The 114,300-nt window shown below is 72.6% G+C and carries 99 protein-coding genes, 1 pseudogene and 2 riboswitches (2 of these 102 only partly in view); of the genes and pseudogenes, 41 read left to right on the top strand and 59 right to left on the bottom strand.

The window, feature by feature from the left end; translation table 11 throughout:
- From ACZ501_RS09900 to ACZ501_RS09875, 6 genes are all read right to left on the bottom strand, one after another.
- Nucleotides 1-1,327: the 5' portion of a putative bifunctional diguanylate cyclase/phosphodiesterase gene (locus ACZ501_RS09900; RefSeq protein WP_361599078.1), read on the bottom strand. 890 nt of this gene lie to the left of the window's left edge; 1,327 of the gene's 2,217 nt are visible here — the first part of the coding sequence; it begins with the start codon at nt 1,325-1,327; the stop codon falls past the left edge of the window.
- A gap of 388 nt (nt 1,328-1,715) precedes the next feature.
- Entirely contained in the window at nt 1,716-3,920 is a 2,205-nt protein-coding gene (gene ligA, locus ACZ501_RS09895; RefSeq protein WP_361599081.1) for an NAD-dependent DNA ligase LigA, read from the bottom strand.
- Between the two features lie 31 nt (nt 3,921-3,951).
- Complete coding sequence (locus ACZ501_RS09890; RefSeq protein ID WP_468793723.1) at nt 3,952-4,935, bottom strand: methionine synthase; 984 nt, start codon at nt 4,933-4,935, stop codon at nt 3,952-3,954.
- Nucleotides 4,932-5,621 carry an SDR family oxidoreductase gene (locus tag ACZ501_RS09885; RefSeq protein ID WP_361599087.1) on the bottom strand — a complete coding sequence of 230 codons (690 nt, stop codon included), beginning with the start codon at nt 5,619-5,621 and terminating at the stop codon, nt 4,932-4,934. The genes ACZ501_RS09890 and ACZ501_RS09885 overlap by 4 nt, the downstream gene beginning before the upstream one ends.
- Before the next feature lie 65 nt (nt 5,622-5,686).
- Nucleotides 5,687-6,031: a DUF1330 domain-containing protein gene (locus tag ACZ501_RS09880; protein WP_468793720.1), complete on the bottom strand. Its 345-nt coding sequence runs from the start codon at nt 6,029-6,031 to the stop codon at nt 5,687-5,689.
- A gap of 52 nt (nt 6,032-6,083) precedes the next feature.
- Entirely contained in the window at nt 6,084-7,130 is a 1,047-nt protein-coding gene (locus ACZ501_RS09875; RefSeq protein WP_468793717.1) for a GlxA family transcriptional regulator, read from the bottom strand.
- A gap of 126 nt (nt 7,131-7,256) precedes the next feature.
- Between ACZ501_RS09875 and ACZ501_RS09870 the strand changes: the two genes are divergently transcribed.
- Nucleotides 7,257-8,180 (top strand): NADP-dependent oxidoreductase, encoded by a 924-nt coding sequence (locus ACZ501_RS09870; RefSeq protein ID WP_362455858.1) that lies wholly within the window; start codon nt 7,257-7,259, stop codon nt 8,178-8,180.
- Here ACZ501_RS09870 and mnmA read toward each other — a convergent pair.
- Nucleotides 8,177-9,316, bottom strand: a complete 1,140-nt coding sequence (gene mnmA / locus ACZ501_RS09865; protein WP_468793714.1) for a tRNA 2-thiouridine(34) synthase MnmA — start codon at nt 9,314-9,316, stop codon at nt 8,177-8,179. The two genes, ACZ501_RS09870 and mnmA, sit on opposite strands and share 4 nt — an antisense overlap.
- Nucleotides 9,317-9,384: 68 nt before the next feature.
- Between mnmA and ACZ501_RS09860 the strand changes: the two genes are divergently transcribed.
- Together ACZ501_RS09860 and ACZ501_RS09855 are read left to right on the top strand one after the other, a co-directional pair.
- The gene (locus ACZ501_RS09860; protein ID WP_361599102.1) at nt 9,385-10,035 is read left to right on the top strand and encodes an N-acetylmuramoyl-L-alanine amidase; all 651 of its coding nucleotides are present in this window, start codon (nt 9,385-9,387) and stop codon (nt 10,033-10,035) included.
- Entirely contained in the window at nt 10,032-10,514 is a 483-nt protein-coding gene (locus tag ACZ501_RS09855) for a hypothetical protein (RefSeq protein ID WP_468793711.1), read from the top strand. The genes ACZ501_RS09860 and ACZ501_RS09855 overlap by 4 nt, the downstream gene beginning before the upstream one ends.
- A gap of 20 nt (nt 10,515-10,534) precedes the next feature.
- Here ACZ501_RS09855 and ACZ501_RS09850 read toward each other — a convergent pair whose 3' ends face one another.
- Nucleotides 10,535-11,113: a hypothetical protein gene (locus ACZ501_RS09850; protein WP_468793708.1), complete on the bottom strand. Its 579-nt coding sequence runs from the start codon at nt 11,111-11,113 to the stop codon at nt 10,535-10,537.
- 129 nt (nt 11,114-11,242) lie between these two features.
- On the opposite strand from ACZ501_RS09850, the gene ACZ501_RS09845 reads away from it, so the two are divergent.
- Nucleotides 11,243-11,881, top strand: a complete 639-nt coding sequence (locus ACZ501_RS09845; RefSeq protein WP_361599110.1) for a ClpP family protease — start codon at nt 11,243-11,245, stop codon at nt 11,879-11,881.
- A 1-nt stretch (nt 11,882) separates the two neighbouring features.
- Nucleotides 11,883-12,485 carry a ClpP family protease gene (locus ACZ501_RS09840; protein WP_468793705.1) on the top strand — a complete coding sequence of 201 codons (603 nt, stop codon included), beginning with the start codon at nt 11,883-11,885 and terminating at the stop codon, nt 12,483-12,485.
- 103 nt (nt 12,486-12,588) lie between these two features.
- On the opposite strand, the gene ACZ501_RS09835 is transcribed toward ACZ501_RS09840, so the two are convergent.
- The 12 genes from ACZ501_RS09835 to ACZ501_RS09780 form a co-directional block, all read right to left on the bottom strand.
- Complete coding sequence (locus ACZ501_RS09835; protein WP_361599116.1) at nt 12,589-13,032, bottom strand: helix-turn-helix domain-containing protein; 444 nt, start codon at nt 13,030-13,032, stop codon at nt 12,589-12,591.
- Nucleotides 13,033-13,111: 79 nt separating this feature from the next.
- Nucleotides 13,112-14,275 carry a cysteine desulfurase family protein gene (locus ACZ501_RS09830; RefSeq protein WP_361599119.1) on the bottom strand — a complete coding sequence of 388 codons (1,164 nt, stop codon included), beginning with the start codon at nt 14,273-14,275 and terminating at the stop codon, nt 13,112-13,114.
- Between the two features lie 330 nt (nt 14,276-14,605).
- Complete coding sequence (locus ACZ501_RS09825; protein WP_361611618.1) at nt 14,606-15,457, bottom strand: thioesterase family protein; 852 nt, start codon at nt 15,455-15,457, stop codon at nt 14,606-14,608.
- Nucleotides 15,458-15,514: 57 nt separating this feature from the next.
- Nucleotides 15,515-16,171: a trimeric intracellular cation channel family protein gene (locus tag ACZ501_RS09820; RefSeq protein ID WP_361611616.1), complete on the bottom strand. Its 657-nt coding sequence runs from the start codon at nt 16,169-16,171 to the stop codon at nt 15,515-15,517.
- Between the two features lie 589 nt (nt 16,172-16,760).
- Entirely contained in the window at nt 16,761-17,801 is a 1,041-nt protein-coding gene (locus ACZ501_RS09815) for an ABC transporter ATP-binding protein (RefSeq protein WP_361605558.1), read from the bottom strand.
- 5 nt (nt 17,802-17,806) lie between these two features.
- Nucleotides 17,807-18,868 carry an ABC transporter ATP-binding protein gene (locus ACZ501_RS09810; RefSeq protein WP_361605561.1) on the bottom strand — a complete coding sequence of 354 codons (1,062 nt, stop codon included), beginning with the start codon at nt 18,866-18,868 and terminating at the stop codon, nt 17,807-17,809.
- 29 nt (nt 18,869-18,897) lie between these two features.
- Entirely contained in the window at nt 18,898-19,899 is a 1,002-nt protein-coding gene (locus tag ACZ501_RS09805; protein WP_361605508.1) for an ABC transporter permease, read from the bottom strand.
- A gap of 192 nt (nt 19,900-20,091) precedes the next feature.
- Nucleotides 20,092-21,801 carry an ABC transporter substrate-binding protein gene (locus tag ACZ501_RS09800; protein WP_361605564.1) on the bottom strand — a complete coding sequence of 570 codons (1,710 nt, stop codon included), beginning with the start codon at nt 21,799-21,801 and terminating at the stop codon, nt 20,092-20,094.
- A gap of 94 nt (nt 21,802-21,895) precedes the next feature.
- Entirely contained in the window at nt 21,896-22,888 is a 993-nt protein-coding gene (locus ACZ501_RS09795) for an ABC transporter permease (RefSeq protein ID WP_361605511.1), read from the bottom strand.
- 633 nt (nt 22,889-23,521) lie between these two features.
- Nucleotides 23,522-24,262, bottom strand: coding sequence for an enhanced serine sensitivity protein SseB C-terminal domain-containing protein (locus ACZ501_RS09790; protein ID WP_361605514.1), 741 nt, complete (start codon nt 24,260-24,262; stop codon nt 23,522-23,524).
- Between the two features lie 62 nt (nt 24,263-24,324).
- The gene (locus ACZ501_RS09785) at nt 24,325-25,059 is read right to left on the bottom strand and encodes an enhanced serine sensitivity protein SseB (protein ID WP_361605517.1); all 735 of its coding nucleotides are present in this window, start codon (nt 25,057-25,059) and stop codon (nt 24,325-24,327) included.
- A 158-nt stretch (nt 25,060-25,217) separates the two neighbouring features.
- A complete protein-coding gene (locus ACZ501_RS09780; RefSeq protein ID WP_468793846.1) occupies nt 25,218-25,877 on the bottom strand; it encodes an AAA family ATPase in 660 nt (219 codons plus the stop codon).
- A gap of 215 nt (nt 25,878-26,092) precedes the next feature.
- Nucleotides 26,093-26,196: riboswitch (glycine riboswitch) on the top strand.
- A gap of 176 nt (nt 26,197-26,372) precedes the next feature.
- On the opposite strand from ACZ501_RS09780, the gene gcvT reads away from it, so the two are divergent.
- The 5 genes from gcvT to ACZ501_RS09755 all read left to right on the top strand — a co-directional run bounded on the left by gcvT (nt 26,373) and on the right by ACZ501_RS09755 (nt 31,535).
- On the top strand, nt 26,373-27,488 hold the full coding sequence (gene gcvT / locus ACZ501_RS09775) for a glycine cleavage system aminomethyltransferase GcvT (protein ID WP_361605523.1): 1,116 nt from the start codon (nt 26,373-26,375) through the stop codon (nt 27,486-27,488).
- Nucleotides 27,489-27,576: 88 nt separating this feature from the next.
- Nucleotides 27,577-27,957, top strand: a complete 381-nt coding sequence (gene gcvH / locus ACZ501_RS09770; protein ID WP_361605526.1) for a glycine cleavage system protein GcvH — start codon at nt 27,577-27,579, stop codon at nt 27,955-27,957.
- A gap of 15 nt (nt 27,958-27,972) precedes the next feature.
- Nucleotides 27,973-29,229, top strand: coding sequence for a serine hydroxymethyltransferase (glyA, locus tag ACZ501_RS09765; protein ID WP_361605529.1), 1,257 nt, complete (start codon nt 27,973-27,975; stop codon nt 29,227-29,229).
- Nucleotides 29,230-29,462: 233 nt separating this feature from the next.
- Nucleotides 29,463-30,845: an L-serine ammonia-lyase gene (locus tag ACZ501_RS09760; protein ID WP_361605531.1), complete on the top strand. Its 1,383-nt coding sequence runs from the start codon at nt 29,463-29,465 to the stop codon at nt 30,843-30,845.
- 177 nt (nt 30,846-31,022) lie between these two features.
- Entirely contained in the window at nt 31,023-31,535 is a 513-nt protein-coding gene (locus ACZ501_RS09755; RefSeq protein ID WP_468793702.1) for an AMIN-like domain-containing (lipo)protein, read from the top strand.
- 67 nt (nt 31,536-31,602) lie between these two features.
- Here the strand turns inward: ACZ501_RS09755 and ACZ501_RS09750 are convergent, their stop codons facing one another.
- A complete protein-coding gene (locus tag ACZ501_RS09750; RefSeq protein ID WP_468793699.1) occupies nt 31,603-32,322 on the bottom strand; it encodes a flavodoxin family protein in 720 nt (239 codons plus the stop codon).
- 108 nt (nt 32,323-32,430) lie between these two features.
- Nucleotides 32,431-32,625, top strand: a riboswitch (cobalamin riboswitch).
- 29 nt (nt 32,626-32,654) lie between these two features.
- Here ACZ501_RS09750 and ACZ501_RS09745 point away from each other — a divergent pair.
- From ACZ501_RS09745 to ACZ501_RS09725, 5 genes are read left to right on the top strand one after another with little or no spacing between them, the layout of a single operon-like run.
- Nucleotides 32,655-33,353, top strand: coding sequence for an energy-coupling factor ABC transporter permease (locus tag ACZ501_RS09745; RefSeq protein ID WP_361605540.1), 699 nt, complete (start codon nt 32,655-32,657; stop codon nt 33,351-33,353).
- Complete coding sequence (locus ACZ501_RS09740; protein ID WP_361605543.1) at nt 33,353-33,697, top strand: energy-coupling factor ABC transporter substrate-binding protein; 345 nt, start codon at nt 33,353-33,355, stop codon at nt 33,695-33,697. Before ACZ501_RS09745 ends, ACZ501_RS09740 begins: the two co-directional genes overlap by 1 nt.
- Nucleotides 33,698-33,700: 3 nt before the next feature.
- Nucleotides 33,701-34,450, top strand: a complete 750-nt coding sequence (gene cbiQ / locus ACZ501_RS09735) for a cobalt ECF transporter T component CbiQ (RefSeq protein WP_361605546.1) — start codon at nt 33,701-33,703, stop codon at nt 34,448-34,450.
- Nucleotides 34,441-35,298: an energy-coupling factor ABC transporter ATP-binding protein gene (locus ACZ501_RS09730; protein WP_468793696.1), complete on the top strand. Its 858-nt coding sequence runs from the start codon at nt 34,441-34,443 to the stop codon at nt 35,296-35,298. The genes cbiQ and ACZ501_RS09730 overlap by 10 nt, the downstream gene beginning before the upstream one ends.
- A 9-nt stretch (nt 35,299-35,307) precedes the next feature.
- A complete protein-coding gene (locus ACZ501_RS09725; RefSeq protein ID WP_361605552.1) occupies nt 35,308-35,886 on the top strand; it encodes a PadR family transcriptional regulator in 579 nt (192 codons plus the stop codon).
- A gap of 45 nt (nt 35,887-35,931) precedes the next feature.
- Here ACZ501_RS09725 and ACZ501_RS09720 read toward each other — a convergent pair whose 3' ends face one another.
- From ACZ501_RS09720 to ACZ501_RS09685, 8 genes are all read right to left on the bottom strand, one after another.
- Nucleotides 35,932-36,144: an EF-hand domain-containing protein gene (locus ACZ501_RS09720; RefSeq protein WP_361605555.1), complete on the bottom strand. Its 213-nt coding sequence runs from the start codon at nt 36,142-36,144 to the stop codon at nt 35,932-35,934.
- Between the two features lie 795 nt (nt 36,145-36,939).
- Nucleotides 36,940-38,127 (bottom strand): YncE family protein, encoded by a 1,188-nt coding sequence (locus tag ACZ501_RS09715; RefSeq protein ID WP_361602734.1) that lies wholly within the window; start codon nt 38,125-38,127, stop codon nt 36,940-36,942.
- Entirely contained in the window at nt 38,124-38,915 is a 792-nt protein-coding gene (locus ACZ501_RS09710) for a polysaccharide deacetylase family protein (RefSeq protein ID WP_468793693.1), read from the bottom strand. Before ACZ501_RS09710 ends, ACZ501_RS09715 begins: the two co-directional genes overlap by 4 nt.
- Before the next feature lie 380 nt (nt 38,916-39,295).
- The gene (locus tag ACZ501_RS09705) at nt 39,296-39,904 is read right to left on the bottom strand and encodes an ATP-binding protein (RefSeq protein WP_468793690.1); all 609 of its coding nucleotides are present in this window, start codon (nt 39,902-39,904) and stop codon (nt 39,296-39,298) included.
- Between the two features lie 174 nt (nt 39,905-40,078).
- The gene (locus tag ACZ501_RS09700; protein WP_361602725.1) at nt 40,079-40,846 is read right to left on the bottom strand and encodes an enoyl-CoA hydratase/isomerase family protein; all 768 of its coding nucleotides are present in this window, start codon (nt 40,844-40,846) and stop codon (nt 40,079-40,081) included.
- 86 nt (nt 40,847-40,932) lie between these two features.
- Nucleotides 40,933-42,177 carry a L,D-transpeptidase gene (locus ACZ501_RS09695; protein WP_468793687.1) on the bottom strand — a complete coding sequence of 415 codons (1,245 nt, stop codon included), beginning with the start codon at nt 42,175-42,177 and terminating at the stop codon, nt 40,933-40,935.
- 75 nt (nt 42,178-42,252) lie between these two features.
- A complete protein-coding gene (locus ACZ501_RS09690) occupies nt 42,253-44,682 on the bottom strand; it encodes a choice-of-anchor A family protein (protein ID WP_468793684.1) in 2,430 nt (809 codons plus the stop codon).
- Nucleotides 44,683-44,875: 193 nt separating this feature from the next.
- Nucleotides 44,876-46,087: a L,D-transpeptidase gene (locus tag ACZ501_RS09685; protein WP_468793681.1), complete on the bottom strand. Its 1,212-nt coding sequence runs from the start codon at nt 46,085-46,087 to the stop codon at nt 44,876-44,878.
- Nucleotides 46,088-46,287: 200 nt separating this feature from the next.
- Between ACZ501_RS09685 and glgX the strand changes: the two genes are divergently transcribed.
- Together glgX and ACZ501_RS09675 are read left to right on the top strand one after the other, a co-directional pair.
- Nucleotides 46,288-48,561 carry a glycogen debranching protein GlgX gene (gene glgX / locus ACZ501_RS09680; protein ID WP_468793678.1) on the top strand — a complete coding sequence of 758 codons (2,274 nt, stop codon included), beginning with the start codon at nt 46,288-46,290 and terminating at the stop codon, nt 48,559-48,561.
- 104 nt (nt 48,562-48,665) lie between these two features.
- Nucleotides 48,666-49,388: a CDP-alcohol phosphatidyltransferase family protein gene (locus ACZ501_RS09675; protein ID WP_361602713.1), complete on the top strand. Its 723-nt coding sequence runs from the start codon at nt 48,666-48,668 to the stop codon at nt 49,386-49,388.
- Here ACZ501_RS09675 and ACZ501_RS09670 read toward each other — a convergent pair.
- Nucleotides 49,369-49,878, bottom strand: coding sequence for an FAD synthase family protein (locus ACZ501_RS09670; RefSeq protein ID WP_361602710.1), 510 nt, complete (start codon nt 49,876-49,878; stop codon nt 49,369-49,371). The two genes, ACZ501_RS09675 and ACZ501_RS09670, sit on opposite strands and share 20 nt — an antisense overlap.
- Nucleotides 49,879-50,035: 157 nt before the next feature.
- Between ACZ501_RS09670 and ACZ501_RS09665 the strand changes: the two genes are divergently transcribed.
- Genes ACZ501_RS09665 through ACZ501_RS09655 form a run of 3 tightly spaced genes read left to right on the top strand, consistent with a single transcriptional unit; the run spans nt 50,036 to nt 54,161 of the window.
- Nucleotides 50,036-51,241, top strand: coding sequence for a glycosyltransferase family 4 protein (locus tag ACZ501_RS09665; RefSeq protein ID WP_362455951.1), 1,206 nt, complete (start codon nt 50,036-50,038; stop codon nt 51,239-51,241).
- Complete coding sequence (locus tag ACZ501_RS09660) at nt 51,238-52,953, top strand: lipopolysaccharide biosynthesis protein (protein ID WP_468793675.1); 1,716 nt, start codon at nt 51,238-51,240, stop codon at nt 52,951-52,953. Before ACZ501_RS09665 ends, ACZ501_RS09660 begins: the two co-directional genes overlap by 4 nt.
- A complete protein-coding gene (locus tag ACZ501_RS09655; RefSeq protein WP_362455905.1) occupies nt 52,950-54,161 on the top strand; it encodes an MATE family efflux transporter in 1,212 nt (403 codons plus the stop codon). The genes ACZ501_RS09660 and ACZ501_RS09655 overlap by 4 nt, the downstream gene beginning before the upstream one ends.
- A gap of 55 nt (nt 54,162-54,216) precedes the next feature.
- On the opposite strand, the gene ACZ501_RS09650 is transcribed toward ACZ501_RS09655, so the two are convergent.
- The 3 genes from ACZ501_RS09650 to ACZ501_RS09640 form a co-directional block, all read right to left on the bottom strand.
- On the bottom strand, nt 54,217-55,665 hold the full coding sequence (locus tag ACZ501_RS09650) for a M23 family metallopeptidase (protein ID WP_468793672.1): 1,449 nt from the start codon (nt 55,663-55,665) through the stop codon (nt 54,217-54,219).
- A 38-nt stretch (nt 55,666-55,703) separates the two neighbouring features.
- Complete coding sequence (locus ACZ501_RS09645; protein ID WP_468793669.1) at nt 55,704-56,999, bottom strand: transglycosylase family protein; 1,296 nt, start codon at nt 56,997-56,999, stop codon at nt 55,704-55,706.
- A 216-nt stretch (nt 57,000-57,215) separates the two neighbouring features.
- Complete coding sequence (locus ACZ501_RS09640; protein WP_468793666.1) at nt 57,216-58,715, bottom strand: hypothetical protein; 1,500 nt, start codon at nt 58,713-58,715, stop codon at nt 57,216-57,218.
- A gap of 107 nt (nt 58,716-58,822) precedes the next feature.
- Between ACZ501_RS09640 and ACZ501_RS09635 the strand changes: the two genes are divergently transcribed.
- Both ACZ501_RS09635 and ACZ501_RS09630 read left to right on the top strand, forming a co-directional pair.
- A complete protein-coding gene (locus ACZ501_RS09635) occupies nt 58,823-59,362 on the top strand; it encodes a WcaF family extracellular polysaccharide biosynthesis acetyltransferase (protein ID WP_468793663.1) in 540 nt (179 codons plus the stop codon).
- The gene (locus ACZ501_RS09630) at nt 59,359-60,474 is read left to right on the top strand and encodes a glycosyltransferase (protein WP_468793660.1); all 1,116 of its coding nucleotides are present in this window, start codon (nt 59,359-59,361) and stop codon (nt 60,472-60,474) included. Before ACZ501_RS09635 ends, ACZ501_RS09630 begins: the two co-directional genes overlap by 4 nt.
- 14 nt (nt 60,475-60,488) lie before the next feature.
- On the opposite strand, the gene ACZ501_RS09625 is transcribed toward ACZ501_RS09630, so the two are convergent.
- From ACZ501_RS09625 to gmd, 4 genes are all read right to left on the bottom strand, one after another.
- The gene (locus tag ACZ501_RS09625; RefSeq protein WP_361602683.1) at nt 60,489-60,713 is read right to left on the bottom strand and encodes a DUF6458 family protein; all 225 of its coding nucleotides are present in this window, start codon (nt 60,711-60,713) and stop codon (nt 60,489-60,491) included.
- A 78-nt stretch (nt 60,714-60,791) separates the two neighbouring features.
- Nucleotides 60,792-61,475: a hypothetical protein gene (locus ACZ501_RS09620; RefSeq protein ID WP_468793657.1), complete on the bottom strand. Its 684-nt coding sequence runs from the start codon at nt 61,473-61,475 to the stop codon at nt 60,792-60,794.
- Nucleotides 61,476-61,558: 83 nt separating this feature from the next.
- A complete protein-coding gene (locus tag ACZ501_RS09615) occupies nt 61,559-64,333 on the bottom strand; it encodes a CBM96 family carbohydrate-binding protein (RefSeq protein WP_468793654.1) in 2,775 nt (924 codons plus the stop codon).
- Between the two features lie 261 nt (nt 64,334-64,594).
- Nucleotides 64,595-65,608: a GDP-mannose 4,6-dehydratase gene (gmd, locus tag ACZ501_RS09610; RefSeq protein WP_361602674.1), complete on the bottom strand. Its 1,014-nt coding sequence runs from the start codon at nt 65,606-65,608 to the stop codon at nt 64,595-64,597.
- A 530-nt stretch (nt 65,609-66,138) separates the two neighbouring features.
- On the opposite strand from gmd, the gene ACZ501_RS09605 reads away from it, so the two are divergent.
- A complete protein-coding gene (locus tag ACZ501_RS09605) occupies nt 66,139-67,083 on the top strand; it encodes a GDP-L-fucose synthase family protein (RefSeq protein WP_361610690.1) in 945 nt (314 codons plus the stop codon).
- A 17-nt stretch (nt 67,084-67,100) separates the two neighbouring features.
- On the opposite strand, the gene ACZ501_RS09600 is transcribed toward ACZ501_RS09605, so the two are convergent.
- Complete coding sequence (locus ACZ501_RS09600) at nt 67,101-68,588, bottom strand: sugar transferase (RefSeq protein WP_361610691.1); 1,488 nt, start codon at nt 68,586-68,588, stop codon at nt 67,101-67,103.
- A 383-nt stretch (nt 68,589-68,971) separates the two neighbouring features.
- Between ACZ501_RS09600 and ACZ501_RS09595 the strand changes: the two genes are divergently transcribed.
- A complete protein-coding gene (locus tag ACZ501_RS09595) occupies nt 68,972-71,239 on the top strand; it encodes a M4 family metallopeptidase (protein WP_468793650.1) in 2,268 nt (755 codons plus the stop codon).
- A 145-nt stretch (nt 71,240-71,384) separates the two neighbouring features.
- Here ACZ501_RS09595 and ACZ501_RS09590 read toward each other — a convergent pair whose 3' ends face one another.
- From ACZ501_RS09590 to ACZ501_RS09580, 3 genes are all read right to left on the bottom strand, one after another.
- Nucleotides 71,385-71,891 carry a hypothetical protein gene (locus tag ACZ501_RS09590; RefSeq protein ID WP_362455923.1) on the bottom strand — a complete coding sequence of 169 codons (507 nt, stop codon included), beginning with the start codon at nt 71,889-71,891 and terminating at the stop codon, nt 71,385-71,387.
- A gap of 205 nt (nt 71,892-72,096) precedes the next feature.
- Nucleotides 72,097-74,733, bottom strand: a complete 2,637-nt coding sequence (gene glgP / locus ACZ501_RS09585; protein WP_468793647.1) for an alpha-glucan family phosphorylase — start codon at nt 74,731-74,733, stop codon at nt 72,097-72,099.
- A 140-nt stretch (nt 74,734-74,873) separates the two neighbouring features.
- Entirely contained in the window at nt 74,874-75,473 is a 600-nt protein-coding gene (locus tag ACZ501_RS09580) for a GNAT family N-acetyltransferase (protein WP_361605639.1), read from the bottom strand.
- Between the two features lie 331 nt (nt 75,474-75,804).
- On the opposite strand from ACZ501_RS09580, the gene ACZ501_RS09575 reads away from it, so the two are divergent.
- The 4 genes from ACZ501_RS09575 (at nt 75,805) to glgB (ending at nt 83,475) form a co-directional block, all read left to right on the top strand.
- Complete coding sequence (locus ACZ501_RS09575) at nt 75,805-77,799, top strand: alpha-1,4-glucan--maltose-1-phosphate maltosyltransferase (RefSeq protein WP_468793644.1); 1,995 nt, start codon at nt 75,805-75,807, stop codon at nt 77,797-77,799.
- Nucleotides 77,796-79,502 carry a maltose alpha-D-glucosyltransferase gene (gene treS, locus ACZ501_RS09570; RefSeq protein WP_361605645.1) on the top strand — a complete coding sequence of 569 codons (1,707 nt, stop codon included), beginning with the start codon at nt 77,796-77,798 and terminating at the stop codon, nt 79,500-79,502. The genes ACZ501_RS09575 and treS overlap by 4 nt, the downstream gene beginning before the upstream one ends.
- A gap of 155 nt (nt 79,503-79,657) precedes the next feature.
- Nucleotides 79,658-81,115: a maltokinase N-terminal cap-like domain-containing protein gene (locus tag ACZ501_RS09565; RefSeq protein WP_468793641.1), complete on the top strand. Its 1,458-nt coding sequence runs from the start codon at nt 79,658-79,660 to the stop codon at nt 81,113-81,115.
- The gene (glgB, locus tag ACZ501_RS09560; protein WP_468793637.1) at nt 81,112-83,475 is read left to right on the top strand and encodes a 1,4-alpha-glucan branching enzyme; all 2,364 of its coding nucleotides are present in this window, start codon (nt 81,112-81,114) and stop codon (nt 83,473-83,475) included. The genes ACZ501_RS09565 and glgB overlap by 4 nt, the downstream gene beginning before the upstream one ends.
- Here glgB and ACZ501_RS09555 read toward each other — a convergent pair.
- Together ACZ501_RS09555 and ACZ501_RS09550 are read right to left on the bottom strand one after the other, a co-directional pair.
- The gene (locus tag ACZ501_RS09555) at nt 83,465-83,809 is read right to left on the bottom strand and encodes a thioredoxin family protein (protein WP_361605651.1); all 345 of its coding nucleotides are present in this window, start codon (nt 83,807-83,809) and stop codon (nt 83,465-83,467) included. The genes glgB and ACZ501_RS09555 overlap by 11 nt on opposite strands.
- 82 nt (nt 83,810-83,891) lie before the next feature.
- Nucleotides 83,892-84,281, bottom strand: coding sequence for a MerR family transcriptional regulator (locus ACZ501_RS09550; RefSeq protein WP_361605654.1), 390 nt, complete (start codon nt 84,279-84,281; stop codon nt 83,892-83,894).
- 376 nt (nt 84,282-84,657) lie between these two features.
- Here ACZ501_RS09550 and ACZ501_RS09545 point away from each other — a divergent pair, with 376 nt between their 5' ends.
- On the top strand, nt 84,658-85,350 hold the full coding sequence (locus ACZ501_RS09545; RefSeq protein ID WP_361605657.1) for a helix-turn-helix domain-containing protein: 693 nt from the start codon (nt 84,658-84,660) through the stop codon (nt 85,348-85,350).
- Between the two features lie 29 nt (nt 85,351-85,379).
- On the opposite strand, the gene ACZ501_RS09540 is transcribed toward ACZ501_RS09545, so the two are convergent.
- Nucleotides 85,380-86,405 carry an ATP-dependent 6-phosphofructokinase gene (locus ACZ501_RS09540; RefSeq protein WP_468793634.1) on the bottom strand — a complete coding sequence of 342 codons (1,026 nt, stop codon included), beginning with the start codon at nt 86,403-86,405 and terminating at the stop codon, nt 85,380-85,382.
- 270 nt (nt 86,406-86,675) lie between these two features.
- On the opposite strand from ACZ501_RS09540, the gene pta reads away from it, so the two are divergent.
- The 4 genes from pta to ACZ501_RS09520 all read left to right on the top strand — a co-directional run bounded on the left by pta (nt 86,676) and on the right by ACZ501_RS09520 (nt 92,122).
- On the top strand, nt 86,676-88,763 hold the full coding sequence (pta, locus tag ACZ501_RS09535) for a phosphate acetyltransferase (protein WP_468793632.1): 2,088 nt from the start codon (nt 86,676-86,678) through the stop codon (nt 88,761-88,763).
- A gap of 31 nt (nt 88,764-88,794) precedes the next feature.
- The gene (locus ACZ501_RS09530) at nt 88,795-90,009 is read left to right on the top strand and encodes an acetate kinase (RefSeq protein WP_361605666.1); all 1,215 of its coding nucleotides are present in this window, start codon (nt 88,795-88,797) and stop codon (nt 90,007-90,009) included.
- A 61-nt stretch (nt 90,010-90,070) separates the two neighbouring features.
- On the top strand, nt 90,071-91,504 hold the full coding sequence (gene pyk / locus ACZ501_RS09525) for a pyruvate kinase (RefSeq protein ID WP_361605669.1): 1,434 nt from the start codon (nt 90,071-90,073) through the stop codon (nt 91,502-91,504).
- A gap of 258 nt (nt 91,505-91,762) precedes the next feature.
- A complete protein-coding gene (locus ACZ501_RS09520; RefSeq protein WP_468793628.1) occupies nt 91,763-92,122 on the top strand; it encodes a hypothetical protein in 360 nt (119 codons plus the stop codon).
- A gap of 70 nt (nt 92,123-92,192) precedes the next feature.
- On the opposite strand, the gene ACZ501_RS09515 is transcribed toward ACZ501_RS09520, so the two are convergent.
- The 4 genes from ACZ501_RS09515 to ACZ501_RS09500 form a co-directional block, all read right to left on the bottom strand.
- Nucleotides 92,193-93,494 carry a hypothetical protein gene (locus tag ACZ501_RS09515; RefSeq protein ID WP_468793625.1) on the bottom strand — a complete coding sequence of 434 codons (1,302 nt, stop codon included), beginning with the start codon at nt 93,492-93,494 and terminating at the stop codon, nt 92,193-92,195.
- On the bottom strand, nt 93,484-94,029 hold the full coding sequence (locus ACZ501_RS09510) for a DUF6114 domain-containing protein (protein WP_361608845.1): 546 nt from the start codon (nt 94,027-94,029) through the stop codon (nt 93,484-93,486). Before ACZ501_RS09510 ends, ACZ501_RS09515 begins: the two co-directional genes overlap by 11 nt.
- Before the next feature lie 107 nt (nt 94,030-94,136).
- Nucleotides 94,137-94,781 (bottom strand): DUF6230 family protein, encoded by a 645-nt coding sequence (locus ACZ501_RS09505; protein WP_361608847.1) that lies wholly within the window; start codon nt 94,779-94,781, stop codon nt 94,137-94,139.
- A gap of 583 nt (nt 94,782-95,364) precedes the next feature.
- Nucleotides 95,365-96,357: a tetratricopeptide repeat protein gene (locus ACZ501_RS09500; protein ID WP_361608849.1), complete on the bottom strand. Its 993-nt coding sequence runs from the start codon at nt 96,355-96,357 to the stop codon at nt 95,365-95,367.
- A 230-nt stretch (nt 96,358-96,587) separates the two neighbouring features.
- Between ACZ501_RS09500 and ACZ501_RS09495 the strand changes: the two genes are divergently transcribed.
- The gene (locus ACZ501_RS09495; RefSeq protein ID WP_361608851.1) at nt 96,588-97,226 is read left to right on the top strand and encodes a TetR/AcrR family transcriptional regulator; all 639 of its coding nucleotides are present in this window, start codon (nt 96,588-96,590) and stop codon (nt 97,224-97,226) included.
- A 106-nt stretch (nt 97,227-97,332) separates the two neighbouring features.
- On the opposite strand, the gene ACZ501_RS09490 is transcribed toward ACZ501_RS09495, so the two are convergent.
- From ACZ501_RS09490 to ACZ501_RS09475, 4 genes are all read right to left on the bottom strand, one after another.
- Complete coding sequence (locus tag ACZ501_RS09490; RefSeq protein WP_361608853.1) at nt 97,333-99,033, bottom strand: acyl-CoA mutase large subunit family protein; 1,701 nt, start codon at nt 99,031-99,033, stop codon at nt 97,333-97,335.
- A gap of 94 nt (nt 99,034-99,127) precedes the next feature.
- On the bottom strand, nt 99,128-99,457 hold the full coding sequence (locus ACZ501_RS09485; protein WP_361608855.1) for a DUF3817 domain-containing protein: 330 nt from the start codon (nt 99,455-99,457) through the stop codon (nt 99,128-99,130).
- Between the two features lie 60 nt (nt 99,458-99,517).
- A complete protein-coding gene (locus ACZ501_RS09480) occupies nt 99,518-100,027 on the bottom strand; it encodes a MarR family winged helix-turn-helix transcriptional regulator (RefSeq protein WP_361608857.1) in 510 nt (169 codons plus the stop codon).
- 21 nt (nt 100,028-100,048) lie between these two features.
- Nucleotides 100,049-101,452 carry an MFS transporter gene (locus tag ACZ501_RS09475; protein ID WP_468793622.1) on the bottom strand — a complete coding sequence of 468 codons (1,404 nt, stop codon included), beginning with the start codon at nt 101,450-101,452 and terminating at the stop codon, nt 100,049-100,051.
- A gap of 153 nt (nt 101,453-101,605) precedes the next feature.
- Here ACZ501_RS09475 and ACZ501_RS09470 point away from each other — a divergent pair, with 153 nt between their 5' ends.
- Entirely contained in the window at nt 101,606-102,607 is a 1,002-nt protein-coding gene (locus ACZ501_RS09470; protein ID WP_468793619.1) for a DUF5937 family protein, read from the top strand.
- Between the two features lie 307 nt (nt 102,608-102,914).
- Here the strand turns inward: ACZ501_RS09470 and ACZ501_RS09465 are convergent, their stop codons facing one another.
- From ACZ501_RS09465 to ACZ501_RS09445, 5 genes and pseudogenes are all read right to left on the bottom strand, one after another.
- On the bottom strand, nt 102,915-103,547 hold the full coding sequence (locus ACZ501_RS09465) for a TetR/AcrR family transcriptional regulator (RefSeq protein WP_468793616.1): 633 nt from the start codon (nt 103,545-103,547) through the stop codon (nt 102,915-102,917).
- Nucleotides 103,544-104,224, bottom strand: coding sequence for a DUF4166 domain-containing protein (locus tag ACZ501_RS09460; protein WP_468793613.1), 681 nt, complete (start codon nt 104,222-104,224; stop codon nt 103,544-103,546). The genes ACZ501_RS09465 and ACZ501_RS09460 overlap by 4 nt, the downstream gene beginning before the upstream one ends.
- Nucleotides 104,221-104,918, bottom strand: a pseudogene (locus ACZ501_RS09455) (hypothetical protein). The gene ACZ501_RS09460 and the pseudogene ACZ501_RS09455 overlap by 4 nt, the downstream one beginning before the upstream one ends.
- 193 nt (nt 104,919-105,111) lie before the next feature.
- Nucleotides 105,112-105,408: an MTH1187 family thiamine-binding protein gene (locus ACZ501_RS09450; protein WP_361598982.1), complete on the bottom strand. Its 297-nt coding sequence runs from the start codon at nt 105,406-105,408 to the stop codon at nt 105,112-105,114.
- Nucleotides 105,405-105,749: a DUF3817 domain-containing protein gene (locus ACZ501_RS09445; protein WP_361598979.1), complete on the bottom strand. Its 345-nt coding sequence runs from the start codon at nt 105,747-105,749 to the stop codon at nt 105,405-105,407. The genes ACZ501_RS09450 and ACZ501_RS09445 overlap by 4 nt, the downstream gene beginning before the upstream one ends.
- 161 nt (nt 105,750-105,910) lie before the next feature.
- On the opposite strand from ACZ501_RS09445, the gene ACZ501_RS09440 reads away from it, so the two are divergent.
- The 4 genes from ACZ501_RS09440 (at nt 105,911) to ACZ501_RS09425 (ending at nt 108,576) form a co-directional block, all read left to right on the top strand.
- A complete protein-coding gene (locus ACZ501_RS09440; protein WP_361598976.1) occupies nt 105,911-106,549 on the top strand; it encodes an AIM24 family protein in 639 nt (212 codons plus the stop codon).
- On the top strand, nt 106,549-107,199 hold the full coding sequence (locus ACZ501_RS09435) for an AIM24 family protein (RefSeq protein ID WP_362461602.1): 651 nt from the start codon (nt 106,549-106,551) through the stop codon (nt 107,197-107,199). Before ACZ501_RS09440 ends, ACZ501_RS09435 begins: the two co-directional genes overlap by 1 nt.
- An 11-nt stretch (nt 107,200-107,210) precedes the next feature.
- Nucleotides 107,211-108,014, top strand: coding sequence for an AIM24 family protein (locus ACZ501_RS09430; RefSeq protein WP_361599000.1), 804 nt, complete (start codon nt 107,211-107,213; stop codon nt 108,012-108,014).
- An 85-nt stretch (nt 108,015-108,099) separates the two neighbouring features.
- A complete protein-coding gene (locus tag ACZ501_RS09425; protein ID WP_361598997.1) occupies nt 108,100-108,576 on the top strand; it encodes a MarR family winged helix-turn-helix transcriptional regulator in 477 nt (158 codons plus the stop codon).
- An 87-nt stretch (nt 108,577-108,663) separates the two neighbouring features.
- On the opposite strand, the gene meaB is transcribed toward ACZ501_RS09425, so the two are convergent.
- On the bottom strand, nt 108,664-109,626 hold the full coding sequence (gene meaB, locus ACZ501_RS09420) for a methylmalonyl Co-A mutase-associated GTPase MeaB (RefSeq protein ID WP_468793610.1): 963 nt from the start codon (nt 109,624-109,626) through the stop codon (nt 108,664-108,666).
- Between the two features lie 8 nt (nt 109,627-109,634).
- A complete protein-coding gene (locus ACZ501_RS09415) occupies nt 109,635-110,837 on the bottom strand; it encodes an acetyl-CoA C-acetyltransferase (RefSeq protein WP_361598967.1) in 1,203 nt (400 codons plus the stop codon).
- A gap of 137 nt (nt 110,838-110,974) precedes the next feature.
- Here ACZ501_RS09415 and mce point away from each other — a divergent pair, with 137 nt between their 5' ends.
- Both mce and scy read left to right on the top strand, forming a co-directional pair.
- Nucleotides 110,975-111,418 carry a methylmalonyl-CoA epimerase gene (gene mce, locus ACZ501_RS09410; RefSeq protein WP_361598964.1) on the top strand — a complete coding sequence of 148 codons (444 nt, stop codon included), beginning with the start codon at nt 110,975-110,977 and terminating at the stop codon, nt 111,416-111,418.
- Nucleotides 111,419-111,694: 276 nt separating this feature from the next.
- Nucleotides 111,695-114,300, top strand: partial view of a polarized growth protein Scy gene (gene scy / locus ACZ501_RS09405; protein WP_468793607.1) — the 5' portion only. The gene runs 1,984 nt beyond the window's last position; only the first 2,606 of its 4,590 coding nucleotides appear in the window; its start codon is at nt 111,695-111,697; its stop codon lies beyond the right edge, outside the window.

Here is a 114,300-nt window from a genome sequence, read left to right as displayed (position 1 = left end):
CCTCCACGCCCGTCCGGTCGCGCTTGGCCTGGTACATGGCCACGTCGGCCCGGCGCAGCAGCCCTTCGGCGTCCAGCGCGTGGTCGGGGAAGACGGCGAGCCCGGCGCTGGCCTCCAGGACCAGGGTGAGGCCGTCGAGGTCCAGCGGGGAGCTGAGCTCGGCGACCAGGTTGCGGGCCACCCGCTGGGCGCTGGTGGTGGAGTCGGTGGTGGGCAGCAGTACGGCGAACTCGTCGCCGCCGAGCCGGGCCGCCTCCGCCTCGGCCGGGAGCGCCTGGCGCAGCCGCTCGGCGATCTGGAGCAGCAGCCGGTCCCCGGCGAGGTGGCCCAGCGTGTCGTTGACGGCGCGGAAGCGGTCCAGGTCGATGAGCACGAGGGCCGACCGGGTGCCCAGGCGTTCGGCCTCGTCCAGCGCGGACCAGGCCCGCTCCAGCAGCCACTGCCGGTTCGGCAGCCCGGTCAGCGGGTCGCGCAGCTGCTCCTCGGCGCGGGCACGGGCGATCCACAGGGTCGAGTCGAGGGCGATGAGCGGTACGGCGAACAGCGGCAGCAGCACCGGCTGGGTGCTGGCCACCACGCAGATGAGCGGGGCGATGCCGAGCAGGGCCCCGGCGACCAGGGCCTGGCGCAGCAGGGCCGTACGGGCGACGGTGGGCAGCCCGCCGCCGCGCGGGGCGAGGGCGAACCACAACAGGATCCGGGTGACCAGCAGGTAGGAGAGGGCGACGAGGACCACCTCGGGGGCCGCCGCGAGGTCCCAGTCCATCGGCAGCCACGGCCTCTCGACGCTCGGCGCGTCACCGAAGGCGGCCAGGACGAGGGCCCCCGCGCCGATGCCGAGGATGTCGACGGAGCCGTGCAGCAGGCCCTGCCGCCAGCGCTGCCGGCGCGCGGCCCCGACGAGGGACACCACGGCCAGGGAGACGAGTCCGGCGGGGATCCATCCGTAGAGGATGAGCACCCCGAGGGTGAGCGCGGCACCGGATCCGGTGCCGCCCCACCAGCGGTCGCGGCCCAGGGCGACCAGGTGGCCGACGATGATGCCGGTGAGCAGGGCGAGCGCCCACCCCACCGGGCCGCCGGGGAACAGCGCCTGACGGTCGGTCAGCGCCGAGGCGATGCCGGCGGCGAGCACCACGGCGGAGAGGCACACGAGCGCGAGGGGCAGCACGGTGCGCCGTCCCTGCCGGCCCGGTCCGCCCGCTCCCTGCTCCAGGGCGCGGGTCTCCGGTGTCCTGGCACCCAGGACACCCAGCCGGCCCGCCCGTACGGGCGGGATCTCCCCGCCGAATTCAGGTGACGGGTCGGCGCTTTCGGTGGGTTTCATGCCCGTCCCTCTCACAGCCGGCGATGCCGATGTCGCGCGATGGCCCCGGTGTCACGCCATCACGGCTGAAAGCGCATCAGGCAGCCGCGCACGACAGGGGCACCCCACAACAGTAGGACGCGAGTGGCTCCCAGGGGCAGCGGTCGGCGGTGGTTGCCCGAATGCGGACCAGCCATCCTCATCAGTACGGTATCCGCCGAACGGGTGAGTTTGGACCAGGACCCCTCCGTCACCCGTCCGATGATCCGACAGCTCACCGCCCCTCGACCAGCCTTGTACCAGCCGTTCACCACCGGACACCGCGCCCGGCGTGCGCCCGCCCGTACGGCCGCACGCCACGCATCCGTTCCCCCGCGGAGCCGTACCCGGGGAGTTCCGGACGGGTCCGCTACTGCTCCTGCGCGGGGCCGCCCTCCAGCGGGAGCGCCGCCTCGCGCGCCGCGTCGGGCCCCTGCTCGAGCAGCACCGCGAAGCCGGCGTCGTCGAGGATCGACAGCTTCAGCTGCACGGCCTTGTCGTACTTGGAGCCGGGATTGTCGCCGACGACGACGAAGGAGGTCTTCTTCGACACCGAGCCGGTGACCTTGGCCCCGCGGCTCTGCAGGGCCTCCTTGGCCCCGTCCCGGGTGTGGTTCTGCAGGGTGCCGGTGACGACCACGGTCAGCCCTTCCAGCGGGCGCGGCCCCTCCTCCTCGGCGGAACCTTCCTCCTCCATCCGGACACCGGCCGCCCGCCACTTGCGCAGGATCTCCTGGTGCCAGTCGACGGCGAACCACTCCTTGAGGGAGGCGGCGATGATCGCGCCGACGCCCTCGGTGGCCGTCAGCTCCTCGAGGGTGGCCTGCTCGATGCGCTCGATCGAGCGGAACTCGCGGGCGAGCGCCTCCGCGGCGACCGGGCCGACGTGCCGGATCGACAGGCCGTTGATGATGCGGGCGAGCGGGCGGCTCTTGGCGGCCGCGATGTTCTCCAGCATGGCCAGGGCGTTCTTCTTCGGCTCGCCCTTCTGGTTGGCGAAGACCCTGACGATCTTCTCCTCGCCGGTCTTCGGGTCCCGCTTGGGCAGGCCGCTGTCCGCGTCCAGGACGTACGCCTTGATGGGCAGCAGCTGCTCGATGGTGAGGTCGAAGAGGTCGCCCTCGTCCAGCAGCGGCGGCTCGGCGGGCTCCAGCGGGCCGGTCAGCGCCGCCGCGGCCACGATGCCGAAGTTCTCGATGTCCAGGCTCTGGCGGCCGGCCAGGTAGTAGAGCCGCTCGCGCAGCTGGGCGGGACAGGTCTGCCCGTTGGGGCACCGGACGTCGATGTCCCCCTCCTTCATCGGGCGCAGCTCCGTCCCGCAGACGGGGCACTGGGCGGGCATGACGAACTCGCGCTCGGTGCCGTCCCGCAGGTCCACCACCGGGCCGAGGATCTCGGGGATGACGTCGCCCGCCTTGCGCAGGACGACGGTGTCCCCGATGAGCACGCCCTTGGCCTTGACGACCTCCTGGTTGTGCAGGGTCGCGAACTCGACCTCGGAGCCGGCCACCGTCACCGGCTCCACCTGGGCGTACGGGGTCACGCGCCCGGTGCGCCCGACGCCGACCTTGATGTCGATCAGCTTGGTGTTGACCTCTTCGGGTGCGTACTTCCATGCGATGGCCCAGCGCGGGGCGCGGGCCGTGGAGCCCAGGCGGCCCTGGAGGGCGATCTCGTCCAGCTTGACGACGACGCCGTCGATCTCGTGCTCCACCGAGTGGCGGTTCTCGCCGAAGTGGGCGATGAACTCGCGCACCTCGGCCAGCGAGGAGACGACCCTGTTGTGCCGGGCGGTGGGCAGGCCCCACTCGCGCAGCAGCTCGTACGCCTGCGACTGGCGCTCGATCTCGAGGCCCTGGCGGGCCCCGATGCCGTGCACCACCATGTGCAGCGGGCGGGTCGCGGTGACCTTCGGGTCCTTCTGGCGCAGCGATCCGGCCGCGGCGTTGCGCGGGTTGGCGAAGGGCTTGCCCTGGGCCTCCACGAGCCGGGCGTTGAGCTCCTCGAACTTCTCCATCGGGAAGTACACCTCGCCGCGGATCTCGACCAGGGCCGGGACCCGGTCGCCGCGCAGGCGGTCCGGGATCTCGGCGATGGTGCGGACGTTGGGCGTGATGTCCTCGCCGGTGCGGCCGTCGCCGCGGGTGGCGGCGCGGGTGAGGCGGCCGTTCTCGTAGGTGAGGTTGACGGCGAGGCCGTCCACCTTGAGCTCGCACAGGTAGTGGTAGTCCGGGGTGTTCACGTCCCGGGCCACCCGGTCGGCCCAGGCGGACAGCTCCTCGTCGTCGAAGGCGTTGTCGAGGGAGAGCATCCGCTCGCGGTGCTGGACGGAGGCGAAGTCGGTCTCGTACGCCCCGGCCACCTTCTGGGTGGGCGAATCGGGCGTGCGCAGCTCCGGGTACTGCTCCTCCAGGGCCTCCAGCGAGCGCAGCAGCTGGTCGAACTCGGCGTCGCTGACGACCGGCGCGTCGTTCACGTAGTACCGGAAGCGGTGCTCCTCGACCTGCTCGGCGAGCAGCTGGTGCTGCTCGCGCGCCGCCGTCGGTACTGCCGTGTCCTGCTGTTCGGCTGCCATGCCGTGTCCTCCCGTGGCCCGTCCTCGACCGTCACTCAGGGTTGTCGGCGAGCGACCTCGCCGCCCTGACGCAATGGGCCTGCACCGCGCGGGCGTACGCGGGCGAGGCGCCCGCCAGACCGCACGAGGGGGTGACCACGACGGACTCGGCGAGAGCCCCCGGAGCCAGCCCCAGCCTGCGCCAAAGCTTCCTGACACCCATGACGCTACCGCCCGGGTCCGACAACGGGACGTCGGTGCCCGGCACCACTCCGGCGAAGAGTTTCAGGCCGTCTTCGACGGCTTCGCCGATGGTGTCGTCCTCGCGCTCGGTGAGCAGGGAGAAATCGAACGAGACGCCCGTGGCGCCGGCCCGGCGCAGCAGCGCGAAGGGCACCTCGGGCGCGCAGGAGTGCACGACGACCTCCCCCTGGTGCACGGCGAACAGGTCGCGCAGGGTGCTCTCGACGACCTGCCGGTCGACGGCCCGGTAGGTGCGGTAGCCGCTGGCCGAGCGGACCCGGCCGAGCAGGACGGCGGTGAGCGAGGGCTCGTCGTACTGGAGGACGATCTCGGCGCCGGGGACGCGCTTGCGTACGTCGGCCAGGTGGTCGCGCAGGCCCTCCGCGAGGGATCCGGCCAGGTCGCGGCAGGCTCCGGGGTCCTGGAGCACGGCCTCGCCGCCGTGCAGTTCGAGCGCGGTGGCCAGCGTCCACGGGCCGACGGCCTGGACCTTCAGCTTGCCCGTGTAGCCCTGGGTGAACTCCTCCAGGGCGTCGAGGTCCTCCCCCAGCCAGGACCGGGCGCGCCGGGTGTCCCGGCCGGGCCGGTCGCTGATCCGCCAGCCGCTGGGCTCGACGTGGGCGTACAGGTCGACGAGCAGCCCCAGGGAGCGGCCGATCATGTCCGCGCCCGGCCCGCGGGCGGGCAGCTCGGGCAGGTACGGGAACTCCTCGAAGGAGCCGGTGACGGTCTTGGCGGCCTCGCGGGCGTCGCCGCCCGGCAGGGAGCCGACCCCGGTGGCGCCCGCGGTCATCGGCCGGGCCTGACGGACAGGTCGTTGACCTCGGCGTCGCGTGGCAGGTCGACGGCCATGACGATGGTCGTCGCCACGGACTCGGGGTCGATCCAGGCGGCGGGGTCGTACTCCTTGCCCTCCTGGGAGTGCACCTTGGCCTGCATGGGGCTGGCGGTGCGGCCCGGGTAGACGGAGGTCACGCGTACGCCGTTGCCCTTCTCCTCCTCGCGCAGCGAGTCGGCGAGGGCCTTGAGGCCGTGCTTGGAGGCGGCGTAGGCGCTCCACTCGGCGTGGGCGTGGAGCCCGGCGCCGGAGTTCACGAAGACGACGGTGGCCTTGGAGGCCCGCAGGGTGGGCAGCAGCAGCCGGGTGACCTCGGCGGGGGCGATGAGGTTGACGTTGAGCTGCTGGTGCCAGGTCTTGGGGCGGAGGTCGCCGACGGGTCCGAGGTCGACGATCCCGGCGATGTGCAGCAGGGAGTCGATCCGTTCGGGCACCGGCTGCTTGGAGAACGCCCACGACAGCCGGTCGGGGTCCGCGAGGTCGCCCACGAGCGTCCGCGCGCCCGGGTAGCGCTCCACGAGCTGCCGGGCGCGGGCGGCGTCGCGGGCGAGGAGGACGAGGTCGTCGCCGCGGGCGTGCAGGCGGGCGGCGACGGCGGCGCCGATGCCGGAGCCGGCGCCGGTGATCAGGTGAGTAGCCATACGGCCCATGCTCGCATCCGCTCCGGCCCCGCGGCCGCCACGGTCCGCGGCTCCCGGCGGGCGGTTCAGGCCCCGGCGGCCCCGCGCAGGGATCCGGCGGTCCCCCGGGCGTCGTAGTCGGCGGGGACGCCCTCGACCAGGAGGGTCTCGCCCGGGATGTGACGGGTGCGCAGCGGGAGGATGGCCTGGTAGGCGGGTGAGGCGTACCAGGCGCGGGCGCTCTCCATGTCGGGGAAGCCGATGACGACGACCGTGCCGGGGAAGGGGCCTTCGAGGACCTCGACCTCCTTGCCGTGGACGAGGAAGCGGCCGCCGAAGGGGTCCATGGTGGCCTGGATCTCCTCGATGTAACGGAGGACGTCCTCGTTGATCGTGGGCCGGCGCAGGTGGGCGATGGCGTACGCGGTCATGGTGGTCTCCCTGGTCGCGGGCCGGGTGGTTCCGGCTCCTGCACCCAGGCTGTCAGCGGGCGTCGGCGGTGGCGATTACCTCCGGGGTCATGGTGTGCGGGCCGAAGGTGCGGCGGTAGGCGATCGGGGAGACGCCGAAGGCGGTCCGCATGTGCTGGCGCAGGGAGTTGGCGGAGCCGAAGCCGGCGCGGTGCGCGACGAGGTCGACGGGCAGGTCGCTGGACTCCAACAGCTGGCGGGCGATTTCCAGGCGCTGCCCGGTGAGCCACTGCACGGGGGTCATGCCGACCTCGTCGCGGAAGCGCCGGGTGAAGGTGCGCTGGCTCATCCGGGCGTGCGCGGCGAGCTCGCCCAGGGTGATCGGCTCGGCGAGGCGTTCCAGGGCCCAGGCGCGGGTGGCGGTGGTGGTGGCGACGGTGGGGGCGGGGACGGGGCGGTCGATGTACTGGGCCTGCCCGCCGTCGCGCCAGGGCGGTACGACGCACATGCGGGCGGCCCGGTTGGCGACGGCCGTCCCGTGGTCGCGGCGGATCAGGTGCAGGCACAGGTCGACCCCGGCGGCGACGCCGGCGGAGGTCAGGACGTCGCCGTCGTCGACGAAGAGGACCTCCTCGTCGACCTGGACGCGGGGGTAGGCCCGGCGGAACTCGGGGGCCAGGTTCCAGTGGGTGGTGGCGGGGCGGCCGTCGAGGAGTCCGGCGGCGGCGAGCACGTAGGAGCCGGTGCAGATGGAGACGAGGCGGGTGCCGGGGCGGATCCCGGCGATGGCCGCGGTGACCTCGGGGGGCAGGGGCCCGCCGCGGGCCAGCTCGGGCATGGCGTGGGTGGGCGGGAGGATGACGGTGTCGGCGGCGGCCAGGGCCTCCGGCCCGGCGGCGGGCTGGACGGTGAAGCCGGCGTCGCTGAGGACGGGGCGGCCGTCGGCGGTGCAGACGGTGACCTCGTACAGGGGCTGCCCGGCCCCGTCCACTGCGCTGCCGAAGACGCGGGAGGGAATGCCCAGCTCGAAGGGGGGCACGCCCGGCAGTGCCAGCACCGCGACCCGGTGGGTCCGCCGGCCGGCCCCGGCCTCCGCCGTCGAATTCCGTGCGCTGTCCATGGCCAGATCCTGTCACACCCTGGCCATCCGGCCAATACCACGGCGTCCTGCGATGCCCGAGTGTGGGACGTGTCGCCGGGGAGGACCCGGTATCGGACGGAAATCCATGGAATGAGGAAGACAGACATGCGTGCGATCGTCGTGAACGGATGGGGCGGCCCCGAGACCCTGGTCGAGCGGGAGATCGAGCGGCCGGAGCCGGGCCTCAACGAGATCCTGGTACGCGTCCACGCGGCCGGCGTGAACCCCGTCGACTGGAAGACCCGGGCCAGCGGCGCCCTGATCGCCTGGGGCGAGACCCCGATCGTGGGCTGGGACGTCTCCGGCACCGTCGAGGCGGTCGGCCCGGGCGTGACCCTCTACGCCCCCGGCGACGAGGTGTACGGAATGCCGGGCTTCCCGCGGCAGGCGGGCGGCTACGCGGAGTACGTGGTGGGCGCGGCCCGGCACTTCGCCCGCAAGCCCGCCTCCCTCGACCACGTGCAGGCGGCCGCACTGCCGCTGGCGGCGCTGACCGCCTGGCAGGCGCTGGTGGACACGGCCGGTGTCACGCCCGGGCAGCGGGTGCTGATCCACGCGGCGGCGGGCGGCGTCGGCCACCTCGCGGTGCAGATCGCCAAGGCGCGCGGGGCGTACGTGATCGGCACGGCGAGCGCGGCCAAGCACGAGCTGCTGCGCGAACTGGGGGCGGACGAGCTGATCGACTACCGGTCGGCCGACTTCACCGAGGCGGTCTCGGACGTCGACGTGGTGATCGACTCCCTCGGCGGGGACAACGGGCAGCACTCGCTGAAGGTGCTCAAGCCCGGCGGGCACCTGGTGACGCTGCCCTCCCCGGACGACGTGCCGGCGGACGCGGAGGGCGTCCACACCGGCTGGACGCTGGTCGAGCCCGACTTCCGGGGCCTGGCGGAGATCGCGGCCCTGGTGGAGGAGGGCAGGCTGAGGCCCGTCATCGACACGGTCCTGCCGCTGGCGCAGGCCGCGCAGGCCCACGAGATCGGCGAGCGGGGCCGCACCACCGGCAAGATCGTGCTGACGGTCCGCTAGGCGGTGGCCGTGGCCGCCGCCCGGGTGGTGGTGGCGATGGTGGCGGAGCCGACCACGCGGGTGTCGTCGTAGAGGACGATCGCCTGGCCGGGCGCCACGCCGCGGACCGGCTCGGTGAAGGTGACGCGCAGCTCGCCGTCCACGACCTCGGCGAAGACCTCGGTCTCGCCGCCGTGGGCGCGCAGCTGCGCGGTGTAGGTGCCGGGGGCGGCGGGCGTGGAGCCGCACCAGCGGGGGCGGATCGCGGTGAGCGCGGTGACGTCGAGGGCCTCGACCGGGCCGACGGTGACGGTGTTGTCCACCGGGGAGATGTCGAGGACGTAGCGGGGCTTGCCGTCGGGGGCCGGGTGGCCGATGCGCAGGCCCTTGCGCTGGCCGATGGTGAACCCGTACGCACCCTCGTGGGTGCCGACCTTCTCACCGGTGGCCGCGTCGACGATGTCGCCCTCGGCCTTGCCGAGGCGCCGGGCGAGGAAGCCCTGGGTGTCGCCGTCGGCGATGAAGCAGATGTCGTGGCTGTCGGGCTTCTTCGCGACGGCCAGGCCCCGCCGCTCGGCCTCGGCGCGGATCTCGTCCTTGGTGGTGATCGTGTCGCCGAGCGGGAAGAGGGCGTGCGCGAGCTGCTTCTCGTCGAGGACGCCGAGGACGTAGGACTGGTCCTTGGCCATGTCGGAGGCGCGGTGCAGCTCGCGGGAGCCGTCGGCGTTCTCGACGATGGTGGCGTAGTGGCCGGTGCAGACGGCGTCGAAGCCGAGGGCGAGGGCCTTGTCGAGCAGCGCCGCGAACTTGATCTTCTCGTTGCAGCGCAGGCAGGGGTTCGGGGTGCGCCCGGCCTCGTACTCGGCGACGAAGTCCTCGACGACGTCCTCGCGGAAGCGGTCGGCGAGGTCCCAGCAGTAGAAGGGGATGCCGATGACGTCGGCCGCGCGGCGGGCGTCGCGGGAGTCCTCGATGGTGCAGCAGCCGCGGGCGCCGGTCCGGAAGGACTGGGGGTTCGCGGAGAGCGCCAGATGGACCCCGGTGACGTCGTGCCCGGCTTCGACCGCGCGGGCAGCGGCGACGGCGGAGTCCACACCGCCCGACATGGCGGCCAGGACGCGGAGGGGGCGGGCGGTGCGCGGCAGGTTCTCAGTCATAGCACCGTCCAGGGTACGGGGAACCGGGCGGGGTCACGGCGCGTTGTCGGCTGTGGGGGGTGGATCACATGGCGGAGCAGGTGGAGAAGGGGCGGCGCCGGACCCGGCGGGCGGTGCTGCTGGGCGGGCTGGGGCTCCTGGCGGCGGCGGGGGTCACGGCCCGGGAGGAGATCGGCCGGGCCTGGTGGCTGCTGCCCGGGGTGTCCAAGCCGCGTAAGGAGGGGGAGATCGACTACGCGGGCGCGGGCTGGACAGCGGCCTCGCCGGCGAACTGGCGGCTCGCGGACCGGCCCGACGACTACCGGGTGGACCGGATCGTGGTCCATGTCACGCAGGGCGGCTTCGCGTCCTCGGTGGACGCGTTCAAGAACCCGTGGCACAAGGCGTCGGCGCACTACATCGTGCGCCAGGACGGCCATGTGGAGCAGATGGTGCGCGAGCTGGACGTGGCCTTCCACGCGGCGAGCCGCTCGATGAACGAGCGCAGCGTCGGGATAGAGCACGAGGGCTTCGTCGACCGGCCCCGGGACTTCACGGACGCCATGTACGCGGCCTCGGCCCGGCTGGCCGCCGACGTCTGCCGGAGGTACGGCATACCGGTGGACCGCAAGCACATCCTCGGCCACAACGAGGTCCCGGGCGCCGACCACACGGACCCGGGCCCCCACTGGGACTGGGACCGCTACATCGCGCTGGTGCGGGCGCAGCTCCCCGGGTGAGGGGCTCCGGCGAGGCGGCACCGGCGTTCGTGCTGCCGCGGGGGGCGACGGGCTTCTTCCGGCCGGAGCACGGCCCGCTGCCCGAGACGGGCCTGCCTGCCTTCCGCGCCGCCCTGCACGCCGCAGCCCGGGCGGCCGGAGGCACGGTGGGCGGCGTGGAGGCGCGGGCGTACCCCCGGAGCTTTCACAGCGCGTCCGTGACGGGCGGGGCGGGGCCGAGCGTCGTCCTGTGCCACGCGCACCATCCCTGGATCGCCTTCGCGGCTCAGCTCCGGGACTGGTACCGGGACGAGTTCCTCACACCGCCGCCCTGGTCCCAGGCCTTCGTGCACGCGGGGTTCGCGGTCCTGGCCGCCGAGACGCTGACCGCGCCCCTGTCCGAAGTGGACACCTCGGTGCTCTCGCCGTCCGAGTGGCGCCAGGTCCGCGCCTACGGCATCGACACCCTGGGCGGTCTGCTGTTCAACTCCTGGGACTGAAGGGCCGCCTGCGGATCCCGTCAGGGGGACACCGCGGCCCGCCACGTCCAGGAGGTGCGGCGCGGCCGGCCGGCCAGCGCGCCCCGGCCCGTGCACCACAGGAGGACGCGGACCGGGTCGCCCGGCGGGGCGTCGGGGAAGAGGCGGCTGATCACCGCGGCGCACATCGGTGCCGGTGGCAGCCACCGCACCCCCAGCCCCTGCGTGATGTCATGGGTGTGCAGGAGGACCTCCGCGACACCCATCGCCGCGAACCCCGTCGCGTCGGTCGGCCCCCAGTGCCAGGCCCGTATGCCCGGCCCCGCCGTGGCCAGTGCGCTGCCGAGCAGGCCTCCTCCGGCCGTGACCACCTGGAGCACCTCGCGCGGTGCGGCGCCCGTCCGCACGACCAGGTCGAAGGGCAGGTAGGCATCGGTGGGGCGGGCGGCCACCTGCCCGGCGTAGGCCAGCAGGTCGTGCGCGACGTGGGCGGCCGTCGTCCAGCAGCTCCACTCCAGCGAACCCGCCGGCACGCTCCAGTCCTCGGTGGTGTGCGGGCCGAGGACCCGCGTCATCTCGGCGACGGCTGTCTCGACGTCCCGGTGGTCCATGCGGCGCATCCCGAGAGGGTACTGCCGGGACGTCGTGTCCGCCCGTGGCGGATCTGCCGGGGGCAGAGGAACGGCGTCCGGGGGGCTCCCGGGGTCAAGAGTGGAGTCGACGGCATCCCGCCCCGACAAGGAGAAGAGATGACTCCCCTCACCATGCTCGCGCCCCGCGCGGAGGAGGGCGGCACACCGCCCGGCCGCTTCGACGACCATCTCGCGGCACGGCTGCTCGACCAGCGGATCGTCGTCCTCGGCACCCAGGTCGACGAGGTGTCCGCCAACCGCGTGTGCGCGCAGCTGCTGCTGTTGTCGGCGGAGGACCCGCGCTCCGACATCGCCCTGTACGTCAACAGCCCCGGCGGATCGGTCACCGCAGGTCTCGCCATCTACGACACGATGCGGCTCATCCCCAACGACGTGTCGACGCTGGCGATGGGGTTCGCCGCCAGCATGGGCCAGTTCCTGCTCACCGTGGGGACGCCCGGCAAGCGGTACGCCCTGCCGAACGCGCGGATCATGATGCACCAGCCCTCGGCGGGCATCGGCGGCACCGCCGCGGACGTCGAGATCCAGGCGGAGAACCTGCGGTTCATCAAGAGGGCCGTCGAGCGGATCATCGCCGAGCACACCGGGCAGAGCGAGGAGACGATCGCGCGGGACGGCGACCGGGACCGCTGGTTCACGGCCGAACAGGCCAGGGAGTACGGGATGGTGGACCGGGTGGTGGAGTCGCTCGCCGACATCCGCCCGGCCACGCCGCGCCGACGGACGGGGCTGTGACATGGGGTCGTACACGGTTCCCTACGTGACCGAGCGCACCGCGCAGGGCGAGCGGTCCTACGACGTCTTCAGCCGGCTGCTGAACGAGCGGGTCATCTTCCTCGGCACCGAGATCGACGACGGGGTCGCCAACGTGGTCATCGCGCAGCTCCTGCACCTGGAGTCGGCGAACCCGGAGCAGGAGATCGCCATCTATCTCAACTCGCCCGGCGGATCGTTCACTTCGCTGATGGCGATCTACGACACGATGACCTTCATCCAGGCGCCCGTCTCCACCTTCTGCGTGGGTCAGGCGGCATCGACGGCGGCGGTGCTGCTGGCCGGCGGGGATCCCGGGCGACGGTTCGTGCTCCGGCACGCGCGGGTGCTGCTCGGCCAGCCGGCCAGCGGCGGCCGGCAGGGGACGGTCTCCGACCTCAGCCTCGCGGCCGAGGAGATGGTCCGCATCCGCTCACAGGTGGAGGAGGTCCTGTCCCGGCACACGCACCACGACGTGGTGACGCTGCGCGCGGACATGGACCGGGAGAAGGTGTTCACCGCCGAGGAGGCCGTTGCCTACGGGCTCGCCGACGAGGTGCTGAGCCGGCGGTTCGGGTTCGCCTGACCCGGCCCTGCCGTGGCCGGGGGCCGGCGAGCCGGCCGGTACGGCGGGGGCGCGCCCCGTCGTACCGGCCGTCGTCCCGGTCCGGTCCGTCCGGTCCGTCCGGTCAGGCGGCGAGGCAGAGGCCGTCGTACCGGGCCGCCGTGGGCGACGCGGGCGAGGTGCGGCCCCGGGCCATCCGGCTCCGGGCGTGCCGGGCCAGCTCGTCCCCGGCGAGCAGGAGCAGGTCGCCGAGGCCGAGCCCGAGGGCCGCGGCGGCGGCGGCGAGCACCTCGGAGGAGGCCTCCTTGCGTCCGCGCTCCACCTCCGACAGGTACGGCATGGAGATCCGGGCCGCCTCCGCAACGTCCTTCAGCGTGCGCTCCTGGGCGAGCCGCTCGCGCCGCAGCACGTCGCCGACGAGGTCGCGCCACAGGGGCTCCTTCGGCGCGGGTGGCCGCGGTGCTCCCTCCGGTCGCCGCGGGGCGACGGCCGCCCCGCCGGAACCGTGCGGCGGGGTCTGCGGGCGCAGGCGGATGACGCGGGGCTCGTTCGGCGTATGAGTGTTCACCCCTTCACCCTAGGGATCCGGGGTGCGGGGGGAAGGGAGCGCCGTTCTGCCCTGGGTGAAGCCGTCCGGGCCGGCCTCCCTAGGTGAGTCCGGCGGTGCGGGCGCGTTCGACGGCGGGGCCGATGGCGGCGGCGACCGCGGCGACGTCCTCCTTCGTGGAGGTGTGCCCCAGGGAGAACCGCAGGGTGCCGCGGGCCAGCTGCGGGTCGGTGCCCGCCGCCAGCAGGACGTGGCTCGGCTGGGCCACGCCCGCGGTGCAGGCGGAGCCGGTGGAGCATTCGATGCCCTGCGCGTCCAGCAGCAGGAGGAGCGAGTCCCCCTCGCACCCGGGGAAGCTGAAGTGGGCGTTGGCCGGGAGCCGGTCGACGGGGTCACCGCCGAGGACGGCGTCGGGGACGGCGGCCAACACGGCACCGATCAGCTCGTCGCGCAGGGCGCCGACCTCGGCGGCGAACCGCTCGCGCCGCTCGGCGGCGAGTACGGCCGCGACCGCGAAGGCGGCGACGGCCGGGACGTCGAGGGTGCCGGAGCGGACGTGCCGCTCCTGGCCGCCGCCGTGCAGGACGGGTACCGGGCTCTGGTCGCGCCCGAGGAGCAGGGCGCCGATCCCGTAGGGGCCGCCGATCTTGTGGCCGCTGACGGTCATGGCGGCGAGGCCGCTGTCCCCGAAGCGGACGTCGAGCTGCCCGACGGCCTGGACGGCGTCGGAGTGCAGGGGTACGGCGAACTCCCGCGCGATGGAGGCCAGTTCGCGGACCGGCATGACGGTGCCGATCTCGTTGTTGGCCCACATCACCGTGGCCAGGGCGATGTCGTCGGGGTTCCGCTCGATCGCGGCCCGGAAGGCCTCGGGGTGCACGCGGCCGTGACGGTCGACGGGGAGGTACTCGACCTCGGCCCCTTCGTGCTCGGCGAGCCAGTGCACGGCGTCGAGGACGGCGTGGTGCTCGACGGGGCTGGCGAGGACGCGGGTGCGGGCGGGGTCGGCGTCCCGGCGCGCCCAGAAGAGGCCCTTGACGGCGAGGTTGTCGGCCTCGGTGCCGCCGGCGGTGAAGACCACCTCGCTCGGTCGCGCGCCGAGGGCCTCGGCGAGGGACTCCCGGGCCTCCTCGACGGTACGGCGGGCCCGGCGCCCGGCGGCGTGCAGGGAGGACGCGTTGCCGGTGGCGGCGAACTGCGCGGTCATCGCCGCAGCGGCTTCCGGGAGCATCGGCGTGGTCGCGGCGTGGTCGAGGTAGGCCATGATTTTTCGATTCTACGAGCCGATCCCCCTCCCGGACCCCTCCCGGGGGTCCCCACCGCGACCCCGGCACCCCGCGGCCCCGGCGTAGCGGCGCGCGAAGCCGGTCAGGCACCCGCGCACCGCGCGAGCGGCGCGGCGCGGAGGGGCGGCGGGCCAGGGGGTGTCCGCACAGTAGCGCCGGCCGCCCGAAGGGCGGGCCCTGCGGCGTCCGGTGCCGTGCATCGCAAGGCGGAGGGCCGCCCGCGTACGGGACGTACTCGGGCCGGCCCGACAACGCGGCGAGGTGCGGTGCCAGGCGTCGCAGGGCAGGCGGGACTGTGCGGACACCCCCTAGCGGGGGGCGCGGGCCAGTTGGCGGGACTGGGCCACCAGGCGGTTCGCCGAGTCCCAGACCTCGGCGTCCTCCTCCAGGAAGCCCCCGGCGAGGTTGCGGGTGACGATGCCGACGCGGAGGGGGCCCGGGGCCGGGCGGTGGCGGATGTGGGTGGTGAGTTCCACGGTCGGGGCCCAGCCGAGGAGGCCGAGGTCGAAGGCGGTCGGCGGCAGCGCGTCCACCGCGAGCAGCAGCGACAGCGGGTCGGCGTCGCGGCCGTCGGCCAGCTCGAACCAGGCCCGCATCTCGCCCTTCCCCGACGGCGCCCCGACCGCCCAGCCCGCCGTCGCCGGGTCCAGGCGCAGCCGGAGCCGGTCCACGATGGCGTTGCTCCCCGGGATGGGGGCCGGGCCGGCCTCGGGGCCGAGGCAGTCCTCGTACGCGGGCATGACCGGCGGCTGCGCCACCGTGTGGACGGTGTCGGGGAGCGCGGCGAGGTCCCCGTACGAGGCGAGGACCCGGATGCGCTCGATCTCGGCGCCGCTCTCGTCGTACTGGAAGAGGGAGGCCTGGCCCGTGGAGAGGGTGCGGCCGACGCGGACCACCTCGGTGCGGATCACGGCGGGACCGGGCACGGACGAGGTGAGGTAGTGGGCGGAGACGGTGAAGGGGTCCGGGTGCGGCAGGGCCGCCGCGAGGGCCCGGCCGACCAGGGCCAGCAGATAGCCGCCGTTGACGGCGGTGATGATCGTCCAGCCGGCGGACAGCTCCGCGTCGTACACCCCGGGCTCGCCCGCGCGGGCGGTGATGGTGGTGTCGCGGTCGAATTCGCTGTCGCCGATGGAGGCCTGGGCCGCTGCGTAAGACATGGCGACGACGGTACACCGCGAAGCTACTAAGCGGTAGCTTTTGCCGGGCGGTGGGACCTACACCTCTTCGGCCACCGAGGAACGGCGGTTCCAGGCCAGCGGGGCACGCCAGTGGTAGCGCATCGCGAGCAGGCGCAGCACGAAGGTGGTGACGGTCGCCAGGGCGGTCGTGAAGGGGTTCAGCATCTCGAAGCTGATGAAGAGGGCCACCATGGCGGCGCCCACGACGGCGGGCACGGCGTACATCTCGCGGTCGCGCAGCAGCGAGGGCACCTCGTTGACCAGGACGTCGCGCAGCACGCCGCCGCCGACGGCGGTGGCCACGCCCAGGGCGGCGGAGGAGGTCAGGCCGAGGCCGTACTCGTAGGCCTTGGTCGTGCCCGACACGCAGAACAGGCCGAGGCCGGCGGCGTCGAAGACGTTGATGGCGCGGTTGATGCGCTGCACCTCGGGATGGAGGAAGAAGACGATCGCGGCCGCGATGAGAGGGGTCACGAAGAAGCTGAGCTCGCTGAACGCGGCGGGCGGGACGGCCCCGATGCAGAGGTCGCGCAGCAGGCCGCCGCCGAGGGCGGTGACGAGGGCGAGGACGGCGATGCCGAAGACGTCGAAGTTCTTGCGGACCGCGAGGAGGGCGCCGGCGGTGGCGAAGACGAAGATGCCCGCGAGGTCCAGGGCGTGCTGGATGCCGGGCGGGAAGAGATCGTGGAACACCCCGCCATTGTCGCCTGGCGGCGGGCCGGCGGTGTCCGCTGCGCGGGGCTGCTCCCCGCCCCACCCTTCGCCCGTTCCCCGGGGCTCCGCCCCGGCCCCCCCTCGGGGGCTCCGCCCCCAGCCCCCGCGCCTCAATCGCCGGCGAGGCTGAACCACCCAACGGAAAGCCCGCGAGCCGAAACCCCGAGGGGTTCGGCCCAACCGGCGGCCCGGCCCAGCCCGGGGTGCCGGGCACAGCCCGGATGCCGAGCACAGCCCGGGTTACCGGGCACAGCCCGGATGCCGAGCACAGCCCGGGTTACCGGGCACAGCCCGGGTCGCCCGACCCAGCCCGGGGGCCGGGCACAGCCCGGGTCGCCCGACCCAGCCCGGGGGCCGGGCACAGCCCGGGTTGCCGGGGCTGGGGCGGAGCCCCGGGGAACGGTGGAAGGGCGGGTCGGGGGCCGCTCCGCGCAGCGGCCCTAGACCCGCAGGCGACGGCCGGCCCCCGCGTGGGCCCACGACCCCGCCCGACGTCCGCCGGACGGAGTCCGGCGCAGCGGCGCGAAGCCGGGGAGGCGCCCCGGCGCCGAGCCGGGCTAGCCGCGCGTCAGGCCGACGGGGTCGGCGGGGTGTTCTCCGGGTGGTGGCAGGCCACCTCGTGGCCCGGCTTGAGGGCGACCAGCGGGGGGTCCTGCTTGCCGCACACCTCCGTCGCCTTCCAGCACCGCGTGTGGAAGCGGCAGCCCGCCGGCGGGGAGATCGGCGACGGGACGTCGCCCTTGAGCAGGATGCGGCCGCTCTTCGCCCCGCGCCGGCGCGGGTCCGGGACCGGGACGGCGGAGAGCAGGGCGTTGGTGTACGGGTGCATGGGCGACTCGTACAGCGACTTGCGGTCCGCGAGTTCCACGATCTTGCCGAGGTACATCACCGCGATGCGGTCCGAGACGTGCCGGATGACCGACAGGTCGTGCGCGATGATCACGTACGTCAGGCCGAGCTCCTCCTGGAGGTCGTCCAGCAGGTTGACCACCTGGGCCTGGATGGAGACGTCCAGCGCCGACACCGGCTCGTCCGCCACCACCAGCTTCGGCTTGAGCGCGAGCGCCCGGGCGATGCCGATGCGCTGGCGCTGGCCGCCCGAGAACTCGTGCGGGTAGCGGTTGTAGTGCTCCGGGTTCAGGCCCACCAGGGCCAGCAGCCGCTGCACCTCCGCCTTGATCCCGCCCTCCGGGGTGACTCCCTGGAGCTTGAAGGGGGCCGAGACGATCGCACCGACCGTGTGGCGGGGGTTCAGCGAGCCGTACGGGTCCTGGAAGATCATCTGGACGTCCCGGCGCAGCGGCCGCATGCCCGCCACGCCGAGGTGGGTGATGTCCTGGCCCTCGAACTCGATGCGCCCGCCGGTCGGTTCGAGCAGGCGCGTGATCAGCCGGCCCATGGTCGACTTGCCGCAGCCTGACTCGCCGACGATGCCGAGGGTCTCACCGCGCCGGACCTCGAAGTCGATCCCGTCGACGGCCTTGACGGCCCCGGCCTGGCGCCGCAGCATCCCCTTGCTGATGGGGAAGTGCTTGACCAGTCCGGTCACCTTCAGCAGCGGCTCCGCCCCGGTGTCCTGCACGGCGGTCTCCGCCGCGTCCTTCTTCATGTCCGTCACAGCTTCGGCGCAATCTCTTCGGTCCAGATCCGGGTCCGCTCCTCCTGCGACATGTGGCAGGCGGACCAGTGCCGGCTGTCGTCCTCGGTCAGCTCGGGGCGCTGGGTGCGGGTGATGCCCCCCTTGGGCACGTCGGCGTAGGGGCACCGGGGGTTGAAGGCGCAGCCGCTCGGGATGTTGATGAGGCTGGGCGGAGAGCCCTTGACCGGGATCAGGCGCTCGGTCTGGTCGCGGTCGATGCGCGGCATGGAGCCGAGCAGTCCCCAGGTGTACGGGTGGCGGGGGCCGTAGAAGACCTTCTCGGCGGTGCCGCGCTCGACGCAGCGGCCGCCGTACATCACCAGGATGTCGTCGGCCATCTCGGCGACCACGCCGAGGTCGTGCGTGATCATGATGACCGCGGAGCCGAACTCCTTCTGCAGGTCGCGGATCAGGTCGAGGATCTGCGCCTGGACGGTGACGTCCAGGGCCGTGGTCGGCTCGTCCGCGATGAGCAGCTCGGGGTTGTTGACCAGCGCCATCGCGATCATCGCGCGCTGGCGCATGCCGCCGGAGAACTCGTGGGGGTACGCGTCCACGCGCCGGTGGGGCTCCGGGATGCCGACGCGGTCGAGCATCTCGACGGCGCGGGTGCGGGCCTTCTTCTTGTCGACGTCGTGGTGGGTGCGGTACGCCTCGATGATCTGCTTGCCGACCGAGTAGTACGGGTGCATCGCGGACAGCGGGTCCTGGAAGACCATCGCCATCTTGCGGCCGCGCAGGCGCCGTACGCGGTCCGCGTCGGCCTGGACCAGGTCCTCGCCGTCGAGGAGCACCTCGCCCGAGATGGCGGGGCGGCTGCGCGCGTTGCCGGTGCGGTGCAGGCCCATGATGGCCAGCGAGGTCACCGACTTGCCGGAGCCGGACTCGCCGACGATGCCGAGGGTCTTGCCGCGCTCGAGGTCGAAGGAGAGCCCGTCGACGGACTTCACGAGGCCGTCGTCGGTCGGGAAGTGGACCTTGAGGTCGCGCACGGAGAGGAAGGGGGCCGCGTCGGGCGCGCCGCCCTGCTCGGGCACGAAGGCCGGCTGGTCGGGGTCGTTCTTGGTCACGTCAGCCTCACGCGCGGGTCGATGACGGCGTACAGCAGGTCCACGATCAGGTTGGCCATCACCACGAACAGTGCGGCGAGCAGGGTGACGCCCATGATCACGGGCAGGTCGCCCTGGCCGATGGCGGCGACGGCCGCCGTACCCAGGCCCTGGAAGTTGAAGGTCGTCTCGGTGAGCACCGCGCCGCCGAGGAGGCCGCCGAGGTCGAGGCCGAACATGGTGACGATCGGGGTGAGCGTGGAGCGCAGGGCGTGCTTGCGGATGACCACGCCCTCCTTGAGGCCCTTGGCCCGGGCGGTGCGGATGTAGTCCTCGCCGAGGACCTCCAGCATGGTCGCCCGGGTGATGCGGGCGTAGGTGGCGGCGAAGAGGAAGGCGAGGGTGATCCAGGGCAGGATGAGGCTGTTGAGCCAGGCCACCGGATCCTCGGTCAGGGGTTTGTAGTTGGAGACGTCGAGCCAGCCGAGGCTGTAGACGAAGATCGCGGGGGCCACCATGCCGGTGAAGAAGATCGGCAGGGAGACGCCGGCGAGGGCGCCGACCATGACCGTGCGGTCGATGGCGGTGCGGCGCTTGAGGGCGGAGACCACCCCCGTGGCCACGCCGGCGATCACCCAGATCACGGCCGCCCCGAGGGCGAGCGAGAGGGTGACCGGGATGCGGTCCATCATGGTCTCCCAGACGGGCGCCTCGGTCTTGAAGGAGTAGCCGAAGCAGGGAGCCGCACAGTGGGTGATCTCGGTGCCGCCGTCGTAGTCGCGGCCGGCGAAGACGCCCTTGACGAAGAGCAGGTACTGCTCGGATATGGGCTTGTCGAAGCCCATCTTCACGCGGATGCCCGCCAGGGCGGTCTCGTTGGTCTCCCGGCCGGCGTACATGAGCGCGGGATCGCTGCCGGTCAGCTTCGGGACCGCGAAGAAGATGCCGAAGGTGACCACGGAGACCACCAGCAGCGTGGCGGCGACGTTGAACAGCCGCCGTATGAGGTAGACGAGCACTGCAGTCGGCCGCCCGGGGTTGGCGGCCGCCGCCCCTCGTGGGGGCGGCGGCCACCGCCTGCGGCCTTCACCTGCCCTTCGGACTAGCGCATGTGCGGTGAAGGCACTTACTTACGTGCTGAGTTGCGGATGCCCGCCCGGCGGTCGGCCGGGCCGGCGGGCTGCACGGCGCTTGCCGTGCAGCCCGGACTGCTACTTCTGCGCGATGCCCACGGTGGCGAGGTCGATCTTGCCGAAGGACTCGTTGAAGAAGACGTTCGTCAGGCGCGGGTTGTGGTAGACGAGCGCCTTGTCGAAGTTGATCGGCAGGTAGAGCGCCTTGTCCATGACCTTCTTGTTGATCTCCGTGTAGAACGGAGCGGCGGCCTCCGGGGTGGCGGCGGCAGCGGCCTTGTCGAACAGCCCGTTGATCTCGCTGTCGTTGACCTCGGTGTAGTTGTTGTTGCCGTTCGGCAGGATGAACGATCCGTCGACCAGCGGCTGGAGGAAGCCCGCGCCGGAGTTGTAGTCGGCGCCCCAGCCCATGACGATGATGCCGTAGCCCTTCTTCTTCACGTTCTCGGGCGAACCGATCGTGGAGGAGGAGAGCTTGCCGTCGAACTGGTCGATCGTCGCCTTGATGCCGACCTTGGCGAGCGAGGCCTGGAGGGACTCGGCGGTCTTGACCTCGGGGGCGCGGTTGTTGCGCACCGCGATGGTGGTCTCGAAGCCGTCGGGCTTGCCACAGGCCTTCAGCGCGGCCTTGGCCTTGGCCTCCTGCGGCTTGCCCTTCGTCAGGCTGAAGGGGTCGTAGGCCTTGTCCGAACCGGGGACGCCGGCCGGGAGCATGTTCGCGCCCAGGTCACCGCTGGTCGGGCCGCCGCGGGCGGTCTGGAGGGACTTCGGGTCGGCCGCGTAGATGACGGCCTTGCGGCACTCGATGTTGTCGAACGGGGCGACCGTCTGCGGGAAGGCGAAGTAGCGGATGTAGCCGGTGAAGGGGTTGTCCGCGTTCTTCTTGAGGTTCGCGTCCTTGAGGATCTTGTTCTTCGCGGCCTGCTGGACACCGGTGCCGTCGACGGCCATGTCGATGTCGCCGGAGAGCAGGCGCTGGTCCATGTCGTCCGGGTTGGTGGTGACCGTGAAGGAGACCTTGTCCGGCAGACCCTTGCGGATCGGGTCCGTGTTCGGGTCCCAGTTCTCGTTGCGGACGAAGGTCGCGCCCTTGCCGGCGGTGAAGCTCTCCACCTTGTAGGGGCCGGTGGAGATGGGCTTGTTCGTGTACGTGGCGCCCGTGTCCTTCGCCGCCGGGACCGGCGAGGAGGACGGCATGGCCAGCAGGTAGCTGAAGTCCGAGTTCGCGCTCGCCAGGTTGAAGACGATGGTCTTGTCGTCCGGCGTCTCGACGGTCTTCAGACCCATCTTGTTCGGGTCGGTGTCCTTGTACGGGCCGGGGTACTTCTGGCCCTGGTCGAGGAGGTCGATCAGGTAGGTCGGGCCGCCGGAGAGGACGTCCTGCGCGAAGACGCGCTCGACGCCGTACTTGATGTCCTTCGAGGTGATCGGCGTACCGTCCTCGAACTTCACCCCGTCCTTGAGCTTCAGGGTGTACGTCTTGCCGTCGTTGCTGATGACCGGCAGGGCCTCGGCGAGGTCCGGGACCACCTTGGTGCCGTCCTTGCCGGGCTTGGCGTCGTAGGCGAGCAGGCTGCGCACGTAGAGCCGCTGCATGTTCCACACGAAGCCGTAGTAGGCGCGCGCCGGGTCGAGGTAGTCCACGTCCTGCGGGGACCAGAGCTTGAGCTCGCCGCCCTTGGCGTCGGAGGGGTTGATGACGGCGGTGGCGGCGCCGCTGTAGCCCTTGCCGCTGTCGCCGTCCGCCTTGTCGTCCTTCTTGGCCCCGTTGCCGCACGCGGCGGTCATCGAGAGGGCGGCGATCACGGCGGTGATCGCGAGAGCCTGGTTTCTGCGGATCACGGTTGTCCAACCTCCATAGGTGGTGAAGCGAAGAAGCGGTTCAGCTGCCCTTGGGGTCGAGTGCGTCACGCAGCCCGTCCCCGAAGAGGTTGAACGCCAGGACGGTGATGAAGATCGTCATGCCGGGGACCACCATGTACATGGGGTCGTCCTGGTAGATGGGGACGGCGTCGGAGAGCATCTTTCCCCAGGAAGCGGTGGGCGGTTTGACGCCGGCGCCCAGGAAGCTGAGGGCCGCTTCGGTCAGGATGTTGGTCGGGATGATCAGCGTGGCGTAGACGAGGATCGGCGCGACCAGGTTCGGCAGCAGCTCCTTGACCAGGATGTAGCCGCGGCCGGCACCGAGGCTGCGCGCGGCCTCGACGTACTCGCGTTCGCGCAGGGAGATCGTCTGGCCCCGGACGATGCGGCCGATGTACGGCCAGCCGAAGAAGCCGATGACGAGGATGAGCACGCCCATCCGTACGCCGGAACCCTCGAACCCCCACACGGAGTTGGGGACCACGGAGACCAGGGCGATGGTGAACAGCAGCTGCGGGAAGGCCAGCAGCAGGTCCATCAGGCGGCTGATGATCCCGTCCACCCAGCCGCCGAGGAAACCGGCGAGGGCGCCCAGGAGGCTGCCGAGGACGACCGAGACGAAGGCCGCCAGGAAGGCGACGACCAGGGAGATGCGGGCGCCGTAGACGATCCGGCTGAACACGTCGCGCCCGTTGGTCGGTTCGACGCCCAGCAGGAAGTCGGAGCTGATGCCGCCCAGGGAGCCGAGCGGCGTGCCCAGGTCCGGGTCGATCATGTCCTCGTGGAACTCGTTGGGGTCGTGGCCCAGCAGGTTCACGATCAGCGGCGCGAAGACCGCCACCAGGATCAGGAGGATCACGATCACGCCGCCGGTCAGCGCGACCTTGTCGCGCTTGAGCCGCATCCAGGCGATGCGGCCGGGCGAGCGGCCTTCGATGGCCTTGGCAGGGACGTCGGCTACGGACACGGGTGCGGGTGTTTCCGCGCTCGTGTCGTGCAGTGGTGCCGTCATCGTGGTGGGGACCCCTCTCGGCCGACGGGTGGGTCGGCCCATGCCCGCCGCTGTGGCGGCGTTGGTGCGGAGTGGCGCTCGAGTGCTCGGGGCACGTGAACGCGTACGAGGTGCGAGGTGCTGGCAGTGCTGGCAGTGCGGCCGTGCTGTGGGTGGAGCAGGGTGCGGTGCGTGCGGTGCGGTGCAGCTGAGGTGCGGGAAGTGCGGACGCGCCGGGTGGGACGAGCGGCGAAGTCCACGTGCAGAACCGCGTCTGGGAGGACTGACCGGCTCTTGGGTGGGGAGTCTTCATCGGGCGCTCGACCAGCCGCCAGACCCGCAGATGAATGGATGCGCAACCGTGATCTGAGCCTGTGGTTCCCGTTATCCGGACTCCGTTGACGGCTCAGCGGAGCAAGACCGTCCGTTCGGTACGCAAACGGACATCGCGGCCAACCCTGCGGAGGAGTACGCCAATTGGACGCCCAACAGCGGCGATATCCGGACAAGACGAAGGCCGCCGGGAACCGTGGTTCCCGGCGGCCCGTTGTCCGTCGGAGGGGTCCGTCTCAGGGGGCGGGCGCACGCCCCGAATCCCTGTAGGAGGCTCGGGGAACCGGCTCCGCCCACCGGTTCCGGCAGCCCCCGGCCTGCTCAGTAGGCGGCCGCCTGCCCCTCGCGGTCGTAGAAGGGACGGGTCTGCGCGCGCAGCCACATCGCCACCGGATCGTGCTCGTCCGCCAGCGCGACCGTGCACACCGGGACGCCCTCGGGCACGGCGCCGACGGACTGGCGCATCATCTCCCGTACGGATTCCAGCGCGGGCGCCGAGGCGTCGTAGAGGTCGAGCCCCACCGCGAGGTACGCCGAACCGAGCGAGGGCTGCACCCAGGCGCGGCGCAGCGACCTGACGGCCGGCGTGCGGTGCGCGTGCTGCGTCAGCAGCCCGTAGAACTGCGGCAGCTCCAGGGCCGGCTCGGACAGCCGCAGCGGCCCCGCCGGCATCCGGTCCAGGCCGGTGGCGACCCGGCGCAGGTCGGCCCACGGCACGCCGAGGCCGCCGCCCTGGGCGTGCGGGTTGACCCACAGCCCCCACCGGTCCGGGTAGAGGGCGCGGGCGATGTCCCGGCCGGTGACCACCTCGTAGCCGCGGTTCCAGCCGCTGGCGGCCAGTTCCTGCGGGGATGTCACGCAGGGGGCGTAGCCGAGCCCCTCCACCTCCATGCCGCCGTACTGGGCGTCCGGTGAGCCCGGCTGCCCCTGCCACAGCAGCATCCACAGCCTGCCCTCGGCGAGGGCGTGCAGGAATGACTCGTAGCCCTCATAGCGCCCGGGAGTCACCTGGCGCAGCATGTGCTCGACCTGCCCGGCCGCGGCCGTGCCTGACGCACTCACCCGGTACCCCTCTTCGTCTTCGTCCGCCCGTCGTCCACACGTATGAACCAGCTTAAGCGGCGCTACGGCAGGTAGAAGGGGCGTACGCGCTCACGAATCCAGTCCGTGACCGGGTCCTCGGCGGCGTCCAGCAGGATCAACTGCACCGGCCAGGGCGCCGGTACGCGGGCCAGGGCGCGGCCGAGCGCCTCCAGCGGGGCGTTTCGCGACTCGGGCTCCCATCCCACCAGCCGGACACCGATGTAGAGCTGGGGCTCGCCGCCCTCGACGCTGGCCAGGCACCGGTGGGCGGCGGCGACCGCCCCGGTGGCCCGGAACTCCTCTGCGGCGGCGGCGAGGAAGTCCACCGGGTCGTCCTGCCAGTCGGGCTCGAAGAGCCGGACGCGGCCGCCGGTGGCGGGGCCGTCGAGCGGGGTGCGGCCGGCCCGGCACAGCTCGGCGACGGCGGCCGGGGGCAGCGGCACCCCGACGGCGCCCTCGGGGTTCACGGCGATGCCGAGCTGCGGGGGCAGGCCCCGGGCGAACTCGGCGGCGGGGGCGACGGCGAAGTCCATGGCGGGCCCGGCGGCGAAGCGGAACTGGGCCTCCGAGCTGTAGACGGGGACGTACGCCTCGCCGCCGATCAGCATCGTGGGGAGGTCGAGGGCGGCGCTGTCGGGCCCGCCGCCCTGGGGCAGCGGCACCCAGACCTGGCTGCGGCCGAGCACCTCGAGGATCCGCGGGCCGGCGTCCGCCTGTCCGAGCGCCGCCCCGAGCACCTGCTCCAACTCGTTGGCCGGCCAGCCGTTGCCCTGCATGTGCGCCTGCTCTCCCTGTGTCCGCGCCGGTGTCGCCCCGAGGCTATCGCGGCGCCCGCCGCCACCCCGGCCCGGGCCGCCCGGCTCCGCGCAGCGGGACGGCTCGGCGGGGCGTCGTCGGGCTTCGGACGCCGGGCTTCGGGCTCAGGCGGCCGGCTTCAGGCGTCGAAGGCGATGTGGGTCAGGGATGCGGCCGCGGGGCGGTCCAGGAGGGTGGTCGTGGTGCAGCCGCGCGGGGGGCGGCCCGATTCGGCCGCGGCGAGGAGGCGGGCCACGGCACTCCGGTGGCGGGCGAAGGCGTACGACGACACCCGTCGGCCCCGGGCCGCCTGCCCGGACAGGGCCTCCTCGGCGGTGGTGTCCAGCAGCAGCAGGTGCAGCGCCCGGCCGCGCCGCCGGGCGACGGCCGCGAGGACACCCCGCACCCAGGACTGGGTGCCGCAGTCGTGGACCACCACAGAGGCGCCGGAGCGCAGCTCGCGCCACAGCCCCCGGTAGTGGGCGGCGCGCACCAGCGGCCGGTACACCGCGTAGGGCAGTGCGGCCGGCATGCGGCGCTCCCAGCGCTCACGGGTGTCCTGGGAGTCGATGCCGGCTTCGGCGGCCCGCTTGATCAGGGTGGTCTTGCCGCCGCCGGGCAGGCCGGACACCACCACGATGTCCCCGGCCGCGAAGCCGAGCCGGTGCGGCCGCGCGGCCTGTCCGCGCAGGTCGCGCACCGCGCCGCCGACGGCCCGGGGGCGGGCGGCGCTCCGCTGGGCCGGCACCGCCCCGACCGTGCCCGTACTGGTCACCACTCCGAATCTCCGCACAGTGATCGTCTCCCCCCGAATCGGGCCGCGAGGGCCCCGTGCCCACTGAATGTAAAGAGACGGTAATCCGGCAGTCGCGGTTCCGGTCGGGCGTTCCACTGCGCGGACGGCTCGTCCACGGATCACGCTCACCGCACGTTCTTCCGGGCCCCACTGCCCTCTCCCGCGCGTCCCGTGCAATGATGTGCGCCATCTGGACACCTAACTGCATACCGGCCGCTTGAATCCGCGCGGGAGAGTCCCGGCAGGCCGCGAGGCCGTGCCCGGGCGCCGAAGGAGCAAGAACCTCCCTTGAATCTCTCAGGCCCCGTACCGCGTGGATGAGGCAGATCTGAAAAGCGAGCCCGACCGCGGCCGTCCCCGACGGCCCGGTGCGTGCTCCACCCAAGGTGCAAGTCGGCGTTCCCCCGTGGGAACTCTCGGCGAACCTCTCAGGTTCCGATGACAGATGGGGAGGAACCTCCTCGTCATGTCATGCCCTGGGACCCGGGAGCCACACCCATGAGCACTGCCCCCCGCCTGACCGCGCTCGACGCGCTGCACCGCTCGCTCGGTGCGACCATGACCGACTTCGCGGGCTGGGACATGCCGCTGCGCTACGCCAGCGAGCGCGACGAGCACAACGCCGTGCGCACCAAGGCCGGCCTGTTCGACCTGTCCCACATGGGCGAGATCACCCTGACCGGCCCGGAGGCCGTGAAGGCCCTGGACTACGCGCTCGTCGGGAACATCTCCACCGTCGGCGTCGGCCGCGCCCGCTACACGCACATCTGCCAGGAGGACGGCGGGATCCTGGACGACCTGATCGTCTACCGCCTGGGCGAGACCGAGTACATGGTCGTCGCCAACGCCTCCAACGCCCAGGTCGTGCTGGACGCGCTCACCGAGCGCGCCGCCGGCTTCGACACCGAGGTCCGCGACGACCGCGACGCGTACGCGCTGATCGCCGTCCAGGGCCCGGAGTCCCCCGGCATCCTGAAGTCGCTCACGGACGCCGACCTGGACGGCCTGAAGTACTACGCCGGCCTGCCGGGCACCGTCGCGGGCGTGCCCGCGCTGATCGCCCGCACCGGCTACACGGGCGAGGACGGCTTCGAGCTGTTCGTCTCCCCCGGGCACGCCGTGGAGCTGTGGCAGGCGCTGACCGAGGCCGGCAAGGACGCCGGCCTGGTGCCGGCCGGCCTGTCCTGCCGCGACACGCTGCGCCTGGAGGCGGGCATGCCGCTGTACGGGCACGAGCTGACCACGGACCTCACCCCCTTCGACGCCGGGCTGGGCCGGGTCGTGAAGTTCGAGAAGGAGGGCGACTTCGTCGGCCGCGCCGCCCTGGAGGCCGCCGCCGAGGTCGCCGCCACCAAGCCGCCGCGCAAGCTGGTCGGCCTGGTCGCCGAGGGCCGCCGCGTCCCGCGCGCCGGCTTCCCCGTGGTCGCGGGCGGCGAGGTCATCGGCGAGGTGACCTCCGGCGCCCCCTCCCCGACGCTGGGCAAGCCGATCGCCATGGCGTACGTCGACGCGGAGCACGCCGCGCCCGGCACCTCCGGCGTCGGCGTGGACATTCGCGGTACGCATGAGCCGTACGAGGTCGTGGCCCTGCCCTTCTACAAGCGGCAGAAGTAACCCTCGGACCGGTTCCCACCGTCCGCTCCGTCTCAGCACGCAAGACCACCGTTCGTATCCACCTCCCCGCATCCAGGAGAATCAGGTCATGAGCAACCCCCAGCAGCTGCGTTACACCAAGGAGCACGAGTGGCTGTCGGACGCCGAGGGCGGCGTCGCGACGGTCGGCATCACGGAGTTCGCCGCCACCGCGCTCGGTGACGTCGTCTACGCCCAGCTCCCCGAGGTCGGCGACACCGTCACCGAGGGCGAGACCTGTGGCGAGCTGGAGTCGACCAAGTCGGTCAGCGACCTCTACTCCCCCGTCTCCGGTGAGATCGTCGAGTTCAACCAGGACGTCGTGGACGACCCGTCGCTGGTGAACTCCGCCCCGTTCGAGGGTGGCTGGCTGTTCAAGGTGCGCCTCTCGGAGGAGCCGAAGGACGCGCTCTCCTTCGAGGAGTACACCGCTCTCACCGCCGGCAACTGACCCCAGGGGATCCTGATGTCTGTTCTGAACACCCCCCTCCACGAGCTCGACCCGGACGTCGCCGCCGCCGTCGACGCCGAGCTCGCGCGCCAGCAGTCGACCCTGGAAATGATCGCGTCGGAGAACTTCGCTCCGGTCGCCGTCATGGAGGCCCAGGGCTCGGTCCTGACCAACAAGTACGCCGAGGGCTACCCGGGCCGCCGCTACTACGGCGGCTGCGAGCACGTCGACGTGGTCGAGCAGATCGCGATCGACCGCATCAAGGCGCTGTTCGGCGCCGAGGCCGCGAACGTCCAGCCGCACTCGGGTGCGCAGGCCAACGCCGCCGCGATGTTCGCGCTGCTGAAGCCGGGCGACACGATCATGGGCCTGAACCTGGCCCACGGCGGTCACCTGACCCACGGCATGAAGATCAACTTCTCCGGCAAGCTCTACAACGTGGTCCCGTACCACGTCGACGAGACCGGCCAGGTGGACATGGCCGAGGTCGAGCGCCTCGCCAAGGAGTCCAAGCCGCAGCTGATCGTCGCCGGCTGGTCCGCCTACCCGCGCCAGCTCGACTTCGCCGCGTTCCGCCGGATCGCGGACGAGGTCGGCGCGTACCTGATGGTCGACATGGCCCACTTCGCGGGCCTGGTCGCCGCGGGCCTGCACCCGAACCCGGTGCCCCACGCCCACGTCGTCACCACCACCACGCACAAGACCCTCGGCGGTCCGCGCGGCGGTGTCATCCTGTCGACGCAGGAGCTGGCCAAGAAGATCAACTCCGCGGTCTTCCCGGGCCAGCAGGGCGGCCCGCTGGAGCACGTGATCGCGGCCAAGGCCGTCTCCTTCAAGGTCGCGGCCTCGCCCGAGTTCAAGGAGCGCCAGGAGCGCACCCTGGAAGGCGCGAAGATCCTCGCCGAGCGCCTGGTGCAGGACGACGTGAAGGCCGTGGGCGTGGACGTCCTCACCGGCGGCACCGACGTGCACCTGGTCCTGGTCGACCTGCGCAACTCCGAGCTGGACGGCCAGCAGGCCGAGGACCGCCTCCACGAGGTCGGCATCACGGTCAACCGCAACGCCATCCCGAACGACCCGCGGCCCCCGATGGTCACCTCGGGCCTGCGGATCGGTACGCCGGCCCTGGCGACGCGCGGCTTCGACACGGAGGCCTTCACCGAGGTCGCCGAGATCATCGCGCAGGCGCTGAAGCCGGCCTACGACGCCGCGGCCCTCAAGGCGCGCGTCTCGGCGCTCGCCGCGAAGTTCCCGCTGTACCCGTCGCTCTAACGACGGCCCGGGGGGCCCGGCCTCGTCTCGTACGGGGCCGGGCCCTTCCCATGCCCGGGCGCACCTTGATCCAGTACACGCGCCCGCAGCCCTCCCGATCCGTCCGGCGGCCAAGCCGTTCATTTCGCCGCGTTAAGCTCGTCTGTCGGACAAAAACCGCACAATGCCCCCACCCGGCACGATCCGCCTCTCCTGCCCCCTCCCACCCCACGAGCAGACAAGGGAGTCCGCCAGTGGCCATCTCCGTCTTCGACCTCTTCTCCATCGGCATCGGCCCGTCCTCCTCCCACACGGTCGGCCCGATGCGCGCGGCGCGCATGTTCGTCACGCGGCTGAAGAAGGACGGCGTCCTCGCCCAGACCGCGTCCGTCCGCGCTGAGCTGTTCGGCTCCCTCGGCGCGACCGGCCACGGGCACGGCACCCCCAAGGCGGTCCTGCTCGGCCTGGAGGGCCACTCCCCTCGCACGGTGGACGTCGAGGGCGCCGACGACGAGGTCGAGCGCATCCGCCGGAGCGGGAAGCTGCGGCTGCTGGGCGCGGAGATAGGCGGCGCCCACGAGATCGACTTCGACGAGCCGACCCAGCTGATCCTGCACCGCCGCCGCTCGCTGCCCTACCACGCGAACGGCATGACGCTCTTCGCCTACGACGCTTCCGGCGCCCCGCTGCTGGAGAAGACGTACTACTCGGTCGGCGGCGGCTTCGTCGTGGACGAGGACGCGGTCGGCGAGGACCGGATCAAGCTCGACGACACCGTGCTGAAGTACCCCTTCCGCTCGGGTGACGAGATGCTGCGCCTGGCGAACGAGACCGGCCTGTCGATCTCCTCCCTGATGCTCGAGAACGAGAAGGCCTGGCGCACGGAGGAGGAGATCCGCGAGGGCCTCCTGGAGATCTGGCGGGTCATGCAGTCCTGCGTGTCGCGCGGCATGTCCCGCGAGGGCATCCTCCCGGGCGGGCTGCGCGTCAAGCGCCGGGCCGCCGCCACGGCGCGCCAGCTGCGCACCGAGGGCGACCCGATGATGCACCGCAGCGAGTGGACGACGATCTACGCGATGGCCGTCAACGAGGAGAACGCGGCGGGCGGGCGCGTGGTGACCGCCCCGACGAACGGCGCGGCGGGCGTGCTGCCGGCGGTCCTGCACTACTACGTGAACTTCGTGCCCGGCGCGGACGAGGACGGCGTGGTCCGCTTCCTCCTCGCCGCGGGCGCCATCGGCATGCTCTTCAAGGAGAACGCCTCGATCTCCGGCGCCGAGGTCGGCTGCCAGGGCGAGGTCGGCTCCGCCTGCTCCATGGCGGCGGGCGCGCTCGCCGAGGTCCTGGGCGGCACCCCCGAGCAGGTCGAGAACGCCGCCGAGATCGGCATGGAGCACAACCTCGGTCTGACCTGCGACCCGGTCGGCGGCCTGGTCCAGATCCCCTGCATCGAGCGCAACGGCATGGCCGCCGTCAAGGCCGTCACCGCCGCGAAGATGGCGATGCGCGGGGACGGCAGCCACAAGGTCTCCCTCGACAAGGTCATCAAGACCATGAAGGAGACCGGCGCCGACATGAAGGTCAAGTACAAGGAGACGGCGCGCGGCGGCCTCGCGGTCAACGTCATCGAGTGCTGAGCACCGGCGCCTGACACCGGCCCGCGGACCCGCGCCGCGAAGGGCCCGCCCTCGGGGGAGGGCGGGCCCTTCGCGGCGCTCGCGTACCGGGGGCACGGGGCGTGCAACCGTCCGCGGCCCCCGTGTGTCTTATGAGATGACAGCCCGTCCCCGTCTCACGGACACCGGGGAGACCTCATGCGTCACCTGCACCGCCGCCGGATCGTGGCCCTGGCCACGGGCGCCCTGCTCACAGCGGGGCTCGCGCTCTCCGCACCGGCCTCAGCCACCACCACCTCCACCACCACCACCCAGACCCCGCTCGTGGTCAATGCCCGCTGGGGCGGGCACTGCACGTACGACCGGATCGTGATCGACCTCCAGGGCTACGTGCCCCCGGTCACCGTCACTCCCGTCTCCCAGCTCGTCTACGACGGGTCCGGCAAGCCCGTCCCGCTGGCCGGGAAGTACTTCCTGGAGATCCGCCTGCACCCGGCCGCCGCGCACAACGACGCCGGACAGAACGTCTACCAGGGCCCGAAGCTCCAGCAGATCTACCTCAGCAAGCTCAAGGGCCTCGCCATGACCGGCGACTTCGAGGGGTACGTGACCTTCGGCGCCGCCTTCGACACGGCCCCGTCCTACACCACCTCCGTCCTGCACTCGCCCGAGCGGTTCGTGCTGGACGTGGCACACCCGAACACCTGCTGATCCCGCGGGTACGGACGGCGGGCCCGGGACGTGGGACGTCCCGGGCCCGCCGCCGTCCGGGCGGCCGCTACCGGTGTTCGGGGTTGGGGAAGTCGAAGCGGCAGCCCGCGTCCCACAGCGAGCGCTGGTTGCCGTGGGCCGGGACGCCCCCGGCGCGCTTGAGGAGCGCGGCCAGGTGCATCAGGTTCCAGGACATGAAGGTGGTGTTGCGGTTGGTGAAGTCGTTCTCGGGGCCGCCGGAGCCGGCGTCCAGGTACGAGGGGCCGGGTCCGGCCTCGCCGATCCAGCCGGCGTCGGCCTGCGGCGGGATGGCGTAGCCGAGGTGCTGGAGGCTGTAGAGGACGTTCATGGCGCAGTGTTTGACGCCGTCCTCGTTGCCGGTGATCAGCGCTCCGCCGACGCGCCCGTAGTACGCGTACTGGCCCCGGTCGTTCAGCAGGGAGGAGCAGGCGTAGAGCCGCTCGATGACCTGCTTCATGACGGAGCTGTTGTCGCCGAGCCAGATCGGGCCGCACAGCACGAGGATGTCGGCGTCCATGATCTGGCTGTAGAGGACCGGCCACTGGTCGCTGTCCCAGCCGTGCTCGGTCATGTCCGGCCAGACGCCGGTGGCGATGTCGTGGTCGACGGCGCGGATCAGCGAGGTCCGGGCGCCCGCGGACTCCATGACGGCGCGGCTCCTCGTGATCAGTCCCTCGGTGTTGCTGGTCTCGGGAGAGCGCTTGAGGGTGCAGTTGACGTAGACGGCGGAGAGGTCCTCGTACCGTGGGCTCTGGTCGTCGGCCATGCCCCCACCGTGCCCGCGGGAGCGCGGGGCGGCCAGCGGACGTGACCCGTCCGGGGCGGGTGACCGGGTGGCCGGATCGGTCCGGGTTGTGACGGTCCGTGCGGGCGACTAGGGTCGGGTGGCCTTGGTGTTCGGGAAACCGGTGGAAAACCGGTGCGGCCCTCGCCACTGTGATCGGGAAGTCCGGCTCCAATCCTGCGGGAAGCCACTGGGCCCGCGCGGGAGACCGCATGGGCCCGGGAAGGCGGAGCCAGGGCATCAGTACCCGTGAGCCAGGAGACCGGCCGGGGCGCGTCGTCCATCCACGAGGTGCTGGAGAGGTCTCCCCACACATGCATATAGCCGAGGGCTTCCTGCCCCCCTTGCACGCGGCCGCCTGGGGCGCCGCGTCCGCCCCGTTCGTCGTCCACGGGGTCCGCGCCCTGACCCGCGAGGTGAAGTCGAACCCGGAGAGCACGCTGCTGCTCGGGGCGTCCGGAGCGTTCACCTTCGTCCTGTCCGCCCTGAAGATCCCGTCGGTGACCGGAAGTTGTTCGCACCCGACGGGGACGGGGCTCGGGGCCATCCTCTTCCGGCCGCCGATCATGGCGGTGCTCGGCACGATCACCCTGCTGTTCCAGGCACTGCTGCTGGCCCACGGCGGGCTCACCACCCTCGGCGCCAACGTGTTCTCGATGGCCATCGCCGGGCCCTGGGCGGGCTACGGGGCCTACCGGCTGCTGCGCGCCTCCAACGTGCCGCTGATGGCGGCCGTGTTCTGCGGCGCGTTCTTCGCCGACCTGGTCACCTACTGCGTGACCTCCGTCCAGCTGGCGCTGGCCTTCCCCGACCCGGCGAGCGGCTTCCTGGGCTCGCTGGAGAAGTTCGCGGGCATCTTCGCGGTCACCCAGATCCCGCTCGCGGTGAGCGAGGGGCTGCTGACCGTCCTCGTGATGCGGCTGCTGATGCAGTCCAGCAAGGCGGACCTGGTCCGGCTCGGCGTCGCGAAGCTGACCGGCGGCGAGCGGACGAAGACGGAGGCGGCGCTCTGATGTCCAGGAACGCGAAGATCAACGGCCTGCTGCTGCTCCTGGTGGCGGCGCTCGCCGTGCTCCCGCTCGCGCTGGGGCTCGGCGACGGCAAGGAGGAGCCGTTCACCGGCGCCGACGCGCAGGCCGAGAGCGCCATCACCGAGCTGAAGCCCGACTACGAGCCCTGGTTCTCCCCGCTGTACGAGCCGCCGTCCGCGGAGATCGAGTCCGCGCTGTTCGCCCTCCAGGCGGCGCTCGGAGCCGGCGTGCTCGCCTACTACTTCGGCGTCCGCAAGGGCCGCCGCCAGGGTGCGGCGCACGCCCTGGCGCAGGCCGAGGCCGCCCGCTCCGCCCCGGAGTCGTAGGAGGTGCTGCCGATCGACGTCGCGGCCCACTCCAGCCGCTGGCGGGGCCGCCATCCGCTGGAGAAGGCCCTGCTGGGGTTCGGGCTCACCCTCACCGCCGTGAGCCTGCCGCCGTGGCCGGGCGGGCCGCTGGTCGCGGCGGCGACCCTGGCGGTGCTGCTGGGGCCCGCCGGGGTGGCCGGGCGGCAGCTGTGGCGGGCCTTCCGGGTGCCGCTCGGGTTCTGCGTGACCGGGGCGCTGCCGCTGCTGGTGTCGGTGGGCGGCCCGGACGGCTTCCTCGCCCTGGCCCCGGACGGGCCCCGGCACGCGGCGGAGCTGCTGCTGCGCACCTCGGCGGCCTCCCTCGGAGTGCTGCTGTTCGCCTTCACCACGCCGGTCTCGGACGTGCTGCCGCGGCTGGTGCGGGCCGGGGTGCCGGCGCCGGTGGTGGACGTCGCCCTGGTCATGTACCGGATCGGCTTCCTGCTGCTGGACTCGATGGCGCAGGTCCGCCGCGCCCAGGCGGCCCGGCTCGGGCAGACCAGCCGGGCGGCGGTGTGGCGTTCGCTGGCCGGGCTCGCGGCGACCTCGTTCGTCCGGGCCTTCGACCGCGCCGCCCGGCTCCAGGAGGGGCTGGCGGGGCGCGGTTACGACGGCGCGCTGCGGGTGCTCGTGCCCGGGGCGACGCTGTCCTGGCGGTTCCTGACGGGGTCCGCCGCCCTGCTGGCCGCCCTGGCCGCGGGGACCCTCGTACTCAAGGAGCTGTGGCTGTGACCGCGTTGGTGGAGCTGGTCGGCGCGGGATACGCCTACGAGGACGGCCCGGCCGTGCTGTCGGGGGTGGACTTCGCCATCGCCGAGGGCCGCGCGCTGGTGCTGCTGGGCCGCAACGGCAGCGGCAAGACCACGCTGATGCGGCTGCTGAGCGGGGGTCTGCGGCCGGGGCCGGGGTCGCTGCGCCTGGACGGCGCGGAGGTGGCGTACGACCGCAAGGGCCTGACCCGGCTGCGGACCTCGGTGCAGCTGGTGGTGCAGGACCCCGACGACCAGCTCTTCGCGGCCTCCGTCGAGCAGGACGTGTCCTTCGGCCCGATGAACCTGGGGCTGCCCGCCGGGGAGGTCCGCGAGCGGGTGGAGGCCGCCCTGGCCGCCCTGGACATCACCGCGCTGCGGGACCGCCCGACGCACCTGCTGTCGTACGGGCAGCGCAAGCGCGCGGCGATCGCCGGCGCGGTGGCGATGGCCCCGCGGGTGCTGATCCTGGACGAACCGACGGCCGGGCTCGACCCGGACGGCCAGGAACGCCTGCTGGACGCCCTCGCGGGCCTGCGCGCGGGCGGCACCACGGTCGTGATGGCCACCCACGACGTGGACCTCGCGGTCCGCTGGGCGGACGACGCGGCGGTGCTGACCCCGGCCGGCATCCGCACCGGCCCCGCCGGTGAGCTGCTCTCGGACCCGGAGCTGCTGGCCTCGGCGGGCCTTCGCCAGGCCTGGGCCCCGGCGGTGACGGCCTTCCTGCGCGCCCACGGCCTGCTGGCCGCGCACCTGCCGGGGCCGCGGGTCCCGCAGGCGCTGGCCGAGTGGCGGCCGGCGGTCTCGCCGGCCGGTCCGCAAACCTAGGATGGCGGCATGTCACTGCCGCACGCCATCCTCACCGCCCTGCTCGAGAAGCCCTCGTCGGGGCTGGAGCTGACCCGGCGGTTCGACAAGTCCATCGGCTACTTCTGGTCCTCGACGCACCAGCAGATCTACCGGGAGCTGGGCCGGCTGGAGGAGGCCGGGCTGATCCGGGAGCTGCCGAGCGAGGTGCCCGTGCGCGGGCAGAAGAAGGAGTACGAGGTACTGCCCGACGGGCGCGCGGAGCTGGCGCGGTGGGTGGACGAGAGCCAGGACCCCAAGCCGGTGCGGGACGCGCTGCTGCTGCGGCTCCGCGCGGCGGCGGTGGTCGGACCGCAGGGGCTCGGGGCGGAGCTGCGGCGCCATCTCGACCTGCACCGGGCGCAGTTGGCCACGTACGAGGGCATCGAGGCGAAGGACTTCCCGCCGGGGCGGGACACCGCCCCGGACCGGCTGCGCCGGCTCGTGCTGCACGGCGGCATCGCCCTGGAGGGGTTCTGGCTGAGCTGGCTGGAGGAGGCCCTCTCGGAGGTGGAGGAGCTGTCCTCGGCGCAGGACGCGGCGCCGCCGCGGGGCGGGACTCCGGCCTGACGCGCCCCCGCCCCTGCGGGCGGGGCGGAGGCGGGCGCGGCGCGCCTACTTGTTCAGGGAGGCCCAGAACTCGTCGAAGCTGAGCAGCTTGTCGCCGTCGGCGTCCTTGGCGGCGATCACGGAGTCCGCGATCGAGGCGGTGACGTAGTGGTCACCCATCTCCTTCATGGCCGCGCTGTACTCGTCGGCCGTGACGAAGCCGTCACCGTTCACGTCGAACTTGTCGAACGTCGCGCGTGCGCTCTCGATGTCAGCCACTGGGTCCACCCCTTCTCGGTGCTTGTTGACCGGCTCAGGGTAGCGGCAGCGGGCCCGCGGCCCCGCCGCGGGTCCCGGTCGGCCGGCAGATATGTATTTCCTCAACCGCGTACAAGCCCGTGGAACAGCCGGTGGAACGGCCCGGAAAACGCGCGGAGGCGATAATTCCGGCCAAGAAATCCGATTGCCCCTTGTCACGCTCCGGGATCACGGCATAACGTACCGGCATTGCCGCCACACCAGGAGCACGGGGCTCCCAGGGACATGCGGCACCAAGGGTTGCCGCCGGTGACGATCGCAGCTGACGCAGCATGAGAGCTCCGCCCCTCCCCCGTGCGTGCCGCCACTTCGCCGCAGGTCTCACGTCCGGCGCGCGCGGCTGTCCCGGCCCGCCGGGAGCGGGGTGGGAGCGCTTTCGGAATTCCGGATGAATTCCGCCTGCCGGCTACCGAACGGGACGGAGCGCATTTTCCGGCGGCCGACGGCGCATTCCGCAGGGACGCGGGCGAAAGGGGCCCCGTATTCCGCCGGGCGGAAAGCGCCCGGAGGCGAATGCAGCCGCGTACCGGCTGAGCGGGAGAGCCGGTACGCGGGGCGGGGCGGGCACGGTCGGCGCACGCGGCCGAGGAGCGTACGGGGCTCCTCGGCCCGGCCGCCGGCCGCGGCAGGCGTACGGCTTCACCGGGGGGCCGCCCGGGCGACGTCGGTCGCCCCGGAGCCGCCTGGTGGATGTCGGTGTCCCGGGAGCTGTGCGAGCTCCCGGGACACCGTCGCACACGGGGGCCGGCGGCGGGGCTACCGGAAGATGCCGGTGTGACCGAGGGAGTAGCGGCCCGGCTGCGGGTAGACGGCGAGGCCGTGGGGGCCGCCGCCGACGGGGATGCGCGCCAGCTGCTTGCCGCTGGTGGTGTCGATCGCGTAGACCTCCCCGTTGTAGCGGCCCGACAGCCACAGCACCTTGCCGTCGGCGGAGACCCCGCCCATGTCGGGGCTGCCGCCGTCCGGCAGCTCCCACTTCTTGGTGAGCCGGTTCTCCTTGAAGTCGAAGACCGAGATGCTGCCCTCGCCGCGGTTGGAGACGTACATCTGCCGGGAGTCGCGGCTGACGTACAGGCCGTGGCAGCCCTTGCCGGTGGGCAGCAGCTTGGGGACGTCGAACTTGTCGCCGCTGAGCACCCACATGCCGTGCGCCATCATGTCCGCGACGTAGAAGGTCTTCCCGTCGGGGGAGATCTTCACGTCCTGCGGCATCGCGCCCTCGAAGGGCAGCTTCTGCTGGCCGATCACCTCCATCTTCTCGGTGTCGACCTTGAGCAGTTCGCCGGAGAACTCGCAGCTGACGATGAAGTACCGGCCGTCCGCCGAGAAATCGGCGTGGTTGACGCCGAAGCAGGTCACGGGGACGGTCTTGACGCGGTCCATGGTGTGCGGGTCGCGGAAGACCAGCTCGCGGTCCATGGAGGCCATCACGACCGCGTACTTCCCGTTGGGCGTGAAGTACAGGTTGTACGGGTCGTGCACCTCGACGGCCTTGCCGGCCTCACCGGTGGCGGGGTTGATCGGGGTGAGGGTGTGGCCGCGGTTGTTGTTGACCCACAGGGTCTTCATGTCCCAGGAGGGCACCACGTGCTGCGGCTGGACGCCGACCGGGATGGTGTCGATGACCTTGTACGTGGCCGGGTCGATGACGGACACCGTGTTGGAGTTGGTGTTGGGGACGTAGACCCGGGACGGGAAGTTCTTGACCACCGGCGAGAGCCGGTTCGGCCGGTCGGCGGCGTACACGTCGTGCGGGTCGAGCAGCGGGGGCATCCCGGCCAGTCCCGGCGGCACGGCCGGGACGGCTTTGGCGGGCTTGGCCGGGCCCTTGGAGCCGAGCGCCCCGGCGGGGGCCTTGTCGGCCGATCCGCAGCCGGCCAGGGCGGCGAGGACCAGACCGGCCAGCAGCACGGTGGCCTTCCGGGGAAGGCGGGTGGTCTTCATGAGGTCAGCAGCTCCGTGGTGGTCACCGCGCGCAGTCGGCGGCGCGCGAGTTCTTCGAGGAGGGGCGGCATCGCGTCGACCGTGTCCGCGTAGCCGAAGTGCAGGCTCACCACCGATCCGCGCTGGATCGTCCCGGTGACGGTGCGGATGACGGCCGCGGCGCCGGGCGAGGTGAAGTCGAGGGAGTCCACGTCGTACGAGAGGACGTGGGGGTAGCCCGCCCGCTGGGCGAGCCTGCGCACGAGCGGGCTGGCGTGCTGGGTCTGGGAGGGGCGGAACCAGGTGCCGATCGAGCCGGTGAGGCGCTTGAGGCGCTGGGCGCAGCCGGTGATCTCGGCTTGGGCCTCCGCCTCGGACATGTCGTTGATCGCGAGGTGGCGCTGGGTGTGGTTGCCCAGTTCGTGGCCGCCGTCGAGGATCCGCCGGGCCATCTCGGGGTGGGCGTCGAGCCAGCTGCCGATGGCCAGTACGGTGACCCGCGCGCCGCCCTTCTCGGCCGCGGCCAGTACGGCGCGGGCGAGGGCGGGGTCCCCGTTGCCGTGGAAGGTGAGCGCGACCTGGGGGCGGTCGCGGGGGCCGTGCACGATCTCGACGGGCTGTCCGGGGAAGCGGCGGGGGGCCGGGGCCGCGGGGGCGGGCCCGGCGGGCCGGTCGGGTCGGGCGGGGGCGGGCCGGACGGGGCCCGGCGCCGCCGGACCGCCGCCCGTGCCGCAACCGGCGGTGAGGGCGCCGGCGGCGGCCACCGCGGTGGCGCGCAGGGCCGTACGGCGGTCTGGGTAACAGAGCACCCGCCCATTTAAGTGCCGCTTGACCCCGTAGGTAATGATTGACCCAATTTGGGACTTTCGCCGAACGAGTCCGCAGAGTCGACTGTCCGCTATGTGATCAAGGATTTACGCAGAGCGGTCGATATTTATTCGTTGATTGCGAGGTGGGTGGCTCATCTCACCTAGGATTTAGGTGCGAACTCATGAGATATGCACACTTATGTCCGAGTCGGGACTTTTGGCGTTCGGGCCCATGTCTGCCATAGTCGGAACCACGGCTTCCCTTTGACCCGAGCGAAGTCTCCCGCCGAGGATCACACACCCCACCGATCCTCGGCGCACCCATGGAACCCCCGCAGCGCCCCACCTCGGCGACAGGGGGTTTCTGGCGTTCCGGGCCCTCAGCGGTCGGCGACCCGCATCTCGAACCAGGTGATCTTGCCGCGCGGCAGCAGGTCGGCGCCCCAGCGGTCGGACAGCTTGTCGACGAGGTAGAGCCCCCGGCCGGTGGTGTCCAGTTCGTGGACCGGCATCAGGCAGGGCAGCCCGCGGGAGGGATCGCGCACCTCCACCCGGATCCAGCCGCGCCGGCGCAGCATCCGCAAGCCGAAGGAACGGGCCCCGGTGTGGCGCACGGCGTTGCCGACGAGTTCGGAGACCAGCAGGACGGCGTGCTCGGAGATCTGCGGCGACAGCCCCCAGAAGCGGATGACCACGCTCTGGGTCAGCCGGCGGGCCCTGCTCGCGGACTCCGGCATGGACGGCAGCGTCACCTCCGCCTCGGCCGGGTTGCCGTACAACTCCAGCGCCCGCAGGCCATCTTCGTCCTCGGCCGCCGCCGTGAGCCGTACGGCAGAAGCGCTGCTGCGCTGCCGCGGCTGTTCCACACCCTCCAGGCCCGCCATGCACCCATCATGGACGGCCCGCGCGCCCGTCCGGGCCGTTCCGTGGGAATACACCCCCCGGAATGATCGATTCCGAGGGGGTGCTCCGGCATATGCGACGGGCAACGGAAGGCCGCATGGACCACCCTGACCTGGGGTGACGTTCCGCTGATCGACGATCACGGTCAGTGGATCACGGTTCCCCCTTAAGGCTGCCTTAAGGCCTGGCTAATCCACCCCCACGGGTTTCGTGCAGCCGCGCTCATGCGCCCTTCGAGGGACGAGCCCGTAGAGCTGCGCTCATACGAACTTGGCCTTGCCCGGGCCCTCTTCGACGAAACTGCGCATGCCGCGCTCGCGGTCCTCGGTGGCGAACAGGCCGGCGAACCAGTTGCGTTCGATGGTCAGTCCGGTGTCGATGTCCGCCTCCAGCCCGGCGTCCACGCACTCCTTGGCGGCGCGCAGCGCGATCGCCGGCCCCTGCGCGAGCTTCGCGGCCCACGCGTGCGCCTGCCCGTACACCTCGGCGGCGGGCACGATCCGGTCCACCAGGCCGAGCGCCAGGGCCTCTTCGGCCTTGACCATGCGGCCGGTGAAGATGAGGTCCTTCGCCTTGGAGGGGCCGATCAGCCGCGAGAGCCGCTGGGTGCCGCCCGCGCCCGGGATCAGGCCGAGCAGGATCTCGGGCTGGCCGAGCTTCGCGTTGTCGGCGGCGATCCGGTAGTCGGCGCACAGGGCGAGCTCGCAGCCGCCCCCGAGGGCGTAGCCGGTGATCGCGGCGACGACGGGCTTGGGGATCCGGGCCACGGCGGTGAAGGCGTCCTGGAGCGCACGGGACCGGGCGACCATGGCCGCGTGGTCCATGTTCTGCATCTCCTTGATGTCCGCGCCGGCCGCGAACACCTTCTCCCCGCCGTAGAGCACGACCGCCCGCACGTCGGCGCGGTCGGTGGCCTCCGCCGCGAGCTCGCGCAGCCGGTCCTGGGTGGCGATGTCCAGGGCGTTCATGGGCGGGCGGTCCAGCAGGATGGTGCCGACGCCTTCGGAGACTTCGAGAGAGATGGTCATACGGGGAAGGTTAGCGCCGGTTAACCCGAGGTGGCCCGGTGCTGTGGGTCACAGCACCGGGCCACCGGACTACGGACGCGGGGGTGTTACTTGATCCACTCCGCCCAGTCCATGTTCCAGCCGTTGAGGCCGTTGTCCGGGGCGATCTGCTTGTCCTTGGAGTTCTTCACGATCACCACGTCGCCGATCAGCGACTCGTTGTAGAACCACGCCGCCGGGGTGTTGGGGTCGCCGGCGCCGCGCTCGTCCTCCAGGCCGACGCAGCCGTGGCTGACGTTCTCCGAGCCGAACGTGCTGGAGGAGGCCCAGTAGTTGCCGTGGACGAAGGTGCCGGAGGTCGACAGGCGCATCGCGTGCGGGACGTCGGAGATGTCGTACTCGCCGCCGAAGCCGACGGTGGCGCCGTTCATCCGGGTCACCTTGTACTTCTCGCTGATGACCATCTGCCCGTTGTAGGTGGTCGTCGCCGGGGCGCCCGCGGTGATCGGGATGGTCTTGAGGACCTGGCCGTCGCGGACGACCTCCATCTTCTTGGAGGTCGCGTCGACGGTGGTGACCTGGGAGCGGCCGACGGTGAAGGTGACCGTACGGGTCTGCTTGCCGTAGACGCCGGGACGGCCCTCGACGCCGTCGAGCGCGAGCTTGACCGTGACCTTGGTGCCCGCGGCCCAGTACTTCTCGGGGCGGAAGTCGAGGCGGTCGTTGCCGAACCAGTGGCCCTCGACCGGCACGGACGGCTCGGCCGTGACCGTGATGGCCTTCTCGACGGCCTCGGTGTTGGTGATGCCGCGGGTGAAGTTGATGGACACCGGCATGCCGACGCCGACGGTCGAGCCGTCCTCCGGCGTGTAGTGGCCCACGAAGGTGTTCTGCGGGGTCAGGGTGGTGAAGGTGGTGTCCTTGGCGGACTCCCGGCCCGCCTCGTCCTTGGCGACCGCGTGCACCTTGTACTCGGTGGCGGCGGCCAGGTTGCGGGCGGGCTCCCAGGTGGCGCCGTCGGCGGCCACCTTGCCCTCCACCGCGTTGCCCTTGGTGTCGGCGACCGTCACCGTGGTCAGCTTCCCCCCGGAGCTGGTGATCTTCAGGACGCCGCTGGTGGCGACCTCCTTGGACCCGTCGTCCGGCTTGACGTTGACCACGGCCTTGGACGCCTCGGTGCCGGTCTTCGCCCCGCCACCACCGGCCTTGCCGTTGTCCCCGCCGCTCCCGCCGCTGGTGCCGCCGCCGCTGCACGCGGTGGTCAGCAGCAGGGCCGCCCCCAGCAGGAGGGCCGGCAGGCCGGTGCGGACGCGGCCGCGTATCGGCTGCAGGTTCACTCGTGTTCTCCCCATGTCCCCCGCGCGCGGACAGTCGCGCGCTTGTCGACAGGAAATCACATGGGGAGACTACGAATAGGCACAGTCATGTCACCGTTCCGTCCCAAGTGCCGGGGCGAACGGGCCGTCAGCCCAGGGGCCGCCCGGCGGGAGCCAGAAGAGCGGGTTCGCCCCGGGGCCCTCGGGCCGGCCGTGGTCGGGGCGGTCGTGGTCGGGGCGGTCGTGGTCGGGGCGGTCGTGGTCGGGGCGGTCGTGGTCGGGGCGGTCGTGGTCGGGGCGGTCGTGGTCGTGGTCGGGCCGCGCGTGCTCGGGGCGGGCGTGCCCCGGACCGTCGTGGTCCGGCCGTCCGTGGTCGGGGCCTTCGTGGTCGGGCCGGCCGTGGCCCGGCTTGCCGTGGCCGTCCTCCTTGCAGTGGCAGCCGTCCTGGCCGTCGTGGGCGCGCCGGTTGAGGAGCGTGACGGCGATCCGGTGGCCCGGGGTCCGCCCGTTCAGCGTCAGCGGGCCGGTCACCGGGTCGCGCGGCAGGACGTAGCCGTCGGGGACGTCCGTCTCGACCACGTAGTACGCGCCGTCCGCGAGCCCCTCGAACGCGCAGACCCCGTCCCCGCCGGTGGTGCACTCGGCTCCGGCCCGCTCGTCGGCGTTGATGCCCCGCCGCTGGAGGCCCGCCGTGTGGTTGGTCTCCTTCCAGAGCTCGAACTCCGCGCCGCGCAGCGGACGCCTGGTCCCGGCGTCCTTCTTCAGGACCTCGATGGTGCCGGTCGCCTCCTGGCCCTCCTTCCGGTTCGGGACGGTGAGGACGACGACCTCCTCGGCGTCGTCCCGGGCCAGTTCGAACGAGGTGACCGGGTCGCCGGGCCGCTCGTAGCCCGGCGGGAGACCGGTCTCCCGCCAGTAGTAGCGCTCCCCGACCGGCAGCTCGACCGTGCAGGTGCCCCGCTCGTCGGTGACGCAGGCGCCGTCGAGCCGGGTGTCGGGGTCCTCCCGGGTCTGCAGGCCGGCGACGCCGTTGCTCTCGCGCCACAGTTCGAAGCGGGCGCCGGACAGCGGTTCGCCGTTCTCCTCGTCGACCTTGCGCAGCACGACCCCCGCGCTGCCGTCCGGGTCCGGGGACCTCCGGTTGACGGCCACCCACCGCACCCCCGCCGGGAGGTTCTCGGGCGTCAGGACCAGCTCGCGCACGGGGTCGGAGGGCAGGTCGTACCCGGGGGGTGCGGCCGTCTCGCGCCAGTAGAAGGTGCCGGGCTCCTCGGTGCGGGTACAGGTGCCGTCCGCCCCGGTGGTGCAGTCGCCGGCCCGGGTGTCGGCGTCCGGGCCCTCGGGCTGGAGCCCGTCGCGGCCGTTGGTCTCGCGCCACAGCTCGAACCTGGCCCCGGCCAGCGGGCGGCCGTTCTCGTCGTGCTTGACGACGGTCACCGCGCCCCTGTCCGGCGGGGCGGGCGCGCAGTCGGGCAGGTCGCCGTCGAAGGGGTAGGAGTGGAACTCCGCGCCCAGGCCCGTGGTCTCCGACGGGCTGGTGTGGGTGACGCTGCCGGCGGTGAAGAAGCGGCCGTTCACGCCGATCACGGAGACGGTGGCGACCGAGGCCTGCGGGCCGATCAGGACGCTGCCGCCGAGCTGCGCCGAACCGGCGACGGTGACCGCCCGGGCGTCGGGGAAGTTCCACAGCAGCCGCTCGCGCAGCCCGGCCGGCAGGAGGACGTTGTTGACGCGCAGGGCCGGGGATCCCCCGGTGACGTTCACCAGGACCGTGGCGCCGGCCGGGATCCCGGTGAAGCGCACCGTCTGCTGCGCGGTGCCGGGGCCGGAGAGGTCGAAGTCGACGTTGAAGACCTGGAGCGGGGAGCTGCCGTCGCCGGTGAAGACGGTCTCCTGGGCGCTCCACACGGCCCGGCCGGTCGGCGTGCGGGGGACCCCGCCGGGCAGGGCGTAGCAGGTGCTCGCCTTGGAGAGCCGGTCCCGCAGCGGGGCGTAGGGGCGGGCCGCGTCCTCGTCGTGGACGCGGGTGCCCGTCACGTTGCCGGTGAGGGTGCCGCCGTGGCGGACGACGCCGCCGTCCGCGAGGAGGGTCTGGCGCGGGGCGACGGTGACGTCCCCGCCGGTGGTCAGGAAGTCGGAGCCGTTCGGCGGGGGGACCCGGGAGCCGACGCCGGCGATGCCGACGTTGTAGACGGTGCCGCCGGCGGACTTGTTCATGTCGAAGCCGCCGAGGACGACGACGCGGCCCTCGGCCTCGGCGGCGCCCCGGCGGACGAGCATGTCCCCGCCGACGAAGACGTTGATGTTCGTGTCGCGTCCGGTGAAGGGGAGGTTGTTGGGTTCCGGCCACACGGACGGGCAGGCCTCGCCGGGGCCGGTCCCGGGGATGCAGGGGCCGAGTCCGCCGGGCAGCGGGGCCCGCAGGGCGCGTGCCGCCGCCGGCGGTTCGGCGCCGCCGGGGCCCGAGGCGAGGGCCGCGGGGGCCCCGGCGGCGAGTACGACGCCCACGGCCAACCCGAGGGTCCAGTTCCTTGCTGACATGGCTCTCCGTCCGCTGTATCGGCCACCTGCCCGCGCCGGTGGCCCTGACAGGCTGCGGGCGGGCTGTGGCGCGGCGGACGGAAGACACTCTGCGGGTACGGCATTCCGGTATGACGATCACTCGATTGCACCGCTTGCCCCGGGTGCGGGGCGGTCCGCGGCGTGTCAGGGGGGCGGCTGGTGGCGGGAGGGGTCAGCCGACGGCCGAGCCCGCCACCCAGTCCGCCCAGGACATGTTCCAGCCGCCCAGCCCGTTGTTGGGGGCGACGGTCTTGTCCTGCGAGTTCACGACCTCCACCACGTCCCCGACCAGGGTCCGGTCGAAGAACCAGCCCGCCGGGGTGTCCGAGCCGCCGCCCTTGTCGTCGCGCAGGCCCACGCAGCCGTGGCTGGTGTTGGTCGAGCCGAAGGTGTCGGGGCTGGCCCAGTAGTTGCCGTGCAGGAAGGTGCCGGAGGCGGTGAGGCGCATGGCGTGCGGGACGTCGGGGATGTCGTACTCGCCCTTGCCGTCCTCGCCGGTGAAGCCGACGGTGGCGCCGTTCATCCGGGTGACGTCGAACATCTCCATCACCACCATCTTGCCGTTGTAGGTGGTGTTCTTGGGTGCTCCGGCGGTCACGGGGATGGTGGACAGCAGCTCCCCGTCCCGCCGGACCTCCATGGTGTGCGCCGCCGCGTCGACGGTGGAGACCTGGGAGCGGCCGACGGTGAAGCGGATGGTCTTGTCCTGGATGCCGTACGAGCCGGGCGCGCCCTCGACGTCCCGCAGCGCCATCTTCACGGTGACCTCGGTGCCGGCCTTCCAGTACTGCTTGGGCCGGAAGTCGAGGCGCTCGTTGCCGAACCAGTGGCCCACGACCTCCACGGGGGGCGTGGAGGTGACGGTGATGGCCCGCTCCACCTCGGCGCGCTGCCTGACGGGCCGGCTGAAGCTGAAGGAGACGATCATGCCGGTGCCGACGGTGGAGCGGTTCTCGGGCTTGAAGTAGCCGATGAACCGTTCCTCGGGGACGTAGGTGGTGAAGGTGGTGTGCCGGGCCTGGCGGCGGTTGTGCCCGTCGAGGGCGACCGCGTCGACGGTGTACTTGGCGGCGAGCGAGAGCCGTCCGGCGTCGGCGTCGGGGCTCCAGCTGAGCCCGTCGGCGGCGATCTCGCCGGGGACCTCCTCCTCCTGGGCGTCCTCGACCTTGGTGACCTTCACCCGTTCGAGGCGGCCCTCGGGGACGTGCACCCGCAGCGGGCCCTCGGCCGGGACGTCCTTGGCGTTGTCGTCGGGGGTGATCCGGATGGCCTCGTCCGGGGAGCGTGGTTTGCCGGGCAGCTGGATCTCGACGGGGGACCCGCCGTCTTCGGTGCAGCCGGTCAGCCCGCCCAGCAGGGCCGCCCACGCCGCCACGGCGGCCAAGCCCGCCCCTGCCCGCCTCGTCAGAAGAGTCACGCCCCGTCCAACGACGGGGGCCCTCCGGGGGAAACGTGAGGGCCGGGCACGTTCCGGGCAGAACAGTCCGGGCAGAACAGTGTGAAGGACCAGACGGGGGCGGGCCCTGGCCGGGACGCCGCGGCCGCACTCCCCCTGCCGGTACCCAGGAGCCGTGGAGGCGGGCAGTGTCGAGCGCAGCCGAGCAAGAGGCGGTGGAAGCCGCCGCCAGTGGCGCCAGCAGGGGCGTCGCGGGCAGGGACGCCGTACGGGCGCGGATCCAGGCGAAGGTGTCACGGGCGGCCGCCCACCCGTCGCCACCGGTGTGGCCGGGTTCCTCGCACCCCCTGGGCGCCCGCTACCACGCGGGGCCGGGCGGGGTGGAGGGCACCAACTTCGCGCTCTGGGCGCAGGGCGCGGAGTCGGTGGAGCTGTGCCTGTTCGACGCGCTGGGGGCGGAGACCCGGTGCACCCTGGCCGAGCTCACGCACGAGATCTGGCACGGCTTCGTACCGGGCGTGCGGCCCGGGCAGCGGTACGGCTTCCGGGTGCACGGGCGCTGGGACCCGTGGACGGGTGCCCGGTACAACCCGGCGAAGCTGCTGCTGGACCCGTACGCCCGGGCCGTCGACGGGGACTTCTCGCTGCCGCCGGAGGTGTACGGGCACGTGCGGGACTGGCCGCAGCAGTACATCGCGGACACGGTGCGCGACGACCGCGACTCGGCCCCGTTCGTCCCGAAGGGGGTGGTCGTCCACGATGACGACGACTGGGCGGACGACGTCCGGCCGAAGACCCCCTGGGCCGATTCGGTGATCTACGAGCTGCACGTGCGCGGTTTCACGATGCGCCATCCGGGGGTTCCCGAGGAGCTGCGCGGCACGTACGCGGGGCTCGCGCACCCGGCGGCGTTGGAGCACCTGACGGCGCTGGGCGTGACGGCGGTGGAGCTGCTGCCGGTGCACCAGTTCGCGCACGAGGACCACCTGCTGCGCCGGGGACTGCGCAACTACTGGGGCTACAACTCGGTGGGCTACTTCGCCCCGCACGCCGGGTACTCGGCGAGCGGGACGGCCGGGCAGCAGGTCGGCGAGTTCAAGCGGATGGTGCGGGCCCTGCACGCGGCGGGGATCGAGGTCATCCTCGACGTGGTCTACAACCACACGGCGGAGGCCGGGGAGCTGGGCCCGACGCTGTCACTGCGCGGGATCGACAACCGGGGCTACTACCGGCTCCAGTCCGACCAGCGCCGCTACGCCGACTACACGGGCTGCGGGAACACCCTGCACGCCGGGCGTCCGCACGTGCTGCGCCTGATCACCGACTCCCTGCGCTACTGGGTCACGGAGATGGGGGTGGACGGCTTCCGCTTCGACCTGGCGGCGGCGCTGGCCCGCTCGATGCACGACGTGGACATGCTGTCGCCGTTCCTCGCGGTGATCGCCCAGGACCCGGTGCTGCGGCGGGTGAAGCTGATCGCGGAGCCGTGGGACGTGGGCTCGGGCGGCTACCAGGTGGGCGCGTTCCCGCCGCTGTGGACGGAGTGGAACGACCGCTACCGGGACGCCGTACGGGATTTCTGGCGCGGTGCGCTGCCCGACGTGCGGGACCTCGGGTACCGGCTGTCGGGGTCGAGCGACCTGTACGCGTGGGGCGGGCGGCGGCCGTACGCCTCGGTGAACTTCGTGACGGCGCACGACGGTTTCACCCTGCGGGACCTGGTCAGTTACGAGCGCAAGCACAACGAGGGCAACGGGGAGGCGAACCGGGACGGCACCAACGACAACCGGTCGTGGAACTGCGGCGCCGAGGGCGAGAGCGACGACCCGCGGATCGGGGCGCTGCGGCGGCGGCAGCTGCGCAACCTGCTGACGACGCTGCTGCTGTCGACGGGCGTGCCGATGCTGGTCGCGGGTGACGAGTTCGGGCGCACGCAGGGCGGCAACAACAACGCGTACTGCCAGGACAACGAGACGGGGTGGGTGGACTGGTCGCTGCTGTCGGACCCGGCGTGGAGCGAGCTGTTCGCGCTGACCCGGCGGCTGATCGCGCTGCGCCAGGCGCATCCCGTGCTGCGCCGGCGGGCGTTCTTCTCCGGGCGGGCGCAAGGCGCGGACGGGCTGCGGGACCTGGCCTGGTTCACCCCGGCGGGGGCGGAGATGACGGAGCGGGACTGGTACGCGCCGGCCGCGGCGGTGGGCCTCTACCTGTCGGGCCGCGACATCCCGGGCCGTGACGAGCGGGGCCGCCAGGTGACGGACGACAGCTTCCTCGCCCTGCTGCACGCCGGGGGCCGGCCGGTGGAGTGGGTGCTGCCGGGGGCGCCGTGGGGGGCGGCGTACGAGCTGGTGCTGGACACGTCGCGGGAGTCCCAGGCGGACGCGCCGGGGACGCGTCACGGGGGCGGGGAGCCGCTGACGGTGCCGGCCCGGTCGGTGCAGCTGCTGCGGGTGGTGAGCTGACCTGCTGCCCTGAGTTGGCCGATCCGGAGCGGAAGCCTTCGTTCCCCCTGCGATGATGTGCCCTTCCTGCGAACGAACACATGACCACACGAACAGGGGTACGCATGGGGAGGGCCGGGACCGCGCTGCGGGAACTGCGGGGGGCACAGAAGTCGGCCAAAGGGGTGTCGCTGTACTCGCGGTTCGTGAACCGGCCCGCCGGCCGCTACCTGGCCGCCGGCTCGTACGCGCTGGGGCTGACCCCCAACCAGGTGACGCTGGTCAGCGCGGCCTTCAGCTTCGCGGCCGTGGCGGCGGTCGCGCTCGCCGCGCCGTCGTGGGGGCTGGGCATCGCCGTCTGGGCCGCGCTCGCCGTCGGCTTCGCCTTCGACTCGGCCGACGGGCAGCTGGCCCGGCTGCGCGGCGGCGGGAGCGCGGCGGGCGAGTGGCTCGACCACGTCGTGGACGCCGCCAAGCTGACCGCGCTGCACTCCTGCGTGCTGATCGCCTTCCACCGCTTCCCCGAGGCGTACGGGACCGGCTCGGACGGCTGGCTCCTGGTGCCGCTGGGCTTCCAGTTCGCCGCGGTCGTCACCTTCTTCGGGGGGCTGCTGACCGAGAAGCTCAAGCCCCGGCCGGCCCCGGGCAGCCCGGCCGCGGAGCCGTCGGTCCTGCGCGCGGTGGCGCTGCTGCCGGTGGACTACGGGGTGTTCTGCCTGGTGTTCCTGCTGCTGGGCGGCGGGGCGCTGTTCCGCTGGGCGTACGCGGGCCTGGGGGCGGTGGCCGCCCTGTTCCTGGTGGCGTTCCTGGTGAAGTGGTTCCGGGAGCTCAGCGCCGTTCGGCGGTGAGCTGCTCCGGCAGCGGTGCGGCCGCCGGCTGGGCGAGGGCGTCCAGGGCGCGGCGCAGCTGGGTGCTGGAGGTGTGCACGGTGTAGGGGAAGTAGACGACGTCGACCCCGTGGGCGGCGAAGTCGCGCTCCAGCTTGGCGCCCTTGGGCGTGCCCCGCCAGTCGTCGCCCTTGAAGATGACGTCGAAGCGGACCTGCTTCCAGGTCTCGACCTTGTCCGGGACGGTCTCCACGAAGGCGGCGTCGACGTACTTGACGCTGCGGACGATCTCCAGCCGCTCCACGAGCGGGATCATCGGGCGGCGGCCCTTGGCCAGTTCGGCCATCTCGTCCGAGACCACCCCGGCCACCAGGTAGTCGCAGCGGCTGCGGGCGTGCCGGAGGATGTTGAGGTGTCCTATGTGGAACAGGTCGTAGGCGCCGGGCGCGTAGCCGACCCGGTAGGGCCGGCGCACCGACGGCGCGGCCTCGGACATGTGACGTTCCGTCATGGATTCCCCCCAGGCGGCCGCACCCCCCGGTGCGGCGGATGAGCAGACAATAGCGTGCACGTTCCCCACCCTGCCGGTGAACGAATAGGGTGACGTGCGCACCATTCAGGGGAGAAGGGGACGGTCAGTGTCCACATCCGGTCACCGGCGCCTGCTGCTGGTTTCCACCAACTACGCCCCCGAGCATGCGGGCATAGGCCCCTACGCCACGCAGATCGCGGAGCACTGGGCGGGTCTCGGCCATGACACGCACGTACTGGCGGGCATGCCCCACTACCCGGCCTGGTCGCTCGAGCCGGAGTACAAGGGGGCGCTGCGGCGCACGGAACGGCGCGCGGGAGTCACCGTGCACCGGCGCGCGCACACCGTGCCGCCGCGTCAGACCGCCGTCCGGCGGGCGCTGTTCGAAGGATCGATTCTGCTGCACGGGGCCGTGGCCCCGCCGCGGATGCCGCGGCCGGACGCGGTCATGGCGCAGATGCCGAGCCTGGCGGGCGGGGTGACGGCCGCCCGGCTCGCGGCGCGGTGGAAGGTGCCGTTCGTCCCCGTCGTCCAGGACCTGATGGGCGCCGCCGCGGCGCAGAGCGGCATCAGCGGCGGTGACAGGGCGGCCGCGCTCGCCGGGCGCGCGGAGGCGTACGCCCTCAGGCGGGCCGCCCTCGTCGGCGTCATCCACGAGACGTTCGTGGACCGGGTCGTGGGAATGGGCGTGGACCCCGGGAAGATACGCCTGGTCCCCAACTGGTCCCACGTGCCGAAGCCCACCAAGCCGCGCGGGGAGACCCGCCGCCACCTCGGCTGGGCACCCGGCCAGACCGTCGTCCTGCACTCCGGGAACATGGGCCTCAAGCAGGGACTGGAGGTCCTCGTCGGCGCGGCCCGGCTGGATCCGGACGTCCGCTTCGTCCTGATGGGCGACGGCAGCCAGCGGGCCGCGCTGGCCGGCCTCGCCGCCGACGTGCCGAACCTGGACATCATCCCGCCCGCCCCCGACGGCGAGTTCCCGGACGTCCTCGCCGCCGCGGACGTCCTCGCGGTCACCCAGCACGCGGCCGTGCTGGACATGAGCGTGCCGTCCAAGCTCACCTCCTACTTCCAGGCCGGCCGGCCCGTCGTCGCCTCCGTCGCGGCGCGGGGCGGGACCGCCCAGGAGGTGGAGCGTTCGGGCGCCGGAGTGCTCGTACCGCCGGAGGACCCCGCGGCGCTGCTGAAGGCCGTACGGGCCCTGGCCGAGGACCCCGAGGGCGCCGACGCGCTGGGCGCGGCCGGACCCGCCCACGTGGCGGCCCACCTGAGCCGGGAAGCGGGGCTGGCCCGCATCGACGCACTGATCGACGAAGCACTTGGGGGTCCCCAGTCGTGACCGAGACGAACCGCCCGGCAGCGGCCCCGGCCGAGGACGAACCCGATCTGCTGCGGGACCAGTTCAGGCAGCTCCTGCGCTACCGCCGGCTCCTCGGCGCGGGCGTGGCCGTCGGTCTGCTGGGCGGCGTCTACCTCGGCGTCTCCACGGCGGACACCTACGTGTCCGTCGCGGACGTGGTGCTGCGCGCCCCCACCGACGACCCGTTCAACCCGAGCCTGGCGCCCGACAAGGCCATCAACATCGGCTCCGAGCGCCAGGTCGCGCTCTCCAGCTCCACGGCCGAGCAGGCCGCGAAGAAGCTGGGCGTGGCCGGCAAGGACTTCTCCGCCTTCCGCGCCGGCCTCCAGGTGACCAACCCGCCGCAGACGATGGTGCTCCGGTTCACCTACACCGCGGCCTCCCCCCGGGAGGCCGCCCGGCGCGCCAACGGCATGGCCGCCGCCTACCTGCTCAAGCGGCAGGAGGCCCTCGACGTCACCCGCGACACCATGGTCAAGGGGTACGAGGCCCAGCGCGATCCGGTCGCCCGGCAGCTCGACGAGGTGGCCCGGCAGATCAACGCCATGCCGGCCGGCACCGCCCGCGACGCGGCCCTCTCCTCCCGGACCGACCTCCAGAACAAGGTCAACACGCTCAACGGCAACATCGCCAAGCTGGGGGCCCTGGACATGACCCCGGGCCGGGTCACCAGCGCGGCGACCCCGCCCGCCGGGGCCGACGGGCCGGGCCTGCCCATGTCGCTGGCGCTCGGCGGGGCCGTGGGGCTCGCGCTCGGCCTGCTCGCCGCGTGGGTCCGGCTGGTCTTCGACCCGGCGCCGCGCTCCGAGGGCGACGTGGCCCGGGCCCTGCGCGCGCCCGTCCTCGGCTACCTGCCCCGCGACAGGACCGGCGGCGGCCCGCTCCTCGCGGCCGGGGAGGCCGATCCGCGGCTCGCCGAGGAGTACCGCTCGGTGGCCTTCCGGCTCGCCTACGACGCCCGCTTCGCCGACCGGCGCCGGCTGCTGGTGGTCGCCCCGCGCGGCAGCAGCGAGACGGCCGCCGCCGTGGCCGTGAACCTGGCCGCCTCCTTCGCCGAGACCGGCAAGGACGTCCTGCTCATCGAGGCCGACCTGCGCACCCCGGTCCTGGCCAGCCAGCTGCCGACCGACGCGGGCGGGCGGCCGCGCTGGAGCGCCATGCCGGGCGGCTCCGGTACCGGCGACTGCGAATGGCCCGACGGGCGCCGGCTCGTCGTGGACGCCGCGGAGTCCGGCGACTTCGACCTGATCCCCGGCGACCGGGTGCGCAACGTGCCCCGTTCACTGACCGCCCCCCGCACCACCCGGCTGATCTCCGAGGCCGACTCCCCCAACTCCACCGTCGTGGTGCTCGCGCCGCCCGTGCTCTCGTACGCCGACGCGCTCGCCCTGGTCGACCGCGTCGACGGCGTCCTGGTGGTCTGCGACCCGCGCGCCGTGCACCGCGCCGACCTGGCCCGGATCCGCGAACTGATCAGCGGCGCGGGCGGGACCGTCCTTGGCGCGGTGCTGCACGCCCCGCCGCCCTCCGAGAAGCGCGGGGCCGGACGCGGGAGCGCCCGGGCGGCCGCCGCGCCCGCCCCCGGTGCGGTGGCGCCGCCGGCCGGCGGGGCGGACGGGACCGGCGAACAGGCCCCGGCCGAGGCCCCCGACACGGTGGCGCTGCGCACCGTCCGCACGGGCCGCAGGTGAGCCGGCGGGGTCTCGCCGCGCTCTCCTCGGTCCTGGACCAGGCCGCCTCCAGTGCCACGAACATCCTGGTGCTGGTGCTGGCCGCCCGGCTGTCACCGGCGTCGGGCTTCGCCGACTTCTCGATGGTGTACGTCGCCTTCAGCGTGCTCCTCGGGCTGAACATGGCCTACGTCGGGCAGAGCGTGGTGCTGGAGAAGGGCGAGGGGCTCGGGCGGGTCTGCCGCTCCTCCGTGCTGTTCACGGCCGCCGCCTCCGCGGTGGCCGCGCTGCTGCCCGCGCTGGCGGGCCTGGTGGTGCCCGGGGACGCCGGGCGGGCGTTCCTCGCGCTGGCCCTCGTCCTGCCGCTGGTGCTCGTGCAGGACGGGCTGCGGTACTGCTTCTCCGCCCTGCGCGTGCCCGAGCGGGCGCTGGCCGCGGACGCGCTGCGGCTGGCGTGCGTGGTCGCGGCGCTGGCAGTGCAGCCGTACGGGGCCTCCCCGGGCCGGCTCGTCCTGGTGTGGGGGCTGTCCGCGCTGCCCGCGCTGGGGCTGGGCCTGTGGCTGCTGCGGCCCTACGTGCGCGGGGTGCGCGGGGACCTGCGGCCCTATCTGCGGCGCGGGCACCTCGGCCTGCGGTTCGTCGTCGAGTTCGCCGTGGGCAACGGCTCCAGCCAGCTCGCCGTGCTCGGGCTCGGGGTGTTCGCGACGCCGCTCGCCGTCGGCGCGCTGCGCGGCGCCACCACCCTCTTCGGCCCGCTGAACGTGCTGTTCAACTCGGCGAACGCCTTCGGGCCGCCGGTGGTGGGGCGGGCTTCCGGCAAGCGGGGCGTGGTCCGGCTGACCGTGCTCATGGGGGCGGCGCTCGCGGTGCTGGGCGCCGGCTGGGCGGCGGTGCTGTACGCGCTGCCGGCCGGGCTGGGCCGCAGGCTGCTGGGCGACACCTGGGCGGCGGCCGCCGCGCTGCTCCCGGCCACGGGCGCGCAGTACGCGGTCATGGGCCTGGGCACCTGCGCCCTGCTGACCCTGCGCGTGCTCCGTCCCGAGGCCACCCTCTCGCTCCAGGTGGTGTTCTCGCTGCTGTCGGTGGGGCTGCTGCTGGGCGGGTACGCCGTGTGGGGGGTGGCGGGCGCCGCCTGGGGCCTGGCGCTGGGCTCCGCCGCGAAAGCGGCCGCCGGGTGGCTGCGGGTGGTCCGCCTGAGGGTGCCGGCGGAGGTGGCGGCCGCCGCGTGAGGCACGCGGGAGCGGGCCCGGGACGGTGTCGTCCCGGGCCCGCGGTGTGTCCGGATCAGTTGTAGGTGCCGGTGAGGGAGACGCCGGTCCGGGTGCCGCTCACGCCGGTCAGGTCGACCGGAGCGGCGGGCGACCAGGTGCCGTTGAAGGCGCGGATGGTGTGCAGGACCCGGCCGTCGGTGGTCACGAACGCCGCCTGGAGCTCGTTGTCGACCGCTGCCGCCGCGACGTCGGTGACCGTGACGCCCGCCGGGACGACCGCCGACAGGTCGTTCAGGACCCACTGGCCGCTCGCGAAGCGGGCGCCGTGGTAGCGCTTCGCGCCGCCCTCGGCCGTCACCACCAGCTGGAGGTCCCCGCCCGTGCCCGCCACAGCGACGTCGTCGACACCCGTCACACCGGTCTCGGCGGAGGCATCGCCCCAGCTGGTCCACGTCCCGTCGGCGTGCCGGACGGTGTGGAAGAGCGTGCCGTTCGACACCGCCACGATCTGCGTGTCACTGCCCACCTGGGACATGGCCACCTTCGTCACCGGAGCCGCGCCCGGGGCGCCGACCGCACCGAACGGCGCCCACGTCCCGTTCGCACGGCGGACCGTGTGGTAGACCTTCCCGTCCGCCACCACCACGACCTGGACCTCGGTGCCGGACGAGACCGCCGCCACCTGCGTGATGTTCGCCAGCGTTCCGGCCTCGCCTGCCACGTCCCCGAAGCCCGTCCAGGAGCGGTCGGCGAAGCGCAGCGCGTGGTAGAGCTTGCCCTCGTTGCTCACGGCCAGGACGTGCGTGTCGCCGTTGACGCCCGCCTCGGCGGTCGTGCGGACGCCCGTGGGGACCTCGCCCGTCACACCCAGGACGTCGCCGAAGCCGGTCCAGGTCCGATCCGCGTTGCGGACCGCGTGGTAGATCCCGCCGCCGGACTCCACCGCGACCTGCGCCCGCCACTGGCCCGCCGGCGCCGGCGGGGTGGTCGTGTCGTCGCAGTTCTTGCTGGTCAGCGTCGAACCCATGCTGAAAGGCGTGCCGTTGAAGACGGACTGCTTGACCACACCGTTGTACTGCTGCTCGTAGTGCAGGTGCGCACCGGTGGAGTTGCCGGTGCTGCCGACGATGCCGATCTTCTGGCCCCGCGCCACGTGTGACCCGACGCTGACGTCGTAGTCGTTGAGGTGGGCGTAGAGGGTCTTCCAGCCGCTGCCGTGGTCGACGACCACGTACTTGCCGTACGAACCGCTCAGGGTCTTGGCGACGCTGACGGTGCCCTCGGCGCTGGCGAGCACGGGCTGGTTGGCGGTGGTGGACCCGTGCGTCCAGTCGATCGCCAGCGTGGACGGGCTGTGCCCGCTGTAGGTGTTGCCCGCCCAGGCCTGACCGCAGCTGAAGGGCATCTGGTACCCGGGCCCCGCGGCGTAGGAGGGGGACGCGGCGAAGGCGACGAGGCCGGAGGCGGCGAGGGCGAGACCGGTGGCGGAGGTCAGCGCACGACGGGTGAAGGTGGTGGACATGGTGGCTCCTCGGATGTGTCGCGGGTGTCGTGCGCTGGTCAGTTGAAGGTGGCGGTGATGGACACGCCGGTGTGGGTGCCGCCGACGCCTGTCAGGTCCATGGGGGCGGCGCCCGTCCAGGTCCCGTCGAAGTGGCGGATGGTGTGCAGAACCCGGCCGTCGGTCGTGACGAACGCCGCCTGGAGCTCGTTGTCCACTGCCGCCGCCGCGACGTCGGTGACCGTGACGCCCGCCGGGACGACCGCCGACAGGTCGTTCAGGACCCACTGGCCGCTCGCGAAGCGGGCGCCGTGGTAGCGCTTCGCGCCACCCTCGGCCGTCACCACCAGCTGGAGGTCACCGCCCGTCCCGGCCACGGCCACGTCGTCGACGCCCGTCACACCGGTCTCGGCGGAGGCATCGCCCCAGGAGGTCCACGTCCCGTCGGCGTGCCGCACCGTGTGGAAGAGCGACCCGTTCGAGACGGCCACCACCTGCGTGTCACTGCCGACCTGCGAGACCGCCACCTTCGCCACCGGAGCCGCGCCCGGGTTGCCGACCGCACCGAACGGCGCCCACGTCCCGTTCGCGCGGCGCACCGTGTGGAAGACCTTCCCGTCCGCCACCACCACGACCTGGAGCTCCGTACCCGACGAAACCGCCGCCAACTGCGTCACGTTCGGCAGCGCGCCGGCGACCGCGTGGACGTCCCCGAAGGTTCCCCAGGTGCGGTCCGCGTTGCGGATGGTGTGGTACAGCTTGCCCTCGTTGCTCACGGCCAGGACGTGCGTGTCGCCGTTGATGCCCGCCTCGGCGGTCGTGCGGACGCCGCCCGGGAGGGCCGCCGCCTCGCTGTCGACGTTGCCGAAGCGCGTCCAGGTGCCGTTGTCGAAGCGGGTGGCGTGGTAGATCCCGTTGCCGGAACCGATCAGCACCTGTGCCTTCCACGACTGGGCGGGGGCCGGCGGGGTCGGGGCGTCCGGGTACGGGTCGGCGTGGTCGCTGCCGAGTCCGGCCAGGCGGCCGCAGGAGGGCCAGGCGCCCGGGCCCTGGCCCGCGAGCACCTTCTCGCCTATCAGGATCTGCTGCTTCTTGGTGGCCTGGTGGGCGTAGGCCGCGTAGGCCGTGCCCCCGTAGGCCCGCCAGGTCGACGCCGAGAACTGCAGGCCGCCGTAGTAGCCGTTGCCCGTGTTGATGCTCCAGTTCCCGGAGCTCTCGCACTGGGCGACCTTGTCCCAGGTCGCCACGCTGGCGGCGGAGGCGGGGACCGCGCCGAGGGCCAGGAACGCGGACGAGGCGACGGCCACGGTGGCGGTGAGCGAGGCGAGCGTGGTCAGGCGACGGCGAGCAGACATGACAATCCCCCATAATCCGGACATGAATGAGCCACGTGTGTGCAGCGGTACGGACGCGCAGTGGTGCGGATGCGGGCGGGCGCTCAGCCGCGCCGGCCCGTTTCCCCCCGGCCCCTTGCCGCGGCCGTTGAGAGGATCATGTCCGTCGCGCCGGGGGCGTTCCAGGGGTTCGGGGTGGCCCGAAGGTGCCTGGCCCCATGCGGCCAGGGCCCCGCGTCAGCGCAGGGTGGTGCCCTTGTCCTGGCGGTACGTGGCCACGAGCGCGAGGCACATGGCGGCGATCGCGACCCGGCCGGAGGCCTGGAGCAGCGGACCGCGCAGCAGGATGAAGGAGTACCCGGCGACCAGCGGGACCACCACCGAGATCAGGCTCCCGGGCGCGGAGCGGCGCGTGGCCCGCTTGGCGTAGCGGCGGTCCACGCGGGCGGCCGCGTATCCGATGCCCAGCAGCCCGGCGCCCATGCCCACCGGGCCGAAGTCCAGCCACAGCTCGGCCCAGACGGGCGACGAGAGGTTGGTGTTGACCGTCCCCATCCACTGGCCGACCATCACGCCCGTGTCGCGCGGCTTGCCCGGCCACACCGAGCGGGGCACCGCGAAGAAGACGGATCCCGCGAGCTGGCGCCCGTAGAAGTGCCCTGGGCCGGAGCGGGAGAAGGTGATGGTGTTCGCGAACATGCCGATCTGGTCGTAGTCCTTGAGCGCCATCGGCTCCAGGAACGAGGTCGTCTCGACCGGCTTGTAGTTCTTCTCGTCGTAGCGGAAGCGGTCCGCGAACGGGAAGACGAGCAGGGCGACGACCACGGCCATCGACAGCGCCACCCGGTACATGGCGGCGCTCACCGGGAAGACGGTGAACAGCAGCGCGAACAGCACGGTCAGGAACCAGTAGCGCGGGTTCGAGACCGGGTTGTTGACGATCAGGTTCAGCACCGCCAGCGCCGACCAGGTGACGATGACGGACACCTTGCGGCGGGCGTACGTGGAGGTGATCAGCCAGCGCGTGTACAGGAGCAGCGCGAGCAGCGCGGGCACGGTGCCGAAGCCGCGCAGCAGGGCCTGCCCGGCCTGGCCGTCACCGTTGGAGACGCCCGCCTCCTGGATGCCGGCGATGATCTCCTGGCGGCTGGAGAAGAAGACGGCGGGCCCGCCGAGTTTGAGGATGAAGGCCGCGCTGCCCAGGAAGGCCAGCACGGTCAGCAGCTGGAGCCGGCGCCGGTGCGCCATGACCGGCCGGGCCTCCTTCGGGGAGCCGCCCGCGCGCCCGGCGGGCCGGTGGCGGGCGAGGAGCACGCCGACGTCGAAGGCCGTGCAGCCGAGCAGCACCAGCGCGATGGCGAGGGTGAGGTCGGAGCGGGGGCCGACGACGGGGGTCGGGACCCGGCCGAGGACGGCCTGGGCGAGCGGGGCCACGCCCATGGCCATGTAGACGAACAGCCAGAAGGAACCCTGGAGCAGCTTGCGCCGGCTGGTCAGCACCATGGCGGACAGCCGCGCGCCCGCGTACGCGGTCAGCAGCAGCTGGAGCCAGAAGGCGGCGTCGCGCTGGCCGTCGCCGGACTGGACGGCGACGAAGAGCGGGAGGAACACGGTGAATCCGAGGGCGAGCGGCACGGAGAGCGCCCGCGAGAGCAGGGTGCGCGGGGTGGTGACCCTGCCCCACCGGGACTCGTCCTCGAAGGACGGCGGCACCGGCCCGGCGGCGGGCGTGCGCATGTCCGTGGCCACTGTTGCCCCCACCCCTGTGCGTGATCCGCGCGCAGTCTAGTCTGACGTTCCGCGCCCGGGGAGGCGCGAGCGGGGTGGACGACGAGGGGCGACCGTTGCGGCATCTTCCTGCCTTCACGCTGGCCGGTTACGACAAGGGGCGGGGGCTGCTGACGCAGGCTCTGTGGTTCGCGGTGATGAACACCCTCTTCATGGCCTGGTTCTGTCCCGCGCGGCTGCGCGTGGCCCTGCTGCGCGCCTTCGGGGCGAAGATCGGCGAGGGGGTGCTGATCCGGCACCGGGTGCGCGTGCTGTGGCCGTGGAAGCTGGAGGTCGGCGACCACACCTGGATCGGCGAGGGCGCCTGGCTGCTCAACCTGGAGCCGGTGACCATCGGTTCGCACGTGTGCCTCTCCCAGGAGTCGGTGCTGTGCACCGGCTCGCACGACCACCGCGCCGCCGACTTCCGCTACCACAACGCCCCCATCACCGTCGAGGACGGCGCGTGGGTGGCCGTACGGGCGACCGTGCTGGCGGGCGTGACGGTCGGCCGGTGCGCGGTGGCGGGCGCGGGCGCGGTGGTCCACAAGGACCTCCCCGCGCTCACCCTGCAGACCCAGGACGGGCGGCGCCGCCCGGTGGAGGAGCCGAAGTGAGAGTCCTGCACGCCGTCACCCTCCACTCCCCCTCGCACGCCTTCGGCGGGCCGGTACGGGTGGCCCTCAACCTGGCCAAGGGCCTGCGGGCCCGGGGCCACGAGGCGCGCCTCCTGGCCCTGGGCGAGGGCTTCGACCCGTGGCCCACCTCGGTGGAGGGGGTTCCTGCGAAGCTGTTCCCGGCCCGGCGCCTGCTGCCGCTCGGCTTCAGCGGGATCACCTCGCCGGCCCTGCTGGCCTCGGCGACCCGGCTGGTGCGGGACGCGGACCTGGTCCACGTCCACCTGGCCCGTGACCTGGTCACCCTGCCCCTGGCCCTGGCGGCCCTGCGCTGCGGCAAGCCGCTGGTCCTGCAGACCCACGGCATGGTGGACCCGAGCGACAGGATCCTGGCCAAGGTCCTCGACGCGGTGGCGGTACGCCGCCTGCTGCGCGGCGCGGACACGGTGCTGTACCTGACCCCGCACGAGCGGGAGGGCCTGGACGCGGTGGCCGGCTCTCCGCTCGCGCGGGCCGTCCGGCTGGTCAACGGCACCCCCGCGCAGGAGGAGCGCCCGCCGCTGGGCGGGCCGCCCCGCATCCTGTACGCGGCCCGCCTCCAGGCCCGCAAGCGGCCGGTGGACTTCGTGGACGCGGCTCCGGCGGTGCTCGCCGTGCACCCGGACGCGGAGTTCGTGGTGGCCGGCCCGGACGAGGGGGAGCTGTCGGCGGTCCGGGCCCGTGTCGCGGCCCTGGGCCTGGGCGACCGGTTCACGGTCCCGGGCGCCCTGTCCGGTGCCGGGGTCCTCGCGGAGCTGCGCCGGGCGCACGTGTACGTACTGCCCTCGGTGGACGAGCCGTTCCCGATGTCGGTGCTCGAGGCCCTCGCCGTCGGCGTCCCGGCGGTGGTCACCCACTCCAACGGCCTCGCCCGCGACATCGCCGCGGCCGGCGCCGGCCGGGCGGTCGCCCCGGGGCCGCGGACGGTGGCGGAAGCCGTCCTCGACCTGCTGGACCCCGCCGTGAACACCCGGGCCTCCGCCGCCGCACGCGAGCTGGCCGCCAGCGCCTTCTCGATGGACGCGGTCCTCGACACCCTGACGGCCGTCTACGAGGGCGCCGGGCGGCGCTGACGCGGCCGGAGCCCTCAGATCTCGTCGCGGTGGTGGAGGTGTTCCTCCACCACCGGGAAGGCGGCCGTGGCGCGGCGGCGCCGCAGGACGCTCGCGTAGACGGCGAGGCCGACGCAGCCGGCCGCCATCATGATCAGGCCGACGAGGTCGAGGTTGACGCTCTCCAGCTCCCAGTCGCTCGCGAAGGTGAGGATGGCCCCCACCACGATGAGGGCGATGCAACCACCGATGCCCCGCATAGGATTCGCCTCCGCTGTGTCGTGTGACGGCGCGGGTACCCGCAAGGCGGAGGCGAAAACCCGGCCGGGCCGGGCGAGTTACGCGGGGATCCAGGCGTAGCAGCCGGTCGAGGTGAACTGGGCGGCGCCGGAGGGGAGGGTGGCGGTGATGCGGTCGCCCGGCTTGGGCGGGGCCTCCGGGCCCGAGGCGAGGACGGCGCCGTCCTTGGCCCTGGCCTCCCAGGTGCAGGTGGTGCTCTGGGTCAGGGCCCGGTAGGTGCCGGGGGCGGGGGCGGTGCGGGGGCCGTCGCCGAAGCCCTTCTCGGCGGCCGCCAGGACCGGCTTCTGCTCCGGGCACAGGAAGGTGATGGCGTCCTTCGCGCCGGTGACCTCCCCGGAGATGATCGACGCCGCCGCCGCGTCCTTGTCCCGCTTGGCGGTGCGTTCCACCCGCTGGCAGGTCTCCTGGCCGGTCTGGAGGACGGCCGCCGGGTCCGTCTTCTCCGGGACGCGGCCGCTGAGGTACTTCTTCTCGTTCTCCTTGAAGCTGCCCGTCTTCGGCGTGAGCTTCGCGTCCGGCAGGACCGGGCCCGGGGGTTTGGCCTGCGGCGCGGTCGCGGCGTCCGCGGGCGCGTCCGCCGGGTCGGGGGCCGAGGACGAGGCCGGCGGCTTGGGCTCGGCGGCCTTGGCGGTGTCTGCCGTGCCGTCGGCCTTCGAACTGCAGCCGGTCAGCGTCAGGGCGGCGGCCAGCAGGACAGCAGCCGCTGCGGAGCGTCGGTACATCGTGGGGCTCCCGTACGTACTGGGTGGAGAGGCGTACGGGGCCCGGCGGTCCGGCCGGCCGGGCCCCGTACGCCGTCAGGCGGTTACTTCTGGCCGAAGGTGAGGACCAGCTGCGGAGCGGCGTCCGTGGCGGTCGACTCCGAGGACCAGAGCCAGAGCGGGTCGGTGCCCGTGCTGGTCAGGCCGAGGCTGTAGCTGCTGCCCAGCACCGCGGAGACCGCGGCGGTGTCCAGTTCGACGTTCTGCACGGCCGAGCCGTCCGGCACGCCCGCGATGCTGCCGAGCGGGGTGGTGCCGAGGGTGGGCTTGGTGTTGTACGTCGTCCCGCCCCCGCTCCAGGTGCCGGTGACCGGGACCACGGAGACGGTGTCGGCGGTGCCCGCACCGCTCTGCGTGGAGGTCTTGAACTGGAGGGAGGCGGCCTTCAGGACCTGTCCGGCCGGGGCGGCCGGGAGGGTGAAGCGCAGGTACGTCTCGTACGCCGAGGTGCCGCGGACCGCGAGCGAGGCCGAGGTGCCGTAGGCCGTGCCCGGCGCGCCCTGGTTGATGTAGGTGTCCTCGGTCGCGGCGGCCTTGGCGACCGTGTCGACCGGCGCCTTGGCCAGGTCGTAGTGGGACTTGACCTGGGCCTGGGTGAGCGCCGACGGGTAGACGGCGGTCTCGTCGATCTGGCCGGCGAAGAAGTTGCTCGTCGGGCGGTTCGGCCAGCTGCTGAGGTTGTCGCCGCCGACGTGCCAGTAGCCGGCGTACGGGGTGGAGGTCGTGGCGCTGTTCGTGCCCTTGTTCTGGCCGTCCACGTAGAGGGTCATGCCGCCGGGGCCCTGCGTGCCGACGACGTGGTGCCACTTGTTGTCGTTGTACGTCTCGAACAGGCCGGTGCTGATGGTGCGGGCCGAGCCGTTGTAGACGCCGAAGACCAGGCGGCCGGTGTTGGTCATGTACAGCTGCTTGTCGTACGAGCCGCTGCTGTTGACCGTGTTGTTGCCGAAGCCGATGAGCTTGCCGCCGCGCGTGGTGTTCGTCCTGAACCACGTCTCGACCGTGAAGGAGCTGCCGACGGTCTGGCGGTGGTCGCTGTACACCTGCTGGCTGGTGCCGTTGAAGCCCATCGCCGTGCTGCTGCCGGTGACCGCGCCCGGGCTCTGGCGCAGCGCCGGGGCGCTGACCTGGATGCCGCTGGTGTTGCCGCCGTCGGAGGAGTCCGCGACGTACGGGCTGACCGTGTCGTCGTAGCGCCAGTACAGCTGGGCGCCGTCCGCGCGGACCTTCTCCGGGTACGCCGCGGCGGTCGTCGGGACGGTCACGGAGACGTTCGCCGACAGGGCGCTGGTGTTGCCGGCGGCGTCGGTGGCGGTCACCCGGTAGGTGTAGGACTGGCCTGCCTTCACGGTGGTGTCGTTCCAGGAGGCCTGCGGCCGCTCGAACTCCAGGGAGTCGGCGGTCATGGTGTGGATCGGGGTGGCCGAGCCGTTGCGGTAGATCCGGTAGGTCAGCTTGCTGTCGTCCTGGTCGTAGCTGGTGCGCCAGCGGACCTGGGCCTCACCGGGCCTGACGCTCGCGGCGGAGGCGGACGGGGTGGTGGGCGCGCCGGTGTCGCCGGTGTTCGCGAAGCGGGTCAGGCCCTGCTGCGGCTGGCCGTTGATGAGGGTGAACTCGCCGCCCGCCCACAGGTACTTGACGCCGTTCTTCTCGGCCACGGACATGACGCGCGGGCCGATGCCCTCGCCGATGCCGTCGTTGGCGGTGGGGTGCCAGCCGAGCTTGCGCGGACCGCGGACGAAGCCGTCCACGGGCGCGGGGGCGGCTCCGGTGTGGTCGGTGGGCTGGGCCAGGAAGAAGTTGCGCTTGCCGTCGGGGAACTCCAGCTCGGTGGAGCAGTCGTGCGCGTGGGAGGAGCTGTAGAGCACTCCGTCGTACGGCAGCACGTACTGGGTCGCGCCGAGGCAGCGGTCGCGCCACTTCTCGTTGAAGTCGAGGTTCAGGCCGAGGCGGCCGTCGAAGACGCCGCCGCCGGAGCCCTCGTTGGCGGCGTAGTAGCCCGTCGCGTCGGCCGAGATGTGCTTGACGACCGAGTTGGAGGGGATGGTGGAGTAGGTCTTGGCGACCGCGCCCGTGGTGGCGTCGACGACGGCCAGAGCGTGGGAGTTGGTGCCGTTGACCGTGAAGAAGTCGCCGCCGAGCAGGACGTGCTTGCCGTCGTTGCTGACCTTGACCGCCCGGGCGGGCTCGTCCGCGTTGGCGGTGAAGGGCCTCAGGGCACCGGAGGCGGCGTCGACCGCGGCGAACCGCTCGCGGATCTGGCCCTCGACGGTGGTGAAGTCGCCGGCCACGTACAGGGTGTCGTCGGTGACGTCGAGCGCGCGCACGGTGGCGGGTACGCCCGGGTGGAAGGAGGCCCTGGGGGTGCAGGTCTCGATGTCGATCGCCGCGAGGCTGGAGACGGGGGTGCCGTTGACGGCGCCGAAGTAGCCGCCCGCGTACAGGGTCTTCTTGTCCTTGGAGACGGCCAGCGCCCGGACGGTCGCGCTGCCGTCGCCGACGGTGAAGGCCAGCTTGCAGGAGGTGGGGGCGCCCGTCGCGGCGTCGAGCGCGACGAAGTTCACGGCCTCCTGCTCGGTGCCGCCGACGGCGTCCGGCGGGCGGACCGCCGAGAAGGTGCCGCCGGCGAAGACGGTGCCGTTCGCCTGGTCCATCGCGAAGACGACGCCGTTCGGCTGCCAGGTGGGCAGCTCGTCGGCGGTGAACGCCACCGGCGGGGTGATGGCGGACGCCTGCGGCATCAGCACCAGGCCGAGACCGGTGCCGGCGCCGGCGAGTGACAGGGCGAGGGCAGCAGTCAGCCCTCTGGATCTACGCATGAGCCCCCCAGGGCTAGTGCCCGGTTTGATGGCTGGAACTATCCGAACAGCCATATGTACTGGCGCAGACTAGGGCTCACGCGAGAGCCCGGTCACCTCACTTGACCCGTTGCATACCAACTTGGAATCAACGGAGTTCAGCGTGGCAGGCGCACGAGGGACATATGGCGGGTGTGGTCCCGTCCACACCCCGCACGAAGCCCTGGGCCGGGCGTGCGGAGGTGGCCGGAACGCGTCAAATCCTAGGTCAGGACGAGGGGTTCAGCGGTCGATGCGGACCGTCGCGCCCGCCAGCTGGTCCTCGACCTGCCGGACGTCGGCATCGACCATGATCCGGGCGAGTTCGGGCACCAGGACCGACGGCTTCCAGCCGAGGATCTCCCGCGCCTTGGAGGCGTCCCCGATGAGGGCGTCGACCTCGCTGGGACGCTCGTACTTGGCGTCGTACCGCACGTGCTCGGTCCAGTCGAGGCCCGCGTGGGCGAAGGAGGACTCGACGAACTCCCTCACGGTGGCGGCGACTCCGGTGGCGACCACGTAGTCGGTCGGCTCGTCCTGCTGGAGCATCCGCCACATCGCGTCGACGTACTCGGGGGCGTAGCCCCAGTCGCGGACGGCGTCGAGGTTGCCGAGGTACAGGTGCTCCTGGAGCCCGGCCTTGATGCGGGCCACCGCGCGGGTGATCTTGCGGGTCACGAAGGTCTCGCCGCGGCGGGGGGACTCGTGGTTGAAGAGGATCCCGTTGACGGCGAACATGTCGTACGCCTCGCGGTAGTTGACCGTGGTCCAGTACCCGAAGACCTTGGCCGCCCCGTACGGGCTGCGCGGGTGGAAGGGGGTGTCCTCGTTCTGCGGGGGCGGGGTGGCGCCGTACATCTCGGACGACGAGGCCTGGTAGATCCGGGTGTCCACGCCGCTGGCCCGGATGGCCTCCAGCAGGCGCAGCGCGCCGAGGCCGGTGACGTCGCCCGTGTAGAGGGGGGCGTCGAAGGAGACGCGGACGTGCGACTGGGCGCCCAGGTTGTAGACCTCGTCGGGGCGTATGTCGCGCAGCAGGTTCACCAGGGCGACGCCGTCGGAGAGGTCGGCGTGGTGCAGGAAGAAGGACCGGTCCGCGGTGTGGGGGTCCTGGTAGACGTGGTCGATCCGCTCCGTGTTGAAGCTGGAGGACCGCCGCACGAGCCCGTGCACCGTGTAGCCCTTGGAGAGCAGGAGCTCGGCGAGGTACGAGCCGTCCTGCCCGGTGACGCCGGTGATCAGTGCGGTCTTGCCCATGTGGTGTCCCCCTGGAAGTGGTTGCTGTTCCGATGCGGTCCGGATGGTCCGTCCGGTGTGCCGGCGCTCCTGGTCGAGCCCGGCCGTGGCCGGTGGTCGCCGGCCGGTTGACGATCGCCGCCCCTGGCCGGGCGGCCGCCCGTCGGGCGTCGGGGCGCAGGGCCCCCGACGGCCCCTGCGGCACGGCCCTCGGCCGGCGGCGGGCCGGGCGGCCCGCCCCTGGTCCGCGGCTGGATGCGTACCGTACACGCCCGGCCCCGCGCGCCTCGGCGCGGGATGGTGCCGCACGCACCGGCGCCGTCGATCTGTGGGCGGCAACCGCCGTTCGGGCAAAGGCACTTGCGGCCCGGACCCTCGGCGGGCAGCGCCTCGGACGCCGACGGGGCCCGGCGCTCCGGATCATGCCCCGGCAACGGCGGCGCGCCCGTGCGAGGCGCCCCGGGCGGACGGCCCGGTGCACCCGGAGACGGCGCGCACGGGCCCCGGCCTCCCCGGGAAGCCCGCGGCAGCGGACTGGCATCATCGGCGGTATGACAAGTTCGCAGCCCCTGCTGCCCCCGCACGCCCGCGTCTTCGTCGCCGGACACCGCGGCCTCGTGGGGTCCGCCGTCGCCCGCCGCCTGACCGCCGACGGCCACGAGGTGCTCACCCGCGGCCGCGCCGACCTCGACCTGCGCGACGCCGCCGCGACCGGCGCGTACCTGCGGGACGTCCGCCCGGACGCGGTCGTCCTGGCCGCCGCCAAGGTCGGCGGGATCATGGCCAACAGCACGTACCCGGTGCAGTTTCTGGAGGACAACCTCCGCATCCAGCTGAGCGTCGTCTCCGGGTCGTACGCCGCCGGCGTGGGCCGGCTGCTGTTCCTCGGCTCCTCCTGCATCTACCCGAAGCTGGCCCCGCAGCCCATCAGCGAGGACGCCCTGCTGACCGGCCCGCTGGAGCCCACCAACGAGGCGTACGCCCTCGCGAAGATCGCCGGCATCGTGCAGGTCCAGTCGTACCGCAGGCAGTACGGGGCCTCGTACATCTCGGCCATGCCCACGAACCTCTACGGCCCGGGCGACAACTTCGACCTGGAGTCCTCGCACGTGCTGCCGGCCCTCATCCGCCGCTTCCACGAGGCCGCCGTCGAAGGCCGCGAGGAGGTCACCCTGTGGGGATCGGGCACGCCCCGGCGGGAGTTCCTCCACGTGGACGACCTCGCGGCCGCCTGCGCGGTGCTGCTGGAGCGCTACGACGGGGACGAGCCCGTCAACATCGGCTGCGGCGAGGACCTGACCATCAGGGCGCTGGCCGAGACCGTCGCCGAGGTGACCGGCTTCGAGGGCCGGCTGGCCTGGGACACCACGAAGCCGGACGGGACGCCCCGCAAGCTGCTCGACGTCTCCCGCCTGACCTCGCTGGGCTGGAAGCCGGGCATCGCGCTGCGCGACGGCATCGACGCCACCTACCGCTGGTGGCTCGACCAGGGCTGACCTCACGCGCCGGCCCCTCAGTACGCTCCGCGGCCGTCGACGACGGCGCGGAGGGTACGGCCCATGACGTCGACGTCACTGGTGAAGGACCAGTTGTCGACGTACTGGAGATCAAGCTGAATCGTTTCGTCCCAGGACAGGTCCGACCGTCCGCTGATCTGCCACAGCCCCGTCATCCCGGGCCGCACGCTGAGCCGGCGCAGCTCGACCTCGTCGTACTCCGCCACCTCCTCCGGCAGCGGCGGGCGCGGCCCGACCAGCGACATGCTGCCCGTCAGTACGTTGACCAGCTGGGGCAGTTCGTCCAGGGAGGTCCGGCGCAGCAGCCGGCCCACCCGGGTGACCCGGGGATCGCGGCGCATCTTGAACATCGGGCCGTCGTTCTCGTTGGCCACCACCAGGTCGGCCTTCCGCCGGTCGGCGTCCACCACCATCGTGCGGAACTTCCACATGACGAAGGGGACCCCGTCACGCCCGATCCGCCGCTGGCTGTAGAAGGCCGGGCCGGGCGAGCCGAGCCGGACGGCCAGCACCAGCCCGAGGAACAGCGGCGCCAGCACGAGCAGTCCGACGGCGGCCCCCGCCCGGTCGAGCACCGACTTGAGCAGGGGCTGCACCCCCCGCCGCACGGGCGGCGCGACCCGCAGGACGGCGAGCCCGCCGGCCGACAGGGTCTCCAGCCGCTTGACGGAGACCTCCACCAGCCCGGGGAAGACGGCCAGGTCGAGGCCTTCGTCGTGCAGGGCCCAGGCCACCCGGCGCAGCCGCTCCCCCGCGATCCGCGCCCCGGGCGCGACCAGCACCAGGTCGGCGTGGTGGCTGCGGACGGCGGCCAGCACGGCGGCCGAGTCCCCGTTCGGCGCCCCGGGCATCGAGGCGTCCAGCCGGGCCGCGACGGGCATCCCGCCGACGAGGGGCCCCTCGCCGACCGGGACCACGCCGACGACGACGTACGGGTGGTCGGTGCGCGCGGCCAGGTGCGCGATGACGTGCTCGGCCGCGGCGGGCTCCCCCACCACCAGCACCCGGCTGACGGCCTGCGCCTCGCGCCGGGCCGCCGACAGGTGGTGGTACGTCAGTTTGTGGCAGGCGACGGTGACGAGCAGCGCGGGCAGCAGTGCCCCCAGGGCCGCGAGCCGGGGGGTCTCCTCCCCCGTCACCACGCGGACGACGGCCAGGACACCGATCAGAATGAGCCAGTCGTGCACGACGGGCAGCACCCCGCGGGATTCGCCGAGCGCGCGGGCCGCGTAGCGTCGGCGCAGGGCCTGTACGCCGGTCCAGGCGAGGGCCGCGCCGAGGGCGCAGTACTCCGGCCTCGCCTGCTGGGCGGCCCCGAACACCAGGCCGACGGGCACGGCGGCGCCGGCGAGGTCGGCGGTCACGGCCGCGGGCAGGTACCACCGGGCCTTGTCGCCGAGCCGTCGGACCGGGGCCGCCGCGGGCCCCTCGGACCCGGCGGCCTCCGGGGCCACCCTTTGCGCAGGAAAACGGACATGCCTCATGGGCCCCCCTGGCACGTGGTCTATGTCGGTGGCGCCTGCCCACCGCTTCCCCTGGCGGCGGGCGTCTGTCGCACCGGCAAACAGTACGACAAACACCCGTACGGTAGGTGCCGTTCGTGTGAACGAGACCTCTCGTTGCCCAGGCGTTGACACCCGGCGGCAGCCGCACCGGCCGCCACCGGCCCCCTTCCCACACGAAGGTGAATGGTCCGGATACCGGATACGCATCTTCGGACAACGAACTGTTTCCAGCCAACCTTTTGATGTGGCCCTGACATCACAGCCCGCAGCTGGCACTCTTCGATCCGTTCATCGCACCAGCCCTGATCTGCCCGGAGGCCCACCCAGCCATCCGGAACCCCCCCTTGCAGAAGGAGTCTGCGTTGAGTCCCACCCCCCAGAGGCGTGCCACCGCGGCCGGCGCGCTCGTAGCCGCGGCGGCCCTGCTCGCCGTAGGCATACAGTCCGGCACCGCCACCGCCGACGCCACCGCGTCGCAGGCCCGCACGGCGGCCCAGCCCAACCCGGGCGCGGCCAACCTCGTACTCAGCGCTTCGGAGCGTGCGACGCTCCTCGCCGAGGCCAACTCCACCTCCGCCCAGGCCGCCAAGGCGCTCGGTCTCGGCGGCGGCGAGAAGCTGATCGTCCGCGATGTGGTCAAGGACGCGGACGGCACCACCCACACGACGTACGAGCGGACCTACGACGGTCTGCCCGTGCTCGGCGGTGACCTCACCGTCCACGCCAAGAGCGGCGTCACCAAGAGCGTCACCAAGGCGACCCAGCACGAGATCAAGGTCTCGGACACCGACGCCACGGTCACCCCGTCCGCTGCGGAGGGCCAGGCCGTCGCCGCCGCGAACGCCGAGGGCTCCAAGGAGTCGAAGGCCGACAAGGGCGCCCGCAAGGTCGTCTGGGCCGCGGACGGCGTTCCGGTCCTGGCCTACGAGACCATCGTCGGCGGCCTCCAGGACGACGGCACCCCGAGCCGGCTGCACGTGATCACCAACGCCAAGACCGGCGCGAAGATCACCCAGTGGCAGGCCATCGAGACCGGCACCGGCAACACCCAGTACAGCGGCCAGGTCACCCTCGGCACCTCGCAGTCGGGCAGCAGCTACACGCTGACCGACGCCGGCCGCGGCAGCCACAAGACCTACAACCTGAACCGGGGCACCTCCGGCACCGGCACGCTGTTCTCCGGCCCGGACGACATCTGGGGCAACGGCGCCGCCTCCAACGCGGAGACCGCCGGCGCGGACGCCCACTACGGCGCCCAGGTCACGTGGGACTACTACAAGAACGTCCACGGCCGCAACGGCCTGCGCAACGACGGCGTCGCCCCGTACAGCCGGGTCCACTACGGCAACGCGTACGTGAACGCCTTCTGGGACGACAGCTGCTTCTGCATGACCTACGGCGACGGCGACGGCAACACCAAGCCGCTCACCTCGATCGACGTGGCTGCGCACGAGATGACCCACGGTCTGACCTCGGTCACCGGCAACATGACCTACAGCGGTGAGCCCGGCGGTCTGAACGAGGCCACCTCCGACATCATGGCGGCGGCGGTCGAGTTCAACGCCAACAACCCGCAGGACGTCGGCGACTACCTGGTCGGCGAGAAGATCGACATCCGGGGCAACGGCACCCCGCTGCGCTACATGGACAAGCCGAGCAAGGACGGCTCCTCCAAGGACGCCTGGTACTCGGGCATCGGCGGCGTCGACGTCCACTACTCCTCGGGCCCGGCCAACCACTGGTTCTACCTGGCCTCCGAGGGCTCCGGCGCCAAGGTCATCAACGGCGTGAGCTACGACTCGCCGACCTCCGACGGCCTCCCGGTCACCGCGATCGGCCGCGAGGCCGCCGCGAAGATCTGGTTCCGCGCGCTGACGGTGGGCTACTTCAAGTCGACCACCAACTACGCCGACGCCCGCGTCCAGACGCTGAGGGCCGCCGCCGACCTGTACGGCCAGGGCTCGGCCACGTACAACAACGTCGCCAACGCCTGGGCCGCCATCAACGTCGGCGCGCGCGTCACCAGCGGCGTGACGGTCAGCCCGATCGCCAACCAGACCACCCAGGTCAACACCGCCGTGAGCCTCCAGGTCCAGGCGACCAGCACCAACCCGGGTGCGCTGAGCTACGCGGCGACCGGCCTGCCGGCCGGCCTGTCGATCAACTCCTCGACCGGTCTGATCTCGGGTACGGCCACCACCGCGGGCACGTCCAACGTGACCGTCACGGTGACCGACTCCGCGGCCAAGACGGGTACGGCGTCCTTCACCTGGACCGTCGGCACCTCCCAGCAGAACGTGTTCGAGAACACCGCCGACTACGCGATCGCCGACAACGCGACCGTCGAGTCCCCGATCACGGTGACCCGTACCGGCAACGCCCCGAGCACGCTCAAGGTGGACATCAACATCGTCCACACCTACATCGGTGACCTGAAGGTCGACCTGGTCGCGCCCGACGGCAGCGTCTACAACCTGCACAACCGCTCCGGCGGCAGTGCGGACAACATCGTCAAGAGCTACACGGTGGACGCCTCCACCGAGGTCGCCCAGGGCGTGTGGAAGCTCCGGGTCAACGACAACGCGAGCCTGGACACCGGCAAGATCGACAGCTGGAAGCTCACCTTCTGACCCCGCCGGGGCCGGATGTGAACCACCGCTGAACCGCCAGACCACGGGGCCGCCCGGGAGAAGACCTCCCCGGGCGGCCCTGTTCCACGAGGAGGGCCCGCCACCCCGCACGGGGTGGCGGGCCCTTCCGTTCGCCCCGCGCCGCTCAGCCCACGCGGCGCAGGACGTTCCGGACGTAGTCGCCCCCGACGGGGCCGCGGCCCTGCCCGGGGCGGGCGATGCCGCGGTCCTCGTCGTCCGACCAGTCGTCCGACCAGTCGTCACGGCCGTCGTGGTTGCCGTGGTGGTGTCCGCTCGGCTTGAAGAGCACCGACCGCACCGACAGGTCGCGCGCCCGCTCCCCGGGTTCGAGGACCTCCTGGGCCTCACCGCCGCAGGTGCTGTCCCGGAAGAGGACGGCGATGGACTCCGTGTCGTTCTCCACCCAGAAGGCGGACCGGTTCGACGAGGTGTGCGTCAGCCGGTAGCAGGTGTCGTTGTCGGCGGGCTCGATCGACGCGCGGCGCACGTCGCCGTTGCCGTCCGTGAACCGGTAGCGCAGCTCGCCGAGGGTGTCGCGGTCGTGGTCGTTGGCGAGGGACTGGCCGGCGGCGGGCAGGACGAGCGCGAGGGAGGCGAGGAGGGCGGCCGCGGCGGTGGAGCGAAGACGCATGTGAAGGTCCGTTTCTCGGGTGCGGGGAGACCTGTTCCGGTGGACGTCCCGGGGCAGCCTAGGAGCGGACCGGGCGGCCGCGGCGGCCGCCATGCACAGCGCGTTCGAAGGTTCACCCTCCCGGCGCGCGGCCGCCCCGGTGCCCGTACGGACGTACGGGCACCGGGGCGGCGGACGCCGGCCGGCCGCGGCCGGCCGGGCGCCTTCAGCGCAGCAGGACCCCGCCGCGCTCCCCGGTGTCCACCGGGGCGGCGACCAGGCCCAGTTCGGCCGGGGTCGCCAGCAGCGGGTGCGCCGGCAGGACCCGCACGGTGTACCCGAAGGGCCCGGTGCGGTCGAGGGCGAGCGGGCCCTCGTACACCCAGCGGCCGTCCAGGTCGGGCCCGGCGGCGGGCTTGAGCGGGAAGACCCGCCCGTCCCGGATCACGTCCTGGGCGTCGACCCGGCCCGCGACGGCCTGCACCTCCACGTCCTCCGCCACGAGCGTGTCCAGCGCCACCCGCACCCGCAGGGTGAGGGTGGCCCCCAGTTCGGCCGTACCGCCCACGGGCGTGGCGGCGACGGCCTCCACGTGCTCGACGGCGACCTGCGGCCAGGACGCCCGGACGCGCCCCTTCCACCAGGCGAGGTCCCGGGCGGCGGGCGGGGTCAGGGCCCGGTGGGAGAGCGCGGCGGGGGCGTAGAGCCGCTCCACGTACTCCCGCACCATCCGCCCCGCGAGCACCTTCGGGCCCAGGGAGACCAGGGTGCGCCGGACCATCTCGATCCACCGCACGGGCAGGCCGGCCCGCCCGTCCCGGTCGTAGAAGCGGGGCGCGACCCGCTCCTCGATCAGCTCGTAGAGGGCGGCCGCCTCCAGGTCGTCGCGGCGGTCCTCGTCCGTCCCGAGCCCGTCGGCGGTGGGGATGGCCCAGCCGAAGTCGGGCTCGAACCACTCGTCCCACCAGCCGTCCAGGACCGACAGGTTCAGGCAGCCGTTCAGGGCGGCCTTCATCCCACTGGTGCCGCAGGCCTCCAGGGGCCGCAGCGGGTTGTTCAGCCAGACGTCGCAGCCCGGGTAGAGCTTCTGCGCCATGGCCATGCCGTAGTCCGGCAGAAAGACGATGCGGTGGCGCACGCGCGGGTCGTCGGAGAAGCGCACCAGCTCCTGCACGAGCCGCTTGCCGCCGTCGTCGGCCGGGTGCGCCTTGCCCGCGACGACGATCTGCACCGGGCGGTCCGGGTCCAGCAGCAGCCGGCGCAGCCGCTCCGGGTCGCGCAGCATCAGCGTCAGCCGCTTGTACGAGGGCACGCGCCGGGCGAAGCCGATGGTGAGCACGTCCGGGTCGAGGACGGAGTCCACCCAGCCCAGTTCGGTGTCGGCGGCCCCGCGCTGCTTCCACGAGGCGCGCAGCCGGTCGCGCACCTCCTGGACCAGCTGCTCGCGCAGGGCACGGCGTACGTCCCACACGTCCTGGTCGGCGATCTGCGCGACGGCGTCCCAGCGGGCGGAGGCGCCCACCGCGAGGGCGTCCTCGGTCCGCCCGGCCCCGATCTGCCGGGCGCCGAGCCGCATGACCTCGGGGGCGACCCAGGTCGGGGCGTGCACCCCGTTGGTCACGGAGGCGATGGGCACGTCGGCGGCGTCGAAGCCCGGCCAGAGCCCGGCGAACATGCCCCGGCTGACCGCGCCGTGCAGGGTGGAGACCCCGTTGGCGCGCTGGGCGAGGCGCAGGCCCATGACGGCCATGTTGAACACGCCGGGGTCGCCGCCGGGGTACGACTCGGCGCCCAGCTCCAGGATCCGCTCGACCGGTACGCCGGGGAGCTCGCCGCCCTCGCCGAAGTGCCGGGCGACGAGCGAGCGCTCGAAGCGGTCGATGCCGGCGGGGACGGGGGTGTGCGTGGTGAACACGGTTCCGGCGCGGACGGCTTCGAGCGCGGCGTCGAAGCCGAGGTCGTGCTCGCCCTCCAGTTCCCTCATGCGTTCCAGGCCGAGGAAGCCGGCGTGTCCCTCGTTCGTGTGAAATACCTCGGGGTCGGCGTGGCCGGTGATCCGGCAGTACGTCCGCACGGCGCGGACCCCGCCGATGCCCAGCAGCATCTCCTGGAGCAGCCGGTGGTCGCTGCCGCCGCCGTAGAGGCGGTCGGTCACGTCGCGGGCGGCGGGGTCGTTGTCCTCGACGTCGGAGTCGAGCAGGAGCAGCGGTACGCGTCCCACCCGGGCCTGCCAGATGTGCGCGTGCAACGACCGCCCGCCGGGCAGGGTCAGCGACACCCGGGCGGGGGCGCCGTCCTCCTGCCGCAGCAGGGACAGGGGCAGCTCGTGGGGGTCCAGCACCGGGTAGTGCTCCTGCTGCCAGCCTTCGCGGGAGAGCGACTGGCGGAAGTAGCCGTGCCGGTAGAGCAGGCCGACGCCGATGACCGGGACACCGAGGTCGCTGGCGGCCTTGAGGTGGTCCCCGGCGAGGATCCCCAGACCGCCGGAGTACTGGGGCAGGGCGGCGGTGATGCCGAACTCGGGGGAGAAGTAGGCGATGGCGGCGGGGAGCTCGGCGTGGTTCTCGGCGGTCTGGTACCACCTCCCGCCGTGGAGGTAGTCCTCGAGGTCGGCGGCGGCGACGGCGAGCCGCCGCAGGAACCGCCGGTCGCCGGCGAGTTCCTCGAGCCGGGAGGCGGGCACGGCGCCGAGCAGCCGGACGGGGTCGCCGCCGGCGGCCTGCCAGCCTTCGGGGTCGACGGAATGGAAGAGTTCACGGGTTTCCGTATGCCAAGACCAGCGCAGGTTGCGCGCGAGGTCGGAGAGCGGCATCAGGGGGTCGGGGAGGACGGGGCGCACGGTGAATCGACGGATGGCCTTCACACGCTCCACCTTGGCAGGGGATGACGGATCGGAGCGACCGCACCACGCTGTGTGCCCGCGCGTCGCCCCCCGGAAGGTTAGGCCGTCTCCCGCTCCCCGGCCATCCCGCCTCCTGCCGGCCAGGCGTCGCGGACGGGTCGTCAGGCGTCGGTCGCCAGGCGGGCGTGCAGGTGCTCGTCGTGCCAGCCGTCGGCGTGTCGCAGGGCGCCGCGCATCGTGCCCTCCAGGGGGAAGCCGGCCTTCAGGGCGACGGCGCAGGAGGCCGGGTTGGCCACCGAATGGCAGATCCGCAGGCGGTGCAGGCCGGCCGTGCGGAAGGCCCACTCGGACACCGCGGCCACCGCCTGCGGCATGACACCGCGGCCGCGTCCGGCCGGCAGCAACCAGTACACGAATTCCGCGCTGCCGCCCGCCGCGTCGACGTCGGCGAGGCCGGTCAGGCCCACGGCCGGGGCGCCGGGTGACGCGGCCACCGCCCAGACGGCCGCCCGCTGCTCGGTCCACCGCCGGTTCCAGCGGGCGATCCGGGCGGCCGCCGAGGCGGGGGTCTCGGGCTCCGGCCGGTTCCAGTGCCGGATGTCAGGGTCTTCGTACGCGGCAGCCGGCACGGGGGCGTCCGCCTCCCGCCAGGGCCTCAGCACCATCCCGCAGGGCAGCGCGAACATGGGCTGGGCGGCCGTGCCCCAGGGGGCGGAAGCGGTCGGAGAAACTCGGGGGGCGGGCGGGGTTCCGGTGTCCACCGGTACATTCTCGCCGACTTGACGGAGCCTCGGCGCACGCCGAGCCGCTCGCCGACGGGTCGCTTCCGGCTACGTACGAGTAGTTGGCCGAGAGCTCGGATTGGGCGGGTCGTGAATGGGAAGGGCTGAGCGGGTACACGCGATACACGCACGGCGCACCCGCCCACAACCTTTCCCCGCCACCCGAGTGAACGCGGACAGGAGCGGCCATGCCCGCAGCCCAGCCGTCTTCCGAGCGGCTAGAAACAGAGCGAACAGAGCGTGCACTACCAGCCGCGATTCCGGCTGGCCCGTCACCGAGCCCTGCGAACTGCCCCCAGGTGATCCCATCATGATCGGTCGCATTCCCGTGCTGGACGTCCGCCCCGCCGTCGACTGCGGCGCCAGACCCGCCAAGGCGGTCGTCGACGAGGTCTTCGAGATCTCCGCCACCGTGTTCCGCGAGGGCCACGACGCCGTCTCCGCCCATGTCGTCCTGCGGGACCCGAGCGGGCGGCTGCGCCCACCGGTCCCGATGCGCGAACTCGCCCCCGGCACCGACCGGTGGGGGGCGCGGGTGTCCGCCGAGGTCGAGGGGAGGTGGACGTACACCGTCGAGGCGTGGAGCGATCCGGTCGCCACCTGGCGGGCCCATGCCGCGGTGAAGATCCCGGCGGACCTCGACACCGGGCTGACCCTCCTGGAGGGCGCGGAGCTCTACGAGCGCGCGGCCGCCAGGATTCCCAAGCGGGACGGCCGCGAAGCCGTGCTGGCCGCCGCCGACGCGATGCGCGACGAGGACCGCCCGGCCGCGCAGCGGTACGCGGCCGCGCTCGCGCCCGCGGTGGACGCGGCGCTCGCCCGGCGCCCGTACCGGGAGCTGGTCACGGCCGCCAAGCCGCTGGCCCTGATGATCGAACGCAAGCGGGCCCTCTTCGGTTCCTGGTACGAGATGTTCCCCCGCTCCGAGGGAGCGGTGCTGGAGCCCGGCAAGCCCCCGGTCAGCGGGACCTTCCGCACCGCCGCCGAGCGGCTGCCGGCCATCGCCGCCATGGGTTTCGACGTGGTCTACCTGCCGCCGATCCACCCGATCGGGTCGACCTTCCGCAAGGGCCCCAACAACACGCTTTCCGCGGGGAGTTGGGATCCGGGCGTGCCCTGGGCGATCGGGTCGACGGAGGGCGGCCACGACGCCGTCCACCCCGACCTCGGCACCCTGGAGGACTTCGACGCCTTCGTCGCGCGCGCCCGTGACCTGCGCATGGAGATCGCCCTCGACTTCGCCCTCCAGTGCTCCCCCGACCACCCGTGGGTGGAGAAGCACCCGGAGTGGTTCCGCCACCGGGCCGACGGGACCATCGCGTACGCGGAGAACCCGCCGAAGAAGTACCAGGACATCTTCCCGATCCACTTCGACGCGGACATGGCCGGCATCGTCCAGGAGACGGTCCGGATCCTGCGCCACTGGATGGACCACGGCGTGCGGATCTTCCGCGTCGACAATCCGCACACCAAGCCGGTCGTGTTCTGGCAGAAGGTGATCGCGGAGATCAACAAGTCCGACCCCGACGTGATCTTCCTGGCGGAAGCCTTCACCCGGCCCGCCATGATGCGCGCGCTCGCCTCGGTCGGCTTCCAGCAGTCGTACACCTATTTCACCTGGCGCAACACCAAGGCCGAGCTGACCGAATACCTGACCGAGCTGTCGGGCACCCACTCGGCCTCCGTGATGCGGCCGAACTTCTTCGTCAACACGCCCGACATCCTCCACGAGTACCTCCAGAAGGGCGGCCGGGCCGCCTTCGAGGTCCGGGCGGTCCTCGCCGCCACCCTCTCCCCCACCTGGGGCGTCTACGCGGGCTACGAGCTCTGCGAGAACGAGCCGGTCCGGGAGGGCAGCGAGGAGTACCTGGACTCCGAGAAGTACGAGCTGCGGCCGCGCGACTGGGCCGCCGCCGACCGCGAGGGCCGCTCCATCGCCCCGCTGATCACCACGCTGAATCGGGTGCGCCGGCGCAATCCCGCCCTCCAGCAGCTGCGCGACATCCACTTCCACCCGACCGACAACGAACAGGTGATCGCCTATTCGAAGCACTCCGGAGGCAATTCCGTACTGGTGGTCGTCAACCTCGATCCGCACCACACCCAGGAGGCGACCGTCTCGTTGGACATGCCGGTACTCGGCCTCGACTGGCACGGGTCCCTCGCGGTGCGCGACGAGCTCACCGGCGACACCTACCACTGGGGCAGGGCGAACTACGTGCGCCTGGAACCGGGCCGCAGCCCCGCGCACGTCCTGGCCGCCCTGCGACCGTCCCCGCCCACCGGAGGGTCACCCACCACATGATCATCAACGATCCCGTCCACGACACCTTCGAGGACACCCCCGCCAAGGACCGCGATCCCGACTGGTTCAAGCGGGCGGTCTTCTACGAGGTCCTCGTCCGCTCCTTCCACGACAGCAACGGCGACGGCGTCGGGGACCTCCAGGGGCTCACCGCGAAGCTGGACTACCTCCAGTGGCTCGGCGTCGACTGCCTTTGGCTGCCGCCGTTCTTCGCCTCACCGCTGCGAGACGGCGGCTACGACGTCTCCGACTACACCTCCGTGCTCCCCGAGTTCGGCGACCTCGCCGACTTCGTGGAGTTCGTGGACGCCGCGCACACCCGCGGCATGCGCGTGATCATCGACTTCGTCATGAACCACACCAGCGACCAGCACGAGTGGTTCCAGCAGTCGCGCAAGGACCCGGACGGACCGTACGGGGACTACTACATGTGGGCCGACAACGACAAGCAGTATCAGGACGCCCGCATCATCTTCATCGACACCGAGACCTCGAACTGGACGTACGACCCCCTGCGCAAGCAGTACTACTGGCACCGCTTCTTCTCGCACCAGCCGGACCTCAACTTCGAGAACCCGGCCGTCCAGGAGGAGATCATCTCGGCGCTGCGCTTCTGGCTGGACCTCGGCATCGACGGCTTCCGCCTCGACGCCGTGCCCTACCTCTACGCCGAGGAGGGCACCAACTGCGAGAACCTGCCCCGCACCCACGCGCTGCTCAAGCGCGTCCGGGCGGAGATCGACGCGCACTACCCCGACACCGTGCTGCTCGCCGAGGCGAACCAGTGGCCCGAGGACGTCGTCGACTACTTCGGCGACTTCGCGAAGGGCGGGGACGAGTGCCACATGGCCTTCCACTTCCCGGTCATGCCGCGCATCTTCATGGCCGTACGAAGAGAGTCGCGCTACCCCGTCTCCGAGATCCTGGCCAAGACCCCGGCGATCCCGGACCGCTGCCAGTGGGGCATCTTCCTGCGCAACCACGACGAGCTCACCCTCGAGATGGTCACGGACGAAGAGCGCGACTACATGTACGCCGAGTACGCCAAGGACCCGCGGATGCGGGCCAACATCGGCATCCGGCGCCGGCTCGCCCCGCTCCTGGACAACGACCGCAACCAGATGGAGCTGTTCACCGCCCTGCTGCTGTCGCTGCCCGGCTCGCCGGTGCTCTACTACGGCGACGAGATCGGCATGGGCGACAACATCTGGCTCGGCGACCGCGACGGCGTGCGCACGCCCATGCAGTGGACTCCCGACCGCAACGCCGGTTTCTCCTCCTGCGATCCGGGCAGGCTGAACCTGCCGGTCATCATGGACCCGGTCTACGGGTACCAGGTCACCAATGTCGAGGCGGCCATGGCATCGCCCTCGTCACTGCTGCACTGGACCCGCAGGCTGATCGAGATCCGCAAGGCGAACCCCGCCTTCGGGCTCGGTTCGTACACCGAACTGCCCTCGTCCAACCCGGCGGTGCTCGCGTTCCTGCGCGAGTTCGGGGACGACCTGGTGCTGTGCGTGCACAACTTCTCGCGCTTCGCGCAGCCCACCGAGCTGGACCTGCGGTCGTTCAACGGGCGGGTTCCGGTGGAGCTCACGGGTGACGTGCGCTTCCCGCCGATCGGCGAGTGGCCGTACCTGCTGACCCTGGCGGGCCACGGCTTCTACTGGTTCCGGCTCCGCAGCGACCAGCGCGCCGACTGAGGGACCGGGTACGGGGCGGGCACTCCTTTGGGTCAACGGCCCGCCCCCTGTACGGATCATCCTGACCCGACACTCGCACATACCGGAGTAGCAACTGCCGCACATCCGGGACACTCTGCGCATTCTGTGACGGCCCGGGGAAAGGACGCGACGCCATGTCGGAGGCTGCATCCGCCCGGAGCCGGCTCACGGCCGACCGGGCCGCCGGTATCACGGGAAGAGCCGCGACCGCCGTACTCGAACCGATGCTGCGGGACTGGCTGCCCGCACAGCGCTGGTTCGCCGGCAAGGGACGCCGGATCGACAGGATCGAGGCCGTCTCGGCGGCCGAACTGCTGCCGCCGGGCACCACCCCCCAACTGCTGCACCTGCTCCTGGACGTGGACGGGGACTGCTACCAGCTCCTGCTGGGCATCCGCCCCTCCCCGCTCCCGCCCGCCCTCGCGCCCGCGCTGATCGGACACGCCCCGGACGGCCCGTACGCGGGCCGGGCCGTGTACGAGGCGCTGGGCGACCCCAGGCTGGCCGCCCTGCTGCTGGAACGGTTGCGCGCCCCCGGGGCGCTGGGCCCGCTCCGCTTCGACCGGGACCCGGACGCGCCCGTCGCGGCCGGACTGGCCCCCCGGCCGCTGTCCGGGGAGCAGACCAACTCCTCGCTGATCTACGGGGACGCGTACATCCTCAAGGTGTTCCGCCGGGTCGGTCCCGGCGTCAACCCGGACCTGGAGCTGCCGAGGGCCCTGGCCGCCGCCGGCTGCACCCGCGTACCCGCCCCGGTCGCCTGGTACGAGGCCCAGCCGGCCAGTGGAGAACCGTTGACCCTGGGCGTGCTCCAGCCCTACCTGCGCGGCTCCGACGACGGCTGGCAGCTGGCCCTGCGCAGACTCCGGGCGGGCGCGGACTTCACCGCCGAGGCGCACGCGCTGGGGCGGGCCACCGCCGAGGTGCACAGCGCGCTCGCGGCCGCCCTGCCCACCGTCGCCCTGGGCCCCGAGCAGACCGCGCGGCTCGCCGCGGGGATGACCGCCCGGCTGGCCGCCACCTGCCGCGAGGTGCCCGCGCTGCGGCCGTACGAGGCCGGGCTGCGCGGCGCCTTCGACGCGCTGGCCGCCTCCCGGGGCACCGGGGTCCACGCCCAGCGCATCCACGGCGACCTGCACCTGGGCCAGACCCTGCGCACCGCCGACGGCGGCTGGGCGCTGATCGACTTCGAGGGGGAGCCGGCCCGGCCGCTGGCCGACCGCCGCCGCCCCGAGCCGGCGGTCCGCGACGTCGCCGGGATACTGCGCTCCTTCGACTACGCCGCCCGCTCGCACCGGCCCTTCGCCCCGGCCTGGGCGGACGCCTGCCGGACCGCGTTCTGCGAGGGCTACGCCCGCACCACCGGGCGCGACCCGCGCGAGGACCCGGTCCTGCTGCGGGCGTACGAGACCGACAAGGCGGTGTACGAGGCCCGCTACGAGTCCCGGCACCGCCCCGACTGGCTGCACGTCCCGATGGCGGCGATCCGCCGGCTGTCGGAGCCGCAGCGGCCCGCACACCGCATGCCCCCGCCGGTTCCCGGCACCGCCCCCGCCCCGCATCCGAAGCCCCCGAGGAGGCCGCTCGCGTGAGCGCCGCACGACAGCCGTCACCGACCGTCCGCGAGGAAGCCGCAGCCGAACCCGCAGCCGAGCCCGAGGCCGTAGCGGCAGCCGATCCCGCAGCCGAGCCCGAGGCCGTGGCGGCAAGCGATCCCGGGGCCGGACCCGCCAAGCGCCCCCGGGCCCCGCGGGCCCGCCGCGCCGCCCCGCCGCACGGGGTCCGGCCGGCGCCCCCGCTGGGCGGGGAGGAGCGGGCCCGGCTGCTGGAGGGCCGCCACCACGACCCGCACGGGGTGCTGGGTGCCCGTGCGCAGCGCGGCGGGGTCGTCTTCCGCGTGCTGCGCCCGTTCGCGAAGACCGTCACCGTCGTGGCCAAGGGGCTGCGGGCCGAGCTCTTCGACGAGGGCGACGGGCTGTTCTCCGGGCTGCTGCCGCTGACCGGGGTGCCGGACTACCGGCTGCTGGTGGCGTACGACAGCGTCGAGATCGAGGTCGACGACCCCTACCGGTTCCTGCCCGCCCTGGGGGAGCTGGACCTGCACCTGATCGGCGAGGGCCGCCACGAGGAGCTGTGGACGGCGCTCGGCGCCCGGCCGATGGAGCACCAGGGCGTGGCCGGCACCCGCTTCACGGTGTGGGCGCCCAACGCCCAGGGGGTGCGGGTCACCGGGGACTTCTCGTACTGGGACTCGCTCGCCCACCCGATGCGCTCGCTCGGCTCCAGCGGGGTGTGGGAGCTGTTCCTGCCCGGTGTCGGCGAGGGCACCCTGTACAAGTACGACATCACGCGCCCGGACGGCAGCCACACGCTGCGCGCCGACCCGATGGCGCAGTACGCCGAGGTGCCGCCGGCCACCGCCTCGGTGGTCACCGCCTCGCGGTTCGTGTGGCAGGACGCCGAGTGGATGGCCACGCGCGCCGCCCGCCCGGCGCACCAGGCGCCGTTCTCGGTGTACGAGCTGCACCTGGCGTCCTGGCGGCCGGGGCTGAGCTACCGGCAGCTGGCCGACCAGCTCCCCGCGTACGTCAAGGAGCTCGGCTTCACGCACGTGGAGTTCATGCCGGTCGCCGAGCACCCCTTCGGCGGCTCCTGGGGCTACCAGGTCACCGGTTTCTACGCGCCGACCTCGCGGATGGGCACCCCGGACGACTTCCGCCTGCTGGTGGACGCGCTGCACCGGGCCGGGATCGGGGTGATCGTCGACTGGGTGCCCGCGCACTTCCCGCGCGACGAGTGGGCGCTCGCGGAGTTCGACGGCCGGCCGCTGTACGAGCACCAGGACCCGCGCCGGGCCGCGCACCCGGACTGGGGGACGCTGGAGTTCGACTACGGGCGCAAGGAGGTCCGCAACTTCCTCGTCGCCAACGCCGTCTACTGGTGCCAGGAGTTCCACGTGGACGGGCTGCGCGTGGACGCGGTGGCCTCGATGCTGTACCTGGACTACTCGCGCGACGAGGGCGACTGGTCGCCGAACGAGCACGGCGGCCGGGAGGACCTGGACGCGGTGGCGCTGCTCCAGGAGATGAACGCGACGGTCTACCGGCGCTGCCCGGGAGTGGTGACCATCGCGGAGGAGTCCACGGCCTGGGACGGGGTCACGCGGCCGACGGACTCGGGCGGCCTGGGCTTCGGCCTGAAGTGGAACATGGGCTGGATGCACGACACCCTGCGGTACGTGTCGAAGGAGCCGGTGCACCGCAAGTACCACCACCACGACATGACCTTCGCGATGGTGTACGCCTTCAGCGAGAACTACGTCCTGCCGATCTCGCACGACGAGGTGGTGCACGGCAAGCGCGCGCTGGTGTCGAAGATGCCGGGGGACTGGTGGCAGCAGCGGGCCACGCACCGCGCCTACCTGGGCTTCATGTGGGCCCATCCGGGCAAGCAACTGCTGTTCATGGGACAGGAGTTCGCGCAGGGTTCGGAATGGTCGGAGGCCTACGGACCGGACTGGTGGGTGCTGGACCCGGCGTATCCGGCGGCCGGCGACCACCGGGGGGTGCGCGACCTGGTGCGCGACCTGAACCGGGCGTACGGAGCGGCTCCGGCGCTGTGGGAGCGGGACTCGGTGCCGGAGGGCTTCGCGTGGGTCGAGGCGGACGCCTCGGACGACAACGTGTTCGCCTTCCTGCGGTACGCGCAGGACGGTTCGCAGCTGCTGTGCGTGTCGAACTTCTCCCCCGTGGTCCGGCACGGCTACCGGATCGGGGTCCCGGAGGAGGTGCCGCAGTGGCGGGAGGTCCTCAACACGGACATGGAGGCGTACGGCGGGAGCGGCGTCCACCACGCCCGGCCGCTGCGCCCCGAGCCGGTGCCGGCCCAGGGGCGTGCGGTGAGCCTGCGGATGACGCTCCCGCCGATGGCGACGGTCTGGCTCAGGCCGTGAGCCACACCTCGTCGAGCTCCTGAAGCAGCCGGCGCTTGGCGCGGGCTCCGACCACCTGCTTGACGGGTTCGCCGTCGCGGAAGACGAGCATGGTCGGCATGGACAGCACCCCGTAGCGCGTGACGGCGCCGGGGTTGCTGTCCGCGTCGATCTGGACGACCTTGAGGCGGGCCGCCTCCTCGGCGGCGATGGCGGAGAGCACGGGGGCGAGCTGGCGGCAGGGGCCGCACCAGTCCGCGGTGAACTCCACCAGTACGGGCCGGCCCCGTTCGGCCAGCACCTCCGCCGCGAAGTCCTCGTCGGTCACTTCTGCCACACCCTTGGCGTGGATCATGTCGTTCCCCTCTCACGTCCGATGTCTGGTGACGCGGCGGCCCGCCGCGTCCGGTCGCGGGCGGACGCCCGCGGCCGGCGGGTCAGCCGGTCATCTCACAGCGCGGTACGGCTTCCGCGGCGGCCTCCTCGGCCGCGGACAGCTGGCGGGCGACCTGCTCGCGGACGTCGGCCAGCTGGCCGATCAGGCCGTCCAGCTCGGCCAGCTTGCGGCGGTACACCGCGAGCGAGGCCGGGCAGGAGTCGCCGGCCGGGTGGCCGGCGCGCAGGCACTCGACGAACGGCCGGGTCTCCTCCAGCTCGAAGCCGAAGTCCTGGAGGGTGCGGATCTGCCGCAGCAGGCGCAGGTCGTCCTCGTCGTAGTCGCGGTAGCCGTTGCCGGTGCGGCGGGCCGCGAGCAGCCCGCGTGATTCGTAGTACCTGAGCGTCCGGGTGCTGGTCCCGGCCCGCTTCGCCAGTTCGCCGATGCGCATGGCCCGACCGTATTCCCTGACGCCGACGTCAAGGAAAGGGGAGCGGGCGCGGAAGAGGGGCGCGGGAGGCGTTCCCGCGGTGCCGGGGCCCCGGCCTGGGGGGCCCTCGCCACCCCCGTATGCGAGGGCCCCGATATGGATCACGGACGGGAGGGACGGCCGGTTCAGGTGCTGTGACCGGGATCACTCGACGGGCTTGCCGGGTCACCTGAAATGGAGTGGCTGAATCCGTACGCTGTAAATGGATCTTCCCATGATCCGATTACCGGACAGTCGCCGGGAAAACCGCCCAAAGTCATGAACTCCATAGGACTTTCCTACGAGTTATCGGCTTGTTTGAATAGTCTGTAGCCGTCACTCCTTGGCCACTCCTACCGTGTGCCCTGTGCACTCCAGCCCCCCTTTCAACGCCCCCGCCGCACGCCGCCTGCGCGCGGCCCTGGGCATGGCTCCCGGCCATGTCGCCTACGGCCTGCGGGCCCAGTACGGACTGCTCGTCGCACCGGAGACCGTGATGGCCTGGGAGCGGGGCGAGCAGTCGCCCACCTCCACCGAGCTCACGGCCCTGGCCGGCGTGCTCTGGTGCTCCCCCGCGGAGCTGCTGGCCGAGCCCGTCACCCTGCGGGAACACCGCATCGCCCGCGGCCTGGACCCAGAGGACCTGGCCCGCCGCGTCGGGCTGGAGGCGAACGCGTACCGGAAGATGGAGGACACCGGGCGCTGGAAGGGCAACGAGCGGCAGTCCGCCGCCCTCGCCTCGGTGCTCGGACTGACGCTGGCCCAGTTCGTGACGGCGACCGGCAAGCACGACGAGCTCGCCGAGCTGCTGCGCAGCGCGGTCACCACCCGCTGGCAGGCCTACGTGAAGCCGCTGGGCAAGCTGCTGCCGGTGCCCAAGGCCCACCTGGAGCACGTCCTCGGGCTCCTCCACGACGACTACCAGTCGCGGATGCTGGCCACCCTCAACTGGGGCGGCGCGGGCGGCTCGGCCAGTACCGGCGACGCGGGCCGGCAGTTCCTCGCGGAGATCACGGACCGCTTCTGGGCCCTGGCCGGCGGCGCGGGGTAGGACGTCGCGCGCGAGCGGCACCCGGCCGGTCAGAAGACCGACTCGGCCTCGTACATGCGGTGGTCGGGGACGGTCTTCAGCTCGGTGACGGCCGCGGCCAGCGGGGCCATCACGATGTCGGTGCCGCACAGGGCGGTCATGTTGCCGAAGTCCCCGCGGTGCACGGCCTCGACGGCGTGCCAGCCGAACCGGGTGGCCAGGACACGGTCGTACGCGGTCGGCACACCGCCGCGCTGGACGTGGCCGAGGATGACCGGGCGGGCCTCCTTGCCGAGCCGGTGCTCCAGCTCGATGGCCAGGCGGTTGCCGATGCCGGCGAAGCGCTCGTGGCCGTACTGGTCGATGGCGCCCTTCTCGTACGGCATGGAGCCCGCGGCCGGGTGCGCGCCCTCGGCGACGCAGACGACGGCGAACTTCTTCCCCCGGGCGAAGCGTTCCTCCACCATCTTCACCAGGGCGTCCACCTCGAAGGGGCGCTCGGGCAGGCAGATGCCGTGGGCGCCGCCGGCCATGCCGGACTCCAGGGCGATCCAGCCGGCGTGGCGGCCCATGACCTCGACGACCATCACGCGCTGGTGCGACTCGGCGGTGGTCTTGAGGCGGTCTATGGCCTCGGTGGCGACGGTGACGGCGGTGTCGAAGCCGAAGGTGCGGTCGGTGGAGGAGATGTCGTTGTCGATGGTCTTCGGCACGCCGACGACCGGCATCCCGGCGTCCGCGAGCATCCGGGCGGCCGTCAGGGTGCCCTCGCCGCCGATCGGGATGAGCGCGTCGATGCCGTAACGCCTCGCCAGTTCGTGGGCGTTCTCCGCGGCTTCGTGCAGCCGGGCGCGCTCCATGCGCGCCGAGCCGAGGATCGTGCCGCCGCGGGCCAGGATGCCGCTGACGGCGTTGATGTCCAGGGGGCGGTAGTGGCCGTCGAGGAGGCCCTTGAAGCCGTCCTCGAAGCCGATGACCTCGTCCCCGTGTCCGACCAGGGCACGGTGTACGACCGACCGGATGACGGCGTTCAGGCCCGGGCAGTCGCCGCCTGCGGTGAGAACTCCGATACGCATCGTCCTGTGTCTCCTGCTCCCGGTCGGCTCCGGCCGTACGCGGGGGTGCGCGCGGCCGGCCGGCCGTACATATCTAAGGCGTATTGATGTCGCCTGTCCGATTGTTCCACGTTCAGGGAGGGGTGCGCCGTCCGGCGCCACCGCCCCGCGCGCTCTTTCGCCCCTCCCGGCCGGACCTATTCCCAGGGGCGCCCTATCCACTGACAGAGGTATTGTCAAGAGGTCGAGCCACATCAATGAGACATCCACGGCATGGGACGGAGAGCACGCGTGACGCGCAGCGTGTACGTGACCGGTATCGAGCGGGGAGACGGCCGGCAGGTCGTCGAGCTGGGGATCATGGAACTCCTGACGCGCCAGACGGGCCGGGTGGGCGTGTACCGCCCCCTGCTGCACGACGCGCCGGACCGGCTCTTCGAGCTGCTCAGGGCCCGGTACCGGATCGAGCAGGACGCCGCCACGGCCTACGGGATGGAGTACCAGGAGGCCGCCGCCGTCCTGGCCGAGAAGGGCGCCGACGAGCTGGTCTCCCGGCTGGTCGACCGCTACCACCGGGTGGCCCGTGACTACGAGGTCATGCTCGTGCTCGGCACCGACTACGCCGACACCAATCTGCCCGACGAGCTGGCGCTGAACGCCCGCCTCGCCAACGAGCTCGGCGCGGTCGTCGTGCCCGTCGTCGGCGGCACCAGGCACCCCGCCGAGGCCGTGCGCGCCGAGGCCCAGAGCGCCCACCGGGCCTACGAGAGCCTGGGCTGCCACGTCGTGGCCATGGTCGTGAACCGGGTGGCCCCCGAGGACCGCGACGTCATAGCCGAGCGGCTCGCCGCCCGCCTCCCCGTGCCCTGCTACGTGCTGCCGGACGACAAGTCCCTCTCCGCCCCGACCGTCGCCCAGATCACCCGGGCGCTCGGCGGCGAGGTGCTGCTGGGCGACGACGCGGGGCTCGCCCGCGACGCCGTGGACTTCGTCTTCGGCGGCGCGATGCTGCCGAACTTCCTGAACGCCCTGACCCCCGGCTGCCTGGTCGTCACGCCCGGCGACCGCGCCGACCTGGTCGTGGGGGCGCTCGCCGCGCACGCTTCGGGCACCCCGCCGATCGCCGGGGTGCTGCTGACCCTGAACGAGCGCCCGTCCGAGGACGTCCTCACCCTGGCCTCGAAGCTCGCCCCCGGCACCCCGGTGGTCTCGGTGGCCGGCAACAGCTTCCCGACCGCCACCGAACTCTTCTCGCTGCAGAGCCGGTTGAACTCCGCGACCCCGCGCAAGCTGGAGACCGCGCTCGGCCTCTTCGAGCGGCACGTGGACACCGCCGAACTGCGCGGGCTGCTGTCGGTGGCCCGCTCGGAGCGCGTCACCCCGATGATGTTCGAGCACGAGCTGCTGGAGCGGGCCCGCTCCGAGCGGCGCCGCGTGGTGCTGCCCGAGGGCACCGAGGAGCGCGTGCTGCGCGCCGCGGACGTGGTGCTGCGCAGGGGTGTCTGCGACCTGACGCTGCTGGGCGAGGAGCAGGCGATCCTGAAGAAGGCCGGCGACCTGGGCGTCGACATCTCGGCCGCGCAGCTGATCGACCCGGCGACGTCGCCGCTGCGGGAACGTTTCGCCGAGTACTACGCCAAGGCCCGCGCGCACAAGGGCATGTCCGTCGAGCTGGCCCACGACGTGGTCACCGACGTCAACTACTTCGGCACCCTGATGGTCCAGGAGGGCCTGGCCGACGGCATGGTCTCCGGCTCGGTGCACTCCACCGCCGCCACCATCCGCCCGGCCTTCGAGATCATCAAGACCAAGCCGGAGGCCTCCATCGTCTCCTCGGTCTTCTTCATGTGCCTGGCCGACCGGGTCCTGGTCTACGGCGACTGCGCGGTCAACCCGGATCCCGACGCCGAGCAGCTCGCCGACATCGCCGTCCAGTCGGCGGCCACCGCGGCGGCCTTCGGGGTCGAGCCGCGGATCGCGATGCTCTCGTACTCGACGGGCACCTCGGGCTCCGGAGCGGACGTGGAGAAGGTCCGCAAGGCCACCGAGACCGTCCGCGCGCAGCGCCCCGACCTGGCCGTCGAGGGCCCGATCCAGTACGACGCCGCCGTGGAGCCCTCGGTGGCCGCGACCAAGCTGCCGGGCTCCGAGGTGGCCGGGCGGGCGAGCGTGCTGATCTTCCCCGACCTGAACACGGGCAACAACACGTACAAGGCCGTGCAGCGTTCGGCGGGCGCCGTCGCGGTCGGCCCGGTGCTCCAGGGCCTGCGCAAGCCGGTCAACGACCTCTCGCGCGGCGCGCTGGTCCAGGACATCGTCACCACCGTGGCGATCACCGCGATCCAGGCGCAGTCGCAGCCGCAGTCCCCCTCCCGGTAAACCCCTCCACCCGAAGGAAAGATCCCCCATCGTGACCGCAACGCGCGTACTCGTCCTCAACTCCGGGTCCTCGTCGGTGAAGTACCAGCTGCTGGACATGGCGGACCGCTCCCGCCTCGCCGTCGGCCTGGTGGAGCGCATCGGCGAGGAGACCTCCCGCCTGGTGCACGAGCCGCTCACCGGAGCCGGCGCCGGGGGCGGCAGGCGCGAGCGGCTCGGCCCGATCCCGGACCACGGGGCCGCCCTGCGGGCGGTCGCGGCGGAGCTGGCGGCCGACGGCCTCGGCCTGGACTCCCCCGACCTCGCGGCCGTGGGCCACCGGGTGGTGCACGGCGGGACGCGGTTCACGCAGCCGACGGTGGTGGACGAGGAGGTACTGGCGGAGATCCGCAGCCTGATCCCGCTGGCCCCGCTGCACAACCCGGCGAACGTGACCGGCATCGAGGTGGCGCGCGAGCTGCGCGCGGACCTGCCGCAGGTGGCCGTCTTCGACACCGCCTTCCACTCCACGATGCCGGAGCACGTGGCGCGGTACGCGATCGACGCGGCGACGGCCGAGAAGTACGCCATCCGGCGGTACGGCTTCCACGGCACGTCCCACGCCTACGTCTCACGGGCGACGGCCGCCCTGCTGGGCAGGGCGGTGGAGGACGTGAACGTGATCGTGCTGCACCTGGGCAACGGCGCCTCGGCCTCGGCGGTGCGGGGCGGGGTCTGCGTGGAGACCTCGATGGGCCTGACCCCGCTGGAGGGCCTGGTCATGGGGACCCGCTCGGGCGACCTGGACCCGGCGGTCATCTTCCACCTGGCCCGGGTGGCCGGGCTGTCCGTCGACGAGATCGACTCGCTCCTCAACAAGAAGAGCGGTCTGCTGGGTCTGTGCGGCGACAACGACATGCGCGAGGTGACGCGGCGCGCGGGCGAGGGCGACGAGGCGGCCGGCCTCGCGCTGGCGTCCTACGTCCACCGGCTGAAGAAGTACATCGGTGCCTACACGGCGGTGCTGGGGCGGGTGGACGCGGTGGTGTTCACGGCGGGCGTCGGCGAGAACGCCTCCGCCGTGCGGGAGGCGGCGATCAGCGGCCTGGAGCAGCTCGGCCTCGCGCTGGACCCGGAGGCGAACGCCGTCCGCTCCCCGGAGCCCCGGCTGATCTCCCCGGACCACGCGCGGGTGGCCGTGGCCGTGGTGCCGACCGATGAGGAACTGGAGATCGCCTCCCAGGCGTACGCGTTGGTTACCCAGTAGTCACTTGGACTTTCCGCCAGACGGAATATTCCGCTACGAAACAAACGGATAGGATCCGGTCATGCGCCGTTCCAAAATCGTCTGCACGCTGGGCCCCGCCGTCGACTCGTATGAGCAGCTGAAAGCGCTCATCGAGGCAGGTATGAACGTGGCCCGATTCAACTTCAGCCACGGGTCCCAGGCAGAACACCAGGAGCGGTACGACCGCGTCCGGAAGGTCTCCGAGGACACCGGGCGCGCGGTCGGCGTCCTCGCCGACCTCCAGGGCCCCAAGATCCGTCTCGAGACCTTCGCCGAGGGCCCCGTCGAGCTGGTGCGCGGGGACGAGTTCACCATCACCACCGAGGACGTCCCGGGCGACAAGTCCATCTGCGGCACCACCTACAAGGGCCTCCCGGGCGACGTCGCCAAGGGTGACCAGATCCTGATCAACGACGGCAACGTCGAACTGCGGGTGACCGAGGTCGAAGGCCCGCGGGTCAGGACCATCGTCATCGAGGGCGGTGTGATCTCCGACCACAAGGGCATCAACCTGCCCGGTGCCGCCGTCAACGTCCCCGCCCTCTCCGAGAAGGACGTCGACGACCTGCGCTTCGCCCTGCGGATGGGCTGCGACATGGTCGCCCTCTCCTTCGTCCGCGACGCCAGCGACGTCAAGGACGTCCACCGCGTCATGGACGAGGAGGGCCGCCGGGTCCCCGTCATCGCCAAGGTGGAGAAGCCCCAGGCCGTCGAGAACATGGAGGCCGTCGTCGCGGCCTTCGACGCGGTCATGGTGGCCCGCGGCGACCTGGCCGTCGAGTACCCGCTCGAAAAGGTCCCGATGGTCCAGAAGCGGCTCATCGAGATGTGCCGCCGCAACGCCAAGCCGGTGATCGTCGCGACCCAGATGATGGAGTCGATGATCACCAACTCCCGCCCGACCCGCGCGGAGGCCTCCGACGTCGCCAACGCCATCCTCGACGGCGCCGACGCGGTCATGCTGTCCGCCGAGTCCTCGGTGGGCGCCTACCCGATCGAGACCGTCAAGACGATGTCGAAGATCGTCACGGCGGCCGAGGAGGAGCTCCTCGCCAAGGGCCTCCAGCCGCTGGTCCCGGGCAAGAAGCCGCGTACCCAGGGCGGCTCCGTCGCCCGCGCGGCCTGCGAGATCGCGGACTTCCTGGACGGCAAGGCCCTGGTCGCCTTCACCCAGTCCGGTGACACGGCCCGCCGCCTGTCGCGCTACCGCGCCCAGCAGCCGATCCTGGCCTTCACCACGGACGTCAACACCCGCAACCAGCTCACGCTGAGCTGGGGCGTCGAGTCGGCGATCGTCCCGCACGTGGACACCACCGACGCGATGGTCGACCTGGTGGACGGCGAGGTGCTCAAGCTCCAGCGCTTCAACCCGGGCGACACCATGGTCATCACGGCCGGCTCGCCCCCCGGCGTCCCGGGCACGACCAACATGGTCCGCGTCCACCACCTCGGCGACACGGCCGCGGGCGCCTGAGCCCCCACGCCGACCGCCTGACTCTGCCGCACAGAGACCGAGGGCGGCACCCCGGACCCCCGGGGTGCCGCCCTCGGTGCTTTGCCTGCCACCCGGTGGCTCCGACCAAAACTCACTACCGACGGCCGCCCGGCCGTGAAACCCTCGGGGGGAGCGACCGGGGGTGCGCACCCGGCCGTGGACTGGTCGGCCGGCCCGCCGGACGCGGCACACTCCCCGAATCCTGCGAGCCCCCTACGAAGCGAGCGAGGAATCCCGGTGCAGGACCTGATCACACTCGGGCGCGCGGTCGTCCCGGAGAACCGGGTGGACGCGACGCCGGAGCAGTTCGGCCTCGCCGAGTTCGAGTACGTGGAAACGATCATCTACGCGGATCCGGATGAGATCCTCTCGATGCTGCGCACGCTGAAGGCCGAGAACTTCATCGGCCTGCCGCCGTGGGCCCGCAACCTGGCCTACCGGATCGTCTGTCTGCAGCGTCCGGACGACGCGGCGGTGCTGCGCGAAGCCGCCGACGACCTCCTCGCCTTCGGCCCCGACTGGGACGACATCGCCGAGGAGCTCCAGGAGAAGGCAGACCTCCTGGACCCGCCCGCCGGACCGGCGGCGGCTTCCTAGCCCTGCGCAGAACGCACGGTGGCCCGCACCCCTGAGGGGGTGCGGGCCACCGGCACGTCCGGGTCGGCTGCTACTCCGCCGGGCCGATGTAGTTCTTCAGGCCCGGGACCGTGAGGTTGCCGCCGAACTGGCCGGCCTGGACGACCTTGACGTTCGTGAAGAACGCGAAGGGGACGTTCAGGGGCGGCGGGGTGTTCGGGGTGAACTCGATCGGGATGAGCCCGAAGAGGTTGCCCTTGAGGCTCTCCGTGTACATCGTCACCTTGGCGTCGCGGATCTTGGACGTGGAGCCCGGGCGCGACTTGAGGTGGGCGATGTTGGGGCCCTTGCCGACGGTCTGGTAGAGGTCCTTGATGTCCAGCGAGTCCGCCGTGAACTTCAGGACCTTCTTGACCTTGCCGCCCGCCGTCTTCACCTCGACGATGCCCTCGTAGTCGAGGCCGTAGAGGGTCAGCAGCGAGCTGTCCAGGTACCAGGGCTCGTCCGGCAGGAGCGGGATGCCGGGCTCCAGCTTGGCGTTGGCGAAGGCCTCGGCGTCGAAGGTCGGGCAGGGGAAGGGCTGCTTCCCGTCCGGGTCCGTCGTCGCCGACGTCGAGGGGGAAGGGCTGGGCGAGGCGCCGTCCTTCTCCCCGTCCTTGACCGCCTTACCCGTCTCGTCCTTCGGCTTGGTGACCGTGTCCTTGACGCTCTGCGGTAGCTCCTCGACCTTCACGCCGGCCTTCTTCGCCGCGTCGCGGATGGCGTCGGCGGCAGGGTCCTTGGCCGGGGTGGGCTTGGCGGACGTGGTGGGCGCGGGCGCCGGGGTGGCCGGCTTCTGCGCTTCCTGGAGGGGCCTGCCGAGGCTGTCCACGAGGCCCTGGAGGGCGTCGCCGACACCCAGCGGGTCCAGCGGGTTGGCCGGCTTGGCGGGCGTGGCCGACGTGGACGGCGCGGTCGGGGTCGGGCTCGTCGACGGCTGCTTCGGCGTCTTCGGGACCTCGGGCTGCTTGGCCGACGGGCTCGCCGACGGCTTCGGGGCCTTGCTCGCACCCGGGGAAGGGCTCGCACCGGGCGAGGCGGAGGCCGACGGCGAGGGCGACGCGGACGTGGACGTGGACGGCGACGGTGAGGCCGACTGGGTGGGCTCGTCGGACCGGGTCACGCACGGGCCGGGAGCGAAGGGGATGTCCTTGTCGTCGGCGAGCGCCATCTTCGGGGCGATGCCCATCCCGACGAAGACCGCCGTCGGCATCGCCGCGAGCGCCATCGTCTTGCCGACGGGTATCTGGAGCTTGTTCAGCAGTGATTTCCTGGGCGCCGCATGGCGCGGGCCCCTTCTCTCACGGGGCTCCGCGCCGGGGGCCACGCCCCGGTGCGTCTCGTCACCCGGCACTGTTCCTCCCGCCATCGGCGTGGGCATTCGTCTCGGTCGCGTACGCCGCTTCCGTCTCACGGGGTCCGGGGATGCCGTAGAACGGGTCCACGGGCTGCGCCCTCTCCGCCTCCGCCGGCTCTTCCTCGTCCGGGGCTCCCGGCGCCCAGGCCAGGGCGAGGCATCCGCCGACCATGGCGGTGAGGAAGCCGATGAAGAAGCCGCCGAGGTTGGACTTCGGGATCGACACCAGGGCCAGGAGGATCGCGGCGACGCCCGCGAAGACGCGGATGCCCTGCTGGAACCAGAGGGTGATGCCCAGGGTGATCAGCAGGACGCCGAGGATCAGGGAGACGGAGCCGGACGTCGTCGCCATCGCGAGGGAGACGTTGGCCAGCCGGATGTCCGCGAACGGGAAGTAGATGATCGGCACTCCGCCGAGGAGCGTGAACAGACCTGCCCAGAAAGGACGGGCCCCACGCCAGGCACGGAAGCGGAGGCGCATGACAGTGAGCCAGTGATCGTCCGCGGCGTGGACCGGGGCCTCGGGGTTCATGGACAACAGCTCCCTGGAAACGGTGGTACGGAGAACTCTGTGGAGCCCGGACGGGCGTCCGGCTGCTGTGCCGCCCGCCCGCCCGGTCAGTCACACACGGGACGGAATCACTTCTCGTCCTGGTAGCACGGCTGGTCGCCGCTGAGCAGGCGCAGCTTGAGGTCCGGCAGCGTGAAGGTGCCCGCCGTCGTCGCCCACGCCTTCTGGCGGACGTTCGTCAGCGTCGCCTTCTTGGCCCGCTGCGAGAAGAGACCGCCGTCCGCCACCGTGCCCGGAACCGGCTTGGTGGCGTGGCTGCCGTCGCCCACCGCGACACCGATGTCGAGCTGCTCGAACTTGGCGTCCGCGTCGAGCTCGGCAACGTCGAGGTAGATGTTCTCCGCGACGGCCGGCTTGCCCTTGTTGCCCGTGTGCAGCTGCAGGGTGATGGCGCCGAGACCGGGCACCGGGGTCACCAGCGACTGGCACATGTTGGTGATCTCGGCGCGGCTGAAGCCGGAGATCGTGACCGGGTGCTTGGTCTTCTTGTCGCTACCCAGCGTCGCGCCTTCGGCGATGCTGCCGTACTGGATCAGATTGTCACCGACGAGCGAGTCGGCCGACACCTTGAAGTCCTGGCCCGACACGCTGAAGGACGCCGCCAGGGCACCCTGCGCCAGACCCACACCGACCGCGGCGGTGGCCGCGATGCTCGGCACCATGACGAGCGCGAAGCGCTTCCATCTGGTTCCGCCACGAACCTGAGAACTCATCTTGTTCCTCCTTCTCGGACGTACATCTCCGGTCCGGGCCGTGCCCGTCCTGGGATGGGAGAAGTGCTACGTCCTCGGGAAGAAGCGCAGGCGGCCGAGCCGCGGCGCGGCCGCGTCCGATACACCGGCGTTCACCCCCGAGCGACAACCACTGGGCCACGCGTTCGCGCAACCTGGAGGACAGGCCCTGCCGGTGTGGCAGAGACCCCCCTGTCCACGGCCGGTGCCACTGTCACCGGCCGGCCCGGTGGGGACCCTCCGCCGCGGTTCCGGGTGAGCGGCTCTGCGGGAAGGACCGAGCGTCGCCGATCGTGGTCCATTCCCGGCCGGGGCACAAGGGGGGTCGTTACTGGCGGGTAACGGCTGGATAACCGGTACCTTGCCGGCTGCCGTCGCGCGGCCACACAGGGTGTGACCCTGGGCCACGACAGAAGGGATGAGAGCGAACCAACCGGACAGTTCACGGGGTTCGATTTACTCGGAGTAACAGCGGCCGCGATTGCCAAGTTTTGGCAAAGCGCGGCCGCTGTTTATCTCCGTGTCAACAAATCGCCGGTACGCCGCGACCGGCAGGGGCTTCCGGCTAGAAGAGCACCCGCGCCAGCGCCGTACGCGCCGCCGAGACGCGGGGGTCGTCCGCCCCGATCACCTCGAACAGCTCCAGCAGCCGGACCCGTACGGAGTCCCGCTCCTCACCGAAGGTCACCCGTACGGTGTCCACCAGGCGCGCGAAGGCGTCGGCGACGTGGCCGCCGGCCAGGTCCAGGTCGGCCGCGGCCATCTGCGCCGCCGGGTCCTTCGGGTTCGCGGCGGCCTCGGCGCGCACCGCCTGCGGGTCCAGGTGCTGCACCCGGCTGAGCAGCTCGGCCTGGGCCAGGCCCAGCTTGGCCTCGCTGTTGGCCGGGTCGTCCGCCAGTACGTTCTTGTACGCCTGCACGGCGCCGCCCAGGTCACCCGCGTCCAGCGCGACGACCGCCGCCTCCAGCAGTGCGTCGTACGGACCGGCCGGCACCTCGGCGGGGGCCGCCGGGGCGCCCGCGGCGGCGGGGTCGACCTGGAGGCCGGTGAGGCCGAAGCGCTCCTCGGCGACCTGGACCAGCTGGGCGAGGGTCTCGCGGATCTGCTGCTCGGGCGCCACGCCCTGGAACAGGGGCAGTACCTGGCCGGCGACCACGGCGAAGACGGCCGGGATGCCCTGGATGCCGAACTGCTGCATCAGCATCTGGTTGGCGTCGACGTCGATCTTCGCCAGCACGAAGCGGCCGTTCGCCTCGACGGCGAGGCGCTCCAGCAGCGGGCCGAGCTGCTTGCAGGGCTCGCACCACTCGGCCCAGAAGTCGAGGACGACCGGGACCTCGTTGGACAGGTGGATCACATCGCGCTCGAAGCCGGCCTCGGCTACGTCGAAGACGAGGGCGGAGGGCGCCACGGCGCCGCCGGGCGCGCTGCCCGCGCCGCCGTCGGCCTGCCGGGCCGCGTCCCTGCGCGCCTGCTCCGCCTTGGCCTTGGCCTCGCCGGCCGCCTTCACAGCGGCGAGGTCGACCACGCCGCTCATGGACATGTTTCTGGGCTGCATGCGTACATCCTCCCCCGTGTGCGCGCGCCGGCGAAAAGGATCCCGAAAGATCGTCCTGCGTTGTGCGTCGTTCGGCGCCGGGTCCCCACCTGGCGCCAGTAGCTTCGCGTGGTTGTCGCTCTTACGCTACGAGCCGTAGCGTAACTCGCCCGGAGCCCGGGTGCCTCGTGATCTGAACCACAGTGGACGGCCCCCCGGCATTTCCCCTACCGGCGGGTATGGTCTCGGCCATGCGCAACCCCAGCCCCGGAACCAGCTCCCCGACCGGCCGCACCGGCCGCCCCCGCAGCGCGGCTGCGGACGCCGCGATCCTCGCGGCGACCCGGGACGCGCTGGTGGAGCTGGGCTGGTCGAAGCTGACGATGGGGGACGTCTCGGCGCGGGCCGGGGTCGCGAAGACCACCCTCTACCGGCGCTGGGCGGGGAAGAACGAGCTCGTCGTGGACGCCGTCGCGGAGCTGTTCGACGAGCTGGAACTCCCGGACCGGGGCTCGCTGGAAGCCGACGTCGAGGACGTGGTGCTCCAGTTCGCGCAGCTGCTGCGGCGGCCCGAGGCCCGTACCGCCCTGATGGCGGTGGTGGCGGAATCCACCCGGGACGAGGCGCTGCGCGACCGGATCCGGTCGGCGATCGTGGACCGGCAGAAACGTCTCGTCGTACTGGGGCGCGAGCGGGCCCAGGCCCGGGGCGAACTCCCGGACGAGGAGGACGCGTCCCTGGCCGGCCGCACCACGGACCTCATCTTCGACGTGATCGCGGGGACGGTGGTGCACCGGGCGCTGGTGAGCTGCGAGCCGGTGGACGAACCGTGGGCGGCCGCCTTCACCGCCCTGCTGATGCACGGCCTCCAGGGCGTGGCCCGTACCTGACGGGCCCTCGGCAAGGCTTGGGGTACGGCTTGCGGATACGGATCGGCCGGTCGCGCCCCCCGGTTGGACGGGGAGCACGACCGGCCGTTCCATACCTCCGGCCGGGCTAGAAGCCGGCGGGCTCGGTGTAGACGCCCCACTCGTCGCGCAGGACGTTGCAGATCTCGCCGAGCGTGGCCTCGGCCCGTACCGCGTCCAGCATGGCCGGGATCATGTTCGACCCGTCCCGGGCGGCCTCCAGCATCGACTTCAGCGCGGCCGTCACCTTGGCGTCGTCGCGGCGCTCCTTGCGCGCGGCGAGGGCGCGGACCTGCTCGCGCTCCACCTCGTGGCTGACCCGCAGGATCTCCAGGTCGCCGGTGACGGAGCCGTGGTGGACGTTGACGCCGACGACCCGCTTGTCGCCCTTCTCCAGGGAGCGCTGGTACTGGAAGGCCGACTCGGCGATCTCCCCGGTGAACCAGCCGTCCTCGATGCCGCGCAGGATGCCGGACGTGATCGGCCCGATGGGGTGCTGACCGTCCGGGTGGGCGCGCAGGCCGCGCTCCCTGATCTGCTCGAAGATCTTCTCGGCGTCGGCCTCGATGCGGTCGGTGAGCTGCTCGACGTACCAGGAACCGCCCAGCGGGTCGGCCACGTTGGCCACGCCGGTCTCCTCCATCAGCACCTGCTGCGTGCGCAGCGCGATCTCGGCGGCCTGCTCGCTGGGCAGCGCGAGGGTCTCGTCGAGGGCGTTGGTGTGCAGGGAGTTGGTGCCGCCGAGGACGGCCGCGAGGGCCTCCACGGCGGTGCGCACGACGTTGTTGTAGGGCTGCTGCGCGGTGAGGGAGACACCGGCGGTCTGGGTGTGGAAGCGCAGCCACATGGCCTTGTCCGACGTGGCCCCGTAGACCTCCTTCATCCAGCGGGCCCAGATGCGGCGGGCGGCGCGGAACTTGGCGATCTCCTCGAAGAAGTCGAGGTGCGCGTCGAAGAAGAAGGAGAGGCCGGAGGCGAAGTGGTCCACGTCCAGGCCGCGGGAGAGTCCGAGTTCCACGTAGCCGAAGCCGTCGGCGAGGGTGTAGGCGAGCTCCTGCGCGGCCGTCGCCCCGGCCTCGCGGATGTGGTAGCCGGAGACGGAGAGCGGCTTGTAGGCGGGGATGCCGTTCGCGCAGTACTCCATGAGGTCGCCGATGAGGCGCAGGTGCGGCTCGGGTTCGAAGAGCCACTCCTTCTGGGCGATGTACTCCTTGAAGATGTCGGTCTGGAGCGTGCCGTTGAGCACGGCCGGGTCGACACCCTGGCGCTCGGCGGCGACCAGGTACATGCAGAAGGCGGGTACGGCGGGCCCGCTGATGGTCATCGAGGTCGTGACGTCGCCCAGCGGGATGTCCTTGAAGAGGACCTCCATGTCGGCGGCGGAGTCTATGGCGACGCCGCAGTGGCCGACCTCGCCGAGCGAGCGCGGGTCGTCGGAGTCGCGGCCCATCAGGGTCGGCATGTCGAAGGCGACGGAGAGCCCGCCGCCGCCGGCGGCCAGGATCATCTTGTAGCGCTCGTTGGTCTGCTCGGCGTTGCCGAAGCCGGCGAACTGCCGGATGGTCCAGGTCCGGCCGCGGTAGCCGGTGGCGTGCAGACCGCGGGTGAAGGGGTACTCCCCGGGCCAGCCGATGCGCTCGAACCCCTCGTACGAGTCACCGGGCCGGGGCCCGTAGACGGGGTCGACGTCATCTCCGGAGAGCGTCGTGAAATCGGCCTCGCGCTTGCGGGCCTTGTCATACCGGGCCTGCCAGCGGCGGCGGCCCTCCTCGATGGCGTCAGCGTCCATACCCATGAATTTACTAGGACGTCCTAGTAAATGTCGATGGCAAACCCCCGGAGAGTCTCTCCGGGGGTTTGACGGCAACGACCCGGGGGCCGCCTCAGGCCTTCGCGGTCGCCAGACCGTCGGCGACGAGGGGCTCGACCTCGGCGCGGACACCGCGCTCGACGAAGAAGGCGGCCAGCGGGATGGTGCCCGACACCAGCACCCACAGCAGCTTGCCGAAGGGCCACTTGGCCTTGGAGCCCAGGTCGAAGGCGAAGACCAGGTAGATCATGAAGAGCACGCCGTGGACCTGCGAGACCGCGAGGGTCAGGCCGGCGCCGGTGTCGAAGCCGTACTTCGCCACCATGCAGGCGCAGAGGATCAGGAGCATGACCGCGGTCACGTAGGCCATGACGCGGTAGCGGGTCAGCACGCTTCGTTTCATGGCGTCGAGCCTAACCGTCCGTTTTGCGCGATCTTGACGCGGCCCCGGCTCGCGGGCGGCTCAGCCCTCCTGGAAGTCGGCCGCCGCCACCCGCAGCGGGCGCAGCAGCGCGAAGATCTCCGCGCACTCCTCGGCGTCGTACACCCCGAGGCCGAAGTCGACCGCCATCAGGTCCTTCGTTGCCGCCTCGACGACCTCGCGGCCCTTCGCCGTGATGGACGCGAGCGTGCCGCGGCCGTCCTGCGGGTTGGGGCGCTTGTCCACGAGGCCTGACTTCACCAGCCGGTCCACGGTGTTCGTCACCGAGGTCGGGTGCACCATCAGGCGCTCGCCGATCTTCGACATCGGCAGCTCGCCCGCCTGGGAGAAGGTGAGCAGCACCAGCGCCTCGTAGCGCGCGAAGGTCAGCCCGTACGGCTTGACCACCGCGTCGACCCCCGCCAGCAGGATCTGGTGCGCGCGCATGATGGAGGTGATCGCCGCCATGGACGGCACCGGGCCCCAGCGCTGCCGCCAGAGTTCGTCGGCGCGGGCGATGGGGTCGAAGGGGAGGCTGAGCGGTTTGGGCACCCACCAGACCCTACCGGGCGGTCATTTGGCCGCGAGCCCCGTCTCATCCCTCGGCCGCCGGACCCCGGCGAGGAGCAGCGCGACCACCGCCGCGCCGAGCGCGCCGGCGCCGGCGATCACGGTGTGCGCCGGCAGGAACTCGGCGGCGGCCCCGGCCAGGGCCATGCCGATGCCCTGGAAGGTCATCAGTCCGGTGCTCAGCAGGGTCATCGCCCGTCCGCGCAGCTCATCGGGGACGGCGTCCAGGTACATCCGGTCGAGGCCGAGGGTGTAGGCGTGCGCCAGCCCGGCCGCCAGCAGCGCCGCCAGGGCGACGGCCGGTCCGGGGCGGACGGCGAACAGCAGCAGCGGGAGCGGGGAGGCCACCGCCAGGGGGGCCGTGATCCGCGCACGCGTTCGCGCGGTGAGCGCCGAGCCGGCCCAGAGTTCACCCGCGACGGTGCCCACGGGCAGCGCGCACATCAGCACCCCGAGCGTGACCGTCCCGGCCCCCGTGCCCGCGGTGTACGGGGCGAGCAGCGCCTCGGGCACGACGGCGAAGGCGGGCGGCAGCCAGCACAGCAGGGTGAGCGCCCGCAGCCGCCGCCCGCCGAGGACGGCGCGCAGCCCGGCGAGCGGGGACTCGCGGGCGGCGACGGCCCGGGCGGGCCGGGCCCGGGTGCCCACGCGCAGCAGCAGCGCGGACGCCAGGAACCCGGCGGCCGTCAGCGCGATCGCCCCGCGCGGGGCGATGAAGGCCAGCAGCACTCCGCCGAGCCCGAAGCCGGCGAGCTGGGCGCTCTGCGCGACCATGCGCAGCAGCGAGCGGCCGAGTACGAACTCCTCCCCCGTCCCGAGGATGTCGGCGAGGGAGGCGCTGCGGGCGCCCTGGAAGAGGGGCGCGACGAAGGCCATGGCGCAGCGCAGGACGAGGATCCCCGCGACGGGCGTCCCCGGCCAGACCATCGCCGCCGCGCAGGCGGCGCAGAGCAGGTCGCACGCGACGAGCACCCGCCGGGCCGGGTACCGGTCCGCCAGCGGGGCGAGCAGGGTGCCGCCGAGGGCGTGGGGCAGGAAGCCGAGGGCGAAGGTGAGCGCGCTCATCAGCGGGGAGCCGGTGGCGCGGTAGACGAGCACGGTGAGGGAGATCTCGGCGACGACGACGCCGAGCAGGGACAGCAGGTGCGCGGCGAAGACGGCGCGGAACTCGCGGACCCGGAACACGGGGCGGTAGCCCGTCCCGGGGGCGGCGGAACGGGCCCGGCCGCGGGCGCGGGCGGCAACCGCCCCGGCCGCGAGGTCCGCAGGCCCCGGATCCGCGGGCGGCGGGTCCGCGGCGGGCGGGGCGGGGGCGGCCGGGGCGGGGGCGGCCGGTGCGGGGGCGGCCGGTGCGGGCCGTGGTGCGCCCCGGTCGGCGGGGGCGGGGGTTCCGTGGTCGGTCGGCATGGGCGGCAGCCTCTCGGTGGCCAGGGGCGTCTTGGGGACCGGGCCGGACCAGGGAGCGTCGCGGTCCCGGCCCGGTCCACAGGACACCCCCTAGGCTGGCCGGCCGAGAGATTCGCTCCCGCCCGAATCCGCAGCCCCGCCGGAGGCGACCGCATGGGGTTCCACTACCGCTTCGCGCCTGCCGACCTGCTCCGCTGCCGGTTCGCGATCTCCCCGCGCTGGGAGACGGCGGAGGCCGTACGGGTCCTGCTGCTGCCGCGCCGGCACGCGTACCACCTGCCCTGGCTCAGCCGGATCCGCTCCGCCGCGGCCGGCCTGGACCTGCGGCCGCTGTGGCTGCTGATGCCGGCGAAGGGGCACAACCCGGACCTGCTGAGCCCTCCCCCGTCCGGCCCGTCCGTCACCATCGAGGAGGAGCTGGCCCGGGTGCGTGCGGCGGCCGGTGATCCGGAGGCCGCCCGCGAGGACCTGCGGCGGTCCCTGGCCTGCACCCCGGGGGCGCTGGAGAGCGCGATCGGGGCCAGGATGCTGGAGGATCCCGCGCGGGCGGTGCGGGAGCTGGCGGATCTGTACGAGCGGGCCTGGGAGGCCCTGGTCGCCCCGCACTGGCCCCGGCTGCGGGCCCTGCTGGAGGCCGACATCCTGTTCCACTCGCGCCGGCTGGCGGCGGGCGGGCTCGAGGCGCTGTTCGAGGGGCTCCACCCGGACCTGCGGTGGCACGGCGGGAGCCAGACGCTGACCATCGAGCGCCCGTCCCACCACGACCGGGAGCTGGGCGGGCAGGGGCTGCTGCTGATGCCCAGCGCCTTCGTCTGGCCGGAGGTGGTCGGCGGGTACGACCCGCCGTGGCAGCCGACGCTGGTGTACCCGGCCCGGGGCATCGGCGCGCTGTGGACCGCCGCGGCCGGCCCGGCCCCGCAGGCCCTGGCGGGGCTGCTGGGGCGGGGCCGGGCGGAGGTCCTGTGCGCCCTGCACGAGCCCGCCTCGACGACGGCCCTGGCCCGCCGCCTGGGTCTGGCCCCCTCGACGGTCTCGGCGCACCTGAAGGCCCTGCGCGCGGCCGGGCTGCTGCTGGCGTTCCGCCAGGGCCACCAGGTCCTGTACGAGCGCACCCCGCTGGGCATCGCCCTCACCTCGTCCGCCCCGCAGGCCTGACCCACCCGGCCCCGGGCCGGAGGGCCGTGCCGTCCCGGTCCCGGGGGCCGCTGCGCGGAGCGGTCCCCTACCCGCCCTGCCACCGTTCCCTGGGCTCCGCCCAGACCCGCGCCCCAACCGCCGGCGGGGCTGATTTCAGCCCGCCGGCGTGTGAGGCGCGGGCGGCGGTAGCGCCGTGTCTTGAGCCGCGCCCGGCGACCAAGGGCGAGAACGGTTGAAGGGCGGGGAGGGGCAAGCCCCGCGCGGCGGCGGGGCCTGGCGGGCTGCGACCCGGGGCGGGGGCGGTCGGCCCCGGCGGAGTCGGGGGTCAGTCCCGGGTTCCCCGCCGGAGGCCGTGGCGGACGGCCCGCTGCGTGAACGGCCCCAGCCCCTCCAGGACGGCGGCCAGCGCGGCCAGCTGCTCCAGCGCGTCCAGCGCCCGCCCGGCTCCCTCCGGGTCCACCCCCTCGTACAGCTCGATGCCGACGAACGAGGCCGCCGTGGCCCGCGCCAGCCCCGCCGGATCGGCGAAGCCGGCCAGCGGGGTCGCCGCCAGCAGCCGCCCCAGCACCGCCTCCAGCTCCTCGATCCACAGCCCCAGCCCGGCCCCGGTCGCCGCCGCCAGGGAGGGCGAGTTCTGCCCTGCCGCGAGCAGCTGCCCGAGCACGGCGACGTACCCGGCGGCCCGTTCCTCTGCGTGCATCTGCCGGGCGAACTCGAGCAGCTCGGGCAGGCTGCCCAGCGCGGCGAGCCGGTCGCGGTAGCGGTCCACCCGCTGCTCGGCCCCGTACCGGCAGGCGGCGGCGAGCAGTTCGTCGACGGAGCCGAAGTGGTAGAAGATCAGCCCCTGCCCCACCCCGGCGGTGGCCGCGATGGTCCGGGCCGAGGCCTTGGCGATGCCCTGCTCGACCAACGTGCGCAGGGCGCCTTCGAGGAGCTTCTCCTTCGTGCCCGCGCTCATGCCCGGGCCTCCTCGCGGACGGGCCGCAGGCCCTCGCGGACCCCGTGCGCGCGGACGTCGGCGTACTCGGCGGTGAAGGAGCCCTCGTACCCGAAGAGCGGTCCGAACCGGCGGTTGACCACCCGCACCCGGATCCGGAACCGGCCGGTGGCGTCGTCGAAGGACTCGCGCACCTCCGCGTCACCGCCGATCAGCTCGGGCACGCGGACGTCGACCGGGCCCTCGCGGAAACGGTGCTCGCCGGAGCGGATGAGCAGCGAGCCGTCGGGCTCGGCGCTCATGTGCAGGTCGCTGGCGAGGTGCTGGTGGGTGCCCAGGTAGTCGAGGACGCAGTCGCGCTCGGGGCTGTGGACCATCGTGGCGTCGAACCGGCGCGGCCCGTCCGGGAGCTGGAAGGTGCGGACGAAGGTGACGGTCTCCCGGCCGAAGGAGTCGGTGTAGGGCATGTTCTCGATGGCGAAGGGGACGTTCCGCCCTTCGCGCGGGACCAGGATGTTGCGGGTCCCGCCGAGCCGGAGGAAGGGCTTGACGAAGCCGTGGCCGTGCCAGATCCGCTCCATGGTGCCGCGGCCGACGCAGCCCTCCCCGCTGTCCAGGCCGACGGAGAAGCGGCGCTGGATCTGCGGGTGCAGACGGTCGAAATCGGCGCCCATGTGGGTCCGGAAGATCGAGGTCACGACGGCTCCAGGGTGGTCAGCAGACGGGGTGCGGGGGCGGCGTCGCGGCCGGGCGGGGTGCGCAGGCAGCGTCGGGCGGCCGGGGTGCCGGGCAGCGGCGGCAGCAGCAGCGCGGCGGCGAGCACCGGCAGGGCGGCGGCGAGCGGGGCGTACGCCAGGGCGGCGGCGCAGAGCAGCGCCCGCAGGACGGTCTCGGCGAGGGCCCGGGCCAGCGCGCGGCCGGGCGGGGTGCCGCGTTCGCACCACAGCCGCAGCCGGTCGAAGGACCAGGCGGTCCCCAGCCCATGAGGGGGCGGAACACCAGCCGGTCGGCGAGGGCGCCGAAGCGGCCCCACCGCGGCCGGTAGTCGTAGCCGGTGAGGAAGCGGATCCCGTCGGGGCCGGGGACGTAGCGCCAGTACCCGCTGCCCTCGGCGAGCAGCGACAGCGGATGGCCCGAGGCGAAGCGCAGGGCCGAGACCCGGGATCCGTCGGGGCGGTGGCGTTCACCGGCAGAGATCCCGGTGCCGGCGACGGAGACGAAGGGCAGGAGGCGGGTGGCGTAGCGGAAGCGCTGGGGCTCGCCCTCTGCGCCCGGGAGGTGGTCGATGGAGGTGAACCTCAGGTCCCACCGCCGGTGCTGGGCCGGGTCCTGGCTGCGCTCCCACAGCTCGTCCATTCCGGTGCGGATCACCGTCTCGACGTACAGCCCCACGCGGCCACCTCCCCGTGCGCCGTTTTGAGCGGTCGCTCAAAACGAAAGGTAGGCGCTTTTGAGCGGTCGCTCAATGACGCGGGCGACCACCCGACGGTGAGCCCGGTCACATTCGCGCGGCTCCCGGGCATGCGAAAAGCGCCCCCCGCCGGCGGGCGGGGGGCGCTTTTCGGAAACGGCGCGGCCGGGCGGTTCAGCCCTCGGCGAGGTGGCGTTCGACCGTCTCGACCTTCGAGGTGATGCCGTCGGTGACGCCGGGGCGGACATCGGCCTTGAGGATGAAGGACACCCGGGGAGCCCGTGCCTCCACGGCGGCCACCGCGCGCCGCACCACGTCCATCACCTCGTCCCACTCGCCCTCGATGGTCGTGAACATGGCGTCGGTGCGGTTCGGCAGCCCGGACTCGCGCACGACGCGGACCGCGTCGGCCACGTATGCACCGACCTCCTCGCCGACCCCCAGCGGGGTGACCGAGAACGCGACGATCACGCGTCCGCCGCCTGGCGCGCGCGGGCGGCGATGACGCTGTCGGTCTCGTCGCGCTTGAGGAGCTTGTCGCCGTACAGGCCGCCGAAGGGCAGCAGTGCCAGCACGAAGAACAGGGCGACCTTCTTGACCGGCCACTTCGCCTTGTTCCAGACGTCCAGCAGGAAGACCGCGTAGATGACGAACAGGATCCCGTGCAGGATGCCCAGCGGCATCATCAGGTAGTCGATGTCCGAGATCCGGCTCAGCAGCGAGCCGAAGATCAGCAGGGCCGGGAACGACAGCGCCTCCGGAACGGAGATGAGGCGCAGCCGGTGCAGGGCGGAAGCGGTCTTGATGTCCACGTGGAACCTTCGGGGCTGGAGGCCGGGGGTCCCCGCCAGTGTCTCAGCCGCCGTCCGCGATCTTCCGGCGGGGTCCCGGATCCACCGAAGAACGGTGATTGTGGCGTATACCGGCCACGGGGCCCTGTTCGTCCCCGCCCGCTGCCGATACCTTCGTCTCCGTGGCTCAGTTCCGACTCCAAGGCAGCAAGGTGCTCGCCGTCGACCTGACCGGTGACGCCGTGAAAGCGAAGAACGGCGCCATGGTCGCGTACGACGGCCAGATGGCCTTCAAGAAGATGACCGGCGGCGGCGAAGGCCTCCGCGGGATGGTGACCCGCCGGCTGACCGGCGAACAGATGACCGTGATGGAGGTGCAGGGGCACGGCACCTGCTACTTCGCCGACCGCGCGAGCGAGATCAACCTCGTCAGCCTCCGCGGCGAGAAGCTCTACGTGGAGTCCAGCAACCTGCTGTGCACCGACGCCGCCCTGCGCACCGGGACGACCTTCACCGGTCTGCGCGGCGCCACCACGGGCAACGGGCTCTTCACGACGACCGTCGAGGGGTCCGGCCAGGCGGCGATCATGTCCGACGGCCCGGCGGTGGTGCTGCGCGTCAGCGCCCAGTACCCGCTGTCGGTCGACCCGGGCGCGTACATCGCCCACACCGGCAACCTCCAGCAGTCCTTCCAGTCGGGGATCACCTTCCGCACCCTGATCGGCGAGGGCTCCGGCGAGGCGTTCCAGATCCGCTTCGAGGGTGAGGGCCTGGTGTACGTCCAGCCCAGCGAGCGCAACACCGTCGGGGGTGACGTCTGATGCCGTTCCGCGAGGTCAACTCGAAGATGGTCGAGGCCCAGGTGGTCCCCGGCCAGAAGATGTACAGCCAGCGCGGCGCGATGCTCGCCTACCGCGGCGAGGTCTCCTTCACCCCGAGCATCACCGGCGGCCAGGGCGGCGTCATGGGCATGATCGGCCGCCGGGTGGCGAACGAGCAGACCCCGCTGATGACGGTCGAGGGCAGCGGCACCGTGATGTTCGGCCACGGCGGCCACCATATCCAGGTGATCAGCCTGACCGGCGAGACCCTCTACGTGGAGGCCGACCGGCTGCTCGCCTTCGACGGCACCCTCCAGCAGGGCACGATGTTCATGGGATCACAGGGCGGGGTCATGGGCATGGTGCGCGGCCAGGTGACCGGACAGGGACTGTTCACCACCACCCTCAAGGGCCACGGCTCCGTCGCCGTGATGGCCCACGGCGGAGTCATCGAGCTCCCCATCACCCCGAACCGGCCCGTCCACGTCGACCCGCAGGCGTACGTGGCGCACCACGGGGACGTCAGGAACAAGCTCTCCACCGCGCTCGGCTGGCGGGACATGGTGGGGCGCGGTTCGGGCGAGGCGTTCCAGCTGGAGCTGTCCGGCCAGGGCGCCGTGTTCGTACAGGCCTCGGAGGAGAAGCTGTGAACTTTGGCCCCGTGACCCCGGGCCCGGGCGGCCCGACGGTGTTCGACCCGCACAGCCTGCCCTCCGACGACAACGTGAACGCGTACACCTTCTGCGTGGAGCTCAAGGGGAGCCAGTGGTTCCTGCAGAAGGGCAAGATGATCGCCTACTACGGGCGGATCGAGTTCAACGGCATCGGCAACGGCCGCTTCGACCGCCTGCTGCGCACGAGCTTCCACTCGCCGCTGCACGCGAGCGACTGGGTGGTGGCGGAGGGCCAGGGCAAGATGCTGCTGGCCGACCGCGCCTTCGACGTGAACTCGTACGACCTGGACAACGGCAACCTGACCATCCGGTCGGGGAACCTGCTGGCGTACGAGCCCTCGCTGGCCCTCAAGCAGTCGATCGTCCCGGGGTTCCTGACCTTGATCGGAACCGGGAAGTTCGTGGCGGCGTCCAACGGACCGGTGGTGTTCATGGAGCCGCCGCTGCGCGTGGACCCGCAGGCGCTGGTGGGCTGGGCGGACTGCCCCTCCCCCTGCCACCACTACGACCACGGCTACATGTCCGGCGTGATGGGCGGGCTGCGCTCGCTGACCGGCATCGGCGGCACCTCGGGCGAGGAGCACCAGTTCGAGTTCGTCGGCGCGGGCACGGTGCTGCTGCAGTCGACGGAGCTGCTGATGGCCGAGCAGGCGGTCGGCGCGGTGGGCGCCGGGGCGGCCACGGGCAACGCCCAGGGCGTCCCGGGGGCGGGCCAGGGTCCGCTGGGGCAGCTGGGCGTGCCGCGGATGCCCGGGCAGCTGGGTGATCTCCAGCGGCGCTTCGGACTGTGAGGCACCCCGGCCGGTCCCGCCCGGACCGATCTTCCTATTTTTGTACGTAATTCAACTTCTTAGGTAGAGTTCTTTCATGGAGACGATGGAGACCGAGACGGCCACCCGCTGGCTAACCGACGCCGAACAGTGCGCCTGGCGCACCCACCTGGACGTCAGCAGACTGCTGATGCACCAGTTGGAAAAGGATCTCCAGCCCTTCGGACTCACCAACAACGACTACGAGATCCTCGTGAACCTCTCGGAGTCGGAAGGCCTGCGGATGCGCATGAGCGACCTGGCCACCGCCACGCTCCAGTCCAAGAGCCGGCTCTCCCACCAGATCACCCGCATGGAGAGCGCGGGCCTGGTCCGCCGGGTGAACTGCGAGTCCGACCGCCGCGGCCTGTACGCGGTCCTCACGGACGAGGGCATGGAGACCATGCGCAAGGTCGCCCCGCACCACGTGGCGTCCGTGCGCGAGCACTTCATCGACCTGCTGCCCCCGGAGGCCCTGCAGGCGCTGCGGGAGTCGCTGCGCCCCGTCGCGGAGCACCTGCGCGGCAACCGCGGCAAGATCTGAGCGCACCGCGACGACGAGGAAAGGGCGGGGAGCCGAGGCTCCCCGCCCTTTCCCGTGTCCGGCCGGCCGTCGGGGCCGGGCCGCCGGTCAGCCCTCCGTCAGGCTCTCCAGCAGCGCGTCCGCGGCCGCGTACGGGTCCAGCTCACCGGCGGCCACCCGGGCCGCCAGCGCGCCCAGGTGCGCGTCCCCGCGGAGGTCGGCCAGGCGCCCCCGCAGCTCGGTGATCGCGATGGTCTCCACCTCCCGGGCCGCCCGCGCGGCCCGGCGCTCGGCCAGCACCCCGCGCTCGTCCATCCACGCCCGGTGCTTCTCCAGCGCCTCGACGAGCTCGTCGATGCCCTGCCCGCGGGCCGCGACCGTCTTGACGATCGGCGGCCGCCAGTCGCCGGGGCCCCGGCTCTCGCCCAGGCCCAGCATGTGGTTCAGCTCCCGGGCGGTGGCGTCCGCACCGTCCCGGTCGGCCTTGTTCACCACGTACACGTCGCCGATCTCGAGGATCCCGGCCTTCGCGGCCTGGATCCCGTCGCCCATGCCCGGAGCCAGCAGCACCACCGAGGTGTCCGCCTGCGAGGCGATCTCCACCTCGGACTGCCCGACCCCGACCGTCTCGACCAGGATCACGTCGCAGCCGGCCGCGTCCAGCACCCGGATCGCCTGCGGCGCCGCCCAGGCGAGCCCGCCCAGGTGCCCTCGGGTGGCCATGGAGCGGATGTAGACCCCGGGATCGGAGGCGTGGTCCGACATCCGGACCCGGTCGCCGAGCAGCGCCCCGCCCGAGAAGGGCGAGGACGGGTCCACCGCGAGCACGCCGACGCGCTTGCCGGCGCTGCGGTAGGCGGAGACCAGGGCCGAGGTCGAGGTCGACTTGCCGACCCCCGGGGAGCCGGTCAGCCCGACCACGTACGCGCCGCCGGTCAGCGGGGCCAGGGCGGCCATCACCTCGCGCAGGTGCGGGGACGCCCCCTCGACCAGTGAGATCAGCCGGGCCACGGCCCGCGGCCGGCCCTCGCGGGCCTGTGCCACCAGCGTGGGGACGTCCACCGTCGCCATGCGCGCGCCTACGCCTTCGGGACGCGGATCACGAGGGCGTCGCCCTGGCCGCCGCCGCCGCACAGGGCCGCCGCACCGGTCCCGCCGCCGCGGCGCTTGAGCTCAAGCGCCAGGTGCAGCACCACGCGGGCGCCGGACATGCCGATGGGGTGGCCCAGGGCGATCGCGCCGCCGTTGACGTTCACCTTTTCCGGGGTCACGCCGAGGTCCTTCATTGACTGCACGGCGACCGCCGCGAAGGCCTCGTTGATCTCGATGAGGTCCAGGTCGGAGACCTCCAGGCCGTCCTTCTTCAGGGCGTGCAGGATGGCGTTCGAAGGCTGCGACTGGAGCGAGTTGTCGGGGCCGGCCACGTTGCCGTGGGCGCCGATCTCGGCCAGCCACTCCAGGCCCAGCTCCTCGGCCTTCGCCTTGCTCATCACGACGACGGCGGCGGCGCCGTCGGAGATCTGCGAGGAGGTGCCGGCGGTGATGGTGCCGTCCTTGGCGAACGCCGGACGCAGCTTGCCCAGCGACTCGGCCGTGGTCTCGGGGCGGATGCCCTCGTCGGCGGCGAAGACCACCGGCTCGCCCTTGCGCTGCGGGATCTCGACCGGGGTGATCTCGGCCTCGAAGACGCCGTTCTTCTGCGCGGCGGCGGCCCGCTGGTGGGAGGCGGCGGCGAACTCGTCCTGCGGGGCGCGCTCGATGCCCAGGCGGGTGTTGTGCTTCTCCGTGGACTCGCCCATCGCGATGTTCTCGAAGGCGTCGGTGAGGCCGTCGTAGGCCATCGCGTCGAGCATCTCGATCGCGCCGTACTTGTAGCCCTCACGGGACTTCGGCAGCAGGTGCGGGGCGTTCGTCATCGACTCCTGGCCGCCCGCGACCACGATGTCGAACTCGCCGGCGCGGATGAGCTGGTCGGCCAGCGCGATCGCGTCGAGGCCGGACAGGCACACCTTGTTGATGGTCAGCGCCGGCACGTTCATGGGGATGCCGGCCTTGACGGCCGCCTGGCGGGCGGGGATCTGGCCCGCGCCGGCCTGGAGCACCTGGCCCATGATCACGTACTGGACCTGGTCGCCGGAGATCCCGGCCCGCTCCAGGGCGGACTTGATGGCGAAGCCGCCGAGGTCGGCGCCCGAGAAGGACTTCAGCGAGCCGAGCAGCCGCCCCATGGGCGTGCGGGCCCCGGCGACGATCACTGAGGTGGTGTTGTTCGTTCCGGACATGAGGCACAGCCCCTTGAGGATGAGGAGTGAACGAGGGTTTACCCGAATGTACTGAGCGGTACCCGCCCAGTCACCGGGCAGTCGGTGTGATCGCTGGCACGTTGCGTGACGACCCTCCTCGGCGGTGCACTGGTCCCATGCTGACAAGAATCGACCACATCGGGATCGCCTGCTTCGACCTGGACAAGACCGTCGAGTTCTACCGTGCCACGTACGGGTTCGAGGTCTTCCACTCCGAGGTCAACGAGGAGCAGGGTGTCCGCGAGGCCATGCTCAAGATCAACGAGACCTCCGACGGCGGCGCCTCCTACCTCCAGCTCCTGGAGCCCACCCGCGAGGACTCCGCGGTGGGCAAGTGGCTGGCCAAGAACGGCGAGGGCGTGCACCACATCGCCTTCGGCACGGCGGACGTCGACGGCGACGCCGAGGCCATCCGCGGCAAGGGCGTCCGCGTCCTCTACGACGAGCCCCGCATCGGCTCCATGGGCTCCCGGATCACCTTCCTGCACCCCAAGGACTGCCACGGGGTCCTCACCGAGCTGGTCACGAGCAACCCCGAGCAGTCGACCGCCGCCCACTGACGCGCCCGGGGATTGGGGGCACGGCGCACCGCCGGCCGGAGTGCGCCGTGCCCGTCCAGCCGCCCGGACGGAGGCGGCCCGACAACAGCGCACTGATGTCCCCATTCCCCGGCCGGTAGAGTGGCCATGGCTCGGCCGGGGTTCGGTGCGGAACGGGGTCGGGGCCTGCAAGCCCTGCCCCGACATCTGACACCATTCCCCGGGGGCGTCGTTCAGCGGGCGAGCGATGCTCATTTGGGAGTGAGCTTGCGACCAGGGGACGGATGGGACCGCGCTGTGCGGGGCTACGAAAGCCAGGAGAGCCATCAGGCCGAAGCCGACCATCTCTCGCGCTTCGAAGCCGAGATGGAGCGGCTGAAGAAGGAGCGCGGGAAGGCCGTCCAGCACGCCGAGGACCTCGGGTACCAGGTCGAGGTGCTGCGCGCCAAACTGCATGAGGTGCGCCGCGCGCTCGCCTCCCGGCCCGCCTACGACGGCGCGGACATGGGATATCAGGCGGAGCAGCTGCTGCGCAACGCCCAGGTGCAGGCCGACCAGATGCGGTCCGACGCCGAGCGCGAGCTGCGCGACGCCCGGGCGCAGACCCAGCGGATCCTCCAGGAGCACGCCGAGCACCAGGCGCGGCTCCAGGCCGAGCTGCACGCCGAGGCCGTCAACCGCCGCCAGCGCCTGGACCAGGAGCTCAACGAGCGCCGCCAGACGGTCGAGGCGCACGTCAACGAGAACGTCGCCTGGGCCGAGCAGCTGCGCGCCCGTACGGAGGCCCAGGCCCGCCGGCTCCTGGAGGAGTCCCGCGCCGAGGCCGAGCAGGCGCTGAACGCCGCCCGCGCCGAGGCCGCCCGGACCGCCGAGGAGGCCCGCCGCCGGCTCGCCGCCGACGCCGAGGCCGCGCGCGCCGAGGCCGAGCAGGCGCTGCTGCGCGCCCGCAAGGAGGCCGAACGGCTGCTGGCCGCCGCGTCCGCGCAGGCCCAGGAGGCCACCGAGCACGCCGAGCGGCTGCGCACCACCACCACCGCCGAGGCCGAGCAGACCCGGCAGCAGACCATGGACCTCGGCCGGGTGGCCGAGGCGCGGGTGCAGGAGGCCGACGGGGCCCTGCGCGCGGCCCGCGCGGAGGCGGAGAAGCTGCTCGCGGAGGCCAAGGAGAGCGCCGCCCGGCAGCTCGCCTCGGCGGAGTCCGTCAACGACCAGCGCACCCGCACCGCGAAGGAGCAGGTCGCCCGGCTGGTCGGCGAGGCCACGAAGGAGGCCGAGGCCCTCAAGGCCGAGGCCGAGCACGCGCTGGCCGATGCCCGCGCCGAGGCGGAGCGGCTGCGTACGGAAGCCGGCGAGCAGGCCCGTACGGCCGCCGCCGAGGACACGGCGGCGCAGCTGGCGAAGGCGGCCCGCACCGCCGAGGACGTGCTGAACAAGGCTTCGGAGGACGCCCGGGCGACGACCCGCGCCGCCTCCGAGGAGGCCGAGCGGATCCGCCGCGAGGCGGAGGCCGAGGCCGAGCGGCTGCGCGCCCAGGCGGCGGCCACGGCCGCCGAGCTCAAGGGCGCCGCGAAGGACGACACCGAGGAGTACCGGGCCCGCACCGTCGAACTCCAGGAGGAGGCGCGGCGGCTGCGCGGCGAGGCCGAGCAGCTGCGCGCGGAGGCCGTCGCCGAGGGCGAGCGGATCCGCGGGGAGGCCCGCCGCGAGGCGGTGCAGCAGATCGAGGAGGCGGCCCGCACCGCCGAGGAGCTGCTGGGCAAGGCCAAGTCGGACGCGGACGAACTGCGCGCCGGGGCCGGCGCGGAGAGCGAGCGGGTCCGCGCCGAGGCCGTCGAGCGGGCCACCACCCTGCGCCGGCAGGCCGAGGAGACCCTGGAGCGCACCCGCGCGGAGGCCGAACGGCTGCGGGCGGAGGCGCAGGAGCAGGCCGAGGCCCTGACCGCCGAGACGGACGCCGCCGTACGGGCGCGCCGCGAGGAGACCGAGCAGGCCCTGGCGGCCAGGCGTGCGGAGGCCGAAGCCGAGCTGGCCCGGCTGCAGTCGGACGCCGAGGCCCGGCTGGCGTCGGCCGAGCAGACGCTGCGCGAGTCCCGCCTGGCGGCGGAGAACATCCGCAAGGAGACCACCGAGGAGAACGACCGGCTGCGCGCCGAGTCGGCGGAGCGGATCCGCACCCTCCAGGCCCAGTCCGAGGCGGAGGCCGAGCAGCTGCGCTCCGAGGCCGCGCAGGACGCGGGCCGGGTCCGCGCGGAGGCCGAGCTGGTCTCCGTACGGATGCGCGCCGAGGCGGAGGCCGAGTCGGAGCGGGTGCGCACCGAGGCGCAGGAGACCGCGGACCGGCTGCGCGCCGAGGCGAAGGCGGCGGCCGAACGGGTCGCCGCGGAGGCCGCGGAGGCGCTGGCCGCCGCCCAGGAGGAGGCCGCGCGGCGCCGCCGGGAGGCCGAGGAGACCCTGTCGGCGGCCCGGACGGAGGCCGGCAACGAGCGGGCGCAGGCCCGTGAGCAGAACGAGGAGCTGCTGGCGCAGGCCCGCAAGCGCTCGGAGGAGGCGCAGGCCGAGGCGGCCCGCCTCACCGAGGAGGCGGAGCGCCGGGCGGCGGAGCTGGTCGCGGCGGCGGAGGCCACCGCCCAGCAGGTGCGGGACGCCGTGGCCGGGCTGCACGAGCAGGCCGAGGAGGAGATCGCCGGGCTGCGCAGCGCGGCCGAGCACGCGGCGGAGCGTACGCGCACCGAGGCGGAGGAGGAGGCGGATCGGGTCCGCGCCGACGCCCACGCGGAGCGCGACCGCGCGGCCGAGGACGCGGCACGCGTGCGCAGCGAGGCCCGCGTCGAGACGGACGCGGCGAAGGAACTCGCGGCACGGACCGTCGGCGACGCGATCGCCGAGGCCGAGCAGCTGCGGGC

The organism is Streptomyces sp. NPDC034085, from assembly GCF_055575555.1.
Note: the sequence above shows the minus strand (reverse complement) of the source record. Positions and strands in the feature narration are given on the sequence as shown.

Bases quoted from the DNA above. Each gene is read 5' to 3' on its own strand.
- ligA (WP_361599081.1), bottom strand. From the start codon at position 3,920: ATGGCAGCCGAACAGCAGGACACGGCAGTACCGACGGCGGCGCGCGAG.
- ACZ501_RS09890 (WP_468793723.1), bottom strand. From the start codon at position 4,935: ATGACCGCGGGCGCCACCGGGGTCGGCTCCCTGCCGGGCGGCGACGCC.
- ACZ501_RS09885 (WP_361599087.1), bottom strand. From the start codon at position 5,621: ATGGCTACTCACCTGATCACCGGCGCCGGCTCCGGCATCGGCGCCGCC.
- ACZ501_RS09880 (WP_468793720.1), bottom strand. From the start codon at position 6,031: ATGACCGCGTACGCCATCGCCCACCTGCGCCGGCCCACGATCAACGAG.
- ACZ501_RS09875 (WP_468793717.1), bottom strand. From the start codon at position 7,130: ATGGACAGCGCACGGAATTCGACGGCGGAGGCCGGGGCCGGCCGGCGG.
- ACZ501_RS09870 (WP_362455858.1), top strand. From the start codon at position 7,257: ATGCGTGCGATCGTCGTGAACGGATGGGGCGGCCCCGAGACCCTGGTC.
- mnmA (WP_468793714.1), bottom strand. From the start codon at position 9,316: ATGACTGAGAACCTGCCGCGCACCGCCCGCCCCCTCCGCGTCCTGGCC.
- ACZ501_RS09860 (WP_361599102.1), top strand. From the start codon at position 9,385: ATGGCGGAGCAGGTGGAGAAGGGGCGGCGCCGGACCCGGCGGGCGGTG.
- ACZ501_RS09850 (WP_468793708.1), bottom strand. From the start codon at position 11,113: ATGCGCCGCATGGACCACCGGGACGTCGAGACAGCCGTCGCCGAGATG.
- ACZ501_RS09845 (WP_361599110.1), top strand. From the start codon at position 11,243: ATGACTCCCCTCACCATGCTCGCGCCCCGCGCGGAGGAGGGCGGCACA.
- ACZ501_RS09840 (WP_468793705.1), top strand. From the start codon at position 11,883: ATGGGGTCGTACACGGTTCCCTACGTGACCGAGCGCACCGCGCAGGGC.
- ACZ501_RS09830 (WP_361599119.1), bottom strand. From the start codon at position 14,275: ATGGCCTACCTCGACCACGCCGCGACCACGCCGATGCTCCCGGAAGCC.
- ACZ501_RS09825 (WP_361611618.1), bottom strand. From the start codon at position 15,457: ATGTCTTACGCAGCGGCCCAGGCCTCCATCGGCGACAGCGAATTCGAC.
- ACZ501_RS09815 (WP_361605558.1), bottom strand. From the start codon at position 17,801: ATGAAGAAGGACGCGGCGGAGACCGCCGTGCAGGACACCGGGGCGGAG.
- ACZ501_RS09800 (WP_361605564.1), bottom strand. From the start codon at position 21,801: ATGACCGCCGCGTGCGGCAACGGGGCCAAGAAGGACGACAAGGCGGAC.
- ACZ501_RS09795 (WP_361605511.1), bottom strand. From the start codon at position 22,888: ATGACGGCACCACTGCACGACACGAGCGCGGAAACACCCGCACCCGTG.
- ACZ501_RS09785 (WP_361605517.1), bottom strand. From the start codon at position 25,059: ATGCAGGGCAACGGCTGGCCGGCCAACGAGTTGGAGCAGGTGCTCGGG.
- gcvT (WP_361605523.1), top strand. From the start codon at position 26,373: ATGAGCACTGCCCCCCGCCTGACCGCGCTCGACGCGCTGCACCGCTCG.
- gcvH (WP_361605526.1), top strand. From the start codon at position 27,577: ATGAGCAACCCCCAGCAGCTGCGTTACACCAAGGAGCACGAGTGGCTG.
- glyA (WP_361605529.1), top strand. From the start codon at position 27,973: ATGTCTGTTCTGAACACCCCCCTCCACGAGCTCGACCCGGACGTCGCC.
- ACZ501_RS09755 (WP_468793702.1), top strand. From the start codon at position 31,023: ATGCGTCACCTGCACCGCCGCCGGATCGTGGCCCTGGCCACGGGCGCC.
- ACZ501_RS09750 (WP_468793699.1), bottom strand. From the start codon at position 32,322: ATGGCCGACGACCAGAGCCCACGGTACGAGGACCTCTCCGCCGTCTAC.
- ACZ501_RS09745 (WP_361605540.1), top strand. From the start codon at position 32,655: ATGCATATAGCCGAGGGCTTCCTGCCCCCCTTGCACGCGGCCGCCTGG.
- ACZ501_RS09740 (WP_361605543.1), top strand. From the start codon at position 33,353: ATGTCCAGGAACGCGAAGATCAACGGCCTGCTGCTGCTCCTGGTGGCG.
- ACZ501_RS09725 (WP_361605552.1), top strand. From the start codon at position 35,308: ATGTCACTGCCGCACGCCATCCTCACCGCCCTGCTCGAGAAGCCCTCG.
- ACZ501_RS09715 (WP_361602734.1), bottom strand. From the start codon at position 38,127: ATGAAGACCACCCGCCTTCCCCGGAAGGCCACCGTGCTGCTGGCCGGT.
- ACZ501_RS09700 (WP_361602725.1), bottom strand. From the start codon at position 40,846: ATGACCATCTCTCTCGAAGTCTCCGAAGGCGTCGGCACCATCCTGCTG.
- ACZ501_RS09695 (WP_468793687.1), bottom strand. From the start codon at position 42,177: ATGGGGAGAACACGAGTGAACCTGCAGCCGATACGCGGCCGCGTCCGC.
- ACZ501_RS09690 (WP_468793684.1), bottom strand. From the start codon at position 44,682: ATGTCAGCAAGGAACTGGACCCTCGGGTTGGCCGTGGGCGTCGTACTC.
- ACZ501_RS09675 (WP_361602713.1), top strand. From the start codon at position 48,666: ATGGGGAGGGCCGGGACCGCGCTGCGGGAACTGCGGGGGGCACAGAAG.
- ACZ501_RS09670 (WP_361602710.1), bottom strand. From the start codon at position 49,878: ATGACGGAACGTCACATGTCCGAGGCCGCGCCGTCGGTGCGCCGGCCC.
- ACZ501_RS09650 (WP_468793672.1), bottom strand. From the start codon at position 55,665: ATGTCCACCACCTTCACCCGTCGTGCGCTGACCTCCGCCACCGGTCTC.
- ACZ501_RS09645 (WP_468793669.1), bottom strand. From the start codon at position 56,999: ATGTCTGCTCGCCGTCGCCTGACCACGCTCGCCTCGCTCACCGCCACC.
- ACZ501_RS09640 (WP_468793666.1), bottom strand. From the start codon at position 58,715: ATGCGCACGCCCGCCGCCGGGCCGGTGCCGCCGTCCTTCGAGGACGAG.
- ACZ501_RS09625 (WP_361602683.1), bottom strand. From the start codon at position 60,713: ATGCGGGGCATCGGTGGTTGCATCGCCCTCATCGTGGTGGGGGCCATC.
- ACZ501_RS09620 (WP_468793657.1), bottom strand. From the start codon at position 61,475: ATGTACCGACGCTCCGCAGCGGCTGCTGTCCTGCTGGCCGCCGCCCTG.
- ACZ501_RS09615 (WP_468793654.1), bottom strand. From the start codon at position 64,333: ATGCGTAGATCCAGAGGGCTGACTGCTGCCCTCGCCCTGTCACTCGCC.
- gmd (WP_361602674.1), bottom strand. From the start codon at position 65,608: ATGGGCAAGACCGCACTGATCACCGGCGTCACCGGGCAGGACGGCTCG.
- ACZ501_RS09605 (WP_361610690.1), top strand. From the start codon at position 66,139: ATGACAAGTTCGCAGCCCCTGCTGCCCCCGCACGCCCGCGTCTTCGTC.
- ACZ501_RS09600 (WP_361610691.1), bottom strand. From the start codon at position 68,588: ATGAGGCATGTCCGTTTTCCTGCGCAAAGGGTGGCCCCGGAGGCCGCC.
- ACZ501_RS09590 (WP_362455923.1), bottom strand. From the start codon at position 71,891: ATGCGTCTTCGCTCCACCGCCGCGGCCGCCCTCCTCGCCTCCCTCGCG.
- ACZ501_RS09575 (WP_468793644.1), top strand. From the start codon at position 75,805: ATGATCGGTCGCATTCCCGTGCTGGACGTCCGCCCCGCCGTCGACTGC.
- treS (WP_361605645.1), top strand. From the start codon at position 77,796: ATGATCATCAACGATCCCGTCCACGACACCTTCGAGGACACCCCCGCC.
- ACZ501_RS09565 (WP_468793641.1), top strand. From the start codon at position 79,658: ATGTCGGAGGCTGCATCCGCCCGGAGCCGGCTCACGGCCGACCGGGCC.
- ACZ501_RS09555 (WP_361605651.1), bottom strand. From the start codon at position 83,809: ATGATCCACGCCAAGGGTGTGGCAGAAGTGACCGACGAGGACTTCGCG.
- ACZ501_RS09550 (WP_361605654.1), bottom strand. From the start codon at position 84,281: ATGCGCATCGGCGAACTGGCGAAGCGGGCCGGGACCAGCACCCGGACG.
- ACZ501_RS09540 (WP_468793634.1), bottom strand. From the start codon at position 86,405: ATGCGTATCGGAGTTCTCACCGCAGGCGGCGACTGCCCGGGCCTGAAC.
- pyk (WP_361605669.1), top strand. From the start codon at position 90,071: ATGCGCCGTTCCAAAATCGTCTGCACGCTGGGCCCCGCCGTCGACTCG.
- ACZ501_RS09510 (WP_361608845.1), bottom strand. From the start codon at position 94,029: ATGAACCCCGAGGCCCCGGTCCACGCCGCGGACGATCACTGGCTCACT.
- ACZ501_RS09505 (WP_361608847.1), bottom strand. From the start codon at position 94,781: ATGAGTTCTCAGGTTCGTGGCGGAACCAGATGGAAGCGCTTCGCGCTC.
- ACZ501_RS09500 (WP_361608849.1), bottom strand. From the start codon at position 96,357: ATGCAGCCCAGAAACATGTCCATGAGCGGCGTGGTCGACCTCGCCGCT.
- ACZ501_RS09495 (WP_361608851.1), top strand. From the start codon at position 96,588: ATGCGCAACCCCAGCCCCGGAACCAGCTCCCCGACCGGCCGCACCGGC.
- ACZ501_RS09490 (WP_361608853.1), bottom strand. From the start codon at position 99,033: ATGGACGCTGACGCCATCGAGGAGGGCCGCCGCCGCTGGCAGGCCCGG.
- ACZ501_RS09485 (WP_361608855.1), bottom strand. From the start codon at position 99,457: ATGAAACGAAGCGTGCTGACCCGCTACCGCGTCATGGCCTACGTGACC.
- ACZ501_RS09475 (WP_468793622.1), bottom strand. From the start codon at position 101,452: ATGCCGACCGACCACGGAACCCCCGCCCCCGCCGACCGGGGCGCACCA.
- ACZ501_RS09470 (WP_468793619.1), top strand. From the start codon at position 101,606: ATGGGGTTCCACTACCGCTTCGCGCCTGCCGACCTGCTCCGCTGCCGG.
- ACZ501_RS09465 (WP_468793616.1), bottom strand. From the start codon at position 103,547: ATGAGCGCGGGCACGAAGGAGAAGCTCCTCGAAGGCGCCCTGCGCACG.
- ACZ501_RS09435 (WP_362461602.1), top strand. From the start codon at position 106,549: ATGCCGTTCCGCGAGGTCAACTCGAAGATGGTCGAGGCCCAGGTGGTC.
- ACZ501_RS09425 (WP_361598997.1), top strand. From the start codon at position 108,100: ATGGAGACCGAGACGGCCACCCGCTGGCTAACCGACGCCGAACAGTGC.
- meaB (WP_468793610.1), bottom strand. From the start codon at position 109,626: ATGGCGACGGTGGACGTCCCCACGCTGGTGGCACAGGCCCGCGAGGGC.
- ACZ501_RS09415 (WP_361598967.1), bottom strand. From the start codon at position 110,837: ATGTCCGGAACGAACAACACCACCTCAGTGATCGTCGCCGGGGCCCGC.
- mce (WP_361598964.1), top strand. From the start codon at position 110,975: ATGCTGACAAGAATCGACCACATCGGGATCGCCTGCTTCGACCTGGAC.